The sequence below is a fragment of the Nocardia sp. CA-151230 genome (assembly GCF_050942175.1).
Taxonomy (GTDB): Bacteria; Actinomycetota; Actinomycetes; order Mycobacteriales; family Mycobacteriaceae; genus Nocardia.
On the sequence record NZ_CP192061.1, the window covers coordinates 1941613 to 2054915 of the forward strand.

The window sequence follows — 113303 nt, forward strand, 5'->3', positions numbered from 1 at the left end:
CTTCCAGCAGGGCCTGCCCGGTTTCGGGCTGCCCGGCGCCACCGGGATGCACCTGCCCGGTATGAACGGCGCGTCCTTCGCGCCCGGCGCCGACACCGGTCTCGCGGACCACTCCGGGCCGTTCGACGGCGTCGGCGGCACGGCAGGCCAGGGCGCCGGTGTCTTCGTCGGCACCGACTGGTCGTTCGACGCCCATGTCGGGCTGGATGGCGCGTGGGTCCACTCGAATCTGTCGGTGAACGTGGGCGCCGGTGCGGTCGGGCACCAGCTCGATGCCTACGGTCAGCAACTGGGACAGGGGATTTCGCACATCCCGGCGAATACGACGCTGCCGAACAACGGTGGCGCGCCGAGCCTGCCGGGCGCCTCGACGCCCAACAATCTGGGGCAGCCCTTCCCGTCTCAGGGCTCGACCACGCCCGCTGCCGCGAATTCCGTTCCGGGCCAGGGCATGTCCGAGGCGCCGACCGGTTCCGCGCCCACTTCCGCTGTGCCGGGCGCGAATTCGCCCGGTGCGGCGAGCGGCTCGCCGCTGAATCTGTCCGGCTCGCCGGTCGGTGCGCCGAGCACCGCCGCGCCGTCGGGTCCGCTGTCCCTCGGGACCACCCCGGTCGCGCCGTCGGCGCCGGCCGCGCCCGTGACGTTCACGCCGGCGCCCGCGCCGGTCGCCGCGCCCGTGTCGCCCGCCGCCGTCGCCCCGGTCGTGGTCTCGCCGGTCGCGGTGGCGCAGCCGGTCGCGGTGACGCCGTTGCAGACCACCATCCAGCCCGATGCCGCCAACCAGCCGATCGCGAATCTGCTGTCGACACACGGCGGTCCGTCGCCGCTGACCGCGCCCGCGGCCGTGGCCCCCGCACTGTTCGATCATGGTCGCCAGCCGGTACTGGCCAGTGGCGAGCCCACCGCGCCCGTCCACCCGGCGCCGCTGGTGGACAAGCCGGTGCAGCCGGCGGCCACGCCGACGCCCGCTCCGCACGTCAGCGTGCCGGCCAAGACCGATCCCGTGCCGGTGCTCACCACCGTGCCGCCGATTCCGACCACCAAGATCCCGGGCCTGGACCCCGATCTCACCAAGGGCGGCAGCACCCCGGTGGTGACTCCGCCGGTGACCTCCGGTGGCGACACCGACATCACCGTCAAGCCGCAGAAGCCGGTCGACGATTCCGGCACCCACGGCAGCACGCCGACCGTCACGGTGCCGACCGACGCGCCCGTGCCGACCCATCAGCCGACCGTCACCAACCCGCCGCACCCGACCGCCCCGACGGCGCAGCCGACCGTGCCCGATCACAGTGGGCAGCCCAGTGTTTCGGTCGCACCCGTGCCGACCGTCGCCCCGGTGCCGACCGTGCAGCAGCCGATCACCACGCCGCCGCACATCGACCCGCCGCAGCCGGTGAAACCCATAGCGGACCAGTTCGATTCGGGTAATCACGTGCTGCCGATCACCGACGACGCCGCGCTGCACCCGCTCTCGGTGCACGACGGCGGTCTGCTGGCGCACGATGCCGGGCTGTTCTCCGGCCTCGGTCCCGATGCCTCGTTCGTCGACGCCCACTACCCGGTGCAGGGTCCGGGCGATCACATGCTGCTGCTGTGAGCGCCGCCGGTCATCAGGTAGCGGTGAAGAATCCCGATGCGCTGGGTCCACTGGTCGATCTGCTCGACCGCTTGCTCGAACTGACCCACGCCTCCGGCCGTCTCGATCTGTCCGGGCGGCTGGGCATCGCGCGTGCGCGCCTGGCCGACCCGCGGGTGCGGCTGGTCGTGGTGGGCGAATCCAAGAGTGGGATGAGCACGCTGGTCAACAGCCTGGTCGGGGCCGCGGTGAGCGCCACCGAGGGCCAGGCCAGCGTCCCGGTGATCGCCGAGTACGGTCCGCAGCCCAGTGCCACCCTGGTGAAGGCGAGCCCGGGCGGCACCGCCCAGCGCACCGCCGTGGATCCGCACGCGGCGCTGGCCGAGCTGGATTCCGGTGACGTCATCCGGGCCGAGTTCACCCAGCCCAGCCCGCTGCTGGCGGAGGGCTTCGTGGTGCTGGACGCGCCCGGCGCGCCCGCCGAGGCGCCGGCCACCTGGTCGCTGATCGCCGCCGCGGACGCGGTGCTGTACGTGGCCGATGCCCGGGCGCCGTTCACCCCGGCGCAGATCGAGCAGCTGCAGCGGATTCAGCAGGTGTGCCCGACGGTCGTCTGCGTGCTCAACAAGATCGACCAGTATCCGCAGTGGCCGCAGGTGCAGCAGCACGACCGGCAGCTGCTCGACGACGCCGGGCTGGCCTTCGCGGTGGCCCCGGCCTCGGCGCGGCTGCACGAGCACGCCGCCGCCTCGGGGGACGGACAGCTGGATCTGGAATCCGGTGTGCCGCAACTGCTCGACCATCTGCGCTCCTATGTGCTGGGCCGCGCGGACGCCGTCGCGGTGGAGGCCGCGGTGCGCGATATCCGGCTCATCACCGACCATCTGTCGCTGGCCCTGCGCAGCGAGGCCGAGACGCTGCGGGATCCGCGCCGGCTGACCGTCATCACCGAGCAGTTGCGCCGCACCCGCGAGGAGGCCGAGCAGCTCCGCCAGCGCTCGGCCAACTGGCAGGTCACCCTGGCCGACGGCGCGGGCGAGCTGATGGCCGACACCGAACACGATCTGCGGCACCGGCTGCGCAGCCTGATCCGCGACGCCGAGGCCGACATCATGAAGGGCGATCCGGTCCGGCGCTGGGCGGATTTCGGTGCGGATCTGGACGCCAAGATCTGTGAGGCGGTGGAGGAGAACTTCGTCATCGCCCACTACCGGTCGGTGGAGCTGGCCGAGCAGGTGGCGGCGAAGTTCCCCGACAGTGGCATCCCCACCCCGGATCTCAAGCTCGACAATCCGGGTGATGTCGGCGCGGTGCTGGAACCTGTTGCCGCGCTGGACAATCTGGACAGCGCCAAGCACGGCATCACCCAGCAGGTGCTGACCGCCCTGCGCGGCTCCTACGGCGGCCTGCTCATGGTCGGCCTGATCACCAGCCTGCTGCACATGTCGCTGGTCAACTGGTACTCCGGCGGCGCGGCGGTGCTGCTGGGCGTGAACGCGCTGTGGGACGACCGCAAGGCCCGCCGCCAGCGCCGCCAGGCCGAGGCCAAGATGGCGGTGGCCCGGCTCATGGACGATGTGATCTTCCAGGTGAGCAAGGAGTCCCGCTATCGGCTGCGCGCGGTGCAGCGCAGCCTGCGCGATCACTTCACCGAGATCGCCACGGCCACACTGCGTTCGGTGGACGCCTCGCTGCGCGCCGCCGAGGAGGCGGCCACCGTGCACTCGGGTGCGGGGCGGGAGGCGCGGCTGACCGAGATCGAGCGCTCGCTGGTCCGGTTGCGCGATATCCGCGAGCACGCCGACGCGATCGGCGAGAACCCCTCGTACTGACGAGAACCCCTGGTACCGAGAGGAATCGGCCGCGAGAGCGGCCGATTCCTTTTTCCCGGTCGTCTTTCAGCGCCCAGGGTGCGCCGGATGGAACTGGCCCACGTGATGGGATTCCTCGGCCCGGATCACGTGCATGACCGCGTTGATCAGCGCCAGGTGGGTGAAGGCCTGCGGGAAGTTGCCCAGGTGCCGTCCGGTCCGAGAGTCGATTTCCTCGGCGTACAGCTTGAGCGGGCTGGCATAGCCGAGCAGCCGCTCGCACAGCTGCCGGGCGCGGTGCAGCTCACCGATTTCCACCAGCGCCGACACCAGCCAGAACGAGCAGATGGTGAACGAACCTTCCTCGCCCGACAGGCCATCGTCGGTGGTCTCGGTGCGGTAGCGCAGCACCAGGCCGTTCTCGGTCAGGTCGTCGGCGATGGCCAGCACGGTGGCCCGCACCCGGTGATCGGTGGGCGGCAGGAAGCGGAGCAGCACCACCAGCAACAGTGAGGCATCCAGGGTGTCGCTGCCGTAGCTCTGGGTGAACACGCCATCGGAGTTGACGCCGTTGTCGAGGATGTCGGCGCGGATCTCCTCGCCGATCTCGTGCCACTTCCGGGCATAGTCGAATTCCCCGTGCAGCTCGGCCAGTTTCGCGCCGCGGTCCAACGCCACCCAGCACATGACCTTCGAGGAGGTGAAGTGCTGCGGCTCGCCGCGGACCTCCCAGATTCCGCGATCGGGACTGCGCCAGTTCTCGATTGCCGCCTGCACCTGTCGTTCGAGCATGGGCCACAACGTTTCCGGCACCTGCTGACGCGACTTCACGTGCAGGTACACGGAATCCAGGATGGTGCCCCAGATGTCGTGCTGCTCCTGGTTGTAGGCGCCGTTGCCGATGCGCACCGGCCGCGCGCCGTCGTAACCGGACAGGTGGGGGAGTTCGGACTCGGTGATCTGGCGTTCCCCGCCGATGCCGTAGAGCACCTGCAGCGACACCGGTTTGCCGTTGTCGTCGGTCGCGACATCGTGCAGGAAGGCGAAGAAGTCGTCGGCCTCCCGATCCAGGCCGAGGGTGTACAGACCCCACAGGGCGAAGGTGGAGTCGCGCACCCAGGTGTAGCGGTAGTCCCAGTTGCGTTCGCCGCCGGGGGTTTCCGGCAGCGAGGTGGTGGCCGCCGCCAGCAGCGCGCCGGTGGGCGCGTAGGTGAGGCCCTTCAGGGTCAGCGCGCTGCGCTGCAGGTAGCCGCGCCACGGGTGATCGGGGAAGCGCCCCAGCGTGATCCACTGCCGCCAGCACTCGGTGGTCTGCCACATCTTCTCCGCCGCCTCGGCGAAAGTGCGCGGCGGCGGCAGGTCCGACCAGGACAGGGCCACGAACACCTCGTCGCCCTCTTTCATGCGGGTGCGGGCGCGGGCCTCGCGGCCCTCGATTCCCAGCCGCAGATCCGTGGTCAGCGTGAGGCTCGGGGCGCCCTCGATCTCGCAGGTGGCACTGGCCCTTTCGTACACGTCGCCGCTGTAGTGCCAGGTGGCCGGGCCGCGGTGGTAGTCGAAGGCGGGCTCGCAGCTCATCTCCAGCTCGACCACGCCGTTCACACACTTCACCGTGCGCAGCAGCATGTGCTCGGCGTCCCAGTCCATGGGCGTGCGCTTGTGGCTGCGGCTGCGGGACCGGTTGTTGTGCCACGGACCCAGCACCAGCGCGTCACGCACGATGAGCCAGCCGGTCTCGGTCTGCCAGGTGGTCTCCACGATCAGCCCGCCGGGCAGATACCGGCGGGCGGCCGGCACCTTGCGGCCGTAGGGGCCGATGCGGAAGTGGCCCGCGCTGCGGTCCAGCATGGCCCCGAAGAGGCTCGGGGAGTCCGGCCGCGGGATGCACATCCACTCCACCGAGCCATTGCGGGCGATGAGGCAGTTGGTCTCACAGTCGGACAGGAAGGCGTAGTCGTCGATGGGGGGAAACACGGAATGATGCATCCCGCCGGTCGCGGTGGGCAGGAAGGCGTCCGCCAGGGCGGGGTCCGCGGGCGAGAGCGGGTCGCGCGGGGCGTCTACCTCGGACGGATCGTCATAGCCCTCGTTGGGATCGATGTCCTCGTTGGGATCGATGCCTGTCTCGCTGCCGAGCGGACGGTCGGCGGATTCCGGTTCGTCGTACGCATCCATACCACCATGATCGGTCTGAACGGCCCGAATCGTCCACCGCTCACCAGTCGGCCTAGGCTGGGGTCGTGCATGCGATCGCAGGATGGTGGGACGGCGTCGAACTCTGGGTGGCCGGCCTGCCCTTCGTTCCCCAGTTCGCGGTGGTGCTGGCCGCCATGGTCCCGGTCTGCCTGGCCATCGCCTACCTGCTCGACCGGACGCTGCGGGTGGTGTTGCACGTGCTCGGCCGTGATCGGATCGCCGCCCGGGAGGCCACGATCCCCGCCACGTCGCCACGCCGCATCCGGAAGGAAGCCGCCTGAGATGCCTCGCTCTCGTGTCCAGCTCGCCCTGATCGCACTTCTTGTTCTCGTAGTCGTCGCCTGGTTGTTCACTCGCTGAGCGAGTTTCGGTACCGCCCGGGCGAATTCTCGGCGTACTGTGCAGACCCATGTCAACCGATGAAGGCCTGGAACTGGTGCTGTCCGAAGAAGACTTCGAGGACGAGCCCCGTCTGATCGCCACCCACTACTGCGGCCCCGACGAGGCCATCGACATGGTGAAGGCCGCCCAGCTGCTGGGTCTGGGCGTGCGTCTCACCAACCGCATCCGCCCCGACGAGGAGGATGCCGAGAGCGCCACCGAGGAGTGGATCCTCGACATCCTCGAGACCCCGCCCGTGGTCGAGGGCGACGAGTAACCCTTCGGGCTACCGAGCTTCGACTCGAATGGGGGTGCGGGGGCCTGGCCCCCCCACCCCCATTTCCTTGTCAGTCGTCGGATCCGCGGATTCGCTTGCCCAGCTTCGACAGTGTGTCGCTGACTTCCTGGCCCACCGTGCCGACCGCGGCCCCGACATCGCGGCCGAGGTTGCGCACGGTGCGGATCAGCGGGTCCTCGGACTGGTCGAAGTTCTCCCGGTAGGACCGGGCGGCGTGTTTGATCTCCTCGCTGATACGGGCGTTCTTGTCCTGATCCCGGCGCGGGTACTGGCCGTCGAGGATCCGGTCGTAGTCGCCGCTCGCGATCCAGCGTCGCAGCTCGGCCGCCCGCAGCACCGAGAACGGGTGGGTCTGCAGCTCCAGATTGAGGAGTTTGAGCACGCCGTCGCGCAGGTCGCCGGCCCGGTCGTAGTCATCGGCCTGGGCCAGGAAGGCGGCATGGCTCATCTGGTCCACCCGCGATCCGCCCGCCAGCTTCATGTGCACCCGGACCGACGCTTCCACGTCCTGTCCGACCAGCAGCCCGGCCCGGTCGCCGGACAGTTCGGACTTGCGGCTCCACTCCAGCAGCGCCGCCACGATGGCGCGTAAAGCCCAGCCGCCCACCGGCATCCAGCCGACATTGGCCGCCAGCCGCATCAGGTGCATGAGCATGGTCCGGTAGACCGCGTGTCCCGACAGGGCGTGCCCGAGTTCGTGGCCGACCACGAACCGCAGTTCCTCGTGATCGAGCAGATCCAGCAGCCCGGTGGTCAGCACGATGAACGGCCGGTCCATGCCGATGGTGAAGGCATTGGCCTCCGGCTGCTGCAACACGAACATCTCCGGCGTGCGCTGCGCGTCGAGGATCTTGACCGCGTCCTCGCGCAGCTGATGGATGTTCTTGAACTGCCGCTCGTCGACCCGCACCGCGGTCGCCAGGTACATGAGCCGGTGCTGCCGCTCCTGCAACAACCCGGACAGCGTCCGCAGCAGGGTGTCGAATCCACTCAGCTGCCGCAGCCCGACCAGTGCGGTGCGGTCGGCGGGATGCTCCCAGGCGCGAGTGGAGATGCCGGGGAACTCCCGGCGGAGACGAGCGGGTGTGGTCATCGATTCCCCCGTGTGTGTTCAGCAGGCGATGCGTTATCGGGTCGCTCGATACAGTCTGCCGCGTCCGTCCAGGGTTGTGCTCGAGTCGATTCCAACCGCCGTCCGAAATTCGCCACCTGACGTGCTGCTCTGCTAAAGTCGCCGGGTGTCTTCGAGTGCTCTGCCCCTGGTCCGCCATGAATTGGCGTTGATCGCTGTGGGTTGCCTCGCGGTCGCGGACATTCACTGTCGTTGATGGCCGATCGGGCACTGCTGCACGTCTGAGTAGACTTGGCGCGCGCATTTTTCGCAGTTCGTGTTCGTCCCCCGGCGGCCCTCGGGCCGAAGCGCCACCGTCGCGACATTCCCACGCGACGGGTCTACGGCAGTACGTCCATTCCCGCCGGTCGACGTCCCACCGGTGGGTGCCCCGAAAGGTCCACGCCGATGTCGCGCAATATTCGCCTCTCCCGCCGATCTACCTTCGCCGTCGCCCTCACCGCGGTCGCGGCCACCGTGCTGACCGCCTGCAGCGGCGGCGCGAGCGACACCAAGGACAGCGGCCCGGCCGGCGGAGGCGGCGGCAATATCAACCTCTACGCCTACTCGGTGGCGAAGGCCGCCTACGACAAGGTGATTCCGGTCTTCAACAAGACCGACGCCGGTAAGGGCACCCAGTTCCAGGCCTCCTACGGTCCCTCCGGCGATCAGTCCCGCAAGGTGAAGGACGGCGCCGAGGCGGATGTGGTGAGCTTCTCCGTCGAGCCCGACATCACTCGCCTGGTGGACTCCGGTCAGATCGACGCGGGCTGGAACTCCGACGCCAACAAGGGTGTTCCGTTCGGTTCGGTGGTGGCCATCGCGGTCCGCAAGGGCAATCCGAAGGGCATCAAGAACTGGGACGACCTGCTCAAGCCGGGCATCGAGGTGGTCACCCCCAACCCGTTCAGCTCGGGCTCGGCCAAGTGGAACCTGCTCGCCCCGTACGCCGCCAAGAGCGAGGGCGGCAAGAACCCGCAGGCCGGTCTGGACTACCTGAGCCAGCTGCTCACCCACGTGCACGTGCAGCCGAAGTCGGGCCGCGAGGCCACCGACGCCTTCCTGCAGGGCACCGGTGACGTGCTGATCAGCTACGAGAACGAGGCCATCTTCTCCGAGACCAAGGGCGATCCGATCGAGCACGTCGTGCCCGACACCACCTTCCGGATCGACAACCCGGTGGCGGTGCTGAAGAACGCCAAGAACCTCAAGCAGGCCATCGCCTTCCGCGACTTCCTCTACACCAAGGACGCGCAGCAGGCGTTCGCCGGGGCGGGCTTCCGCCCGGTCGATCCGCAGGTGCGCGCGGACCACGCCAAGGACTTCCCGACCCCGCAGAAGCTGTACACCATCGACGATCTGGGTGGCTGGAAGGTCGTGGACAAGGAGCTGTTCACGCCGAACACCGGTTCGGTGGCCCAGATCTACGACAAGGCCACCAAGTAGCCGGGTGACCTGCGACACAAGCGATACTCGAAACCGTGAGTGACAGCAGTTCGAACGCCGGGATCGATCATGATCCCGGCGTTTCGGTAGACGACAACCCGCGTCGGGCGGCGGGTCCGGGCCGGATCCGTTCCTGGTTCCGGGTCAGCGGGTCGGTGGGCCCGCTCGGCATCGGCACCTCCGTGCTGTGGCTCAGCATCATCGTGCTGCTGCCGCTGGCGGCGCTGACCGTCAAGTCCTTCGAGAACGGCTGGTCCGGGTTCTGGGACGCGGTCACCGCGCCCGGTGCGGTGGACGCCCTGAAGGTGACCGTCCTCGTGTCGGTCGTCGTGACGCTGATCAATGTGGTGATGGGCACGCTCATCGCCTGGGTGCTGGTGCGGGACGAGTTCCCGGGCAAGGGGTTCGTGAACGGCCTCATCGACCTGCCGTTCGCCCTGCCCACCATCGTGGCCAGCATCGTGCTGCTGGCGCTGTACGGGCCGCAGTCGCCGTTCGACATCCACCTCAACGCCACCCAGCCGGGTCTGGTGGTGGCGCTGGCGTTCGTGACGCTGCCGTTCGTGGTGCGGTCGGTGCAGCCGGTGCTCATCGAAGCCGACCAGGATGTGGAGCAGGCGGCCGCGTCGCTGGGCGCGGACAACTGGACCACTTTCCGGACCATCATCCTGCCGACGCTGGCCCCCGCCATCGTGAGCGGCTCGGGCCTGGCGTTCGCGCGCGCCATCGGCGAGTACGGCTCGGTGGTGCTGATCGGCGGCGGCATCCCGAAGAAGACGCAGATGGCCTCGCAGTACATCCAGCAGCAGATCGAGGTGGACCGCCCGGTGAACGCCGCCGCGGTCTCCGTGGCGCTGCTGGCCATCTCGCTGGTCACCCTGTTCGTCCTGCGGGTCACCTCGGACCGCTTGGCGCGCAAGGAACGGGAGGCGTAGATGAAACTCGGTTTCTGGACCAGGATCTCGCTGCGCACGGTGGCGCTGGCGTATCTGTTCGTACTGTTGCTGGTGCCGCTGGGCATCATCCTGTGGCGCACCTTCGAACGCGGTTTCGGCGCGTTCTACGAGTCGATCTCGACACCCGCGGCGATCTCGGCGTTCAACCTGACCCTGACGATCGTGGCGATCGTGGTGCCGGTGAATGTGATCTTCGGTGTGATCATCGCGCTCGCCCTGGTGCGCGGGAAGTTCCCCGGCCGCAATCTGCTGCAGGCCGTGGTGGATCTGCCGATGGCGACTTCGCCGGTGGTGGTGGGTGTTTCGCTGATCCTGCTGTGGGGCGCCAACGGCTGGTTCGGCGGGCTGGACCACCACGGGTTGAAGGTCATCTTCAATCTGCCGGGCATGGTGATCGCCACCATCTTCGTGACGCTGCCGTTCGTGGTGCGCGAGGTGGAGCCGGTGCTGCACGAGATCGGTGACGATCAGGAGCAGGCTGCGGCCACCCTGGGCGCGTCGGGCTGGCAGACGTTCTGGCGCATCACGCTGCCGGCCATCCGCTGGGGCCTGACCTACGGCGTCGTGCTGACCGTGGCGCGGGCACTGGGCGAATTCGGTGCGGTGATCATGGTGTCCACGGGCCTGCCCGGAAAGTCACAGACCCTCACCCTGCTGGTGAACGGGCGATACGTGAACGATCACAACACCTTCGGCGCGTACTGCGCGGCGACCCTGCTCATGGGCATCGCCCTCGTTGTTCTTCTGCTCATGACCCTCCTCGAACGCAAGCGGGGCACTGCCAAATGATCACCGTGACCAATGCGAACAAGCGGTACGGCACCTTCGCCGCCCTCGACGATGTCAGCATCGACATCCCGTCGGGGGAGCTGACCGCGCTGCTGGGCCCGTCCGGTTCGGGCAAGTCGACGCTGCTGCGCTCGATCGCGGGACTGGAGACGCTCGACAACGGCCTGGTCACCATCGCGGGCCGCGATGTCACCAATGTGTCGCCGCAGAAGCGCGATATCGGCTTCGTCTTCCAGCATTACGCCGCGTTCAAGCACATGACCGTGCGCGACAATGTGGCCTTCGGGCTCAAGATCCGCAAGCGGCCCAAGGCCGAGATCAAGAAGAAGGTCGACGATCTGCTCGAGATCGTCGGCCTGGACGGCTTCCAGCACCGGTATCCGGCTCAGCTGTCGGGTGGTCAGCGCCAGCGCATGGCCCTGGCCCGGGCGCTGGCGGTGGACCCGCAGGTGCTGCTGCTGGACGAGCCGTTCGGCGCGTTGGACGCGAAAGTCCGTGCGGACCTGCGCACCTGGCTGCGGCGGCTGCACGAGGAGGTGCACGTCACCACCGTGCTGGTCACCCACGACCAGGAGGAGGCCCTGGATGTGGCCGACCGCATCGCGGTCATGAACAAGGGCCGCATCGAGCAGGTCGGCACTCCGGAGGACGTGTACGACCGGCCCGCCAATGAATTCGTCATGTCGTTCCTGGGCGCGGTGGCCAAGCTGAACGGGCATCTGGTCCGGCCGCACGATATTCGTGTCGGCCGGGATCCGAGCATGGCGCTGGCCGCGCACGAGGGCACCGCGCAATCCGCCGGTGTCACCCGCGCGACGGTGGAGCGGGTCGTGCAGCTCGGGTTCGAGGTGCGGGTGGAACTGCGCAACGCGGCCACCGGTGATCTGTTCACCGCGCAGGTGACGCGCGGTGACGCCGCCGCGTTGCACCTGGCGGAGGGCGAGACCGTGTACGCCCGTGCCACCCGGATCCCGGAGCTTCCGGTCTCGTAAACGAGTCCCGTTTAAGCGATTTCGGTGAGAAGTCACGACACGCCCAATTGATCCATCGTTTGGCGAGTTGCCCCGACGCAGGTACGCCGGATCTCGCGCTGCCGTAGCGTGAGCCTCGAAACGTGCAGGTCCAGAGGGGAACAGCGGACGTGACGAGTACGGGTGGAAAACGAGCGGGGATCATCGGGGCCGGTATCGCGGGGCTGGTCACCGCGAAAGTGCTGCGGGACGACGGATTCGAGGTCGTCATCTTCGACAAGGAGGGCGCAGCGGGCGGGGTGTGGATCGAGGCACGGACCTATCCGGGCCTGCGCACCAACAACTCCCGCGATACCTACGCCTACTCCGATCACCCGTATCCGGAGTCGGCCGAGGTGTTTCCGACGGCCGCGCAGGTGCGGGAGTACCTGGCGTCCTATGTGGAGCGCTTCGGGCTGTCGCCGCTGCTGCGGCTGTCGACCGAGGTGATCCGGGTGTCCGAGGTGGACGGGGGCTTCGAGCTGAAGGTCTGCGGCCCGAACGGGGTCGAGGAGCTGCGGTTCGACTTCGTGGTGGTGTGCGCGGGCGTGTTCTCCACCCCGCGGCTGCCGGTCATCGAGGGCGAGGAAGAGTTCGGGGGCGTGCGGCTGCATTCCAGCCGGGCCACCGATCCGAGGCTGTTCGCCGGCCGGCGGGTGGTGGTGGTCGGGGCCGGGAAGTCGGCGCTGGACTGCGCGGCCTGGGCGGGGGAGCACGCGCGGCAGTGCACGCTGGTGTTCCGCCGGGCCCATCCGATGCTGCCGCGGTTTCTGCCGGGCGGGGTGCCCTCGGACCGGCTCGTCCTGAACCGCAGCACCGAAGCGTTCTTCCGCTATCACCGGCAGACCCTGATCGAGCGGTTCCTGCACGGGCCGGGCAAGAAGTTCGCGGAACGGTATTGGCGGGCGGTCTCGGCCTCGATGCGGTTGCTGCTGCGGTCGCCGAAGGCCATGGTGCCGGACGCGCCGCTGCCGGCGGGGATCGAGAACCTGGGTGTCAGCGACGAGTTCTTCCGGATGGCCCGGCGTGGGCGAATCGCCTTGCGTCGCGACACCATCGCTGCCTTCTCCGGCGGAACCGCGGTCCAACTGGCCGGGGGTGATCGGCTCGACGCCGATGTCGTCGTCTTCGCCACCGGCTGGCGGCAGGAGCTGGAATTCCTGGCGCCCGAGCTGGCCAAGACCGTCCGGGTCGAGGGCCGGTTCCAGCTCTACCGGCACATTCTGCCGCCCACGCTGCCGCGGCTCGGTTTCATCGGATACGGCTCCTCCGACGCCTGCCAGCTCACCGCGGAGGTGTCCGCGCACTGGCTGTCCCAGCATTTCCTGGGTGAGCTCGCCCTGCCGGGCGTCGACGACATGCACAGGGAGATAGCACGTGTCGGGACGTGGCTGGGCGAGGTCATGCCGGAACGCCCGGAGGGCTACTACCTCGGCCCGTACCTGACGCACCATATCGACGAGCTGATGGGCGACATGGGCCTGCCCACCCGGCGCACCGACAACTTCGTCACCGAGTACTTCGACACCCTGCTACCCGGCCGGTACGCCGATCTCACCGAGGAACGCCTGCGGGCCCGGATGTCCGGGTCGCCGCGTCGCCGGTATGTGAGCGCCGGCGGTTCCCTCGGCGGAGTCGCGGCGCTCACCATGGCCTATGCCTGCTACCGGAGGATCCGGGGCCAGTGGGTGTAGCGGTGCCGATTCACAGCGTGGAGTCCTCTCAGCGCAGGGTCCGTACCCAGCGGCGGGTGTCGGCCGGGTCGATGACGTCGTCGAGTTCGAGAACCGTTGCGGCGGTGAGGGCCTTGCCGCTGTCGTAGGCCGCCTGGACCAGTGCGTCGAAGGCGGCCTGCCGCTGCGCCGGATCCTCGATGGCGGCCAGCTCCTTGGCGAAGCCCAGGCGGACCGCGCCTTCCAGGCCCATGCCGCCGATCTCGCCGGTGGGCCAGGCGATCACGAAGCGGGGTGCGCGGAAGGAGCCCGCCGCCATGGCCTGCGCGCCCAGGCCGTAGCCCTTGCGCAGGATGACGGTGCCGAAGGGCACGTCGAGGGCGGCGGCGTCGATGAACAGGCGGCTGAACTTGGTGACGGTGGCGTGCTCCTCGGCCTCGGGGCCGACCATGAAACCCGGTGTGTCGCAGAGGGCCACGATCGGCAGGCCGCGGGCGCCGCAGAGCTGCAGGAAGGCGGACAGTTTGTCGGCCGCCGGTGCGTCGATGGCGCCGCCCAGGTGGTGGCAGTCGTTGGCGATGAGGCCGTAGGGGCGGCCCTCGACCCGGACCAGGGCGGTGACGATGCCGACGCCCCAGTCCCGGCGCAGTTCCAGCACCGACCCGACATCCACGATGGCGTCGATGGCGGCGCGAATGTCGAAGGCGCGCAGCCGGTTCTCGGGCACCACGTGCCGGGCCAGGCGCGGGTCGGGTGCTTCCCACTCCGCGTCCGCCCCTTGGAAGTACGACAGGTAGCGGCGGGCGAGATCGACCGCCTCGGCCTCGTCGGCGGCGACGATGTGGACCACGCCATTGCGGCGCTGCACCTCGATCGGGCCGATGTCCTCGGGTGCGTACACGCCCAGTCCGCCGCCCTCGATCATGGCGGGGCCGCCCATGCCGATATTGGCGTCGGGGTGGCGATCACGACATCACACATGCCCAGCAGGGCGGCATTACCGGCGAAGCAGCGGCCGGAGGCGATGCCGATGAGCGGTACGGTGCCCGACAGCGCGCCCATGGCGCGGAAGGTGGTGACGTCCAGGCCGGAGATGCCGCCGTGGTCGGTGTCGCCGGGGCGGCCGCCGCCGCCCTCGGTGAAGAAGACCACCGGAAGCCGTTGCTCACGAGCCAGTTCCAGCATGCGGTCGGTCTTGGCGTGATTGCGCATGCCCTGGGTGCCGGCGAGCACGGTGTAGTCGTAGGACATGACCAGCGCGCGGGTGCGGTCCGGGCCGAAACGGCCGGCATTGATGGTCACCAGGCCCGCGATCAGACCGTCGGCGGGCGTGTTGGCGATCAGGTCCTCGAGGCTGCGGCGGCTGCGCTGGGCGGCGACCGCCAGCGCGCCGTATTCGACGAAGCTGTCGGGGTCGACCAGGTCGGTGATGTTCTCGCGGGCGGTGCGGCGGCCCAGCCGATGCCGCTTGGCGACCGCGGTCTCGCGCCGGGCGTCGAGGGTGGTGTGGTGGCGGTCCAGCACCTCGGCGAGGTCGGCGCGCACCGAATCCAGGTCCACCACGGTCGATTCCGCGGCCGGGCCGTCGTGATCGGCGGCCACCCAGGTGACCAGGATGGCGTGCGGGTCGACCACGTCACCCGGTCCGACCGCGTGCCGCAGCACCCGCAGCGGTTCGGTCGCGCGCAGCACGTGCTGCATCTTCATGGCCTCCAGGACCGCGACCTCGGCTCCGGCGGCGAGAACCGTTCCGGGCTCGGCCAGCGAGACGACGGTGGCGCCCATCGGGGAGCGCAGGGCCTGTTCGCCCTCGTCCAGATCGAGCGCGGCGGCAGCGGCCTGCCGTACCGGCTGCGGCCCGGTCGGATCCTCGAAACCCTCTGCCCGGGAGCGCAGGTCGTCGAGGCGCTGTTCGAACCAGGCCGTGGTCACCGGGCCCGTCTCGCCGAGTTCGGCGAGTACGGCGCGCAGCAGGTGCAGGTTGGTGTCGACTCCGCTGATCACGGTCTCGGCCAGCGCGTCCGAACACCGTCGCAGCGCGGCGGGGTACGACGGCGCGGACGCAATGATCTTCGCGAGCAGCGAATCGAACTGCACCCCCTGCCGCATCCCCACCTGGGCGGCGGTGTCGACCCGCACGCCAGTTCCGGTCGGGGCGTCGAAGCGGCCGATCACGCCGGTGCTGGGCAGCACCGTGCCATCGGCCGCGAGCAGTTCGGCATTGACCCGCGCCTGCACTGCGTAACCGCGGGTCTCGTTCTTGGGCAGGTCGAGTTCGGCCAGTGTGCGGCCCTGTGCCAGGTCCAGTTGCAGCGCGACCAGATCCACGCCGGTCACCGCCTCGGTCACGGTGTGCTCGACCTGCAGGCGCGGATTCACCTCCAGGAACCAGACATTCGTGCCGTCCACCAGGAACTCCACGGTGATGACGCCCCGGCAGCCCACCGCCTCGGCGATCAGCACCGCCTCCCGCTGCACCCGATCCCGCACGGCCGCGGGCAGTTCCGGCGCGGGCGCGATCTCGATGAGCTTCTGCCGTCGCCGCTGCACACTGCAATCGCGGTCGCCCAGCGCCACCGCGCCGAGCCCATCGGCCACCACCTGCACCTCGATGTGCCGCGCCCGGTCGACCAGGGCTTCGGCATAGACGCTGTCGTCGCCGAATCCGGCGAGGGCCTCGGCCCGGCAGCGTTCGACGGCCTCCGCCAGCAGCGCCGCCTCGGCCACGGGCCGCATGCCGCGGCCGCCGCCGCCCGCGGCCGCCTTCACCATGACGCCGCCGGGATGTTCGGCGAGCAGCGCGGCGATCTCGTCCGTTCCGGCTCCGGCCCGGGTCGCGGGCAGCACCGCCGCCCCGGCCCGTTCGGCCGCCTCGCGCGCCGCGATCTTGTCCCCGAAGGTCCGCAGCGTGTCCGGTGCGGGCCCGACGAAGGTCAGCCCCGCCGCCGCGCAGGCCGCCGCGAACTCCGCACTCTCGCTGAGGAATCCGTACCCCGGGTGCACGAGCGCGCCCGGTCCGCAGGCGGCCGCGGCCCGCACCACGGATTCGACATCGAGGTATCCCGCCGCACCGCTGCCCGGCAGCACGAGCGCCCGATCGGCCAGCCGGACCGCCAGACTGCCGCTGTCCTCGGCGGTGTGCAGCACTTCCGTCACATACCCGAGCTCCCGGGCCGTCCGCACCACCCGGACCGCGACCTCACCACGATTCGCCACCACAACTCGCACGCCGCCAGGCTCCACAACTCGCACGCCGCCAGGCTATGGCACGAATCACCCGAAACGGGCGGAACTTCGTGACGTAGCAGTCGTAGTTGCGTTGTTCGACGATCGATCCGTCCCGGATGGTGAGAAAGGCGGCGATCTCCGCCCGCATCTCCGAACTCGCGGCGAGCGCGCCCACCGACATGGCGAGCACCCGATCCAGGTGACCGCCAGCGGGCCACCTGATCGCCGGTGGCGGTGGCGTGGTGGAACTCGAACCGCTGCGGCCGGGGCCGCTCCGGTGGCGCAGGCCGCGACGGCTCGGTGATAGCGAACGGCCAGCTCGATATTCGGATGGTCGGGCATATCACTCACGCAGCCAGTCGAACACGGCGGCGGGTGCGGCGGGGGCTATGTTCGGAGCATGCATTGGGATCAGATGACGGCCACGCCGGGTGCGCTGCGGACGGCCGCGGCGCGGCTGCGGCGCGGGGTGGGGCAGCTGGAAATCCTGGCGGCCATCATCGAGGCGGCGGACGGGCCGTGGCTGGGGGCCATGGATTCCGATGGGCGGGGGACCGCCGAGCTGCGCATGCATCTGGCGGGGAAGTACCGGTTCACCGCGGTGGTGACCAGTGCCGGGAAACTGTCCCTGGCGGAACTGAATTCGCCCGGGCGCGGGAAGCGGGCGGAGCTGGTGCTGTCCACCAAGGCCGCGCAGCGCAAGGGCTGGGACGCGCCCAAGGACATGCCCAGGCCGCAGGAGTGGGTGGACTACGTGGTCGGCTGGGTTCAGGCCGCCAGCGCCGCCGTCGGCCGGCGGGACGTGGTGCAGTGGCTGCTCAGGGGCGCCGACCAGCGGCTGGCCGCCATGAACGACAGTGTCGAGACCATGCGGGCCGCCCTCGCCGAACGTGAGCAGATGCGGGACGAGCTGGCGGCCGAGGTCGCGGAGCTGCGGGCGGAACTCGAGGCGGAATCAGCCCTCGCCGACAAGCGCGTCGTCGTCGGCGACGTAGCGCCAGACGGGGAGGAGGGCATGGTCGTCGAGGGGGTCGCCGGCGAGATGGGCGGTGGCGCGCAGGCGGGCGGTGACGTCGCCGGCGTCGAGGCCGGAGCCGATGAGGACCAGGTTGCTGACCCGGGGTTCGTGGCGGGTCCAGGCGGTGGGCTCGATGGTGATGTGGCGGCCGACCATGTGCAGCACGAACTTTCGCGGGTCGTCGGGGACTGCGAAGGCCAGCACACCCTTGGCGCGGAACAGGCCGGCGGGCGGATCCTCCAGTAGCGCAATGAGTTCGCGCGGATTCAGGTCCGTGTCGGAGGTGAAGGAGACGCTGTCGTAGGCGTCGTGCAGGTGCCGGTGGTCGCGGCAGTCCCCGCGGTGTTCGTGGCAGTGGTCTCGGTGCTGGTGGCGGTCTTCGTGCCCGTCATCCGTGTGCTCGTCGAGCAGTAGCTCGTCGAAGCTGAGCTGTTCGCCGACGCGCGGCCGGTGCGGTTCGCGGGTGGGGACGTCGAACAGCAGGCCCGGGTCGACGCGCCCGTGGCTGGTCGGATACACCGGGACCTGACCGACCAGGCCGGTGATCTCCGACCGCAGCCGGTCCAGCGCGGCCGGCTCGACGCGGTCGGCCTTGTTGAGCACCACCAGATCCGCCATGCGCAGGTGCGTCGCGAGTTCCGGGTGCAGTTCGCGGCTCGCGGGGAAGTGCTCGGCGTCGACCACCTCGACCAGCCCGCCGTAGCGAATGCGCGGATTGTCGCTGTTCACCACCATGCGAATGAGATTGCGCGGCTCCGCCAGTCCGCTGGCCTCCACCACGATGACGTCGATCTTCTGCCTGGGATGCGCCAGCCGGTCGAACAGGTCGTCCAGTTCGCTGACATCCACCGCGCAGCACACGCACCCGTTGCCCAGCGAGACCATGGCGTCGACCTGCCCGGCCACCAGCATGGCGTCGATATTGACCGCGCCGAAGTCGTTGACCACCGCCCCGATTCGCGTGCTCCGGGTCCGCAGCAGCCGGTTGAGCAGCGTCGTCTTCCCGGCACCGAGGAATCCGGCCACGATCAGGACTGGGATGCGGCGGCTCACGGCGACCACCCTACCGACCGGCTGTGAGCACGCCGCAGCACGCCGGAAACCGCATGGAAATAACAGCCTCCTACCGTGACGGACTATCCGGACCGACCACGGGAGGTGCGCTGTGCGGGTGCGCGACATTCTCGATGCGCCGCAGTTGCGGATGCGGCTGCTGCACGGGGACGCGGGGGAACTGGATCGGCCGGTCGCCAGGGTCTGTGCGACGGATATGCCCGACCCCCGGCCCTTCGTGACACCGGGTGCGCTGGTGTGTACCGGACTGGTGTGGCGGCAGCAGGAGACGGATGCGGACCGCTATGTGGGCCTGCTGGCGGGAGCCGGGGTCGCCGGCGTGGTGGCCGGGCAGGCGCTGCACGGGCACGTGCCCGAGGATGTGGTGGAGGCCTGCCGCCGGCACGGATTGCCGCTGCTGTCCGCGCCTCAGAGCGTGCCGTTCAGCCGGATCATCGAATACCTGGCCGAGCAGGCGGCCGAGGTGCGCTGGCGGCGGGTGCAATCGCGCGCCGACCGGCAGCGCAGGCTGCTGACCGCGGTCGCCGCCGGGACGGGCATCGAGACCCTGGTCGCGGATTTCGCGGCGGAACAGCGGGTTTCGGCCTGGATCCTGACCTCGACCGGGACGGTCATCGCAGGCACCGAGGACATGGCCGAGCCGGACATCGATCGCATCGTCGCCACCGCGCTCACCGCGCCGCGCCTGCCCGCGGTCACCGCCGGCGCGATGCGAGTCGTCCAGGTCGGTGCGGGCGACCGCCTTACCGCCTGGTACCTGGTGATCCGCCCGTCGGCCCCGGAACTCGACCCGTTCGGCGCGGATCTGGCGGCCGTGGCGGAACTGTATCGGCAGCGTCGCGCCGACCGGCAGCACCTGGATTGGGAACTGGCCGACCGTTTCCCGGTGCCGTTCGCCGAACGGGCGGACCGGTGCGAGGTGGCCCTCGTCTGCGAGGTCCACGCCGCCGACGGGCCGACCGGCCCGGGACGGAAACCGGACGCGTCGCAGCGCCGATCGCTGTCCGGGGGTGTCGCGGGCGCTATCGAACGGGCGGGAGCACCGGCTCACGGTGCGGGACCTGTGGCACCGCAGCAGTTTTCGAGCTGGGCCGATTCGTCCGCCGGACTTCTGGCCGTACGCGCGGCCCTGCACGACGCCCTGCCGGATATCGCCACGTCGATCGACCGCGAAGGCAGGCTGGTCGGCGTGACGGCCGGAACCCAGGACGGAACCGCGGCCGTGGTGGTCCGCCGTCTCGGGCGAATCGCACCGGCGCTCACCGAGATTCGGCTCGCGGTCGGCGTGAGCGCCCGGCAGCCGGAGGAGACCCTGGCGGGTGCGATCGGCGCGGCGGCCGCCGCCGCCACCGCGGCCCGCGACGACACGGCCCCGGTCAGCCTGCGGGTGGCCGATATCGATTCGGCCGTCGGCCTGCTCACCGCGGTGCCCGGTGGCCTCCAGCGGCGATTCGCCGAACGTGTACTGGGTCCGGTGCTGGAGTACGACCGGCGGCACGGGGCCGGACTGCTGGAGACGCTGGAGGTGTTTCTCGGGTGCGAAGGCTCGTGGCGGCAGGCGGCCGATCGAATGCACCTGCACCTCAATACCGTTCGCTACCGGATCGGCCGGATCGAGGAGCTCACCGGGCGCGATCTCGGGCGGCTCGACGATCGGCTGGATCTGTACCTGGCGGTGCGAACGCTGGCCGGTCAGACCGCGCCGGTGTAGGGATCCCAGGCGGTTCCGGCGTCCGGGGCGCCCTCGCGCAGCACACTCGCCTGGATCAGGCCGTAGGGGCGGTCGTCGGCGTGGAAGACCTCGCCCTGGTTCGGGACGCCGAAACGGTCTGTGTCATAGGCGAAGTGGTGCTTGTTGGGGGCCGACATCCGGATCTCCGCCAGGCACGGATACGCCACCAGCGCGGCCCGGCCCATCTCGAACAGGGTCTGCTGCAGGGCCTTCGAGTGCACGGTCGCGAAGGTCTCGACCATGGCGGCGCGGATCCCGTGGTAGGCGGCATCCCAGTCCTCGGGCGGGGCGGCGAAGCGCCAGCGTGCGATCAGGCTGGTGGCCAGGATCCGGTCGTAGGCGGGCTCGAGCACGGTGAACGGGTCTTCGAGGAAACCCGCGAACTCCGAACCCGTGGACTTGAGGATCACCAGATCCTTGACGCCCCCGATCACCCACTCGCGGCGGTCCGTACCGGTCCCGCTCACGGTGATCGCCGCGATCCGCACCTCCGGCCCCACCCGTGTCCAGGTGTGGTCGTGCCCGCTGCCGCCGACCGGAACCCGTTGCCACGCGTACTCTTCGATCTCGAGGCGTGCCGAATCCACGGGCTCGATGTCGTCGACGAAATGCCGGGCCAGTGCCAGCCCGTACTCCTCGATGCTGCCGTCGCCGTGGCTCTTGGCGTAGGTGTAGATGGTCTGCTTCTGCGAATCCGTCGGCAGCACCGTGCCCTGATCGCCGATGGTGTGCGCCTCGTCGAACGCGCCGCGCAGGCACGAGGACACGTTCAGGTCCCGGATCTCGTGCCGGGCGGTGTCGCGGTAGATGCGCACCACCCGGTTCTCGGCCTTGCCGTACTGGTGTGGGCCGAGCACGATCCGGCCGCCGGCTTCGCTCATGGTCGCCTCCCGTCGTCGCTGATCACTGTGCCCCACTGTGACGTACGGGAGCCGCCGCACACGCTGGTTCCGAGGACAAAACGCCGTACTCCGCCACCGCGACGTTTGGGCGAATCGGACAAAGCCCCGCCGCTATGTGACAGCGGTCAGCGGTGCGATTCTGGTTGTCCTGGGCCTGGTTCCGCGTTTCGGCGCGCTGGTCGCCGCCGTCCCCCAGCCGGTCGTCGGTGGTGTCGGCCTGGTGTTGTTCGCGACCATCGCGGTGATCGGCGTGGACACCCTGCGCAAGGCCGACCTCTCGGATCGCGTGAACCGCGGCTTCGGTTCGTCGGCCGGATCACCCGCAGGCGTTGACCCATTCCGAGAGGCCGTCGGTGAACATCTGACGCTTCCAGATGGGGACCTCGTGCTTGATGCGGTCGACCAGTTCGGCGCAGGTGGTGAAGGCTTCGGCGCGGTGGGGCGCGGCGACGGCGACGACGATCGCGAGGTCTCCGATGGCCAGGGGGCCGACGCGGTGCACGGCCGCCACCGCGAGTCCGGAGGACTCGGCGACCTCCGTGCACACCTTGCGCAGGAACGCCTCGGCCTGCGGGTGCGCCGAGTACTCCAGCGCCGAAACCGATTGCCCGCCATCGTGATCGCGCACCTTGCCGGTGAACACCACGATGCCGCCGTGCTCCGGCCCGCTCACCGCCTGCTCCACCTCGGCCGGATCCAACGGCTGATCGCTGATCCGGGCCAGCAGTTCACTCATGGCTGCCTCCTCCGGCCACCTGGGCCAGCAGATGTTCGAGAAGCGGTGTCAGCACGGCCATGCCGTCCTTCACCCCACCCGGCGAACCGGGCAGATTGACGATCACGGTGCGTCCGGTCAGGCCGGCCACGCCCCGGCTGAGCGCGGCGAGCGGGAACTTGGCGGTGCCCGCCTGACGGATGGCGTCGGCCACGCCCGGCAGCTCCCGATCGAGCAGGGCCAGCGTCGCCTCCGGGGTGGCGTCGGTGGGGGAGGCCCCGGTGCCGCCGGTGCTGATCACCAGATCCGGCTCGGTGGACAGTGCATCCGCGAGGCCGAAGGCGATATCCGCGTCCGCGAACACCAGCGGCCCCCGCACCGAGAAGCCCTGCGCGCCCAGCCATTCGGTCAGGACCGGGCCGGTGGTGTCCTCGCGGCTACCGGCGGCGACCCCGGTCGAAGCGACCACGACGGTGGCCGTCCGGCCCGCGCCCGCGAGCGGAGTCGTTGCGGCAGTGGTCTTTTCGTGCTTCTCGTGCCGGTGGTGGTGCTCGCCGTGGTCCTCGGCCTCCGGCCGAACCCAATGTCCGTGCTTCCCACCCTCTTTGGTGATCAGCCGCACCCCGTTCAGGGTGGCGGCCGGATCCACCGCCTTCACCATGTCGTGCAGCGTGAGGCCCGCGACCGCGACCGCGGTCAGCGCCTCCATCTCGACGCCGGTCGGCCCCTTGGTCTTGGCGCTCGCCTCGATGGTGATGGTGGTGTCGGTGAAGCCGAAGTTCACGGTCACCGACGACAGCGCCAGCTGATGGCACAGCGGAATCAGCTCGGAGGTCTTCTTCGCGCCGTTGATGCCGGCGATGCGCGCGGTGCTGAGCACATCGGCCTTGGGCATGTCGTCGGCACGGACCAGCCGGATGACCTCGGCGGTGGTCTGCAGTTCGCCCGCGGCGACCGCGATACGCGCGGTGTCGGCCTTCGCGCTCACATCGACCATGCGGGCGCGACCTTCACGGTCGACATGCGACAGCTCACTCATGACAACCACCTTGGCACAGGGAAAGCGGGGCATTCACAGCGGCCGGACCTCGACAATCGTGCCCGCCGGCAGCTCGGTCGCGGTGGCCGGAACATCGATGAGGACATCGGCGTGGGCCATGGCGGCGATCAGATGCGAGCCCTGGCCCGACACCAGCGCCACCCCGCCCTCGGCGAGCTTGCCGCGCAGGAACTGCCGCTTCCCGGCGGGGGAGCGGACCGGTTCCAGCAGTGGCAGTTCGGAAGTCGGCAGCGCGGGCAGGCCCGCCAGTTCGCGCAGGATGGGCCGGGCGAAGACCTCGAAGGACACCATGGTGCTCACCGGATTGCCCGGGAAGCTCAGCACCGGTACCCCGTCCACCATGCTCAGCCCCTGCGGGCCGCCGGGTTGCATTGCCACCGAGCCGAATTCGCCGCCCCGCGCGGACAGCACCTCCTTGACGACCTCGAAGTCGCCCATGGAGACGCCGCCGGAGGTGAACACCACATCGGCCTGCGCCACGGCCTCGGCCAGCCGGGCCCGGAACTCCTCGTGGTCGTCGGTCGAATGCGCCACCGACACCACCTCGACACCGTTGTCGGTGAGAGCCGCGGCCAGTGCGATGCCGTTCGAGTTGAAGATCTGGCCGGGCAGCAGGGTCGCCCCGGCGGGCCGCAGTTCGTCACCGGTGGTGAGGACCGCCGCGTACACCGGACGCTGCACCGACAGCTCGCCCAGCCCGACCGCCGCCAGCGCCGCGATGTGCCGGGGCCGCAGCAGGGTGCCCGCGGCCGCCAGCAGCTGCCCGGCGCGCACGTCGGTGCCCGGCTCGCGCACGAAATCGCCACTGGCACGGCTGGTTCGGATCGTCACGGTGACGCCGTCGGACTCGGTGTGCTCCACCGGCACCACGCAGTCCGCCCCGGGCGGCACGGGTGCGCCGGTCATCACCTTGACGGCGCTGCCCGCGGGCAGCGTCAGCTGCTCGGTGTTCCCGGCCGCGACCACGCCGACCAGCGGCAGGGTCGCGGGGACGATGGCCACCGACTCCGCGAGCACCGCGTACCCGTCCATGGCCGAGTTCCGGAACACCGGCAGATCCAGGGGTGCGTACACATCCACCGCCAGCCGGCGCCCCAGCGCCCGGTCCATCGGAACCGTCTCGGCGACCCGTCCGGCCAGCGGCCGGAGCACATCCTCGATGCGTCGGCGGTGGTCGTCGACGGGTCGGGCCGGGGCTAGCGCGTGCCGGGAACTCATGCCGGTGAGCCTATACGCGGGTGGATCCTCCAGGCCGTGAGCGGCTGTTCGCCGGGCTCGGCTCGTAGGAATCTACAAACACTTGCGGTCCCGGCAATAATGGTGCAATGACCGTGGTCGCGATGGGTATGCCCGCTGTGCGAACCGGGCGGCCCGCGATGGACGGACGCCCGGACACGCCCCTGCTGCTGGACCGCTTCGGCCGGGTTGCGCGGGACCTGCGGGTATCCATCACCGAGAAGTGCTCGCTGCGCTGTACCTACTGCATGCCGGAGGAGGGCCTGCCGCCCATCCCCGCCGACGAACTGCTCTCCACCGAGGAGATCGTGCGGCTGGTGACGCTCGCGGTCCGCGAACTGGGCGTGCACGAGGTGCGATTCACCGGCGGTGAACCGCTCATGCGGCGCGATCTGGAAAGCATCATCGCCGGTTGCCATGCGGCGCTGCCGGATACGCCGCTCGCCATGACCACCAATGGCGTCGGGCTCGAGCATCGGGCGCGCGGACTGGCCGCGGCCGGGCTGCGGCGCATCAATGTCTCGCTCGACACCGTGGACCGCGACGGCTTCCACCGGCTCACCCGCCGGGATCGCCTCGATTCGGTGCTGGCCGGGATCCGCGCCGCCATCGCGGCCGGGCTCACCCCGCTCAAGGTGAACGCGGTGCTCATGCGCGAAACCCTGGACGGCGCGGCCGATCTGCTGCAGTGGTGCCTGGACGCGGGCGCGGAGCTGCGGTTCATCGAGGAGATGCCGCTGGACGCCGACCACGAGTGGGCGCGCGCCAATATGATCACCGCCGCCGAACTCCTCGACGTGCTCGGCACCCGCTTCGACCTGACCGAGACCGGCCGCGAGGATCCTTCCGCGCCCGCCGAACGCTGGCTGGTCGACGGCGGCCCGGCCACCGTCGGCATCATCGCCTCGGTGACCCGCAAATTCTGCGGCGACTGCGACCGCACCCGCCTGACCGCCGACGGCCGGATCCGCTCCTGCCTGTTCAGCGATCAGGAGTACGACATTCGCGACGCGCTGCGGTCCGGCGCGACCGACGCCGATATCGCCGGACTGTGGCGCGGCGCCATGTGGAACAAATCGGCCGGACACGGCATCGACACCGCCGGCTTCGTCCCGCCCGAACGAACGATGGGAGCCATCGGTGGTTGAGGTCCGCTATTTCGCCGCGATCGCCGATGCGGTCGGCAAGGAGAAGGAAACCCTGGACCTGCCGTCCGGGGCCACCGTCGCCGACCTGCGCACCACCCTGTCGGCGGTCTACGGCCCGAAGCTGGACCCCATGCTGAAGGTCTGCGCCTACCTCATCGGCGACGAACTCACCCGCGACGCGACCACCCCGCTGTCCCCGCGTGTGGACGTGCTGCCCCCGTTCGCGGGCGGCTGACCCGCAGCTCAGCGCCGCGCCACCGCGAATTTCACTGCGGGACGCTAACATTCGCCGGTCCCCGCACGCCCTCGCCAGGAGACCGATCCGAATGACGCACGCCCCCCGGTCCTCGCACCCCGCCGTCGCGAAAGTGCGGCAGGAACGTGCCGCCAGTTTCCAGCTGCGCGTGGCCGACTGGATCACGAAGTTCGCGGGCTCGATGCCGTTCGTCTACATTCACGCGATCGGCTTCGCGGTGTGGATGATCTTCCTCGAGAAGAGCCCCTGGCCCACTCTGACCCTGGTGGTCTCCCTGGAGGCGATCTTCCTGTCCACCTTCGTCATGATCGGCCAGAACCGCCAGGCCGATTTTCAACAGGCCAAGGCCGATCACGACTTCCAGGAGCAGGAGCTCGAGCTCAAGACCAATACCGAACTGACCCGGGCCATTCACGCCATGACGGCGGAGCTGCACCGCCGCCTCATCGAGGACGCGGATCAGCAGAAGTAGCGGGCTACTTCCACCAGGTGTCGAGCGGGGTGACCGGGACGGTGCGCTTGTGGCGGGTGTTCCGGAAGATGGTCTCGACCCGCTCGGAGACCTCGGGACCGACGGGCTTGCCCTCGAGGTAATCGTCGATCTGGGAGTACGCGAGGCCCAAGGCTTCCTCGTCGGGAAGGGAGGGACGGTCGTCCTCGAGGTCGGCGGTCGGGACCTTCTGCCAGACGCTCGGCGGCGCGCCGAGTTCCTGCAGCAGCGCCGCGCCCTGACGCTTGGTGAGACCGGTCAGCGGGGTGATGTCGACGCCGCCGTCGCCGTACTTGGTGAAGAAGCCGGTGACTGCCTCGGCGGCGTGGTCGGTGCCGACGACCAGCATATTGAGCTGGCCCGCGATGGCGTATTGCAGCAGCATGCGCTCGCGGGCTTTGATATTGCCGCGCACGAAGTCTCGCAGGCGGGGCTCCTCGTGCAGTTCCACGATGCCGAGGGCGGCCTCTCCGGCGGCGGCGTCCGCGCTGGGCTTGACGTTCACCACGACCGACCGGTCGGGCTGAATGAACCGCAGGGCGATCTGGGCGTCTTCCTCGTCGAACTGGACACCGTAGGGCAGGCGCGCGGCCACGAAGGTGGCGTCGTGGCCCTCGGCGCGCAGTTCCTCGGCGGCGAGCTGGCACAGGCGGCCGGTGAGAGTGGAGTCCTGGCCACCGCTGATGCCGAGCACGAAACCGGTCGCGGGGGTGGAGCGCAGATAATCCTTGAGGAAGTCGATGCGCCGCCGCACTTCGGTTTTCGGTTCGATGTCCGGCAGGACGCCCAATTCGGCGATGATCTGTGCGCGCAGGTTCCCCATGGCGCCACACTCTACTGAAGGGTCGGCGACTCTATTGACCGACGGGAGCGGTCACCTGCCGGACCAGGTGTTCCCAGTGATCGCCCACCTGGTCCAGGGTGTAGCGCAGTTCGCGGATCTGGTGCAGCACCAGCCCGGCGTCCAGGCTGGCCAGCAGCGTGTCGGCGGTCAGCGAGATGTCGCCGGGCGCGCCGGCCTGCCGGAGCAGCAGGGCGACATGGGTTTTCGCGATGTTGTAGGGCGGGCCGGAGTACTGTCCGCCGATGTCGGCGTTCTTGCGCACGTCGCCCTCCACCTCGACCAGGGCCAGGCGTGCCCGCCCGAAGGCGATCAGCCGCTCTACGGGTGCCGCGCCCGGGCCCAGCGGCGGCGGCCCGAACATGTAGGCCCACTGGAGTTTCTGATCGGATTGGTCGAGCAGCGCCAGCATGAGCCCGGCCCGATTGCCGAAGCGCCGGAACACCGTGCCCTTGCCGACGCCGGCCAGCTTGGCGACCGCGTCCATGGTGACGCCGTCCGCACCGCACTGGCGGACCAACTGTTCGGCGGCATCGAGCAGTAGCTGCCGGTTGCGAGCGGCGTCGCTGCGCTCGTGGCTGCTGCCGGGCATGAGCAGCGGCACCGAGTGCGCGGGGGGCCGCTGCGTGCCGACGGGTTCGATCGGCAGCGCGATGCTCGGCAGGGCCGGAACGACCTCATCCGATGAGGTGTCGCGTGTCACAGGCTGTCTGCTCCTACCCGGGAATGTAAGCGGACTGAGGTCCGGTTACAGTCTATCGAAAGTTCCGCTGCTGAATCGGTAACCCCTGGAGTGATCATCATGTCGCAGACCCGCATTCTCGTTCTGGTCGGCAGCCTCCGCGCCGCGTCGATCAACCGCCGCCTCGCCGAGGCCGCCGTGAAGGCCGCCCCGGAGGGTGTCGAGCTCGCGATCTACGAGGGCCTCGGTGAGATTCCTTTCTACAACGAGGACATCGACGCCGAGGGCAAGGTCCCGGCCACCGCGCAGGCGCTGCGTGACGCTGTCACCGCCGCCGACGCCCTGCTGCTGGTGACCCCGGAATACAACGGCACCCTGCCGGCCGTGCTGAAGAACGCCATCGACTGGGCGTCCCGTCCGTACGGCGCGGGTGCGCTCAAGGATTTCCCGGTCGCGGTCGTCTCCGCGTCCATCAGCCCGAACGCCGCCAAGTGGTCGCACGACGACGCCGTCAAGGCGCTCGGTGTGGCCGGTGCGAAGGTGGTCGAGGAGGCGTCGCTGAACTTCGGCGTCATCGGCCAGCGCTTCGGTGAGACCCACCCGGCCGACGACGCGGAGGCCCTGACCCAACTGGCCGCCACCGTGCACCTGCTGGCGGAGACCGCCACTGCGCGGGCGAACGTCTGACGGCTCGGGCGAACTCCCGGCACACGCAGTGATTATTCGCTGAATTAAGCGCAAGGCCACGGCTTTTGAGTCGTGGCCTATAGCTTTTCCCGGACAAATCGGGCTACGGTCACACCATGAAGCTATCAACGGGCAACACTTTGTTAGGCCGTTGTTTCATGGCGGTCACCCTGGCTGTCTCCGCCGCCTCGGTGGTGGTCAATGCGGCCGATGCGGCGGCCGAGTCGTATGTCCGTCTCTATCTGGGCAACTGGGCCGGGTACGTGGTGAAGGGGGATTTCCGGGAGGTCAGCGCCACCTGGGTGCAGCCGCGGGTGGACTGTCTCAATCCGGGCATCCTGCAGCGCGTGGTGCCCTGGGTGGGATTGAACGGCGCCGCCGGGCTCGACGGCCAGGTCGCCCTCCCGCTCATGCAGACCGGCGTCGAATCCCTGTGCGCCAGCGACGCGGCCGTGTACGCGGCGCTGCCGGGCCTGCAGGTCGAATCCGCCGCCGCGGGCCTGGCGTACGCCGATCCGGACCTGGCGGGGACGGTCATGAACGCCGGGGGCAAGCTGTCCGACCTGCTGGGCGCGGCCGCGGACGGCCTGTGCTCGCTCGGCCTCTTCGGCGGTATGTGCACCCCCGACACGCAGGTCGACGGCTGGTGGGAGAGCTACCCCGCCGCGCCGGTGAGCTACGACGACGTGGTGGTCCGGCCGGGCGACACCATGCATTCGGTGGTCAGGTGGGACGGCGGGCGCTACGTCATGACGCTGGAGAACCGCACCGCGAACTGGTCTCGCACCACGATCGCCGCCTCCCCGGTGCCCGCCCGCACCGCGGAGATCATCGTCGAGGGTCATCTCAGCGGCGCGCTGCCCGGTTTCGAGCCGATCACCTTCACCGACATCACCATCGACGGTCTGCCGCTGGCGGCCTATGACGCCGATGCCTACGGGATCGCGGCCACCAATCGGTTGCTGACGCCCGGTCCGATCGATGGCGCGTCCTTCACGATCCGGTAGATCGGGCGCAAACGCCGCGACACGCCGAGCGGAGCGGGGGACCCTGAATTGGGGGCAGGGCTCGGCCGGGTGGCAAACCGGGTGGTCGCTCGAGTCTGCTGTGACTTGTGGGGTGGGTGTTGATCAGCGGTGATGGTGTGTTTGCTGGAAATGAACTGAATGTCGAAATTGTGATGCGTGTCGCAGTCGTGTCGAGTTGCGAATCGAGTGTCCAGGTACTTACGACACCGGAATTTCACCTATGTGAGTCGCAACATGTCGTGTTGTATGAATCTGTCGGCCACTAGGTGTAGTGTCTTGGGAGCTGGAAGGCCACTCGGTGAAGACCTCGAAGTTCACCGAGCGACCAGGGGCTTCGGTTCCACTTCCAGGGGTTTGCGCACTTACTACGTGGATCTTGTTTGAGCCGTGCACTGCAGACAGATCAAAGGCTAAGGAGAAGGGGATACCAATGACCATCACCGTTTACACCAAGCCCGCTTGTGTCCAGTGCAACGCCACGTACCGCGCCCTCGACAAGGCTGGTGTCGACTACAGCGTCATCGACATCTCCGAGAACCACGAAGCCCGCGACTACGTCATGGCCCTGGGCTACCTGCAGGCCCCCGTCGTCGTCGCCGGTGACGATCACTGGTCCGGCTTCCGCCCGGACCGCATCAAGGCTCTGGTCGACATCGTCGCCGTCGCCTGACGCCGCGCCGCCGGTCAGGGCCGGCGGCCTCCTGCAGGTTCGTCCGAATCGAAAGGAGGGGAGATGACCGAGATGTCCAGCGCGACACCGAATCTGGTCTACTTCTCGAGCGCTTCGGAGAACACGCACCGCTTCGTCGAACGACTGGGCCTGCCCGCCGTTCGCATACCGCTCCACACCGCCGACTCGCTTCGCGTCGACCAACCCTTCGTGCTGATCGTCCCCACCTACGGGGGTGGTCGGCACGTTTTGGGTGGGCAGCGATCCGACAAGGAATTCGTGCCCCGCCAGGTGGCCAAGTTCCTCAACGACCCGCACAACCGCGCCCTGCTGCGCGGCGTGATCGCGAGCGGCAACACGAACTTCGGCGATACGTACTGCTATGCGGGAGAAGTGATCTCACGTAAGGCAGGGGTCCCGTACCTGTATCGCTTCGAACTCATGGGAACTGCCGAGGACGTCGAGCGCGTCCGAGAGGGATTGGGATTGTTTTGGCAACGACAACAGCACCGGTCGGAAAGACTGCCCGCGTAGAGCGCCCGGTCAGCGGCGACTCCGCGGCCGAGGGACTCGACTATCACGCCCTCAACGCGATGCTGAACCTGTACGGCCCCAACGGCGAGATCCAGTTCGACAAGGACCGGGAAGCCGCGCATCAGTACTTCCTGCAGCACGTCAACCAGAACACGGTCTTCTTCCACAATCTGGAGGAGAAGCTCGACTACCTGGTGCGCGAGAACTACTACGAGACCGAGGTGCTCGACCAGTACTCCCGTGAGTTCGTCAAGGGGCTGTTCAAGCAGGCGTACGCCAAGAAGTTCCGGTTCCCGACCTTCCTCGGTGCGTTCAAGTACTACACCTCGTACACGCTGAAGACCTTCGACGGTAAGCGCTACCTGGAGCGTTTCGAGGACCGCGTGTGCATGGTGGCCCTGGCCCTGGCCGCCGGTGACGAGACCCTGGCGCGCGAGCTGGTCGAGGAGATCATGGACGGCCGCTTCCAGCCGGCCACCCCCACCTTCCTCAACTCGGGCAAGCAACAGCGCGGCGAGCCGGTGTCCTGCTTCCTGCTCCGCATCGAAGACAATATGGAGTCGATCGGCCGCTCCATCAACTCCGCTCTGCAGCTGTCCAAGCGCGGCGGCGGTGTTGCCCTGTTGCTCAGCAATATTCGTGAGGCCGGCGCGCCGATCAAGAAGATCGAGAACCAGTCCTCCGGTGTCATCCCGATCATGAAGCTGCTGGAGGACTCGTTCTCCTACGCCAACCAGCTGGGTGCGCGGCAGGGCGCGGGTGCGGTGTACCTGCACGCGCACCACCCCGACATCTACCGGTTCCTGGACACCAAGCGGGAGAACGCGGACGAGAAGATCCGCATCAAGACGCTGTCGCTGGGTGTGGTGATTCCGGACATCACCTTCGAGCTGGCGAAGAAGAACGAGGACATGTACCTGTTCTCGCCGTACGACGTGGAACGCATCTACGGCGTGCCGTTCGCCGACATCAATGTGACCGAGAAGTACTACGAGATGGTCGACGACAAGCGGATCCGCAAGTCCAAGATCAAGGCTCGCGAGTTCTTCCAGACCATCGCCGAGCTGCAGTTCGAGTCGGGCTACCCGTACATCATGTACGAGGACACCGTGAACCGGGCCAACCCGATCGCGGGCAAGATCACCCACTCCAACCTGTGCTCGGAGATCCTGCAGGTCTCCACCGCGTCGGAGTTCAACGACGATCTGTCCTACGCCAAGGTGGGCAAGGACATCTCGTGCAACCTGGGTTCGCTGAACATCGCCAAGACCATGGACTCGCCGGACCTCGGCAAGTCGGTCGAGGTCGCGATTCGCGCGCTGACCGCGGTGTCGGACCAGACGCACATCTATTCGGTGCCCTCGATCGAGCAGGGCAACAACGAGTCCCACGCCATCGGCCTGGGCCAGATGAACCTGCACGGCTACCTGGCACGCGAGCGGGTCCACTACGGCTCCGAAGAGGGCGTGGACTTCACCAACATCTACTTCTACACGATCGCCTACCACGCGATCCGCGCCTCGAATCTGATTGCGATGGAGCGGGGTTCGGCGTTCGGCGGCTTCGCCGACTCGAAGTACGCCACCGGCGAGTTCTTCGACAAGTACACCGACCAGGCGTGGGAGCCCAAGACCGACCGCGTCGCCCAGATCTTCGCCGACGCCGGCGTCCGCATCCCCACCCAGGACGACTGGCGTGCGCTGAAGGCGTCGGTCATGGAGCACGGCATCTACAACCAGAACCTGCAGGCGGTGCCGCCGACCGGCTCGATCTCCTACATCAACCACTCCACCAGCTCCATCCACCCGGTGGCGTCCAAGATCGAGATCCGCAAGGAAGGCAAGATCGGCCGCGTCTACTACCCGGCCCCCTACCTGACCAACGACAACCTCGAATACTTCGAGGACGCCTACGACATCGGCTACGAGAAGATCATCGACACCTACGCCGCGGCGACGCAGCACGTCGACCAGGGCCTGTCCCTGACCCTGTTCTTCAAGGACAGCGCCACCACTCGCGATGTCAACCGGGCCCAGATCTACGCCTGGCGCAAGGGCATCAAGACGCTGTACTACATCCGCATCCGCCAGATGGCCCTGGAAGGAACCGAAGTAGAGGGCTGCGTGAGCTGCATGCTCTGACAGGTGCTATCGATAAGGGCGTCCCGGCTACTGCCGCGGACGCCCTTTTTCGTGAAAGCCGATGTGGGGGAGGCAGGATGGAAACCGCCGATCGATACCGGGCATTCGCCGAGAACGAGGTACGGGGCTACTCGCCCTGCTACGAGCGCTGGTGCCTCGGAATCGCCGGGGACGCAGAGCTTCTGGCCCTCATCGACACCCTGCCCGTGCACAAGCGCCAGCCCAACCTGATCCTCGGCGCCGCCCGCTACCTGGGCGTGACGGCGGGGCCATTCGAGGAGTTCAAGGACTTCCTGATCACCAACTGGCCCGGAGTCCGGGATGTCGCCACGACCCGTCGCACCCAGACCAACGAGGTGGGCCGGACCGCGACCCTGCTCCCGCTGCTCGCCCGGCACGGCTCGGATCCGGTGGCGCTCATAGAATTCGGTGCCTCCGCCGGACTGTGCCTGTATCCCGACCGATACAGCTACACCTACGACGAGGGCCCCACCCTCGATCCCCGAGACGGGCGCTCCACCGTCGTCCTGCCGTGCGCCACCACCGGCAACCCGCCACTGCCGGCTGAACTACCGAACGTCGTGCACCGCGCGGGTATCGACCTCAATCCGCTCGATGTCCGGGATACCGAGGACATGCGCTGGCTGGAGTCTCTGGTCTGGCCCGAACAGCGAAACCGCCTGGACCGCTTGCGCAATGCCGCCGCCATCGCCCGGGAGAATCCGCCGCTTCTGGTGCGGGGCGATCTCAGCAATGCGCTGGCGGACCTGGTCCACGAGGCTCCCTCCGACCTACCCGTCATCGTTTTCGGTAGTGCTGTGCTGCTCTATCTGGCCCGCGCCGATCGTGCGGCCTTCCCGGCCATGATGCGGGAGCTTCCGTGTGAGTGGATCACCAATGAACCCCCGGGAGTGGTCGATTTCGGCACCGATGCCCTCCCTGCCGGACCAGCGGACGTACATCTCGTACTTGCGTCGAACGGGGTTCCGATGGCGTACACGCGCCCGCACGGGCAGAGCCTCGACTGGTTCGGGGAGTGCTGAAAGACAAAGGATCAGAGGACAAAAGCAGGCTGGCCACCACCGCCATCGGCAGCTGGGGCACGGCGATCAGCGTCAGACCGAAGGCTCGAGCATTGCCGCACCGCCCACGGCGGTGAGGGGAAGCGATCGCAGGGAGAGTGTGCCGGAGTCGCGGCCTCGGGCTATGTCCTTGACCTTCAGCGCAATTCCGGAGCCGCCCATGACCGTGACGAGGTAGGGAATGGGCGCGGCGTGATGAACGCCCACACCGTCGAAGCGTGTAGGAGGCTACGCAGCAGCCGCGTGATTTTCCTCTCGATCGCACCGAATCCGGTTCGGATATACCGCTTGATGGTCTGGACCAAACAATCCGGTACGGACCCAGCCTGGTGGCAATGTGCTGGTCAACGTGATTCTCGAGGTGAAAACGGCTGGTTGACAACGCGTTTCGGGGGATTGACGAGCAGGCGACGCGGCAGGAACAACCGCTGCTGTGGTCGATCCCACGACCGCGCCGCCCACTGTTGTGAACTCTCCAGAAGGTGGCTCGCGCCCTGCCGATCACCGTTCGGGTCTGGTTAGGCTCGCTGCGATTCGGGTATCGAATCACCGAAGTGCGCGGTCGATGCCGGAATCGGAATCGCATCAGGACTCCCGTTTTGGAGGTGAGTAAGAAGTCCTCTCCTGCCCCCGCATGCCGAGGACTGCTTGTTCGAGACATGTACTGCCGGTGCAGTCCCCACTGCACTCCCATCGGATGAAGACCCACCGAGCGGCCAACCTCGCACCCGCTCGGTGGGTTCTTCGGATATCACGCCCGGCGTGAGGAGTTAGCTTGTCGCACGACATGATTCAGACGAATCCCGATACGGGAGCAGAGTCGTGAGGTCCCGGGCTGCCGCCGGGGTCGCGGTGGCGCTGGCGATGCTCACGTGCCCGCCGCTGGGCGTGACCGCCCATGCCGGAATGCCGTACCGGGCCGCGTCCCCGGCCGATGTGACCCGGGTGGATCGGTTCGGCCCGAACTGGGAGCGGGTCGAGGTCACCTCCGCCGCTATGGGCCGCACCGTCACCCTCGATGTGCTGCACGGCTCCGGCGCGGGTCCCCGGCCCACCCTCTATCTCCTGGACGGGGTGGACGCCGAGGGTGTGTCCGACTGGCTGACCAAGGGGCACGCGGCGGAATTCTTCGCGGACAAGCCCGTTGACGTGGTCCTGCCCGCGGGCGCCACCGGCAGCATGTACACCGACTGGCAGCATGCCGACGCCGCGCTCGGCTGGAACCGCTGGGAGACCTTCCTGACCGCCGAGCTACCCGGCGCCATCGAGCCCTATCTGCATTCCGACGGCCGCCGGGCCATTGCGGGCGTCTCCATGGGCGCGCAGGGCGCGATGATGCTCGCCCATCGCCACCCCGGCTTCTACCGCGCCGTCGCCGGATTGAGCGGCTGCTACTCGACCATCGACCCCTCCGGCAGTGCGATCACCGCGCTCACCGTCGCCTCGCGCGGCGGCAACATCATGAACCTGTGGGGCCCGCCCGGCACCTTCGACTGGCTGATCCACGACAGCACCGTCTGGGCGGAAGCCCTGCGCGGCACCGTGATCTATCTGGCGGCCGCTTCAGGTCTCCCGGGTCTGCCCGATCTGACCCAGGTGCTGAAGTCGCCCGACATCCCGGCCGCTCTGGAGGCCGCCGGGGGCGGTGTGGTGCTGGAGGCCGGCGCCCGCGTATGCACAGAGCATTTCGCGAAACGACTGAGCGACTTGGGGATTCCCGCCACTGTGCACTACGAGCCGACCGGAATTCACGCCTGGGAGGACTTCTCCGCCGAGCTGGGCCCGGCCTGGGATACCCTGGCCGCCGCGTTCGCTCCGGCCTCGGGGCGGTAGGCGCACTGCGCGAATGCGGTTGGGGTACTCGGTATTTCAGTGCCGAAATCCGTAGCGGGGCAGTCGGCGCAGCCCCGGCCGGATCCGGCTGTCCACAGTGACGGCCAATCCGGCGTGCACGGCCGCCACGGTGAAGTCCGACGCCTCTTTCCAGGTGGCCGCGTATTCCATGGTGAGCTCGGCCCCTTCGTCGGGCCCGCCCAGGTACACGGTGACGCGATGGGTGAGCGCCTCCCCGACGCTGTCGAACAGAACCTTGCCTTCGGTGATGCCGGCCATGCGTGCTGCTCCTCGAATAGTGGCGGGGGAGACGCGCGAGCCGACCCCTGCGGCGGCTGCGCGTCTCTGTAACCGAAAGTAACTGGATTGTCCTGCACGGGAACGTGTTCCGGTTCGAGCTTGGAAATGTCACAAGCGACGCGTGAGTGTAGTTGTTACGCGTCGGAACAGAAATGTTGGCGCCCCAGACTGGACGCGCGCTCACAAACCATCACCGAGTCATTGTGACTATTCGGAAGGTTCGTCCTCCGCACTGGTCCGGCACACCGTACCTTCCTACGCTGCCCGGCATGAGGATTCGCGTTCCCATCGCGGCGATCGGCGCGCTGCTGCTGACCTTCGCCGCGGGATCGGCTGTCGCACAGCCACTTCTCGCCGCGCCCGATCCGGACCCCTTCCACCCCCACTGATCTGGCCGACCACCAGCCCGGCGACCTCACCGCCGCCGTCCTCGGTCTCCCGCCCGCGCTCGCCTGGCTGGATGCCCGCCTGCGCGGCGATCCGGCACCGACCAACTACTGAACCCGCCGCCGATTGCCGGCGGGCCGGCCGCCGCGAGTCAGCCCGCCGCCTGATAGGTGCGGGCCACCAGCGCCGAGCGCAGGTACCACAGCCCCGACGCCTGGGTGGGATCGAACCCGGTCAGCTGCCCGATCCGCTTGAGCCGGTAGTCCACGGTATTGGTGTGCACGTGCAGCATGCGCGCCGTGCGCTGCCGGTTCAGGTTGTTGCTGATGTGCGACTGCAGCGTCTCCAGCAGCTCGGCGTGCTCGTCGAGCGGATCCAGCAGCGACCCCAGATGATCGCGGCCCGGCCCCGGCCGGGTGAGCTGATATTCCAGTGCCAGTTCGTCGAAGCGGAACAGCCCGCGCACCAGCCGCAGTCGGTGCACGATGTCGAGCAGCTCGTGCGCTTGGTCGGCGGCATCCGGAATCTGTTGCGGCGCAGCGGAAACCAGTGTCGCGGTGATCGGCACCCGGGCCGCCCGCGACAGCTGTTCGACCAGTTCGTCCAGCTGCTCGTCCGCGAGCGCCGTGACCGGCACCAGTAGCGTGCCGCCGTCCACGCTCAGCAGCGACAGCACCCGGTCGGGGTACCGGTGGGCCAGCTCGGCCTGCACCCGGCGCAGCTTGCGCCGCGCCACCACCGCACCGTCCACGGAGGGGGAGTGCTCCTCGGGATGTTCTGGAATCGCCAGCGCCAGCACGTGATACGTCTCGGCGATCTCGATCCCGCATTCGCGCGCCATGGTGGAGGTGCTGTGCCCGCCCAGCAGCGCGGAGGTGAGTGTGTGCACGGCCGTGTGGTGTTCGCCCACCACCGACCGCAGCTCCCGCACATAGGCCATGGCCACCGCCGAGGTCATCCGGTCCAGCAGCTCCACCACGAGCTTGGTCCCGCCCATGATGCTGTCCATGTCGGCGGCCGCGATGATCAGCGTGACATCGCCGTCGTCGTCCTCGTGCCGCACGTGCCCGGCCATGGCGTTGGCCATCACCAGCTCCGACCCGATCTTGAAGCCCTCGTGGATGGCGTGGTGGATGGTGTCGATCGGAATGCCCTCCCGCGCCCACTGCGCGGCGGCCTCCTCCAGGCGCTTGGTCTTCTCCGGAATGTCGCGCCCGTCCAGCATGCCCACCGCCAGCTCCAGGCAGGTGCGGGTGATGGTGGTGACGTCGCCGTGAATGGCGTCGCCGGGCAGCGTCCCGCACGGCGCGACGGTTTCGACGAAATGCCCCACCATGTGCTGCGCGAGCCCGCGCACATCCTTGAGTGGCGACGATATCGGGTTGCCCGACACAGTGAGCCCCGCCCGGGCCGGAATTCCCACGGACATCCGTGACTCCCTTCCACCCCCGGGTTGTGCCCCTTCCGGGACCTGAAACGCTAATGCATGCCGCGGGTACCAGCGGCCGGATCGATCTCTCCTGTGAGGCACAGTAATGCGCTTTCGGGGCTCTTGTGACTTCTCACATGCGCCAGGCCGGCCCCGCATGACAGCCGGGCGGCGTCCACGCGGGGCAATTCGCGTGGGCACGCGGGTGAAACAGGCGCACACCCGAGGCGCGAGAGCGCCACCGGGGTGATCTATCCGACTCCACCTCGGCACGGAATCCTGTCAGCCCGGGTGGACATACCCGAGGCGATGATCAGCCCAGGTGGCTCGCGTCGTCGTACGCGGTGAGCCGCATACCCGAATCGCCTCGCTCCCAACGGGTTATGGACGCATTGCGGACCTGGGCGCTGGTCTGGGCGCTGATCTCGGCCTCGTTCAGATCCCCGAAGATGTAGCGGGTCAGCACGATTGCGATGTCATGGGTGAAAACCAGTACATGGCCGTGCAATTCGCGGAGCACGGCCCGCAGCCGCAGCGCGACGTCGGGCCAGGATTCGCCGCCCGGCGGGCGATGGTAGAAGCCGCCCGAGCGCTGCATCTCCCGGTATTCGTCCGGGTAGCGGCGCTGAATGCCGACTCTGGTGAGCCCGAACAGCACTCCGGGCTCCCGGTCCCGGATCCGCTCGTCGAAGTGCACGGGCAGCGTCGACAGGAAACCGAGCGCGATGCGGGCGGTCTCGCGGGTGCGCAGGTACGGCGAGCAGAGCACCAGGTCGAAGCCCGGATCGAACCCGGCCAGTCGTCTCCCGGCGGCCGCCGCCTGCACCGCGCCCAGCTCGGTCAGCGGCACATCGGCATCCCGTGTCCCCGTGATGAATTCCTCCGCCCCGGTGTACGGCGCCGCGTTGACGGTGCTCTGGCCGTGCCGCACCATGGTCAGTGATTCCAGTCCCGCTGCCGTCGCGTCCACCCATATATCGTGCGCGCAACCATGGCTGTCCGCCCGGCGAAATGTTAAGTGTGGGCAATGACCACATTCGGTGACGCCAGCGACGCCCGGACCGGTCCGCCCGTGCGGCTGGACGAACGGCCGCTGGGCCCCGTGCACTACAAGCTGGTCGCCCTGGTCGGCATGGGCCTGTTCTTCGACCTCTACGAGCTGTTCCTGGCCGGCACCGTCACCGGCGTGCTGCGGCAGCAGCTGCACCTGTCCACCTACCAGCTCAGCGGCATCCTGGCCTCGGCATTCGCGGGTCAGTTCCTGGGCGCGCTGGTGATCGGGCGGCTCTCGGACGTGTTCGGCCGCCGGCGGATGTTCATGGTGAACATCGGTCTGTACGCGGGATTCACGCTGCTGGGCGCGTTCAGCCCGAACGTGTGGTTCCTGATGGCCACCCGGGTGCTGGCCGGTCTCGGCATCGGCGCGGAGATGACGGTCTCCGACACCTACCTGTCGGAGACCATGCCCGCCCGGGTGCGCGGGCGGATGATCGCCACCGCCTACACCCTCGGCTTCCTAGCGGTCCCGGCCGTCGGCTTCCTGGCCCGCTGGCTGGTGCCGCTGCAGCCGCTGGGAATCGACGGATGGCGCTGGTTGTTCGTGCTCGGTGGCCTCGGCGCGGCGCTGGTGTTCGTGGCGCGGCGGCACATGCCGGAGTCACCGCACTGGGAGGCGGGCCGGACCCGGCAGCGTGTGTCCCTCACCGAGATCCTGCGCAAGCCCTTCCGGGGCCGCACCACCCTGTTCTCCACGGTGATGATCCTGCAGGTCTTCGGCTACTACGGGTTCGGCACCCTCGCGGTCCTGGTGTTGCAGCACAAGGGATTCACGGTGGTGAACTCCCTCGGATACCTGGCCATCACCTATCTCGGCTATCCGCTGGGCTCGCTGCTGGCTATTCCCCTGATGGAGCGCGTGGAACGGAAATACCTGGTGATGGGCAGCGCCGCCCTGATGGCGGTGTTCGGCCTGGTCTTCGGTTTCGCCACCGCGGTGCCGCTGATCCTGGTGTCGGGCGGGTTGTTCACGCTGGCCAGCAATGTGTTCTCCGACGCCATCCACACCTATCTGCCGGAGTCCTTCCCGACCAGCGTGCGCGGCACCGCGTCGGGCGCCACCTATTCACTGTCCAAGCTGAGCACGGCCGTGCAGCCGTTCCTGCTGCTGCCGCTGCTGGACCGTCGCGGGCCGGGCGCGGTGTTCACGATCATCACCGTGGCCCTGGTGATCATGGTCGTGCTCATCGGCCGCTGGGGTCCGATCAGCGGCCGCAGGCCGCTCGACGCGGAGTGAACCCCGGCCGCGCACCGGGTCTCGCTACCGGTGCGCGGCGACCGGACTGCCCACGGTGATGTCGGCGGGCGGCAGCCACAGCGTGGCGATGGTGCCGCCGCCGACCGCGGGCTCGATGGAGGCGTTGCCGCCGTGCGCCTGCGCCACCCAGGCGACCAGCGCCAGCCCGATGCCATTGCGCCCGCTGCGCCCGGCCGCGCCGCGATTGAACGGGCTGGCCGACATGACCGGATCGACGCCCGGACCGTGGTCGCGAATGCTGACCCGCCCCTCGGCCACGTGCACCTCGACCGGCGCGGCCCGGTTCACCGCGCCGTGGGTCAGCCCGTTCTCCAGCATGTTCCGGATCGCCAGGCTCAGCAGCTGCGGATCGCCCACCACCACGCTCGGATGCGCGGTCACCACGATGCGCTCGTCGGCGGCCTCCTCGGCCACCGCCTCGGCCAGCTGGTCCAGCCGCAGCAGGGTGCGCTCGGGTTCGGCGATGCCGGACTGCATGCGGGCGCGGGCCAGCAGCCCGGTCACCAGGCGCGCCATCCGATCCGCGAGCCGGCGCGCCTCGGCCAGCGTCTGCTGCACCTCCTCGGGCTTGGGCCGGGATTCGGTGAGCAGTTTCAATGTGGTGAGCGGCGTACGCAATTCGTGTGCGGCATCGCCGAGGAACTGCTCGTGCTCGTCCAGCATGCGCAACGCCTGGCGCTGACTGCGCCCCGACAGCAGGAAGGTGGCCGCCGCCGAGAGCAGGACCAGCACCGCACCGCCGCTGATCAACTCCCACAACAGGATTCGATGCGCCCCGGCGTCGGCCATGGACTCGGTTCCGGCCAGGATGACCACGATGCTGTCCCAGTCGTTCCAGAACACCGGGGCGCCCGCCACCGTCACCGAGCGGCCGGTGATGTCGGTGCCCGCGAACCGGCTGCCCTGATAGAGCAGACCGTCGGCGTGATCCTCGGTTTGCGTTGCGAGCGTGGAGATCTGGGTGTCATCGGGCATGAGCGAACGCTGATAGGTGTGCGCCTGCTTCCACGGCTCGCCCGGTGTGCGCACCGCCACCACGACCGCCGTCGACCCCTTGGCCAGCTCGTCGTCGATGACGGTGGACAGGTCCAGCACCTGTTTATCGTCGTGCTGAATGGCCCGGGCCAGCCCGCCCGCCACCTGCTCGGCCTGATCCTGTGCCCGGGTCTGGCGCGCGTGCGCGTCGATGGAGGCGGCCACGAAGCCGAACACCAGCACGGCCGCCGCGGTGATCACGGTGACCAGCGCGGTCATGATCCAGCGGGCCCGTTTCAGCCGGGCCACGGCGGGGGAGCGGTGTGCGCTCACGAGATCCCGCCGCCGATGAGGAATCCCGTACCCCGCACGGTCTCGATCACGCTCGGCTCCCCGAGCTTGCGGCGCAGCTTCGCCACCACCGCGTCCACCACATTCGAGGCGGGCTCGGCCATTTCGTCCCAGCAGCACTCGATGAGATCGGTACGGGTCACCACGCTGCCGCGCCGGGTCGCCATGAGCTCGAGTACCGCGAACTCCTTGGGGGTGAGCATCAGCATGATGCCGGCGCGGGTGACCCGGCGGCGCATCAGGTCGATATCGATGTCCGCCACCGCGATTCGCGAGGCGGTGGGCTGTTCGCGGCGGCGGCACAGCGCCCGCACCCGCATCACCAGCTCCGGCAACGCGAAGGGTTTGGTCAGGTAGTCGTCGGCGCCGTGCTCGAAGCCGGCCAGCCGATCGTCGAGTCCGTCGCGGCCGGTGAGCATGAGCGCGGGCACCGTGTGCCCGGCGCTGCGCGCCCCGGCGACCAGGTCCAGGCCGTCGCCGTCGGGCAGGCCGCGATCCACCACCAGGCAGTCGTAGCGATTGATGGCGATCTTGAAATCCGCGTCGGCGATGCTCTGGGCGAGGTCCACCGCGAAGCCGGCCGAGCGCAACCCATCGGTCACCTCACGGCAGAGCTGGTGGTCGTCCTCTAGCACCAAAACACGCACAGAGGCAGAGAGTAGGGCATCCCGGACGCGTGCCCAACGGCTGCGGCGACCGGATCGGCGAAAAATGATCGGAAAATGATCCGATGGCAAACCGGCTCGCTACCAACGGCTTCAGACCCTCTCACGGAACCCCCCGCCAGGTCGAGGGTCGCGGGCCACCCGCTGTATCCTGAACACGGTTGTTTCTGTCAGTGGCTACCGAGAGGGGGTGAGGTGCATGCGCGGCGAACCTCCCAGTCGAAGGCCGTGTGGCATCGCCCCCCGAATCCGTCGGTAACTGCTCCGGCGGCGGTGGGTGCGGTGCCCGCGGTGTGCCCCGGTGCCTCCTGTTCACGCTCTTACTCGCCATCCGGCCGAGGACTCCGCCATGACGCAGACCGACCTGCACCCTGTCGTCTCCGATGTGCGCCGCCCCGAAGGGGATTCGCTGTGCGACATCGTCGACCGCCGCCACCTCACCCCCGCCGTGGAGTGGCTCGACAACCATCCGCCGCACGTCATCGCCGAGCAGCTGGCCCGCATGGACGCGGTCACCGCCGGCATGGCCTTCCGGCTGCTCGACAAGGACCGCGCGCTCGCCGTGTTCGAGGAACTCGAGCCCGTCGACCAGCAGCAGATCCTGTCCGGCCTGCGCGATCAGAGCTTCCGGGACCTCGTCGAGGACATGGACCCCGATGACCGCGCCCGCATGCTGCGCGAGGCGCCGGCCAAGGTGGCCAAGAAGGTACTGGCCGGGCTCAGCCCGCGCGAACGGCGCATGACCGCCACGCTGCTCGGCTATCCGGAGGGGTCGGTCGGGTTCTACATGACGCCGGAAGTCGTTGCGCTGCCGCGGAATCTGCCCGTCACCGAGGCGCTGCAGACCGTCCGGGCCAAGGGCAGCACCGCCGAGACCGTCTACACGCTGCCGGTCGTGGACGCGGGCCGCCGCCTGATCGGCGTGGTCGAACTGCGCGATCTGGTGCTCGGCTCACCGGACGCCATGATCGCGGATCTGGTTGCGGCCGAACCGGTCTCGGTGCGCGCCACCGACTCGGCGGAGCGGGCGGCCCGGCTCATGCAGGGCGCCAACCTGATCAATCTGCCGGTGGTGGACAGCGAGGACCGCCTGGTGGGCCTGCTCACCATCGACGACGCCGTCGAGGTCATCGAGGCCGCCGACTCCGAGGACATGGCCCGGCAGGCCGGCACCACCCCGTGGTCCGGGCACTACATGGCCGCGGGCGTGTTCCAGCTGGCCCGCTACCGCGCCCTGTGGCTGATGCTGCTGCTGGTCGCCGCAACCCTGACCGTCACCGTCACCAACTTCTTCGAGCCGACCCTCGAGCAGGCCGCGCATCTGGCGCTGTTCATCCCCCTGCTCATCGGTTCCGGCGGCAATGCGGGCGCCCAGGCCGCGACCACCTGCGTGCGCGCGCTGGCGGTCGGCGAGGTCCGGGTCTCGGACCTGTTCGCCGTGATCTGGCGGGAATGCCGGGTCGGCCTGCTGCTGGGCTGCATGCTGGCCGCGGTCGGCATGGTGATCGGCACGCTGTTCGTGGGCGTGAAGATCGCCATGGTGGTGGGCATCGCGCTGGTGATCATCTGCGCCTGGGCGGCGACCATCGGCGGAACCATGCCGCTGCTGGCCAAGAAACTGCGCATCGACCCGGCCGTCATCTCCGCGCCCATGGTGACCACGCTGGTGGACGCCACCGGGCTGGTCATCTACTTCACGACCGCGAAAGTGGTGCTCGGGATCTGACACGGTGGTGCTCGGCATCTGCACGGTGGTGGTGGGCAGCTGATCGGCAAACCCGGGGCGGGTACGGACACGCCGACCCCGGGTCGTTGTGACGGATTGCACCGCTGTAATTTTCTGCAGTCGGTGGCGTGCTTGCCCATCCCCGTTTCGCATTCTCGCAGGACAGCGCGAGGACACGTGAATACACAACTTCTTGTGCTGCATGGGGATGTCACCTACCAGTAGTAGTGTTCAGGGTAAGGGAATTCCGCAGGGTCCGGTGAGCTGAGAAGGGTGTGTGAGCGGGCGTGAAACTGATCGATCGGGTGACGGCGATCAACTGGAACCGCGTGCAGGACGAGAAGGATGCCGAGGTCTGGGATCGGCTCACCGGCAACTTCTGGTTGCCGGAAAAGGTCCCGGTCTCCAATGACATCCCGTCCTGGAACACGTTGACCGCCAATGAGAAGCAACTCACCATGCGGGTCTTCACCGGCCTCACCCTGCTCGACACCATCCAGGGCACGGTCGGCGCGGTCAGCCTCATCCCGGACGCGCTGACCCCGCACGAGGAGGCGGTGCTCACCAATATCGCCTTCATGGAGTCGGTGCACGCCAAGAGCTACAGCTCGATCTTCTCCACGCTGTGCTCCACCCGCGAGATCGACGAGGCCTTCCGCTGGTCCGAGGAGAACCGGAACCTGCAGCGCAAGGCCGAGATCGTGCTGGCGTACTACAACGGCGAGGACCCGCTCAAGCGCAAGGTCGCCTCCACCCTGCTGGAGTCGTTCCTCTTCTACTCCGGCTTCTACCTGCCCATGCACTGGTCCTCGCGGGCCAAGCTCACCAATACCGCCGACATGATCCGCCTGATCATTCGCGACGAGGCCGTGCACGGCTACTACATCGGCTACAAGTACCAGAAGGGCCTCGAGCTGGTCTCCGAGGCCGAGCGCGAGGAACTCAAGGCCTACACCTTCGAGCTGCTGTTCGAGCTGTACGAGAACGAGGTCGAGTACACCCAGGACCTCTACGACGAGGTCGGCCTCACCGAGGACGTCAAGAAGTTCCTGCGCTACAACGCCAACAAGGCCCTGATGAATCTCGGCTACGAGGGCCTGTTCCCCAAGGACGAGTGCGACGTCAACCCGGCCATCCTCTCGGCCCTCTCGCCCAACGCCGACGAGAACCACGACTTCTTCTCCGGCTCCGGCTCCAGCTACGTCATCGGCAAGGCCGTCAACACCGAAGACGAGGACTGGGAGTTCTAACCCGTTTCCCCGAGCCTTCAGCGCACCTGACCTGAAAGGCAACGGCCCCGAGCAGATTCGCTCGGGGCCGTTTGCCAAACGTGACAACTGATTTCGCAACGTTCGGGGTAACTCGTCGGGTACCCCTGAAATCGGGTTGCTCCTCACCGCCGGCACGCGTGCCCGGCTTCCACGGCTCTCAGCTGTGCGCTGAAGGCCCGGGGAGGCGGGGAGCTCAGTCCGTGACGTATCCGTTGAGGTTGTTGCGGACGTCGTCGAGCAGGGCCCGGGCGGCGGTGATGCCGCTGCCGTGCCAGATGGTGTCGTCGACGGCGAACTCGCGGCGGTCGCTCACGGCGGCGAGCTGTTTCCAGTTGTCGCCCTGCATGATCGACTTGCCGTAGTCGAGGCCGTCCTTGCCGTCGAACATGAGGAAGATGAGGTCGCCCTCGATCCGGTTGCGGGCGTCCTGGGTGCTCAGGCTGGTCACGTCGAAGGAGTCCCCGCGCTGCGGCTGCGGCCGCTGCACGCCCGCGTCGCCCAGCACCTGCGCGGCGAAGCTGTTGTCGCCCTGCACCTGAATGGCATTGGGCTCGAAGCGGATCACCGACGCCTGCGTGAGGGCGGCATTGGCGGCGACGCCCGCGTCCTTGGCGGCCGTGCGGTAGTCGTCGAGCGCCTTGACCCCGGCGGTCTTGCGGTTCATGGCCTCCGCGAAACCGGTGAAGGTGGCCTGCCAGCCGTTCTCCGCACCGACCAGCACCGTAGGGGCGATGCCCTTCAGCGCGTCATAGCCTGAGCTGTCGGCGGCCGGGCCGATGATCAGATCCGGCTTCAGCTCCGCGATCTTCGCCGGATCCGGGTGGCCCACCAGGCCGACCGAAGGAATATCGACGACGCCGGTGCCCAGGTAGCCGGGCTGCGGTGCGGGACCGGCGAGCGTGGTCGCGCCGACCACGCGCTCCCACAGCCCCAGCGCACAGGTGGCGTCCAGCGCGGACGTGGAGAGCACCACGATGCGCTTGGGGTCGGCCGGCACCTCCGAGGTGCCCGCGGCATGGGCGACGGACTTCGTGCCCGCGGCCGAGTCCGGGCTGGACGGCAGCGGGCACGCCTTGGAGGTGTCGCGCTCGATCCCGACCACGCCCGCGCCCGCGATATTCGTGGTGGTGCGCACGATCGAGGCGGAGTTGTCATCGGTCTTGCTGCACCCCGCGACCAGGCCCACCGTCACCAGCGTGGCCGCCGAGACCAATCCCACACTGCGCAAATGCCGCAAAGATCGCCAAAAGGGAGCGACCGCGGAGGAGGTGGAGGCGAACGTATTTCTGGTGGAAGGCGTCTCGCGCACCGGCATGCGGGGCAGCCTACAGCCGTGTCCGTCGACTCCCAATTACGACACCGGCGCCGCCGAAATACGACACAGAGTAGGACCCGGAGCGAGCGTCATCCGAACACGGTTTACGATCTGTCACAGCGCAAGCCACCGTCGTTCGTCATGTGCCGAACCGGACGCCGGAAGCAGCGTACGAACGATGGCATACCTGTGGAGGTTTCGTGACTGCCGTAGAACCGCGGCCGGCCAGCCTTGTGGAGGCGGCTCGGCCCTATCCTCAAAGGACGGGTCCGAAGGGATCGTTCATCTACAAGATGGTCACCACGACGGACCCGAAGGTTCTCGGCGTCATGTACCTGGTGACGGCCATGTCCTTCTTCATGGTCGGCGGCATCATGGCGCTGCTCATGCGCGCCGAGCTGGCCCGCCCGGGCATGCAGTTCCTGTCGCCGGAGCAGTTCAACCAGCTGTTCACCATGCACGGCACGATCATGCTGCTCTTCTACGCGACCGCGATCGTGTTCGGCTTCGCCAACATCATCCTGCCGCTGCAGATCGGCGCCCCTGACGTCGCCTTCCCGCGTCTGAACGCGTTCAGCTACTGGCTGTACCTGTTCGGCGGCACCATGGCGACCGCCGGCTTCATCACCCCCGGTGGCGCGGCCGACTTCGGCTGGACCGCCTACGCCCCGCTGTCGGACATCGTCCACTCCCCGGGCGTCGGCGGCGACCTGTGGATCCTGGGTCTGGCCGTCTCCGGTCTGGGCACCATCCTCGGTGGCGTCAACATGCTCACCACCGTGGTCTGCCTGCGCTGCCCGGGTATGACCATGTTCCGGATGCCGATCTTCACCTGGAACATCGCCGTCACCTCGGTGCTGGTGCTGCTGGCCTTCCCGCTGCTCACCGCGGCCCTGTTCGGCCTGGCCTACGACCGCCACCTGGGCGGCCACATCTACGACCCGGCCAACGGCGGCGTGCTGCTCTACCAGCACCTGTTCTGGTACTTCGGCCACCCCGAGGTCTACATCATCGCGCTGCCGTTCTTCGGCATCGTGTCGGAGATCTTCCCGGTCTTCAGCCGTAAGCCGATCTTCGGTTACACCACGCTGGTCTACGCGACGCTGGGTATCGCGGCGCTGTCCATCGCGGTGTGGGCGCACCACATGTACGCCACCGGTGCCGTTCTGCTGCCGTACTTCTCGTTCATGACGTTCCTCATCGCGGTGCCGACCGGTGTGAAGTTCTTCAACTGGATCGGCACCATGTGGCGCGGTCAGCTCACCTTCGAGACCCCGATGCTCTGGTCGGTCGGCTTCCTGGTGACCTTCCTCTTCGGTGGTCTGTCCGGCGTCATCCTGGCCTCGCCGCCGCTGGACTTCCACGTGTCCGACACCTACTTCGTGGTCGCGCACTTCCACTACGTGCTCTTCGGCACCATCGTGTTCGCCACCTTCGCGGGCATCTACTTCTGGTTCCCGAAGATGACCGGCCGCATGATGGACGAGCGCCTCGGCAAGTGGCACTTCTGGGCCACCTTCGTGGGCTTCCACACCACGTTCCTGGTGCAGCACTGGCTGGGCAACATGGGTATGCCGCGTCGCTACGCCGACTACCTGCCCTCGGACGGCTTCACCACGCTGAACACCATCTCCACGATCGGTGCCTTCATCCTGGGTTCGTCGATGCTGCCGTTCATCTGGAACGTCTTCAAGTCCTACCGCTACGGCGAGGTCGTGACCGTGGACGACCCGTGGGGCTACGGCAACTCGCTGGAGTGGGCGACCTCCTGCCCGCCGCCGCGGCACAACTTCTACGAGCTGCCGCGCATCCGTTCCGAGCGTCCCGCGTTCGAGCTGCACTACCCGCACATGGTCGAGCGCATGCGCGCCGAGGCCCATGTCGGCTGGGGCTCCAAGTCCCACACCGTCAAGGAGCTGGACAAGGTTTCCAGCTAGTCGCCTGACAGCCTGAACAACACTGCGGCACCCGTCTCACGACGGGTGCCGCAGTGTTTTGCGGGGTGATCGGTCGCACTCGTTTCGTATAGCTGCCGGTGACGGGCCCGCCCGGCTTTCCCTCGACAAGCGCACTGTGCAACAGTTGTCATATGCATGATTTAGTGGTTCGGGAGCGGCCGGGAACGAGCGCGGCGGCGTGGCGCGATGTCGGTCATCTGGCCGACTTCACCGCGACCCCGCGAATGCTGTTCATCGCGGCCCTCGCCGTGCCCATCGGAGCGCTCGGCGCCTGCGCGGCCTGGGCGCTCTCCCATCTCATCGCGCTGATCACCAATCTGGTCTGGTACCAACGGCTCAGCGCCGATCCGGTGTCCGCCGGCGCGACGCACCACAATCCGCTGCTGATTCTCGGCGCGCCTGTGCTGGGCGGCCTGATCGTCGGGCTCATGGCCCGCTACGGGTCGGAGAAGATCCGCGGCCACGGCATGCCCGAAACCATCGAGGCGATCCTGCTGGGCGGCAGCAAGGTCGCGCCCCGGGTCGCCGCGCTCAAGCCGGTGTCGGCCGCGGTCTCGATCGGCAGCGGCGGACCCTTCGGCGCGGAGGGACCGATCATCATGACGGGCGGCGCGCTCGGCTCGCTGCTCGCGCAGTTCCTGCACCTGACCGCGGACGAGCGCAAGGCGCTGCTGGTCTCCGGCGCGGCCGCGGGCATGGCCGCCACCTTCAATACGCCGTTCGCGGCGCTGTTGCTGGCGGTCGAACTACTGCTGTTCGAGTGGCGGCCACGCAGTTTCGTGCCGGTCGCGACCGCGGTGTCGGTGGCGGCGGTGCTGCGCCCGGCACTGCTCGGCTCGGGCGCGCTGTTCCCGGCGGCGGGCACGCTGCACATCACCGCGCTCACCTGCGCGCTGTGCGTGGTCTCCGGCATAGCGTGCGGCCTGCTGGCCGTGGTGGCGACCCGGTTGGTCTATGCCTCCGAGGACGGCTTCCGGCGGCTGCCTGTGCACTGGATGTGGTGGCCCGCCCTGGGCGGGGTGATCATCGGCGTCGGCGGGCTGTTCGTGCCGCAGGCCCTCGGCGTCGGCTACGACGTGATCGGGGCCGAACTCGACGGGTCGATCGGACTGGGCCTGGTGGTCGGCATCCTGATCGTGAAGACCCTGATCTGGTCGCTGTCGCTGGGATCCGGCACCTCGGGCGGCGTGCTCGCGCCCATGTTCATGATCGGCGGCGCGCTCGGCGCGCTGGAGGCGCACGTGTTTCCCGCCGTGGGCCCGGGCTTCTGGGCCCTGATCGCACTGGCCGGGGTGCTCGGCGGCGTGATGCGCTCACCCATCACCGGGGTGGTGTTCGCCGTCGAGCTGACCCACCGCTTCGACACACTGCTGCCGCTCATCATCGGCGCGTGCACGGGCGTACGCGTTCTTGGTGCTGGTGCTCGAGCGGTCGGTGCTGACCGAGAAGATCGCCCGCCGCGGCTTCCACCTGTCCCGCGAATACAACGTCGACCCGCTGGAGATCCTGTTCGTCGGCGAGGTCATGCAGCGCGATGTGCGGGCCTTCGTCGGCGACGTCACCGCCGGGGCCGCGCTGACCGCCATCTCCGGCCACGATCCCGCCGAGCTGGTGGGCCGGCGGCAGATGCTCTACCCGGTCCTGGACGTCGACGGCCGCCTGCTCGGCGTCGTCACCCGCACCGCCCTCGAAACCGTCGTGCACGATGGCGAATCCGGCCTGACCCTCGGCCGGCTGTGCATCCCCGCCACGGTCACCCACCCCGACGAGACCCTGCGCGCGGCCGCAATGACCATGGCCGCCAACGACATCGACCGCCTCCCGGTTGTGGATCGCAACAATCCGGACATTGTGCTCGGCATGGTCAGCCTCACGATGTTGCTCGCCGGCCGGGTCCGTGACCACCACGAGGAACATGCCGCCCAGCGCATTCTGCGCCTGCCGACGATCCGGCCCTCCCGCGTCGAGGTCGGCGCGACGGCCTAGCGCCATGATCGATGTGCTGCTATTGGCTGATGGAGGATCCGGGAGCGATGTCGGAAACAGGACTGTCCACGGAGTGGTCGCGTGCGCTGGGGCTGCGGCTGCCGGTGGTGAACGCGCCGATGGGCGGGGTGGCCGGCGGCAGGCTGGCGGCCGCGGTCGCGGCGACGGGTGGCCTGGGCATGATCGGGATGGGGAGTGCGGGGTCGGTGGAGGCCCTCGAGCGGGAACTGCCGCATGTCGCCGACGCTGCCGGTCCTGTCGGGATCGGTCTGGTGGATTGGGTGGTGGCCGCTCGTCCCGGGCTGTTCGAGCTCGCCCTCTCGGCCGCACCCGCGCTGCTGTCGGTGAGCTTCGGGTCCGACCTGTCGTGGGCCGACCGGGCTCGCGCCGCCGGAATCTGCACGGCGACACAGGTTTACACCGTCGACGATGCCCGGCGTGCGCACGATGCCGGCATCGATGTCCTGGTGGCACGCGGTCTGGAGGGCGGCGGGCACGGCGCTCCCGAACTGGCGACCCTACCGCTGCTGGAGGCCGTGCTCGACGCCGTGCCGGGTCCGGTACTGGCCGCCGGTGGGATCGGCTCGGCGCGCGGGGTCGCCGCGATGCTGGCCGCCGGAGCCTCGGGCGTGTGGCTGGGGACCGCCCTGGCCGCCTGTGCCGAATCGCTGCTGTCGCCGGGCGGCCGGCGGGCCCTGCTCGCGGCCGAGGACACCGACACCATCGTGACGCGGACCTTCGACGTCGGCATGGAACTGCCCTGGCCGCAGCGCTTTCCGGCCCGGGTGCTGCGCAACGACTTCACCGCGCGCTGGCACGACCACCTCGCCGAGCTGGCCGCTGACTCCGCCGCGCGGTCCGAGCTGACCACCGCCGGTGCCGCCGACGACCCGCGTATCGCCCCGGTCGACGCGGGCCAGGGCGTCGGCCTGGTCACCGCGGTGCGCCCGGTCGCCGGCGTGCTGACCGAAATGTGTTCGGGCGCCGCGCGCCTGCTCGGGCGCTGACACATCGACCCTCGGTCAGCTGTCGCCCTGGCCTCCGGCGGTCCGGTCGCTGACCTCGGGCGGCGTGATGCCCGCCACCGTCGGCGGCGGTCGGCGCGGTCCCGTTCGCTCCGACCTGACAGAATGAGCTGCCGCCGCATGTCGGGCGGGACAGGCAATCACATGGAACGGAGTTATCGATTGAGTGCAAGCGCGGGGAGGCGGAGCGCTGACACGACGGTTCTGGTCACGGTCACCGGACCCGACAAGCCGGGCGTCACATCGGTACTTCTGGCCGCGCTGGCCAACAGCGCGGTCAGCCTGCTGGATGTGGAGCAGGTCGTGATTCGCGGCCGGCTCACCCTGGGCGTGCTGGTGTCGTGTCCCACCGATCCCGAAGCGTTGCAGGATCAGCTCGAGGACGCCATGGCCTCCATCGGCATGGATGTCGATGTGGAGATCGGGGCGAGCGCCGTCTCGGGCGCGAAGCTGTCCACCCACGCGGTCGTGGTGCTGGGTTCGCCGGTCACCGCCCGCGCCTTCAGCGGCATCGCGCGCAAGCTGGCCGCGCAGCGGGTGAACATCGACTCAATTCGCGGCATCGCCGACTATCCGGTCACCGGCCTGGAACTCATGGTCACCGTCCCCACCGCCGACGCGGACGCCGAGACCGAGCTGCGCACCGCGCTGGCCACGGTCGCCGCCAAGGAGAGCGTGGACGTCGCCGTCGAGAGGGCGGGTCTGGCGCGACGGGCCAAGCGGCTCATCGTGTTCGATGTGGACTCCACCCTCATCCAGGGCGAGGTCATCGAGATGCTGGCCGCGCACGCCGGTGTCGAGGAGGAGGTCCGCAAGGTCACCGAGGCGGCCATGCGCGGCGAGATCGACTTCTCCGAATCCCTGCGTCAGCGGGTGGCCACCCTGGCCGGGCTGGACGCCTCGGTCATCGACGAGGTCGCCGAGCGGATCGAGCTCACCCCCGGCGCCCGCACCACCATTCGCACCCTGCGCCGCCTGGGTTTCCGCTGCGGCGTGGTGTCCGGCGGTTTCCGTCAGGTCATCGAGCCGCTGGCGCACGAACTGGAACTGGACTTCGTGCAGGCCAACACCCTCGAGATCCGCGACGGCAAGCTGACCGGCGCGGTGGTCGGGGAGATCGTGGACCGGGAGGCGAAAGCCGTTGCGCTGCGCCGGTTCGCGGCCGAGACCGGGGTGGCCATGGATCAGACCGTCGCGGTCGGCGACGGCGCCAATGACATCGACATGCTCAATGCCGCCGGGCTGGGCATCGCGTTCAATGCCAAGCCCGCGCTCCGTGAGGTCGCCGACGCGGCGCTGTCGCATCCGTTCCTGGACGCGGTGCTGTTCATCCTGGGCGTCACCCGCGACGAGGTCGAGGCGGCCGATGCCCGCGACGGCGGCATCCGCCGGGTGCCGCTGCCGCGCTGAGGCTTGTGGGCGCTGCCGCGCTCAGGTGTGTAGGCGCCCTGCCGCGGGGCCCGCAACCCGTCCAATTCGGTTGCGGCACTCGCAGCTCCGCTCTCGGTACCGTGGTCGGGGGAGTCCGGCCACGATCGAAGGAGAGTCCGTGCGCGTGCGTATGCCGCTGGCAGTGGTGATGGCCGCGCTGGCGCTTGCCGGCTGCGGCAGTTCGACCCCGTCCGAGCACGCGGCGATGCGGGTCGGCGCGGACTCCGACGGCAAGGACGTGAGTCTCGTGGTCGGTCAGGAACTGATCATTACCCTCGAGGCCAACCCGACCACCGGATACGCCTGGATGCTGGGCGGTCTGGATCAGAACGTGGTGAAGCAGAACGGCTCGCCGGAATACGAACAGGACCCGAATCCGGACGGCAAGGTCGGGGTCGGCGGCAAATCGGTGTCGAATTTCGTCGCGGTCGCGGCGGGTTCCACGCGTTTGAGCCTGGAATACAAGCGAGCCTGGGAACAGGGTGTCGAGCCGGCCGAGAGCTTCACCCTGAACCTGACGGTTCATTAGCGGGAACGGTTGTGTAGGAGTGGTTGTGTCGAGCGTCGGATCCACCATCGATGCCGGTTTCGTGGCCAGGCACGCGGAATTGGCGCGGGGATATGGCGGCGGAGGCGATCCGGCGGACCCGGCGCTGGTGCAGGCCATGCAGATGGTGCTGCACATTCCGAAGAACGATCCACCGGCGCGCAGCGCACTTCTGGCAGCCGCCGCCTCGGCGGTGGTGGCGCTGTGCCTCGACGAGCGGGTCGGGCCCGATGGGGAGTGGGAGGAGCGCTATCTGACCTGGAAACGCTCGCGTATTCGCAAGGTGGCGCGGCGGGCGCGCGGGGCGCAATGGCTGGCGGCGCAGGAAGTCGACGGTGTCACAGTCGATTTCGCGGGTGCGCAGGCGCGGGCGCTGGTGCCGGGACCGGTCGGCGAGGTGGATCCGCGCATCCGGCGTCTCCAGATCAGCGGCACCGAACTGCCGGTGCAGGAGGAGATCGCAATCGATCCGGAATTTCCGGTGCTATGGGTGAACGCGGAACTGGGTATGACTGTAGGGAAAGCTGCGGCGCAGGTAGGGCATGCCAGTATGTTGCTGGCAGGCGCTCTGCCGGTGCAGCGGGCGTATGCATGGGCCGCGCAGGGATTCCGGTGCACCGTCGCGGAGGCCGATCCGGGCCGCTGGGCGGAGTTGCAGCGGCGGGTGGCCGAGGGCAGCGCGGTCGCGGTGCGCGATGCCGGTTTCACCGAGGTGGCACCGGGGTCGACGACCGTGATCGCGGTGGCGTAGTGCGGATGTCGCACTAGCGAAACCGGACGGTCGGCGCACTGACCCATATGGGCAGTGCATATCGACTTCCCCGGACGGGTGGGCAAGGATCGATTCACGTTTCCTCGAAAGGAAACCACCGAAATGACAACACTGCTGGTTGTTCTCATCGTGTGGGCGGCGCTCTCGGTCCCGGCGGCACTCATTCTGGCGCGCATGTTCCGGTCCACGCGGGCGGATGCCCGGGACCGCGGGTTGGCGGGCCCGGAGCGCGAACCATCGGAATTCGATGGCGGCGCACACGAAATCGCTTATCGCCATCGCAATTCCGGAGAGGACACGCACCGAGTTTTCCCACCACGTTGACGAGCGGCCAGGGCGGTGGGCCAAGATGGACCCCGTGCCGCAACCGGATCCCGATCTGCTCATCGATTTCAGCGACGTCACCGTCCGACGTTCCGGACGTACCCTGGTCGGTCCGGTCACCTGGCAGGTGGAGCTGGACGAACGCTGGGTCGTGCTCGGCCCCAACGGCGCCGGCAAGACCTCGCTGCTGCGCATGGCCGCCGCCGAGATGCACCCCACCTCCGGGGTCGCCAACCTGCTCGGCGAGACCCTGGGCCGGGTCGACATCAACGAGCTACGCCCGCGCATCGGCCTGTCCTCGGCCGCCATCGCCAGCCGGGTCCCGCTCGACGAGAAGGTCGCCGACCTGGTGGTCTCGGCCGGCTACGCGGTGATGGGCCGCTGGCGGGAGAACTATGACGACATGGACACCGACCGGGCCGTCGACATTCTGGAAAGCCTGGGCGCGGAACACCTTTCCGATCGCGCCTACGGGACGCTGTCGGAGGGGGAGCGCAAGCGGGTGCTCATCGCCCGGGCGCTCATGACCGATCCGGAGCTGCTGCTGCTCGACGAACCGGCCGCCGGACTGGATCTGGGCGGGCGTGAGGAGCTGGTCGAGCGGCTCGGCGATCTCGCCGCCGATCCGGATGCGCCCGCCACCGTGCTGGTCACCCACCACGTGGAGGAGATTCCGCCGGGCTTCACCCACGGCATGCTCCTCAATGAGGGGAGTGTGGTCGCGCAGGGTTTGCTCACCGATGTGCTGACCTCCGAGAACCTGAGTGACGCGTTCCGCCAGTCGATTCAGCTGGACCGTATCGAGGGGCGCTACTTCGCGCGCCGCAGCCAGCGTTTCGGGCGGCACCGCAACCGCTGAAAGCTGCCTCCCGCAACCTGTCTCGCGAACCGCGGCGCGCTGCGATTGCATCCGCCGCCACCGCCGGGCAAACTATCCGCAACTGCCGCGGATGGAGGGAGCTGGCTGTGGGCCGGAGCATCGGCGCCATCACGATTCTGGCCATCGCGGTGGTCGCCACCGGATGCGTGGCCGATCCACCGGCCGCCCAGCGGGTTTCGAATTCGCACGCGGCGGAGACCCTGGGCAGGGCCACGGTCCCGTCGGACCTGGACGGTAGGACGGTGCAGCTCCGCTATGACAGCGGCTCGGGCGGCACCATTGTCTTCTCGGCGGACGGGCGCACCCTGACCTACACCGCGGCCGACACCGGACGCCGGTCGACCACGCCGGTCGCGGTCGCGTCCATCGAGGCCGGCATCTTCCTGGTTACCTGGACCGACGACACCGGCGCGGTGGTCAGCCAGGTGCAGGACTATCGGACCGGCAAGGTGGAGGGCACCTGGACCCGGCGCGATGACGCCGGTCGGGCCGTCATCGAAACCCGCATCGGATCAATTCATGTGACCGACTGATCATCGGTCCATGTGATCGACTGACCGGCGAACCCGCAGCACGTGGTATCGCTTAGCGGGGGCAACGGTTATGGTGCGAAAGGTGAGCGAAGCAATGGCCCAGTCCGAATCCCAGCCCGCGGCCGCGCCCGACAAGGCTGTGCCTGTCAAAGACGCGTCCACGGTCATGCTGGTGCGCGACGGTGCGCACGGGCCCGAGGTGTTCCTGCAGCGTCGAGTGGGTGGCATGGCCTTCGCGGCCGGCATGACCGTCTTCCCGGGCGGCGGCGTCGACCCCTCCGACGCGTCCATCGCACTCGACTGGGCCGGACCCGAACCCGCCTGGTGGGCAGAGCGATTCGGCATCGACGCCGGCCGCGCCCAGGCGCTGGTCTGCGCGGCGGTGCGCGAGACCTTCGAGGAGTGCGGAGTGCTGCTCGCGGGACCGACCGCCGACAGCGTCGTCAGCGACACCGCGGTCTACGCCGAAGCGCGCGGGCAGCTGGAACGCCGCGAGTTGTCCTTCGCCGAATTCCTCACCCGCGAGAACCTGGTGCTGCGCGCCGACCTGCTGCGCCCGTGGGACAACTGGATCACCCCCGTGATCGAGCCGCGCCGCTACGACACCCGCTTCTTCGTCGCGGTGCTGCCGGAGGGGCAGCTCGCCGACGGCGCCACCTCCGAGGCCGAGGTGGTCGCCTGGTGCACCCCCGCCGAGGCCATCGACCGTTGGCGCGAGGGTGTGGACGTGCTGCTGCCGCCGACCTGGACCCAGCTCGCGGCGCTGAACGAATTCGCCTCCACCGCCGAGATTCTCGCGGTCAGCAGGGACATCACCCCGATCATGCCGGTGTACGACCCATCGGGTGGCGGTCCGGCGCTGGCCTTCCCGCACGCCGACCGCTATTTCGCCGAGCTACCCGACAATTCGCGCATCCGCGGTTCGCAGCGACCCGAGTAGCGCCCGCCCGGGCGGGGCGTCCCGGTGCCCGGGGCCCGAAGTAGGGTGATCGGCTGTGGCCGAATTCGTGACCGTGGACCGGGGAGTGGCGGAGCATGTCGCCGTGCTCCGCATCGCACGCCCGCCGATGAATCTGATCGATCTCCAGGTGGCGCTGGAGGTGGCGGCGGCCGCCGAGGAGATCGCGGCCGACGCGTCGATCGCGGCCGTGGTGGTCTACGGCGACGAGCGGGTGTTCTCCGCCGGTGACGAACTGGCCGAACTGGCCCGGCTCACCCCCGAGCAGGCGCAGGCCATGGCCGGCGATTTCCAGTCGGCGCTGGGCTGCCTGGCCCGGCTGCCGCAGCCGACCGTGGCCGCCATCAGCGGATACGCCCTCGGCGCGGGGCTGGAGCTGGCCCTGGCCGCGGACCGCCGCATCATCGGCGACAACGTGAAACTGGGTCTGCCGCAGATCAAGGCCGGGCTGATTCCGCTGGCCGGTATCCGCTGGTTGAGTCTGCTGATCGGCCCCTCGCACGCCAAGGACCTGGTGTACAGCGGCCGGTTCGTGGATCCGGAGGAGGCCGCGGCGCTCGGGCTGGTCGACGAGGTGGTCGCGCCCGACGAGGTGTTCGCCGCGGCCCTGCGGTGGGCGAAGCAGTTCACCGACGGTCCGCGGGCGGCTCTGGCCGCCGCCAAGCGGGTGTTCGAGGCGGGCACGCACGGCCACGATCGGGCCCGTCGTGAATGGGCAGATCTGTTCGGCACCCAAGATCAGCAGGTTGGAACACGTTCTTATTTGGTCGACGGTCCGGATGCGACCCGGTTCACCGGGCGTTAAGCAGCCCGATAACACCGTTCACCGGGGTATTCATTAGGCTGCCCTGCATGACAGTTGGTCCTGAAGACCCCGCGCCGAACCCGCACGCCACCGAGGCGGAGGTCCAGGCCGCGTATAGCGACAACAAGCTCGCCCAGGTCCTGTATCACGACTGGGAAGCCGAGACCTACGACGACAAGTGGTCCATCTCGTACGACGAACGCTGCATCGAGTACGCGCGCGGCCGCTTCGACGCCGTCGCCCCGAGCGCCGAGCTGCCCTACGACCGGGCCCTCGAACTCGGCTGCGGCACCGGCTTCTTCCTGCTGAACCTGATGCAGGCGGGTGTCGCCAAGCGCGGCTCGGTCACCGACCTGTCTCCGGGCATGGTCAAGGTCGCCACCCGCAACGGTCAGAACCTGGGTCTGGACGTGGATGGCCGGGTCGCCGACGCCGAGACCATCCCCTACGAGGACGACACCTTCGACCTCGTCGTGGGCCACGCCGTGCTGCACCACATCCCGGATGTGGAGCTGGCGCTCAAGGAGTGCCTGCGCGTGCTGAAGCCGGGTGGCCGGTTCGTGTTCGCGGGTGAGCCGACCACCATCGGCAACCTCTACGCCCGCAAGCTGGGCCAGGTCACCTGGAAGATCACCACCGAGATCACCAAGCTGCCGTTCCTCAGCGACTGGCGTCGCCCGCAGGAGGAGCTCGACGAGTCCTCCCGCGCCGCCGCCCTCGAGGCCGTCGTCGACCTGCACACCTTCGACCCGTCCGACCTCGAGCGCATGGCCCGCAGCGCCGGCGCCGTCGAGGTGCAGGCCAAGACCGAGGAATTCGCCGCCGCCCTGTGGGGCTGGCCGGTGCGCACCTTCGAGGCCGCCGTGCCGGACGAGAAGCTGACCTGGCGCTACCGCATGGCCCAGTACAAGGCGTGGCTGGCGTTCTCGGCCCTCGACGAGAAGGTGCTGCGCCACGTGGTGCCCCGCCAGTTCTTCTACAACGCCATGATCACCGGCGTGAAGCCCGGCGCCTCCGCCAAGTAGGCCGGTCCACGAATCCCCGTGGGCTACGCCTTCTCTCGCGCTGATATCGCCTACCTCGCCAGTCCGGCCGGCGCGGCCGCCCTGGCCGGGGCAGGCGATTTCGCGCTCACCCCCGCCTCGCTCCTCAAGGACCTGGAGCGCATCCGCCGCGACCACGGCGACCATGCCCCCGCCCTCGTGGAAACGGTCCGCCTGCGCCGCCGCGCCGCCGCCAAACTCGAGGGCGCGGGCGAGTGGCTGTTCACCGACGACGCCCTCCAGCAGGCCACCCCGTCACCCGTGGCCCGCCACCGCGCCCGACGCCTCGCGGGCCGCACCGTTCACGACGTCACCTGCTCCATCGGCGCCGAACTCACGGCCCTCGCCGACGTCTGCCCCGGGGTCATCGGCAGCGACCTCGATGACATCCGCCTCGCCATGGCGGCACACAATATCGCCGCGCGACGAAATGTATTGCTGGTCAAGGCGGATGCGCTGGTGCCGTGCAGTACCGCTGAGGTCGTGATCGCCGATCCGGCGCGGCGGGCGGATGGGCGGCGGACGCACGATCCGGCGAAGCTGCAGCCGCCGCTGCCGGATCTGCTGGCGGCCTACACCGGGCGGGACCTGGCCGTGAAGTGTGCTCCCGGACTGGATTTCGACAAACTCGGGTGGGAGGGGGAGATCGAGGTCGTCTCGCTCGACGGGGCGGTGCGGGAAGCCTGCCTCTGGTCACCGGGTTTGGCGGAGCCGGGTGTGACCCGTCGTGCGACCGTGCTCTCGTCCACCGGCGCGCCCTGGACACTCACCGATGCCGATCCCGACGATATCCCCGAGCGTGGGCCGGGGGAGTGGATCATCGACCCGGACGGGGCGGTCGTCCGTGCGGGGCTGGTGCGGCACTACGCCGCGAAACACGGGCTGTGGCAGCTGGATCCGCGCATTGCCTACCTGACCGGTGACCGGGTTCCGGAGGGTGTGCGGGGGTTCCGGGTGCTCGATCGGATGGAATTCCGGGAGAAGCCGCTACGGGCCGAGTTGCATCGGCGCGACTGCGGTCCACTGGAGATCCTCGCGCGCGGCGTCGATATCGACCCGGACGCGCTCCGTGCCCGGCTCAAACCGCGAGGCTCCCAGCCGCATACGCTGGTCGTCACCCGAATCGGCCGGGCGGCAACGGTTTTCCTCTGCGCCACGCCCTAGCGCGGCGTCTCCGCCCCGGCAGCTCGCCCTGTTTCAGCCCTGATAGCTGACGTGGGTGGGCCGCATGACGAGGACGACGCGGTGCGGATGGTCGCCGACCGGCTTGTCGTAGGCCAGGCCATACCGCTGCGCCAGCACGTCGAAGAACTCGCCCTGGCGGTCGGCGTCGATGCGTTCGATGACGCCGCGTACCTCGAGGTAGCGGTAGGGAGCTTCGGGATCGTTGATGCTCACCGCCACGTGCGGGTCGCGAGACGTATTGCGATGCTTGGCGCGAGTGGTGGTCGTGGTGAAGCGCAGGTACTCACCGTCCCAGATCTGCCAGACCGGGGTGACCTGCGGGGTGCCGTCCGGATTCAGGGTGGCCAGGTGCGCGAACAGCGGACGGGTCAGCAGGTCGGTGTACTTCTCGGGGATGACGGGGTGGGTCACGGTGTGCTCCTTCAGAGTTGGGAGATCTCGACGATGCGGAAGCCGGCGGGGACGCCGTCGCCGTAGGGGCCGTTCTTGTCGAACTGGGAGACCGTGACCAGCGCGTGGCCGACGGTGTGCACGATCGAAGTGGGGATGTCGAGCGCGGGGTCGGTGACCCGGTGCTGCAGTTCGGCTTTCGCGCCGTCGTCGCCGAGCCGCCAGCGGGACACGGCGTTCCCCTTGTTGTGCACCACCCACAGGGTGTCGCCGCGCAGTTCCAGGCCATCGCCGTCGAGTGCGTCGCCGCCGGTGCGGGCGACCCGTTGCACGGTCGGCTGCGGTCCGGTCGAGACCCGGTAGAGGTCGCCGTTGGTCATGTCGACCACGATCAGGTACCGGCCCGCGTCGTCGGCGGCAATGCCGTTGAGGGTCATGGGATTCCGTGCGGCCGGGTCCTTGGCGGCGCCGAGGTCGAGGTGGACCCGCAGTTCGCCGCCGTGACCGCCGTGCGCGAGCGCGTCGGCGAGCTGGTCCGGTCCGATGCGGTAGACCACGTTCCGCACGCTGTCGGTGACATAGACGCTGCCGTCCGGGGTGATGGCCAGATCGTTGACGAACGGCTGCCCGGCGGCCGGCACGTCGAAGCGGGCGAGCAGAGCGCGAGTCCCGGTGTCGTACACCGTGATTCCCGCGGTGTGGTCGATCACCCAGAGCCGCCCGGCGGCATCGACCTGCACGCCGTTGGCGGTCCGGCGTCCGTCCGCGCCCGCGGCCAGGAAGGTCTCGGCCGCGGTCGTGCCCGGCGTGGCCCGGTAGATCGCGCCGGTGAGGAACGAGCTGGCGTACACGTCGCCGGTGCGCGGATCGACGGTGATGCTCTCCGGATACGCGCGCTCGGGCAGGTCGTACGCGGTGGTGATGCGGTCGGGCGCCGGGGTGTCGTGGTCGGGCGCGGCGCCCGGCGCCGCCGCGTCGCCGGTACTGCACGCCGCCGACGCCAGCAGCAGCGCCGCCGTCACCGCGGGCGCGGCCCAGCGGCGAATCGGGTGGGACATAGATCGTGCCTTTCGATCCCGGTGGGTAGAGATGACATTTGAGTGCGAGAGCGAAGATAGATTAGAACTCTAATGATCGTCAAGGCTCGAACAACTGCGTGAGCTATCATGCCCGGGTGACGTCGATGCCGGTCGAAGAACGCCTGGGGACCTTCATCAAGCGCGCCGAACAGGCGCTGATGGGTGCGAAGAACGCCGCCCTCAAACCCGCGGGCGTGACGATCCCGCAGTACGCGGCCCTCTACGTGCTGAGTGAGAACCCGGGCATTTCGGCGGCCGAGCTGGCGCGGCGCTGCGGCGTCACGCCGCCCACCATGAACACGGTGCTCACCAATCTGCGCGAGCGCGGCCTCATCGAGCGCACGCCGCACGCCTGGCATCGCAATGTGCTCGAGACCCGGCTCACCGAGGAGGGCCGCACCGTCATGCACGCCGCCGACAAGCGGGCGGTCCCGGTCGAGCGCGCGCTGGCCGCGGAGTTCAGCGATGCCGAGCGGGAGGCGCTCGTGTCCATGCTCGAACGCGCGGCCACCCTGCTCGATTCGGTGCGGCCGGACTGATCCCTAACGGTCGCTGACGGCGCCGAAGTCGGCGACGAATCTGGTGAGCAGCCGGGCGAATTCGGTGCGGTCCCGCTCGCCCCAGGCCGCGGTCGCCTCGGCGAAGACGGCCTGCCGGTTGGCGTGGGCGCGGTTCAGTGCGGTCTGCGCGGCCGGCGTCAGGTGCAGGTGGATGCGTCGTGCGTCGTGCTGGTCGGCACGGCGTTCCAGCATGCCTTCGCTGACCGCGCGTGCCACCAGGCGGCTGGCGCGGGGCTGATCCACGCCCAGCGCGGTCGCGATATCGGTGACGGTGGCCTCGCCGTCGCGCGCCTCGACCGCGTCGAGCACGCCGAAGATGGTCGGATCGACGGCCGGTCCGCCCCCGCGGGCCGCGAATCTACTGAGCGCACGCCGGGTCTGGCTGCGCCGGATCGCCACCATGGCGCGCTCGATGGCGACGATCGCGGGGTCGTTGTCCTTCACGCTTGTCATCGTACAATTACTTGCTAAAGTACATGTATATGTAATGTGACAACTGATTGGACACGCTCATGACCGACACCCCGAAGCCGATCGGCTACTGGTTCAAGCACATCGACAAGACCCTCGAAGAGAACTTCGCCGCCCTGCTGGCCACCGAAGGGCTGGTGCGCCGCCACTGGCAGATCCTGCACACCCTCTCCGGCGGCCCGCTCGACCCCGCCGGACTCGATGTGGCGCTCGCGCCGTTCCTGAACGCCCAGGACCCCACGGCCGCACCGTATCTCGGCGCACTGGCGGGCCGAGGCTGGATCGTGCTCGATGACGCGGGCAGCCACGCCCTCACCCCGGAAGGCATCGACGTGCACGCAGAACTGTTCCGGCGCATCCAGATTCAACGGCGGGCCGTCACCGAGGGCCTCAGCGACGACGACTACCGCACCCTGCTGGATCTGCTGCGGCGCGTCTCCGCGAATGTCGACGCGTTCGCGCTGACCCTGCGGTAGCGGGGGCCGTCACGGCCGAGGTGGCACCCGCTCGACCCGGGTCCAGCCCTTCCAGCCCCGCTCGGCCAGGATCGCCATGAGCCGTTCGACGACCGGTGAGGTCTCGAGCATGGTCGTATCCAGCAGGTCGACGAAATGATCGTCCATCACTTCGATGTGGAGCGGGGCAGCATCTTCGCGCTGCTCGGCGCATCGAAGTCCACGCCGCTCAGCACTTCGAGCTGTCCGTACGACTTCTCGAGACCCCGCACCCGGATGGCCGGGGCGTTGTCCGTTTCGGTCGTTGTCATCGTCCTTCGCCATCCCGGAGCTGTTCCGGTCGTTCCGGGAGACTCCCGGCACCAGGATGGAGGGTCGACCCAGCGTCAGGGTCAAGCCGGAGGCGGTGTCACTTCTCGGGTTTGAACACGAACAGCTCACCGATGCGGGTGGTCACCACGACCTCGCCCTGATCGCCCACGGCGGTGGCCACGGTCGTGCCCTGCGCGCCGGGCAGCTCGTTCGACTGCACCGTGGCGCCGGTCTTCGTGTCGAAGGTGACCAGCGTCAGCTTGTCGCCGATCGGCGCGACCGTGTACCCGGTCCCGCCCGCCGTCTGGACCGGCCGCCCGCGCAGCTCCAGATCCTTGCGTTCCCAGGCGATCTCGGCGCTGCCACCCTTGTCTCGCAGCGCGACCAGATGACCCTCGTCGCCGGCGGGGACCAGCAGTCCGTCGGCCACCGAGATGCCGCCGCGGGCCGGGAAACCCAGATCCTGCACCCATTTGGTGTGCCCGGTGGCGGCGTCCACGGCCAGCAGCCGGTTGGTGTTGTCGCCGACATACACCGTGGACCCGTCGGCCGACAGCGCCGGGCTGGTGGCGCTGCCCTGCTCGAGCAGCTGCGCGGTCCAGTCGACGTGAATGTCCTTGCCGCCGTAGGTGAGTGCGATCAGCGCGGCCGCCTTGTCGCCCGGCTTCCACACGGTCGCGTAGAAACGCCCCGACTTCTGGTCCACCGCCGACACATTCGCGATCGGGCACTGCGGTCCGCCGGTCGCGCAGTCCTCCAGGCCCTGACCGTCCGGTGGCCGGCTCAGTGACGGGTTGGTCAGGAAGTCGGGCTCGCCGAGCAGCTGGAAGGTGGACACCTGCCGATCGCCGGTCTGCCGGCTGAGCACGTCCACCTGTCCGGACTGGGTCACCGACAAGACATTTCCGTCACCGGTGAACTGCACCGATACCGGTGTCCCGGCGGCCGGGGTGCGCCAGCGCGGCTGCCCGAGATTGTTGAACGAGTTCACCGCGCCGTCGTCGCCGACGTACACATTGCCGATGCCGTCCACCGCGGAGCCGCCGTCGACGGCGCTGGGACCCATCGGATTGCAGAACCGCTTGCGCCCGGTCGGCATCTGGAACGAGAGAATATTGCAGGCGTTGGCGCGGGTGGTGACGTACAGCTGCCCGTCGCCGCCGATGGTCACCGGCTGCGCGACCGGACCGCCCACGGGGCGAGACCAATTCAGCGCCAGCTTCCGCGACCCGGTAACCGGACTCGACCCGCTGTTGTGCGCGTCGCGGAAGGCCAGCGGCCACCCCTTGCCCGGGCCCACGCCGATATCGTCGACCTTGGTGCTGCCGTACGCGCACGCGGTCAGTGTGAACAGCCCGGCGCTCGCCAGGGCCAGCACCTTCGCCCCGGTGCGGGTGCGTCGTTCACGTCCGGTCCGCCGCCTGCCGTTTCGCACCTGCTGGTGTCCCTTCTGCCAGTACGGAAGTCTGTAGTTTCTCGCCGGGCCGCTACAGCCGGAGCACAGCCTACTTTCACGCCCTGTGAAGGGGGCGGATACCCTCGTTGAAACGACCGGTGAACACAGGGAGTAGTTCGTGACGAGCATGTGGGGCGCACCGTTGCGCTCGCGTTGGCGGGGGTCGCGCCGCCGTGATCCGGAGCAGGCGCGTTTCCTCACCCCGGCGTCGCTCAAGTGGGTTCTCGCCAATCGCGCCTACACGCCCTGGTATCTGGTGCGCTACTACCGGCTGTTCAAGTTCAAGATGGCCAATCCGCACGTGGTGTTGCGCGGCATGGTCTTCCTGGGCCGCAGGGTCGAAATCCACGCCACCCCGGAGCTGGGCCGGCTGGAGATCGGCCGCTGGGTGCACATCGGCGACGGTAATGCCATTCGCTGCCACGAGGGTTCGCTGCGCATCGGCGACAAGGTGGTGTTCGGTAAGGACAATGTCGTCAACACCTACCTCGATATCGAGATCGGCGAATCCACCCTGGTCGCCGACTGGTGCTACATCTGCGACTTCGACCATGTCACCGACGACATCAACCTGCCCATCAAGGACCAGGGCATCGTGAAGTCCCCGGTGCGCATCGGCCCCGACACCTGGATCGCCGCCAAGGTCACCGTGCTGCGCTCCACCCGGGTCGGCCGCGGCTGCGTGCTCGGCGCCCACGCCGTGGTCAAGGGCGACGTCCCCGACTACTCCATCGCCGTCGGCGCCCCCGCCAAGGTGGTCAAGAACCGCAAGGACGCCTGGGACTCCGCCGCCGAGAAGCGCGCCGCCCACCTGGCCGCCCTCGCGGACATCGAGCGCAAGAAGAGCGGCGCCACCGCTTCCTGACACGTCACCGCACAGAGGCCGGGCCGCGATGCCCGGCCTCTGTCATGCCTGCCCGGTACGTTCAGGCGCATGCACCGCTACGCCGCCTTCCTGCGCGGGATCATGCCCACCAACCCCAATATGCGCAGTGAGAAACTGCGCGGCGTCTTCGAGGGTCTCGGTTTCGAGAAGGTGAGCACCCTGCTCACCAGTGGCAATGTCGTCTTCCGGTCCGCGGACTCGGATGTCCCCGCCCTGGAATCGAAGATCCAGCAGACCCTCAACTCCGAACTGGGCATCCCCGGCGGCACCCTGATCCGCACCCACGCCCAGCTCCAGGCCCTCGTGGACTCCGACCCCTTCGCCGGCCTCACCCACGGCCGCGAGACCTACCTGACGGTCACCTTCGTCCGCGAGATCCCGAAGTCCCTCCCCGAATTCCCCGAAGGCGAATCCACCGTCCGCCTCGTCCGCTTCGACGAGCCCTGCCACGCGCTGCTCTCGGTCATCGACAACACCGACCCCAGCACCACGGGCTTCATGGCCGTCGTCGAGAAGGCCTACGGCAAGGACATCACGACCCGCACCTTCCTGACGGTCCAGAAGGCCCTCAAAAAGATGGACGCCTAACGCATTTCGCTGTGCCGGGCGGGCCTGATCCACGGCTGCCGGGTGGCGGTCACGTTCAGGACGGCGCTCCCCGGTCCCCGGTGCGCGGGTTTTCGCGTCGGCCTGCGGGCCGTCGTGGGGCGCGATACCGTGGGCCGGTGACTCTCGGATTCCGAGCTGTGCTGACCGGTGTGGCGTCTGTCGCGCTGGTGGGATCGCTCGCCGCGAATGCTCATGCGACGCCGTCCACCGGCATCAGTGCGGTGATCCTCTCCCAGACCACCATCGGCGGTATGGACTACATTCTGCGCGAAATCACCGTGGCGCCAGGCGGTTCCACCGGGTGGCATTACCACGATGGGACGTTGTACGCGCTGGTGCGGCAGGGGGAGCTGAGCCATTACGGGTCGGACTGCGCGGTGGATCAGACCGGCGGGCCGGGTACCACGTTCGTGGAGCGGGCCGGGGCGGGGAACGTGCATCTCGAACGGAATCCGGGCACCGAGCCCCAGGTTCTCGACGTGCTGTATGTCCTGCCCGCGGGCAGTCCGCTGTCCGAGGATGCGCCGAATCCGGGATGCCCGTTCGACTGACCGTCTGCCGGGGTCGAGCGTCTGCTGACCCCGAATTAGAACTCGTTCCAATTCGGGGCGCAGGGATGTACCAGGCGAATCCGAGCCGAGAGGCTCAGTACGGCTGGTTCGGGTCGCGTTCGGGGAGTGGGCGTTCCGCGATGACCGGGCGGCCCAGGGGAGTGCGGACGCGGCGCTTGGCGGATTGGTAGACGAGGGCGGTTTCCTCGGCAACGACATCCCAGGCGAAGTCGGCGGTCAACCGTTCGCGAGCGGACCAGGCGCGATCCTGAGCGGCAGCCGGATCGTCGAGCACCGAAATCACCGCGTCCGCAACGCCGTTCACGTCGGCCGGTTCGAAGGAGGCGCCGGTGACGCCGTCGGTGACCAGGTCGCCGAGCCCACCGGCGGTGGAGGTGACCAGCGGGGTGCCCGCGGCCGCCGCCTCCAGCGCGACGATGCCGAAGGGCTCGTAGCGGCTGGGCAGCACGATGGCGTCGGCGCTGTGCAGCCAGCCGAGCAGGTCGGTGTGGTCGAGCTTGCCCACGAAGTTGACCGCCCGCGCCACCCGATGCGCGCGGGCCCGCTCACGCAGCCAATCGAATTGGGTGCCGATACCGGCCACCGTCAGGGTCGTGCCCGGGTGCGCCTTGCGGATCCGCGGCAGCGCGGCAATCGCGTCCTGGATGCCCTTCTCGTATTCCAGCCGGCCCACGTACAGCAGCCGCGGCGGACCGGAGCGGGGCGCGCGCTCACGGAAGGTCCACGCGCCCACGTCGATACCGTTGCGGATCACCGTCATCGGCACCCGCTCGGCGCCGTAGAGCCGGTGCACCTCGTCCTTCATCGACTCCGAACAGGTGATGAGCGCGTCGGATTCGTGCGCCAGCCACCACTCCACCGAGTGCACCTGCCGATTCACCCGTCCCGACACCCAGCCGCTGTGCCGGCCCGCCTCGGTGGCGTGAATGGTGGAAACCAGTGGCACGTCGTAGTACTCGGCCAGCGTGATGGCCGGGTGCGCGACCAGCCAGTCGTGCGCGTGCACCACGTCCGGTGTCCAGCCCTCGCCGATGCCGGGCTTGTTCAGCGCGATGCCGGCTCGCACCATGGCGTGGCCCATGGCCAGCGTCCAGGCCAGCATGTCCTCGCCGAAATCGAAGGACGGCGGATCCTCGGCGACCGCCACCACCAGCACGCCCTCCTCGATGAAGGAGTGCGTCGGGTGGGTGGTGGCGTCGGTGCCCATCGGACGGCGCGCCAGCACGACGACTTCGTGCCCGGCGGCGGCCAGTTCGACGGCGAGGTGATGCACGTGGCGGCCCAGCCCACCGACTACGACGGGTGGGTACTCCCACGACACCATCAAGATCTTCATGCGGGTCCTTCTGAAGAGGGGCCGAGCCTGCGCGCATCGAGCGCGGGGAAGAGTCCGTCGGCCGCGTACCATCCTGCCGCCAACTGCCCCGCTTTGGCGAGTTGCCCGGCCGCCACCGCCGCGGCGATCTCGCGCACGGCGTGGGCGTGCTCATGGGCGCGGTCACGCGCGTATCCGGCCGCGGAATCCTTGGACACCATGAATGCCCAGTCGCTGGAAACGGCGAGGATCGCCTCGCGCAGCAGCTGGTCGGCAACCGTGTCGCGGAGCCCGAATCGGTCGTTCTGTATCGATCCGGCGTTCACCCGCATCTTGTCGAGGGTGTCCAGGGCCAGCCGCACCACCTCGGCGTTGAGCTCGACCAGATCGGCGACCTGGTCTCCGGCCCACACCCGCCAGTCCTTGCCCGAACCCCAGGAGGAGTCGGCCAATTCGACGTGTTCGCCCACGTAACCACGGGCCCGCGCATCGGCGAGTGTGCCGACGGTGACCCCCGCCTCGGGCAGTGCGCGCAGCACCTGTTCGAGCCACTGCGGGCCCTCGTGCCACCAGTGCCCGAACAGTTCGGTGTCGAACGCGGCCACCACCAGGGCCGGGCGACCGATCCGTTCCGACTCCGAGATCAGCCGCTCCCGCACGGTCGCCACGAAGTCCGCGACGTCCTTCTCGATGGCCGCGGCCGCGAGTTCGGGATCATAGGGGGCCTTGTCGGGACCCGCGACCGTCTTGCCGGTGACGCGCGCCGGTTTCAGTCCGGTGGCGTGATCGTAGTGATGGAAATCACGGTAGTAGGGCTGCCCCGGGTACCCGGATTTCGGCGACCACACCCGGTAGCTGACCGCCAGGTCGCGCCCGAAGGCCACCACATCCGAATCCCACACCGGCCGCCCGAGCGTGGTGTCACCGCGCAGCGCGGGACCGTCGACCATGAAGTGCGAGATGCCGACCTTGTCGTAGGTCCGTTCCATCCCGGGCGTGAACCCGCACTCGGGGGCCCAGATGCCGGAGGGCGTGTGCCCCCATCGGGCGCGCGCGTCCGCCAGTCCCTCGGTCAGTTCGTACTCGCGCAGCCGCGGATCCAGCAGCGGCTGGAACGGATGCGACAGCGGCCCGCCCAGCAATTCGATCGCCTCGGCGTCGATGAGCTCGCGCCACACCGGCGAGGCCCCGTGCATCCAGCGCGTCTCGAAATCGTCGAGAGCGGTTGCGGCGAGCCGGTGTTCGTGCCCGCCGAGCGCGGTATTGCCCGCCATGGACGCCTCGTCGGCGCGGAGCCGCCAGTTGCCCAGCCAGTGGTGCATGCCCTTCAAACAGTGCGGATCATCCAGCTGCGCCGCCAGCACCGGCGTGATCCCCAGGCTGATCAGGTGCGAACGGCCTTCGGCCGCAAGGGTTCTCAGCACCTTCGCCACAGGCAGGTAGGACGCCGCCCACGACTGGTACAGCCACTCCTCGCCGACGGGCCAGCGCCCGTGATGGGCCAGCCACGGCAGATGTGAGTGCAGGACCAGCGTGAACTGGCCCGGCACCGCGGAAAGCTTGTCCGTCACGGCTTCACCGCGATGGCCAGCAGATCCAGGCTGGCGTCGATATCCCGCTCGGTGTCGGCGACCAGTTCGAAATCGTCGATGCGCACGGCGGCCACGTCGGCCGCCAGCTCCGCCGGCCACGGCTCGCCCGCCAGCGCCCGCTCGATCTGCGCGTCGATGATCGACCCGCCCCACTTCGCGTCCAGCGCCACCAGTTCGGGCCCGTGGAAGATGCCGGCCATCAGCTCCACGGTGAAACCGGCCTCGACGAGAAGCTCGGTCATCTCGGCGGCATTCAGCTCACGCGTGTGGAAAGGGTTGAGCGGCGTATCGCGCCCGGGGGAGAAGGTGATCCGGTTGGGGGTGGAGATCAGCAGCTTGCCGCCGGGCCGCAGCACCCGCAGGCATTCGCGCAGGAACTGCGCCTGGTCCCAAAGGTGCTCGATCACTTGGAAGTTCACCACGATGTCGACCGAGGCGTCGTCGAGCGGCAGCTCGGCCAGATTGCCCTGCACCATCCGCACCCGCGGGTACTTGGCGCGCACGTGCGCTACCGCGCTGTCGTCGTAGTCCAGGCCGGTGACCTGCGCGGCGACGTCGGCGATCATATTGGCGCCGTAGCCTTCTCCGCTGCCGGCCTCGAGCACGACCTTGCCCGCGCAGTGCTCCAGCATGCGCACGTAGGCGATTTCGTGCCGCCGGAACCAGTAGTTCTCCTCGGCGATGCCGGGCACCGTCCGCTCACCGGTCAAAGGCAAGGGATCGGTGGGGTTTTCAACAGGACTCACGGCCTCGCTCATTGCTCCGACGTTAGCGGTTGTCCATATCACACCCGCGACCGGATCATCCGATGCAGAAAGTCACACGCTAAGTTACCCACGAGTAACTTAACGTAGGGTAATCTCCCGGACGAGCTACTTGTGGACGTACGTGACGAACTCGTGCGACCGCCATACCCAGTGCCACCAGAACAGGAGGTCGACGAAGACCAATGCCGAACATCGTCGTACTGATCAAGCAGGTTCCCGACACCTGGTCCGAGCGCAAGCTGACCAGCGGTGACTACACCCTCGACCGCGAGGCCGCCGACGCCATCCTCGATGAGATCAACGAGCGCGCCGTCGAGGAGGCGCTGTTGATCAAGGAGGCGCAGGGCGGCGAGGTCACCGTGCTGGCCGCAGGCCCCGACCGGGCCACCGAGGCCATCCGCAAGGCTCTCTCCATGGGCGCGGACAAGGCCATCCACATCAACGACCCGGCCATCCACGGCTCGGACGCCGTGCAGACCGCCTACATCCTGGCCGCCGCGCTGGGCCAGATCGAGGGCATCGAGCTGGTCATCGCGGGCAACGAGGCCACCGACGGTCGCGCCGGCGCCGTTCCGGCCATCATCGCCGAGTACCTGGGCCTGCCGCAGCTGACCCACCTGCGCAAGCTGACCGTCGACGGCGAGCGCATCGCCGGCGAGCGGGAGACCGACGAGGGCGTGTTCAAGCTCGAGGCCAGTCTTCCGGCCATCGTCTCGGTCACCGAGAAGATCAACGAGCCGCGCTTCCCGTCCTTCAAGGGCATCATGGCCGCCAAGAAGAAGGAAGTTCAGACCTTCACCCTGGCGGATCTGGGCGTCGACCCGGAGACCGTGGGCGTTGCGAACGCCGGCACCCAGGTGACCGGTGTGACCCCGAAGCCGGCGCGCACGGCGGGCGAGAAGATCGTCGACGAGGGCGAGGGCGGCAACCAGATCGCCACCTACCTGGTCGGTCAGAAGATCATCTAAAGCCCCCGAGCCCAACGACTTTCAGGAGATAGAAAAAATGGCAGAAGTTCTGGTGCTCGTGGAGCACGCTGACGGTGCGCCCAAGAAGGTGACCACCGAACTCCTCACCGCCGCCCGCGCGCTCGGCACCCCGGCCGCCGTCGTGGTGGGCCCGGCCGGCACCGCCGACAAGCTGGGTGACGCCCTGGCCGCCGCCGGCGCCGAGAAGATCTACGTCGCCGAGGGCGACGACGCCGAGGGCTTCCTCGTCACCCCCAAGGTCGACGTGCTCGCCGGCCTGTCCGAGTCCGCCGCCCCGGCCGCGATCCTGGTCGCCGCCACCGCGGAGGGCAAGGAGGTGTCGGGTCGCCTGGCCGCCCGCATCGGTTCCGGTCTGCTCATCGACGCCATCACCGTGAACGGTGACGGCTCGGTGCAGCACTCCATCTTCGGTGGCGCGTTCACCGTGGACGCCAAGGCCACCGGCGACGTGCCGGTGATCTCGGTGCGCCCGGGTGCCATCGAGGCCGCCCCGCAGGCCGCCGCCGGTGAGAAGGTCGCCGTCGAGCTGCCCGCGCAGGAAGAGGGCGTCGTCAAGGTCGTCTCGCGTGAGCCGAACGTGGGCGGCGACCGCCCCGAGCTCACCGAGGCCGCGATCGTGGTCTCCGGTGGCCGTGGTGTCGGTTCGGCCGACAACTTCGGCAAGGTCGTCGAGCCGCTGGCCGACGCCCTCGGTGCCGCCGTCGGTGCCTCCCGTGCCGCCGTCGACTCCGGCTACTACCCGGGTCAGTTCCAGGTCGGTCAGACCGGTAAGACGGTCTCCCCGCAGCTGTACGTCGCCCTCGGCATCTCCGGCGCCATCCAGCACCGCGCCGGCATGCAGACCTCGAAGACCATCGTGGCCGTCAACAAGGACGAAGAGGCCCCGATCTTCGAGATCTCGGACTACGGCATCGTCGGCGACCTGTTCAACGTCGCCCCGCAGCTGACCGAGGCGGTCAAGGCCCACAAGGGCTGAAATCCCTCGCGCTGAGCGCAAACTGATTGGCCCCCGGTCGGAAACGACCGGGGGCCAATCGTGTTCGAAGGTGATGACACATGGTGAAGGCTGGACGCTGGGTTGCCGGTGTACCCGGAGTCGGGGAGGCTCGGGCGGTGCTCGGGCGATTCGATCCACGGCGTCGGCAGGCGGAACCCGGTGCTGCCGAGCGAGTCGGCGAGGCGGCCGATGTCGAACTGAGCGACATCGTCGCAGCCCTGCATTTCGACCTCGCCGAATGGCTGGGGACCGATGCGCCGCCGAAGGTGTTCGACCGGATCTCCGGGGCGTTGGACGAACAGTTCACCTCGGTTGTGACCACCGGGCAGTCGGTGGACCGGGAGACGTTCCTGTCGGGCCTGTGGGGTGCGCGGAATGCGGTGGCGGGCGTGGAGATCGAGGTCTCCGAGATTCGCGAGCTGGCCCGGAGCGGAAATCTCATCGTCGTCAGGTTCGCGGCGGAGAACCGGATCGGTGGCACCGGGACGCGGCGGACGGTGACGGCGGTCCTGGTCACCGATGGACGCACCCACCTCTGGGAGACCGTCCACGAAACCGCGACGCCGGATTCCGAAAGTCCAGCTCCCGCAGCGGAATAACCCGACGATCGGCCGGGCCCACGGAATTCGGGGCAGCGGGTTTCGGGCGTGTTTCGCGCGCTGCACGCCTGTCCGACGGATGGGTCGCCGCCCTGGCTCGGCTAGCTCGGCGGCCTCGGCATCCGGGTAGGGAACCGTCGCGGTCACGGGTGGCCGATGGCGGTTCCGGGCGAGGTCGGGCAGGGTGGGGGAATGCCGAATCCATTGCCTTCGCTACCCCGGGACGTTGCCGAGACCGTCGCGGGGAGTTTCGGGGAGCGGGGGCTGGAGTGGCTCGCGGCGCTGCCCGGGGTCGTGGAGCAGCGGTGTGCGGCTTGGGGGTTGGAGGTCATCGGGAAGACCTTCGGGGGTGGCACGCATTCGTGGGTTGCGCCGGTGCGGCGGGCCGACGGGTCGGTGGCGGTGTTGAAGGTGCCGGTCGTCGACGAGGAGAACTGCGGGGAGCCGACCGGGCTGCACTGCTACGGCGGAGATGGCGCGGTTCGGTTGTACGAATTCGATTCGGCTACTGGCGCGATGCTGCTCGAGTGGGCGCGGCCGGGGACGGAACTGCTGTATCAGCCCGGGTTTCCGAGCCTCGAGGGGCGGGCGGAGAACATCGCGAAGATCGAGCAGGCGTGCCGGTCGTATCGGCGGCTGCGCCGGGAGCCGGTCACGGTGCCGGACGGGTTCCCGGAATTGCCCACGGCTGCGGGGATGGTGGCGGAGTGGGAGGCGATGTTCCGCACGCCGAAATCCGATGTCGCCGAAGTTATTCCGGCGCGGCTGCGGGATCGGGCCGCCGAGCGATGCATGGAGTTGGGGGTGCCCGACGGTCCGCTGCTGGTCGTCAACCGTGACACCCATCTGGGCAATATCGTTGCGGCGGAACGGGAGCCGTGGCTGCTCATCGATCCGAAGGCGTATCTGGGAGAGGCGGCGTTCGATGCCGGGTTCCTGGTGATGATCCAGGTGCAGAGCGATCCGACGCCGGAGCACGCCCGGGCGGTCGTCGAGCGGACCGCGGCGGGATTGGAAGTCCGCGCCGATCGCGCGCACGCCTGGGCGTTCATGCGGTCGATGGAGGAGATCGTATGGGCCGTCGAGGACGAGGAGCCCGAAGATCTGCGATTGCACCTCGCGGTCGCGGCAGCCCTGGCCTGACCGTCGGAAACTCCTGCGGGCCAGACCACCTATCGCGTCCGGTACCGTTCGCGGGCCGCCCGCCGCCGCTGTGCGTCGCGCTGGACCACCATGCCGATGGAGGTGGGGATGAGCAGGGCGAGTCCCCACGGCACCGCCACCCAGATCGGCCAGAAGTAGCCCATCCCGGTGGCTACCCAGATCACCACGCACATCAGATTCACGAAAACCCACGGCGCCCAGATGATCTTGACCCAGACCGGCACGCTGCCGCCGTCGTCGAGACGGCCCACGCGTCCCGGACCCCGTGGAACCGGTAGGTCGGACATGATCGGCGCCAGTTCCCCGTAGGTCCGGGCCGAGTACACCTGCTGCAATCGTTCGTCGAACTCGTGCAGCGTGATCCGGCCCTCGCCCATGGCCACGCGCAGCCGGTCGGCGATCTGTTCGCGGTCCCGGTCGGAGGCCCGCATGTTCTCCTGCCCCACGATGCCAGGGTAATTCGGTTCCGCCGGGTGTGTCGGCGGTATTCGGGCGGGCGGGCGCGACCTTCGCGCCGCGGTCAGGTGTCGGCGGGTAGTCCGGCGAGGCCCGCCACCAGTACCCGGGCGTCGGCGCGGGCGGCCGCGGCCCACGGCGCGCTCGGTTTGTGGATGCGCAGGGAGGCCACCCCGTGCACAGCGCACCAGATGCGCAGGGCGGTGGCGCGGCCGGCCTGCGGGTCGGTGCCGGGCAGCAGCCGGGCGAGGCGGTCGAGCAGATCCATGCCGGGGCCTTCGCCCTCGGTGTCGAGCGGATCGGGCCGCTCGAACAGCAATTGGTATGCGCCCGGGTGGTTTTCGGCCCAGGACAGGTAGGCCCCCAGCAGGGCGTCGAGTCGTTCGGCGGGGCTCGCGGCTTCCGGGTCGGCGGCGTCGAGGTCGGCGCGCAGCCGGCCGAACAGCTCGGCGATCACCGCGTAGTTCAGCGCGTCCTGGGAGGCGAAGTGCATGTAGACGGCGCTGGGTGCGACGCCGCAGGCACGGGCGATGGCGCGCAGTGACGGTGCGGGCAGCGGCTGTGGTTCGAGCAGCAGGTCGATGGCCGCGGCGACGAGTTCGGCACGCAGCCGCTCGCCTTCGCCGCGGGTTCGGCGCTGTCGGGTACCCGGCACGAAGTCCTCCTTGACAGAGATGACTGAACAGCTGTTAAGTATACATAGCTGAACATCTGTTCACTTAGGAGGAGAAATGACCGAGTGGTATCCGGCGACCGCGGTTGTCACCGGCGCGAGCAGCGGCATCGGCGCGGCCTTCGCCACCGCCCTGGCCGCCCGCGGCTGCGATCTGGTCCTGGTTGCCCGGCGCGAGCCGCGGCTGCGGGACCTGGCGAAGGAATTGGAAGCCGCGCACGGGGTTTCGGTGCGCGTACTCGCCGCGGACCTCGCGGATCCGGCCGGTGTGGCCCGGGTCGCCGAGGTCTGCGCCGATCCGCGGCATCCCGTCGGCATCCTGATCAACAACGCGGGTTTCGCCACCCACGGCGCGCTGGCCGACCATGCGGCCGGGAAGGTCCGCGAGGAGATCGCGGTGAATGTGGCCGCGCTGGCCGAGCTGACCCACGCCGCACTGCCGGGAATGGTGACCCGCGATCGCGGGGTGATCGTCAATATCGCCTCGACCGCGGCCTTCCAGCCGATTCCGTTCATGGCCGTCTACGGCGCGACCAAGGCCTTCGTGCTCTCCTTCACCGAGGCGCTGTGGGGCGAACTGGAGGGGTCGGGCGTCACCGCGCTGGCGGTCTGCCCGGGCGCGACCGACACCGAATTCTTCGATGTGGCAGGCGAAGCGGCGAGTGTCGGCAGCCGGCAGACGCCGCAGCAGGTGGTGGCCACCGCCCTGCGGGCCCTGGATCGCCGCAACCCGCCGCCGAGCACCGTGTCCGGCACCGCCAATGCGGTCTCGTCGGGTCTGCCGCGAATCCTGCCCCGCCGCACCACCATCCGCGTGACCAGGCGTCTGGTGGGGTCGAAATGATGTTCGCACTGCGCCCGAGCGAACTGGGCGACATCGATGCCATGCGCCTGCACCTGCACAGCGAGCGCACGGTGGCGGCCTCGGCGGCGCGCACCTTCGAGATCCTCGCCGCCGGGGAGGGGCAGGCCGAGTGGGCGACCGGCTATCGCGCCACCACCTGGTACTCGAATGCCCGTGCCGCGGGCGTGATCCGCGATATCCACCTGCGCTGGATCACCGTGCGGGAACGCTTCCTGGCCTGGGAACCGGCCGCGCGCTTCACCTTCGGCGCGGACGCCATGTCGATTCCCCTGGCCCGCCGCATGATCGAGGACATCTCGTTCACGCCGATCGACGCCGGGCACTGCACGCTGACCTGGCAGGTCCATCTGGATCCGGCCCCGGCGCTCGCGCCGGTCGAGGCGCGATTCGCGCGGTCGATGCTCACTCCGATGTTCGAGTCCTTCGCGGCCGGTCTCGCCGAGTTCGCCGCCGCGCATCCCGGTTAGGCGCGGTGCGTCAGGCGCAGTGCAGCGCGGCCAGCAGGGTGGTCACGATGGGGGAGGTGCGGCCCTCGCTGCGGGTGACGGCCGAGACCGGGATGCGCAGCGGGTGGCCCGTGAGCCGCAGGGTGGCGATGCCCTCGGTCTGGCTGTCGGCGTAGAGGATGGTCCAGGCGTCGGGACGGTTGATGAGTTCCATGGTCGCGGTGTGGTCCGGCGGGATGGGCGGGCCGAAGACCGGCCCGGTGGGGAGGTCGGCGAAGGCGGCGCGCACCACATTGTGGAGCAGGACCTGTTCCGACTCGGGTGGGAGCAGCAGCGGATAGGCCCCCAATTCCGCGAGGGTGACATCGCCGCCGCGCACGACGAGCGGGTGCGCGGTGGAGGTGGCGATGACCGGATCCTCGTCCCAGAGCTTCTCTACGGTCAGCCCCGGCTGGTCCACACTGCCTCGGATGAGAGCGAGATCACAGTCGCCGTCGGCCACCGCCTGGATGCGCTGCCGGAAGGGCTTGATGACGAATTCGATCTCCGCGCCCGGATGCGCCTCGCGTGCGCCCGCGATCGCGGACAGTGATCTAGTTGCAAAGCTCATATTGGCCGCCAAGCGAATGCGCGGCCCGGAGGCCCGCACAGCTGCGCGAATGGCCGATTCCAGGCTCAGCATTTGTTTCGCAAGGGGAAGTAGCCGAGTGGTCGCGTCGGTCGGGACGACCGAGCGTGTGGACCGTTCGAAGAGGTTCACGCCGAGGTCGCGTTCCAGCCGGGCGATCTGATGACTGATAGCCGACTGCGAGATGAAGCATCGGCTCGCGGCCCGGCTGAAGCTCAGCTCCTCACAGACCGCCACGAAGTAGGCCAGTTGGCGCAGCTCCACGGCATTCTCCAATTCATGATCAACGTAGATAAGAGTCATCTTGATTATGCGCCCTGACGCGTGGAACAACCGCGTTCCGAATCACGGTTAGTCATGACGGAAGGGAGCAGTCATGCAGTACGTGGAGGCGGGTATCGAAACCGCCGATGTCGTCATCGTCGGATCGGGCTTCGGTGGTCTCGCCGCTGCGAAGCAGTTGAACAAGTCGGGTGTTCGTTACGTCCTGATCTCGGGTACGCCCGAGCATCTCTTCCAGCCACTCCTCTATCAGGTAGCAACGGGTGTGCTGGCATCGGACGAGATCGCGCCTCCCATGGCCAATATCCTGCGCAACCACAAGAACGGCGAGGTGCGGCTGGGCAAGGTCACCGCCATCGACGCCTCCAATGCGGTCCTCACCTACGAGACATCCGAGGGTCCGCGCCGGATCCGGTACGGCAAGCTCATCGCCGCCACCGGCGCCAGCCAGTCGTACTTCGGCCGCGACGACTTCGCGGACAAGACGTTCTCGCTCAAGACCATCGACGACGCCCGCAACCTGCGCGCGCAGATCCAGCGCGTCTTCGAGCAGGCCAAGGGCGCCGACCCGGAGACCCGCCGCCGGTTGCTGAGCTTCGTGGTGGTCGGCGCGGGCGCGACCGGCGTCGAGGTCGCCGGTCAGCTCAAGGAACTCGCGAAGAGGTATTACCACCAGGAGGACACCGTCACCCTGGTGGAGGGCGCGGGCGTGGTGCTGCCGCCCTTCGGCGGCGGGCTGTCGGCATATGCCAAGGAGTCGCTGGAACGCAGCGGCGTCGAGGTGCTGGTCGACACCTTCGTGACCGACATCGAGGACGGCAAGGTCACCGTCAAGAGCAAGGACGGCGTGGAGCGCCGCATCGCCGCCGAGACCGTGGTGTGGTCGGCGGGCGTGCAGGCCGGCGGCTTCGCCCAGGTGCTGGCCGAGGCCACCGGCTGCGAGACCGACCGTGCCGGACGTCTGCTCATCAACCCCGACTGCACGGTGGGCGGCCACGCCGACATCTTCGCCATCGGTGACATGACCTACCTGAACGGCTATCCCGGCCAGTCGCCGGTGGCCATGCAGGAGGGCCGCCACGTCGCCGACATCATCCGTGGCAAGAAGCCCGCGGCCACCCCGTTCAACTACTGGGACAAGGGCTCGATGGCGGTGATCAGCCGCTTCAGCGCGGTCACCAAGCTGAACGACAAGGTCAAGTTCACCGGCCTCATCGCCTGGGTGGCCTGGCTCGCGGTGCACATCTACTACCTGGTCGGCTTCCGCAACCGCTTCGCCGCGGTGCTGTCGTGGCTGGTCGCCTTCATCGGCAGCGGCCGGCCCGGCTTCAACGAGGTCGAAAAGGCCTCGGCCGCAAAGACTCCGGAGAAGTCACCGGTAGCGGCCTGACCGCACGAACGACACGAGCCGCCCGGCGCCGGCGCCGGGCGGCTCGTTCCCGTTGTGGGGCAAGGTTAACCTGCGACTATGGCTGTTCCTACAACTCGACTGCTGGTGCTGGCGGTGGTGCGCCTGCTCCAGCCCGTGCACGGCTACGACGTGCGCCGCGAATTGCTGTCCTGGCATGCCGACGACTGGGCCAACGTGAAGCCCGGCTCGGTGTACGGGGCGCTGAACACGCTGGAGCGGGACGGTCTCATCTCGGTGGAGGGTGTCGGGCAGGAGGGGGCGCGGCCGGAGCGGCGCACGTATCGGCTGACTCCGGAGGGGGAGAAGGAGTTCGGGGAGATGCTGCGTGAGTCGCTGTTCGCGGCCGACCAGCTCAAGCATCCGTATTTCGCGACGGTGTCGCTGTTTCCGCACGCGCCGAAGGTGGATGTGATTGCGGCGCTGCGCAGCCGGATCCTGCAGTTCGAGTCGAATCTGGTCTATCTCGAGCGTGAGGAGGAGCGGATTCTCGCCGGGAGCGGAGATCCGCGGGAGGCGGAGCCGCACCACGTGGCCGACGCGATCAATCTTGCTGCGGCGCATGTGCGCGCGGATCTGGAGTGGTCGCGCCGGACCCTGCAGCGGATCGAGAGCGGAGAGCTGGATGCCTGGTCGGGGACCATGGGCGGCGCCCCGGTCCCGCCTCCGGTGAAGTAGTGTCGCCGCTCCCGGCAAAGTAATCAAGTTTTAATAGTCAAGCTTGACTATGCGGGTGGGTCGTTTCTACCGTTGAGGCGTGGAAACGACATCACCCGTCCGCGGCGCACCCACCGACCCGGTCATCCGGGTCCGTGGATTGGCCCGGACCTTCAAGACCAAAACCGGTGACGTGCAAGCGGTCACGGGTATCGACTTCGACGTGCGCTACGGCGAGATCATCGGACTGCTCGGCCCCAACGGGGCGGGCAAGACCACCACCCTGCGGATGATCTCGACGCTGCTGGCGCCCACCGCGGGTGAGGCCACCGTGGTCGGTGCCGACCTGCGCGCCGAGCCGCGGACGGTGCGCTCCCGCATCGGCTATGTGCCGCAGGGCGGATCGACCAACGAGACCGAACTGGTCGAGGACGAATTGATCCTGCAGGCAAGGCTTTTCGGGCTGTCCAAGGCCGAGGCCAGGCGCAATGCCGCCGACCTGGCCAAGGCGCTCGAATTCGACGGGTTGGAACGTCGCCGGTGCGGGCAGCTCTCCGGCGGGCAGCGTCGGCGGGTGGATATCGGGCTCGGTCTCGTGCACCGGCCCACGCTCATCTACCTCGACGAACCCACCACCGGGCTGGATCCGCAGAGTCGGGCCAACCTGTGGGACCACATCCGGCGGCTGCGCGACGAGGGCACCACCGTCGTGCTCACCACCCACTATCTGGAGGAGGCGGACGCGCTCTGCGATCGCATCCTGGTGATGGATCACGGCGCCATCGTCGCCGAAGGCACCCCCGACGAGCTGAAGCGGCGCATCTCCGGCGACGTGATAAGCCTCGAAATCGAGTCCGGCAGTGCCGATCTGGCCCTGGAGGTCGCCGCCGAGGCGCTCGAACTGCGCTCCCGGCTACGCACCGAGGGGCACGAGAACGGCCATGCCGGAAAGAGTCTCGTGCATCTCACCGTCGAACACGGTGACGCCGCGGTGGTTCCGCTGCTGAGGGCGCTCGGCGACAAGGGCATCACGCCCGGCGCGCTCACGGTCAAGCGTCCCAGCCTCGACGATGTGTTCCTCACGCTCACCGGGCGTTCACTCCGGGAAGGAGACCGGTCATGACATTCCTGCGCGACACCGGACTGATCTACTGGTCCCAGATCCGGGCCAATCTGCGCAATCCGGTCTGGGTGATCATCGGCCTGATGCAGCCGATCATCTACCTGGTCCTGTTCGGCCCCCTGGTGAAGGGCATCGCCCCGTCGCTGGGCCCGGGCGCGGATCCGTGGAAGATCCTCACCCCGGCGCTGGTCATCCAGATCGGTTTGTTCGGAGCATTGTTCGTCGGCTTCGGCATCGTGGCGGAATGGCGCGCGGGCGTCATCGAACGGCAGCGGGTGACTCCCGCATCGCGCGGCGCGCTGCTGCTGGGCCGGGTGCTCAAGGATATGACGGTGCTGCTGGTGCAGGCCCTGGTGCTGGTCGGGGTGGCCACGGCGGTCTTCGGGCTGCGGCCGAATCCGGGCGGCCTGGTGCTGTCGCTGCTGCTGATCGCGGTCATGGGTGCGGGTCTGGCGTCCGCGTCCTATGCGCTGGGCCTGTGGGCGCGCTCGGAGGACACCCTGGCCTCGCTGCTGAACTCGGTGTCGGTGCCGATCATGCTGCTGTCGGGCATCCTGCTGCCGATGACGGTGGGGCCGAAGTGGCTGCAGGACATCGCGAAGGTGAATCCGTTCTCGCACACCGTGGACGCGGCGCGGGCGCTGTTCCGCGGTGACTTCGGGGCGCACGAGGTCTATGTCGGCACCGCCGTCACCATCGTGGTCTCGCTGCTGCTGATCCTGGTCGCCTCCCGCAGCTTCGCTCGGGAGAACGCCTGACCCGGGCGGCTCTTCGCTGCCGGAGAAATGTTGTTGACCTGAACAGAGGTTCAGGTTTCACGATGGCTGTATGCCTGAAAACACGAAAAGGGCCCTGATCACCGGGGCGTCGGCGGGCTTCGGCCGGGCGGTCGCGCTCGCGCTCGCCGAACGGGATTGGGAGCTGATCCTCGTCGCTCGCGGCGCGGATCGGCTCGACAGGGTGCGGGCCGCGACCGGCGCGCACGCCATCGCGGGAGATGTCGCCGACCCGGCGGTGCGCGAGCGCATCGCCGAGGCCGTCGGCTCCGGCCGGCTGGATCTGGTGCTCAACAATGCCAGCGCACTGGGTCCGAGCCCGCTCCCGACCCTGGACCGCTACCCGCTGGACGAACTCGCCACCGTCCTCGACACCAATGTGATTGCACCCCTGGCGATTCTGCAGCTCACCCTGACCGCACTCCGGGCCTCCGACGGCGTGGTGGTGGACATCAGCTCCGACGCCGCCGTCGGCGGCTACGAGGGCTGGGGCGGCTACGGCGCCTCCAAGGCCGCACTGGACCAGCTCACCAACGTGCTCGCCGCCGAGAATCCCCAGCTGCGCATCTACAGTTTCGATCCCGGCGACATGCGCACCGAGATGCACCAGGCCGCCTTCCCTGGAGAGGACATCTCCGACCGTCCGGAACCGGAAACCGTCGTCCCCGCCCTGCTGCGCCTTCTCGAGTCACGCCCGCCGAGTGGCCGCTACCTCGCGTCCGAACTGTCGGTGGCGTCATGACCCTCGGCATGGAGGAACTCGCGTTCACCCTGCCCGACGAGCTGTCGGCGACCAGCCCGCCCGAGGCGCGCGGCCTGGCGCGTGACGAGGTCCGGATGCTGGTATGCGACGCCGGGACGGTCACCCACGCGCGGTTCCGGGAGCTGCCGAGGTTCCTGCGCGCCGGAGACCTTGTGGTGGTGAACAATTCGGCCATGCTCAGCGCCGCGGTGGACGCACGGTACGGCGATGCGGCCGCGGTGCTGCACTTCTCGACCTGGCTCGACGACGGCCGCTGGGTGGTCGAACTGCGCGACCCCGCGGGCGTGCCGTGGCGTGGGCCGGCGCTGAAACCGGGTGCGCGCATTACCCTTCCGCCCGGGCACATCGCCACCGTGCGCACCCGTTGGCTGCGCGGCAGCGACCGCCTGTGGGCCGCGGACGTCGAGACCGCGTCCGATCATGATGCCGTCGGGAATCCGGCTGCCGTCGGGGTCCGGGGCGCTGCCGATGCGGGCCGCGGTGACGGGGCCGAGAGAGCTGGGGCGGATGTGCGGGCACTGCTTGCCCGGTACGGCCGCCCGATCTCCTACTCCTACCTCGCGGGGCGGTGGTCGGCCGCCTACTATCGGACGGTCTTCGGGCTCGAGCCGGGCAGTGCCGAAATGCCCAGTGCGGGGCGGCCTTTCACCGAGGCGCTGGTGACCGAGCTGGTGGCGGGCGGGGTGGGGTTCGCGCCGATCACGCTGCACACCGGGGTGTCCTCACCGGAGTCCGGGGAGCCGCCGAGCCCGGAGCGGTTCGCGGTGCCCGAGATGACGGCGCGGCTGGTCAATGCCACGCATGCGGCGGGCGGCCGGGTGGTGGCGGTGGGGACCACGGTTACCCGGGCGCTCGAAACCGCCACCGCCGCAGACGGTCTGGTACGTCCGATGACGGGCTGGACCGAGTTGGTGCTCGACGGGAATCGTCCCGCACGGGCGGTGGACGGGCTGATCACCGGGTGGCACGCGCCGGGGGCTTCGCATCTGCATCTGCTCGAATCCGTAGCGGGCGGGGCGGTGGTGCGGGAGGCGTACCGGGTGGGGCTCGACTCCGGCTATCTCTGGCACGAATTCGGCGATTCCGCCCTGCTCTTCCGGAACTGACCCGCCGTCGTTCCGGACAGGACCCCCGCGATGCAAGGCTCGCCCGGGGGGCGTAGGCTGATTTCTTCCGCGTTGCCGACCGCTCGCGGACGCGGGTCCGGGCTCGCCGCAACGTCTTCCGGGCTCGCCGCGCGGCCTTCCGGAGCCGCCGGTACCCCGCCGGGATACGAGCATTTGTCCTGGTAGAGAACGTTGCGAGGCGGTCGGATGAACTCCCGGTGCGGTCTGCGCCGCGTTCACCGGACTGGCATCGGCAGGTAATCCGGCGGTCGCTCCAGCGCAGTCTGGGACTGGCTTGATCAAGCCTATGACCACCATGGCAGCGTCGAATTCCAGCCTGCTGGCAGCCGCGTCGAAGCCCGCCCCGGAAGCACCCCGCACCACCGGACGGTCCCAGTACTCCCTGGTCGTCTCCTCCGATGCCGAGCACCGCGAGGCCGCACAGCGGCTGCGCTACCAGGTGTTCGCCAATGAGCCGGGCTTCACCATCCCCGACAACGGAACCGGCCTGGACGCCGACCGTTTCGACGATCACTGCGATCACCTGCTGGTGCGCGACGAGCTCACCGAGCAGTTCGTCGGCTGCTACCGCATGCTGCCCCCGGACAAGGTGACCGCCGCCGGCGGCTACTACACCGCCACCGAATTCGACTTGGCCGCCCTGGATCCCGTCGGTCACCGGATCGTGGAGATGGGCCGCGCCTGCGTGGTGCCCGATCACCGCAACGGTTCGGTGCTGACGCTGATGTGGGCGGGCATCCTGCACTACATCCAGCTCACCGGATACGACTGGGTGATGGGCTGCGTGTCGGTGCCGATGCGGATGACGCCCGAGGACGAGCCCGGCGTGAACGTGCGCGGCGTGCGCGACATGCTGCTGCGCAAGCACGCGCTGGAGACGGAACGCCATGTGCGGCCGTACAACCCGGTGGTCGTGGACGGCCGCACCCTCGACGAGCTGGCAGCGCCCGCCCGCCCCAAGCTGCCCCCGCTGCTGAGCGGCTACCTACGCCTGGGCGCGCAGATCTGCGGCGAGCCCGCCCACGACCCGGACTTCGCGGTGGCCGACTTCGTCGCGCTGCTCGGCCTCGAGACCATCAACACCCGCTACCTGGAGCGCCTGCAGGGCGCGGCCAACAGCCTGGATGCCCGGTGATGCCCCATGATGCCCGCACTGCTCTCCCCCGAGACCGGATCGCTCTCGTGCCCGCCGGCCGAGGCCTCCGCCCACGCCTGGATGCCCCACAGCCCTTGCGGCGCTTCGTGTGTCGACGCTCCCACTGAGGCGGGCACGCTGCGGGTGGCAGCCCGGATCGCCGGCATCGCCGGGGTCCTGCTGAGCTTCCCCATCGCGCACTACGCCACCCCGCGCCGCCGCCGCGCCGGGCTGCAGCGCCGCTATGCGCGAGCCCTGCTGGCCTGCTGCGGAATTCGCGTCCGCATCGTCGACAACCGCACCCCCGAGGACCGTCGCGAGGGCGGTGTGCTGATCGCGGCCCGCCACATCGGCTGGACCGACATCGTGGCCCTCACCGCCCTCGAGCCCATGTCCTTCGTGGCCCGCGCCGACCTGGTCGAGTGGCCGATGCTCGGCGATGTCGCCAAGCGGGTCCGCGTCATCCCGATCGAGCGCGAACGCCTGCGGCAGCTGCCGTCGGTCATCGCGACCATGGCCGACCGCCTGCGCGCAGGCGAGCGCGTCACCTTCTTCCCCGAGGGCACCACCTGGTGCGGCCGCGCCCACGGCAGCCTGCGTCCCGCCCTGTTCCAGGCCGCCATCGACTCCGAGACGCCGGTGCAGCCCATCCGCCTCCGTTACCTCGACCGCGCCGGCGAACTGTCCACCATCCCCGGCTTTGTCGGCATCGACTCGCTGGCGGACTCGTTCCGCCGTGTTCTGCGCTCCAAGGGCGTCGTCGCCGAGATCGCCCTGCAGCCGCAGCTGCTCCCCGACACCGACCGCCACGAGCTGGCCCGCCGCTGCGAACAGACCCTGGAGGGCGACACCGTCGCCCGCGCCTTCACCGACGTCATCCACGGCTCCGAACACCTCGAGGCCGTCGGCACGGGCGCGGTTCGACGTGCGGAGGCACCGCGGGCAACCGTCGGGAAGTGACTCGCCCGCGAGTGGCCCGGGACTGATCAGGAATCGAGAAGCGCTGGTCAGTGCAGCGACCGTAGCGTTGCCGGCATGACTTCCATCGAGAACATCACCCTCGACGTCGCGGACATCGACGCCGCGGCCACCTTCTACTCCACCGCGTTCGGGCTGGACTCGCAGCTGCTGGGCTTCCGGGCCACCGCGGAGCCCAGCACCGGATTCCGCGGGTACACGCTGTCGCTGACGGTGGCCCAGCCGGCCGACGCCGACGCCTATCTGGATGCGTCGCTGGCGGCGGGCGCGACCTCGCTCAAGCCCGCGGCCAAGTCGATGTGGGGTTACGGTGGCGTGGTCCAGGCCCCGGACGGCGCGATCTGGAAGGTCGCGACCTCGTCGAAGAAGAACAGCGGTCCGGCGGCCAAGCGCTTCGACTCCATGGTGTTGCTGCTGGGCGTGGAGAACATCGGTGCGAGCAAGCGCTTCTATGTCGAGCAGGGGCTGCCGGTGGCCAAGAGCTTCGGGCCCATGTACGTGGAGTTCGACACCGGCTCGAGCCCGGTGAAGCTGGCCCTGTACAAGCGTCGCGCCCTGGCCAAGGACGCCGGGGTCTCCTCCGAAGGCAGCGGGTCCCACCGCCTCGTGGTCGGCGGCGCTGCGACCTTCACCGATCCGGACGGATTCGCCTGGGAGACCGCGTCCCAGCATGCCGCCCGCTGACTCGTCACCGTTTCCACGGGCGGTTGCCCGCCCCACCGGAACGCCGTCGGCATGTTCGGTGAAGCGGAGCAAATTAGGGGCTTCGGGTGAGGACTCGGTGCATTAGGGGCTTGGGCAGGCGTCCAGTTTCAAATGCGCCTGAATCGGCATAGTTCGCGCGGTCAGGGGCGATTTGTCGGTAACACACCAACCCGTCTGTTCGACGGGAAGGCAACCGAACAACAACGTCTGGAAGCGAATTCGAAAATGTCGGCTAGGACATTCCCGGTCATGGTGGTAGCAGCGGCCGCAGTCGCACTATGGGCGCCGCTGGCCGGCGCGGACCCGACCGCCACGACACAGCCCGCCCCGGGCGCCGGCCTCGGTGTGGACGTCGGCATCGGACCCGGAGGGGTGAACGTGGGCGTCGACGTGCAAGGCGGAGTCGGCGGCAATGCCGGTGCGTCCGTGCAGCCGAGCGCCGGCGCGAATGCCGGCGGCGGTGTGCAGGTCGGCGGTGGCGCGCAGGCCGGTGGCAACACGGGCGGCGGCGTGCAGGTCGGAGGGGGTGTGCAGACCGGCGGCAATGCCGGTGGTGGCGTGCAGGTCGGCGGCGGTACGCAGACCGGCGGTGATGCGAATGGTGGCGTGCAGGTCGGCGGGGGTGTGCAGACCGGTGGCAATGCCGGTGGTGGCGTGCAGGTCGGCGGCGGTACGCAGACCGGCGGAGATGCGAATGGCGGTGTACAGATCGGCGGCGGCACCCAGGTCGGCGGCGATGCCAATGGTGGCGTGCAGATCGGCGGTGGCACCCAGGTCGGCGGTGACGCGAATGGTGGCGTGCAGGTCGGAGGAGGCGTCCAGACCGGTGGCAATGCCAACGGTGGCGTGCAGATCGGCGGCGGCACCCAGGTCGGCGGTGACGCGAATGGTGGCGTGCAGATCGGCGGCGGTACGCAGATCGGTGGCAATGCCGGTGGTGGCGTACAGGTCGGCGGCGGTACCCAGATCGGTGGAAACGCCGGTGGCGGAGTACAGGCCGGCGGGAACACCGACATCGGCGGTAGCGCACTGGGCGGCATCGACCTGGTGACGGCCGGCGCGGCGGCGGCAGGTGCGGACACCGTGTACGGCATGGCGATTCCGGTGGGTGCGACCACCGGCATCCCGGGCGGCACAGCGGTCACCGATCAGGTTCCGCCGGGTGGCTACGTGATTCCCAAGGGCGCGCCCGAAACCGGCGCGGGCGGCATGGCCGCCCAGGTGAGCGCGCAGTGAGCACCGCGAACGGAAACGCTTTGGGCGCGTTGAGAATCCGTCGACCACTACGTGGTGCGCTCGTCGCCGTGGTGGCGATCATCCTGGCCCTGGTGACCGGTTGTTCGTCCTCCGGCACGACCCATTCGGCCGCGAGCACGACCACCGCGGCCGCGTCCGCCTCCGGGGTGAAGACGGCGGCCGCGATCAGCCGGTCCACTCCGGTATCGTTCGACATCGCCTCGATCAAGGCCTCGGGGTCGCTGATCGCGGTGGGGCTCAATGCCGATGGCTCGGTCCAGGTGCCTTCCGACTACCTGCAGGCCGGCTGGTATCAGCAGGGTCCCGCGCCGGGGGAGCAGGGCTCGGCGGTCATCCTCGGCCACGTCGACTCCTACAAGGGCACCGGCGTCTTCTTCTATCTGAAGAAGGTGAAGCCGGGCGACATGATCGACGTGAAGCGCGCGGACGGCAAGACCGCGCACTTCAAGGTCACCGATGTCCGCATGTACCTGAAATCGCAGTTCCCCGACCAGCTCGTCTTCGGTCCCCGCGGCGGCGCGACGCTGCAGGTGGTCACGTGTGGCGGCCAGTTCGACCAGGCTGCCAAGAGTTACGAGTCCAACGTGGTGGTCTTCTCGTCCCTCGATTCGGTGACCTAGCCGGCGCTCCGGGCGCGCGGCGGTCCTGTGAGTCTGCTGTGGCCCTGATTGTCCGAATCTCGGCGTGTCGCGCTGTCGCGGCCGCTGTGCCTCGGCAATGTTGCTGGCAGAGAACATGTTTCGGTGCATCCGAGGGTGGCTGATCACGCCACACCGGATTTGCCCGTGGTGACAGGGATTGGCTACGTTCCCGTGCGCACCATTCGGATCGACCGGCAGAGGTGGGACATGCAGAAATTCGCGCAGAACCTCGGAACGATCGGCTACGACGCATTGTCGATCGGGCAGGGAATGCTCGTGATGCTCACCGACATCATCGGTATGGGTGGCAGCGGCAACGCCGGCGCCGGTCAGTACCCGCTCGGCTGATCGAGCAGTGGCCGAACCGTCCCGCAGGTCTTCGTCGGCTGCGGGGCGGTGAGGCGCACCGGGGTCAGTACTCGCCCTTGATGACGAAGTACGAGCCGCGAATGGTGCCGGCCAGCTTCGACTTCTGCCGCGCGAACTTGAACTGCGAGGCGAGCTCCGCGGGGACTTCCATACCGTCGGAGAGCTTGAACCCGACCGCTCGTTTCTTGGCGTCGTCGATGGTGTACATCACGTTGATCGACAGGCCGTTCCGATAGAACACGTAGGCGATTCGAATGTCGTCGACCTGGAAGGCCGTCGCCTCGAGGGGCTTCGAGGAGATGACGAGGGACCGCTCCTCCGCGAGGATCCGGTTCACCCAGTCGATGGTCTGCTGGGCGTTCTCCGCGGGCTCCACCGTGAAGACATGGTCGTACTTGTTCTTGAAGTACCGGGCCTCGTTCGCCCGCAATCCGGCGAGCGCGGGCGCGACCGGCGACGATTCGAGTCCCTCGGTCGAGACGTTCACGAAGTCGACAACATACGGCATGGCGAATTCCTTCACACGAATGTCCGATCAGGTCGGACGGTGCTCTCGAACAGGCCGCCGTAATCCTAGCCGCGCCCGCCCGGCCGATCAGTAACCCGAAGGCGTCACGGGCGTTTCGCGGATGCCTCCCATTCGAAGCCATCCGGGTCGACGAACGAGGTGGTGGCGCCGCCGACCACCGGTCGAGGTCATCGGCCGGCCATCACCTGGCCTTGGTCGCGGACGGGGTGGTGGTCGGCACATCGATCACATCCGGTATCTGGCCGCCGCCGAAAACTGGTACCGAGGTCGTCGAAGTCGGCGGGGTGAGCGGACTGCTGTGGTGGCTGCCGCAGCCCGCGAGGGCCACCACCGACAGCGCAATCGACGCCACTGTGATCAGGTGCTTGGGCACGTATCGACCTTCCGTATGGGATCGGTCGCGGCCGCGCCCCACACCACCCCATTGCCCATGTCTCGGTGCGTGTGCGGTCGACCGCGTTGAAAACCAGGGCCGGTCCGCGAGTCGGTGTCGGCCGCACCGAATTCTGGTGCACCCGGTCCGGCGCTGCACCACCGGTGTCCGAGATCGGCACGTGTGGTCCGCAGTCTGGCACGATCGGAACCCCGGGATGGGGGCGGCGGGAACGTGTTCGGTGTGGTCGATCCGGGTGCGGGCTACGCGGCCGGATCGCGCGGTGCGGTGCTCCGGATCAGGTGGACGACGTCGTACGGGCGCATCGGCCGGGTCGGCCGCAAGGATCGGTAGGTATACCGATCGACCGTGCCCTGCTTCAGGTTTCGCACCAGCAGCGCGTCGCCGTCGTGTTCGTCCTCGACGGGGTCGGTGGCGAAGAATCGTTTGAAGTCCTTCGGCGATCGGGAACAGCAGGTGTCGAAGATCTCGTCGAGGCGCTGCTGCGGAACAATGCCGGGACCCATGACCCGTAGGGCATGGATCACGCGAACGGCGACATCGCGCCAGTTGACCAGCAGTTCTCGCGCGGGCTCGGTCATGATCCATTCGACCAGATTGACCGGGCGGGCCGGACCGAGGTCGGCCGGCGTCAAGCTCGGAATCAGTTGGCGCGCGGGTTCGTTGGCGGCGACGACATCCAAATGGGGGAATCTGATGAAAAAGGCGGGCCCGGAGAACGACTCGAGATGAGCGAGATCCTCGCTGCCGATGGTCCGGGGCCAGGGTTCCGTGCGCAGCGTATCCATGTCACCGAGCGCCAGCGACATGATCCGGCGCAACATCCAATCCGGTGGATTCAGCGCGCGGCACCAGGCCGCCAGACCTTCGGTGCTCGGATTGCGCAGACCCGCCTCCCACTTCCGCAGCGACGACAGCGTGGTCGATGCGGCCAGGGCCACTTCTTCCTGGGTCAGTCCCAGCGCCTCGCGCTGCCGGCGGAGATAGCCCCCGATCTCGGGTCGCTCGCAGACCCACGAGAGCCGGCCGACGTCGCGGTGGACCTGGGTGGGTGGGATCGGGGGAAACGCCGACTGGCCGTGGTGGGGGAGCGAAGGTGCGGCGATCTGCACGGCCAGCCTCTCTATCGAACGTCCTGCGAAGCCTTGCGCGGCCGAGCGGTGTGAATCGGATTCGCTGAAGAACTTTTACCCGACAGGCCGAAATGGCGCACTGTCGGAAAGATCACAGCGTTTGCAACATGAATATTCGCTGATGCCAACGGTTTTCCGACACCTGTCATGCACCGTTTGTTCATTGAAGTTTGGGTAATGGGGCAAAATCGTGAACAGAGCTCCAAAGCTCATAAATTGTGCTGCCTCGGTTGTACGGGCGATGAGCGTGGGCGCCCGGACGGAAGGTGTGACAATTTGTGTCGCTCGGTCAATCGCTCAGCTCACGTTCTGGTGTCGCATTCGGTGCGAAACATGTTTGAGCACAACGGATTCAGTGATATTCCGCGAGGGGGTCAGGGTGGCGACGCGCCGCGGCTGATCGGTGGTAGCTGACTTTTTCCCGTCGGCGGGTGCAGTGGCGTCCTTCGCTGCACCGATCGGCTGATCCAATGCGCCGGTAGTGCTCGATTCTCTTGTTGCGCAGAGATTTTGCTTGATCTCGGGCATATTGTCGCTGCTGTGTTGCGGAGTGCTGGCGAGTGGTGGTGTGCGGTGCGGCGCTGAGTTGCGTGCTGTCCGAGCGCATTGCACAGTCTTGGTCGCCAGAAAGCCCTTTCATAACGAGTTTTGAATTTCCGGCCCCGGTGGCCATCCAGTTCGTCCTCCGCACGGGCGCTGGTGCGGCGACTTATCGCGGAGAAAGAATCCACAGTGGGGACAGCCTTGGACAGCAACGAACCCGATCGGGACGAATCGGACAAATCCGAACCGACCGTCGAGCCGAACGCCGATGCCGTCGATCCGGCGCCGACCGAATTCATCGAGGCCCCGGGGGAACTCGCCGAGGCCCCGGGGAAATGGCAGCTGATGGCTCGCCTGATCGCGTCGCGTCCCGTCCGCCGCCATCTGCCCAAGGTGGCGGCCGGCGCCGCGCTGGCGAGTCTCGTCGTCGGTGTGGTCGCCGCGGCCGAAACGCGGAGCACAGATCAGGCGGCGACGAGTGCCACGTCGACCGAAACGGCGAAGGCATCGGATTCGCAGAGCTACGCCGATCTGACCGCCGGGCAGTCCGGCTCCACCACACCGGAGATCGGTCTCGCCGACAGCTCACTGACCCCGAGCGACGTTCCGGTCCCCACCGACGGCTACACACCCGACGCCGCGGGCGACCCGGTCGCCTCGACCGATCCGGGCACCGACCCCGCATCCGCGACAACGGATCCCGCCCAGGCGACCACCCCGGATACGACCACCAGCGTCCCCGTCACGACCACGGATACTCCGGTCACGACCACGGATACGCCGACCGCGACCGCCGCGCCGAGCGTCTCCATCGACGCGAGCGCGACCCTCTCGTTCCAGGCGGATCAGTCTTCCGATCCGGGCCAAACCGTTCCGCAGTCGGTGACTCCCACATCGGACGCTGCCACCACCACAACGACCGTCACGGTGACCACCGACCCCTCGACGACGACCACTACCGTCCCGTCCACCACCACAATTCCGGTCACCACGACAGCTCCGGTCACCACACCACCGTCGGCAACGACGACGATTCCGGTGGCCACCACGACCCCGGCACCGACGACGACATCGCCGGTGACGACCACGGTTCCCGTGACGACCACGGTGGCGGTGACCCCCGCCCCGGTGACGACGACCGCCCCGCCGCCGACCTCGCCCCACTGCGTCGCAACGCCGCCGCGGAATCAGATGCAGCCACTGGCATCCGCAACCCTCGCGCATCCGCCGACCGCGAAGCCGCAGCCCGCGCCGCCGGCCACCCCGGCGCCGAAGCCGCCCGTGCCCGCGACCTCGAAGCCCCCCGTGCCCCCGACCTCGAAGCCCCCCGTGCCCGCGACCCCGAAGCCGGCCACGCCCTCGACGTCCAAGGCGCCGACGGCCCCGCCTGCCCCTCGTCCGTGCGGCTAGAGGTCCGGAACGAAACCTTGTTCGCACCAGTGAATTTCGCGGAACCATGACGAATTCGTACGTGCCCGGCACGGGTGGCCGGGCAATGGGCGGGGCTCGGTTGCCCCTGTTCATCGCCGCGATCGCGCTCACCGTGGCCGGGTGTGCCGGCGGGCCGGGCCGGGCTCCGGAACCCGCTCCTCCGGGCTTCGGCGGCGCGATCCCGAAAATCCGGCTCGATGCGATGGACAACAAGCTCGACCAGCTTCGCGAGTGGGCTCGCCCGCGGGCCGACAAGGACGGCATCCCGCTCCGCGCGCTGGAGGCGTACGGATACGCCACGGTCGTGCTGGCGAAAGCCCAGCCCGGCTGCCACCTCGGCTGGACCACACTGGCGGGGATCGCCCGGGTGGAAAGCGATCACGCCCGTTTCGGCGGCGCCACCATTGCGGCCGACGGCCTGGTGCAGCCGCCGATTCGCGGTGTGGCCCTCAACGGCACGGGCGGCAATGCCGTCATCCTCGATCCCGCCTCGACCGCGCGGGCCGGACGCACTGTCTACGCCCGCGCCATGGGCCCGTTCCAGTTCATCCCGGACACCTGGAAGCACTGGGGTGTTCGCGCCGGTGCCGACTACCGCGCTCTCGCCGATGCGCTCGAGGCCGCCAAACCCGTTGCCACCGGCGACCTGTCGGGCAACCCGGACAATATCGACGACGCCGCGCTGGCCGCGGGCCGCTACCTGTGTGCCGCCGGCGGCGATCTGGCCACCGCCGCGGGTTGGCGGCAGGCCATCCTCGCCTACAACCACTCCTCGGTCTATGTCGGCCAAGTACGCGCTGCCGCAACAGGGTACGACGCCTGATCGCAGCCTCTCGAGTCCACTTCATTCGCAATAACGCCGTGACACAAGAGTTCTGTGTCACGTGATCAGGAGGAATCCATGTCCCGCAAGAGCATTCGGGTCGCCGCTGCCGCCGGTGCGGTGGCGCTGGTCTGTACCGGTGCCGGTATCGCCCATGCCGCCCCCGGCGGCAAGACCGGTCAGGGCAAGGACGCCGACCATGTGCTGCTGATCTCGATCGACGGGATGCACCAGGCGGACCTGGCGTGGTACGTCAAGCAGCACCCGAACTCCGCGCTGGCCTCGCTGGCGAACAACGGCGCCGAGTACACCAACGCGCAGACCACCAACCCGTCGGACTCCTTCCCCGGCATGGTCGCGCAGTTCACCGGCGCCACCGCGGGACAGTCGGGCGTCTACTACGACGACACCTTCAATCACGACCTGCTGCCCGCCGGTACCACCGACTGCGCCCACACCCCGAAGGGCGCCGAGGTTGCGATGACCGAGGCGATGGACAAGAACCAGAACTCGATCGACGCCGGCCAAGGCCTGGCCGGCCTGCCGGGCAGCGTCCTGGGCATGACGGGCAACCCGGCGACCCTGCTCAACCAGGCGGCCATGCCGGTCGACCCGGCCACCTGCAAGCCGGTCTACCCGAGCCAGTACCTCCAGGTGAACTCGGTCTTCGATGTCCTGCACGCGGCGGGCAAGCTGACCGCCTGGTCGGACAAGCACCCCGCCTACTCGATCCTCGAGGGCAGGGCCGGCAACGCCATCGACGACCTCTTCACCCCGGAGATCAACTCCAATTCCCCGATCGCGGGCCAGGACTGGACCAAGGACGACAAGTCCACCCAGCAGTACGACGGCTACAAGGTGCAGGCCGTACTCAACGAGATCGACGGCTACGACCACAGCCATACCAAGCAGGTCGGTGAGCCGGCCGTCTTCGGCATGAACTTCCAGACCGTCTCCGTCGCGCAGAAGCTGCCGACCTCCGACGGTATGACCGGTGGCTACCAGGCCGACGGCGTGACCCCCGGTGCGCTGCTGTCCGGTGCGCTCGACTACGTCGACGGCCAGCTGGGCAAGCTGCTCGGCGAACTGAAGACCAAGGGCGAGGACAAGAACACCACCGTCATCGTCTCCGCCAAGCACGGCCAGTCGCCCACCAAGCCGAGCGACCTGACCCGCATCGACGACGGCCCGATCATGACCGCCCTGAACGCCGCCTGGAAGGCCAAGCACCCCGAGGCCACCAAGGACCTGGTCGCGTTCAGCGTGAACGACGACGCCATGCTGCTGTGGCTGAACGACCGTTCGCAGGCCGCCGCCGATTTCGCGAAGCAGTGGCTGCTGGCCAACAACGGCACGGGCAACGACATCAGCGGAAACCCGAAGGCGTACACCAAGTCCGGTCTGACCGAGGTGCACGCCGGCGCCGACGCCGCCTCGTACCTCGGTGCCCCGGAGAACGACCCGCGCCACCCCGACCTGGTCGGCGTCGCACAGGTCGGCACCGTCTACACCGGTGGCAAGGGCAAGATCGCCGAGCACGGCGGCGCGAACCCGGCCGACCGCAATGTCCCGCTGCTGGTCTCCGGCCCGGGCGCCAAGAAGGCCGTCGTGACCGACGCCGTGCAGACCACCCAGATCGCCCCGACCATCCTGAAGCTGCTGGACGAGAACCCGCAGAAGCTGGATGCCGCCAAGGCCCACGGCGTGCGCGAGCTGCCGAACCTGGGCTGATCCCGATTCGTACAACGCGACTACGACGGCCCGCCGGTCCGATCCGGCGGGCGGTTTCGCAACCGGCCGCACCGGTCGGCCGACGGACCGGCAGGGATGCGGGCGAACCCGGCCCGCCGCCGATTCGTGGCCTTCATGGAGGACTCGAGCGGGGTGGCCGGCGACGCGAGGCCGGCGCCGGGAGCGGAGGCGGAGCGTGCGGGCGCGGTGGTCGCGACGATGGGGGCGGGAGCTGCTGCGGGCATGGCGGGAATATCGTCTCGACGGTGGCGGCTATCCTTGGACGGTCATGAAGTCGGCTTTCCCGGGTCCGGTCGGTGCCCAGACGGTCTACCTCGATCACGCGGCCACGACACCCATGTTCCCGGTCGCCGTCGAGGCGATGTGCGCTGCGCTGGGGATGACGGGGAACGCGTCGTCTTTGCACGGGTCCGGGCGGGCCGCCCGGCGGGTGCTGGAGGAGGCGCGGGAGTCGATCGCGGCGGGGCTGGGGGCGCGGCCGTCGGAAGTGATCTTCACCTCGGGTGGGACCGAGAGCGACAATCTCGCCGTCAAGGGCATCTACTGGGCGCGGCGTGATGCCGATCCGCGGCGGAACCGGATCCTGGTGAGCGCGGTGGAGCATCACGCGGTGCTGGACACCGTGGAGTGGCTCGAGCAGCACGAGGGCGCGCGCATCACGTGGCTGGAGTGCGATGCCCAGGGCATCGTCTCGCCGCGCACGCTGCGCGACGCGCTGGCCGAGTACGCCGCCGAGACGGCGCTGGTGAGCGTCATGTGGGCCAACAACGAGGTCGGCACCATCCAGCCGATCGAAGAATTGGCCGCGGTGGCACAGGAATTCGACGTGCCCATGCACAGCGACGCGGTGCAGGCCGCGGCGCAGCTGCCCATCGACTTCGCCGCCAGCGGGCTGGCCGCGGCCAGTTTCGCCGGGCACAAGGTCGGCGGGCCGCACGGCGCGGGCGTGCTGCTGCTGGGGCGGCAGGTGCCGGCGGTGCCGCTGCTGCACGGCGGCGGGCACGAGCGGGATCTGCGCTCGGGCACCTCGGACGTACCCGCGGCGGCCGGCCTGGCCGCAGCGATTCGTGAGACCGTGGCCGGCCTGGCCGTGCGCGCGGTGGACCTGGAGCGGCTGCGGGACCGGCTCATCGAGGGCGTGCGCGCCGTCGTGCCGGAGGCGGTGCTCAACGGGGCGACCGGCGCGCAGCGCATGCCGGGCAACGCCCACTTCACGTTCCCCGGCTGCGAGGGCGATTCGCTGCTCATGCTGCTGGACGCCGCCGGGATCGAATGCTCGACCGGATCCGCGTGCAATGCCGGTGTGGCCGGACCCTCCCATGTGCTGCTGGCCATGGGCGTGGAACCGGCGCTGGCGCGCGGATCCCTGCGATTCTCATTGGGACACAATTCGACCGACGCCGATATCGATGCCCTGCTGGCCGTGCTGCCGCAGGTGGTGGAACGGGCGAAGGCGGCCGGACTGGCCGGAGCGAAGGGAGGCTTCTAGATGCGAGTACTTGCCGCGATGAGTGGTGGCGTGGATTCCGCCGTGGCGGCCGCCCGCGCAGTGGACGCCGGACACGAGGTGGTCGGCGTGCACCTGGCGCTGTCGGCGAACCCGGGCACGCTACGCACCGGATCGCGCGGCTGCTGCTCCAAGGAGGACGCCGGTGATGCCCGGCGGGCGGCCGATGTGCTCGGAATCCCGTTCTACGTCTGGGATTTCGCCGACCGGTTCAAGGAGGACGTGATCGACGACTTCGTCGCCGCGTACGCCGCCGGTGAGACCCCCAACCCGTGCCTGCGCTGCAACGAGAAGATCAAGTTCTCGGCGCTGGCCGACCGCGCGGTGGCGCTGGGCTTCGACGCCGTCGTCACCGGGCACTACGCGCGGCTCGCGGACGGCGTGCTGCGCCGGGCCGTGGACGAGGACAAGGACCAGTCCTATGTGCTGGCCGTCCTCACCGCCGAACAGCTTTCGCGCGCCATGTTCCCGGTCGGCGACACCCCGAAGCCACAGATCCGCGCCGAGGCCGCGGAGCGCGGGCTGGCGGTGGCCGGCAAGCCCGACAGCCACGACATCTGCTTCATCCCCTCCGGCGACACCCAGGCCTTCCTGGGCGCGAAGATCGGCATCCGCCCCGGCGCGGTGCTCGACGCCGACGGCACCAAGCTCGCCGACCACGAGGGCGTGCACGGCTTCACCATCGGCCAGCGCAAGGGCCTGGGCCTGCCCGGCCCGGCCGCCGACGGCAAGCCGCGCTACGTGACCGACATCGACCCGGACACCGGCACCGTGCACGTGGGCTCGGCCAAGGACCTCGAGGTGTGGACGGTGCGTGCCGATCGCGCCGTCTGGACCTCGGGTGAAAGTCCTTCCGGCCCGGTGGAATGCGTGGCCCAGGTGCGCGCCCACGGCGGCATCGCCCCGGCCGTCGCCGAGGCCGTGGACGGCGGCCTGGTGGTGCGACTGCGCGCACCGCTCACCGGTGTGGCCCGCGGCCAGGCCGTGGTCCTCTACCGCCCCGACCCGGCGGGGGACGAGGTGCTGGGCAGCGGCACCATCTCCGGTACTGAGCGCGAACCTCATTCGTACGCAAGCGAACTGGTCTCGGATAGCGCCCGGTGAGCAGCCGTCATTCGCGCAGTGGCGCGAAGTCATATGTGGCGCAACAGGTCCGGCCGAAATTCGGGGGACGCATCGTGTGGCGCATCGGCCTGGCGCAACCGGCGAAGCTGCGCCCGCGGCGCGGTCCGGGCAAGGCCCGCCTCGGCAGGGGCGGCGCAGCCAATCGGACCGCCGCCGAACAGGCGGGCCATCCCGCCCGGACCGACACCGGTGAATTCCTGCCGGGTGAGGCACAGCCGGGCCCGGAGGGTCCGCACGACGCGGCGGCGGGGAGCGTCGGCGAACGCACCGACCACGCGGGCCGCAAGCGCCAGGTGGTCCGGGTCGCCCCCTATGCCGAGCGCGGCGGCCGGGCCACCACCGGCCCGGTGCTGCCCGGCGAGGGCACCGAGCGCGCGGGCAAGACCTGGGACTGGTTCGTGAACACGACCTGCTGGGACTGGTATGCCAATTCGAGTGGCCGGGCCGATCGCGGCGATGCCGACGAGTAGTCGCACCCCGCGTGGTGCCGAGTTCGGTGATGGGCCGGGTTTTCCGGAATCGTACGGCCGAGTGATTCGGGGTGGCTGGGATGACTGACGACACGAAGACCCAGGTGCTGCACGGCGGCATCGCGACCGGGGTCGGCTCGTGGCCCGGGACCGATCCTCGGGAGGCGGCGGCGACCGTGGTGGGGGAGCTGGGGCAGCTGCCGCACCTCGTCGAACTGCCCGGCCGCGGCGTTGGCGCCGACATGATCGGACGGGTGTCGGGGCTGCTGGTCGACATGCAGTTCGACAGCACCACGCGCGGGTATCGGCTGGCGGCGCGGCCGGGCGCGGTCGCGCGGCGGGCCCGCGATCTGCTGCGCACCGATCTGGACGCGCTCGAAGAAGCCTGGGAGACGGGCGGTTTCGCGGGCTCCGGCCATCCGGTGAAGGTGCAGGTGGCCGGGCCGCTGTCGGTGGCCGCGGAGGTGGAGCTGCCGGGCGGGCATCGCGTCCTGACCGATTCCGGCGCGCTGCGCGATCTTTCGGAGTCGCTGGCCGAAGGCATCGCGAATCATGTGGCGGAGGTGGGCAAGCGGCTGGGCGCGCAGGTCGTGCTCCAGATCGACGAGCCGCAGCTGACGGCCGTGCTGACCGGCGCGCTGAAGGGTGTGAGCGTCCTGAACACCGTGCGCGCCATGCCCGAGCCCGAGGCACTGCACATCCTGGACATCGTCGCGGCCGGCCAGTCCGTGCCGGTGCTGGTGCACACCTGCGCCGACCGGCCCGCGCTGGGGTTCCTGCGCAAGAGCGGGGCCGCCGCGGTCGGCTTCGACATGGCCGCCGTCGGCACCCCCGACCTCGACCGGATCGGCGAATTGCTGGACAGCGGAAAGCACCTGGTGCTCGGGCTGGTGCCCACCACCGCGCCGGCCGCACCCGTCACCTGGCGCGATATCGCGGAACCCGGTGTGCGCCTGATGGATCGGCTCGGTTTTCCGCGTCGCCTGCTGGCCGAGCAGATTCTGGTCGCTCCGGCCTGCGGCCTCGCCGGAGCCCCGCTGTCCTGGGCGCGCCGCGCGCTGAGCCTGGCCGCCGAGACCGCGCGTGCCTACGCCGAGGAGCCGGAGTCGCTCACCTTCGAGTGACGCCGTGTGGCAGCGTGAACCCGGTGCCGCAGGGTGTTTCGGCGGGCGCGGCTCACATCCGGGTCAGGATGTCCAGCGCGATCGCCACCGACGCCTGGTTGCTCTCCTCGTCGGAGAGCTCCAGATCGCCCATCATGGACAGGCTCCAGCTGATGGCCAGCAGCGCCTGCCGGGCGTGAAAGGTGGCCAGCGGCTCCGTGCTGGGCGCGGTCATGAGGTCGGCCAGCACCCGGAACTGGTAGCGCAGGCTGGTGCCGAAGCCGAGGTCCCGGAAGGCGGGCTGGTTCTCGTGCCAGAACCGGATCATGTCCTTGCCGAGGCTGTGCAACAGCGCGCCGTACCGAATCACGATCTCGCGGGCCCGATCCGGCCCCGGCGGCGTGGCCTCGGCCCACTGCACGATCTCGTCGACGCCGCCGCGCAGATCCTCCGACAGGCTGGCGACGATGTCTTCCTTGGTCCGGAAGTGGTAGTAGAGCGCGGCTTTCGTGACGCCCAGGCGCTCGGCGATCTCGCGCAGCGAGGTCTTCTCATAGCCGCGTTCGGAGAACAGCTCCATGGCGACGGACCGAATCCGCTCCCGCGTATCACTGCGACGCCCGTCCATCGAGTCCTTCCCTCGGTACCCCGCCCTTGTTTCCTTGACGACGGCCTTTTTTGCTTGACGACCGGCAAGGTGAAGCCTAGCTGCTCCATTGCCGACAGATACCTAGCCGGTCGGCAAGTTATTTTGCCTGGTGAGGAGCAAGACATGACCGACACTGCAGCGACAGTGTCGGTCGACGGCGTGCCATCCGCCGTTCAGCGCGAGGTCGTCGGGCCTGTGCCCGGCGTGCGGTCCGGAACGGGAACCGAGGTCCCTTCAGCCCTGGTTCTTGGGGCGTTTGGAGCCGAAGTAGGGGCGGGCGCCGGGGTGGTCGAGTTGCCATTTATCGGGCTTGCCGGAGGGGTAGGTGACGGGGATCTGGTCACCGATGGAGGGCCAGTTGTTCACGTCCCAGGCGAAGCGGCCGTAGACCTCGTGGGCGAACACGGTGGGGCCGGAGATGCTGCCGGAGATGGTGACGTACTGCTCGCCGAGGTCGTCGGGGCGGGGGCTGACGCCGGTGACGTGGAGGGTGCCGGATTCGAGTCCGGCGGGGGAGGCGTTCCAGGAGGCGGCGAGCGGGTCGCCGGGGAAGGCTCGTGAGCCGCCGCCGTTGCCGCGACGGTAGTACACCAGGGCCGCGGCCAGTGCGCCGCCGATCAGCAGGACGAACATGAGCTGCAGGAGCATGAACTCCATGCTAGGCGGCGTGGAGTTCATGCCCGGCCGGGGCCGCGTGACGACCGGTGCGGCTAGTGGGCGGTGAGTTCGGAGATGCCGTTGTGGCGGCGCAGCTGCCAGACCGTGGTGCGCTTGGACTGGGAGCGGCCGTTGCCGCGGTCGATGAGGGTGCGGTTGGCGGTGGTGAAGACCAATTGCGCGCCCTGGGTATTGGTTTCGGGATTCTGGAACAGCTGGATGAGGCTGTCGGCCGTCTCGGGGGTGAGGGCGGCGTCGATATCGTCCACCGCCAGCACGCCGCCGGTGTCGAGGGCATCGAGCATCGGCGGCAGCAGGCGCAGCATGGCCAGGGTGGCGCTGGACTCGTCGGTGATGTCGAAGGCGGTTTCGATGCCCTCGTGGGTCAGGCCCAGACCGACGCCGCGGCGGGCCACCATGCGGGAGTACAGGGCGTCCCGCGCGGCGTAGAGGTTGGCCAGTTCGCGTTGCAGCAGGGTGACGGTGATGCCGTGCTCGAGGAACATCTCCTCGGCGTAGTTCGCCGAGATGGTGCAGGACTCGATTTCCTTTGTGGTGGAGGCGATATCGGTGTCCAGATCACGCAGGTAGTCGGCGTACATGGGGTCGTCGGACGGCAGCAGCAGATCGGTGATGCCGAGGTCGGCGGCGCGCAGCAGCGTCAGCAGTCGCACCGCGTGGTCGGTCGAGCGGGAGATGTGCGAGCCCACCCGGTGCGCGACCTCCTGCGGATCCGGCTGCCCGCACTGCACTTCCAGCAGTGACTGGAACCAGCGGTAGGCCGGGACCAGCGGCTCGGCGTACAGCTGCCCGGACAAGCTGAGCAGCAAGGCATTCGGGCGCACCAGCGGCACCACGGCACCCAGCCCGTACCGCGCGGCCTCGAACATGGGCCCGATGCGGATGTCGTCGCCGGCACGCTCGAACACCACGCGCTTGCGATTGTGCGGGTGCGAGTGCAGCCATTCCGCGGCCACGTCGGCATTGTCGAGCCGGAACCCGTAGGTGTAAGGGCACCCCTCGGCGACGAAGTTCGCCACGAATTCCGAAGGGCGATCGGAGAATCCGAGGTGCGGCGTCCGCACCGGACCGGAGTAGGGATCCCATCCGGTGACCGAATTCAGTACGGCGTCGCGCATGCGATCGAGCGCGTCGATGAGGCCCGTCTTGCCGGTGGCGGCCGTCCCGTAGACGGCGGTGACCGGTGTGGCGACCGGCCCGCTACCCCGGGTCAGCCGCAGTTCCTGCGGTTCGGCGAGGGACCGATGATTCGACACCTGAAAACTACGCAACACCCTGGACATCCTGCCGGTCGCGGGTCGGAAATGCGACTCACCTTATTCGGGCATTCGGTGAGGGCGGCACTCGGAGGGCAACTTTCGCGATACCCGGGTTCGAAACCGGGGCGACCGGCACGGCCTGCGTCGCGGCCGAATGCCGGTGCGCGCGAACCTCAGCGGAGCAGACCGTAGGCGCGGGCGGGAGTGAGACGGACGACGGCGCGCCGGTCGGCGACCATGGCGCGGCGGTAGTCGTCCCAGTCGGGGTGCTCGCCGCTGAGGGCGCGGTAATAGGCGACCAATTCGTCGACCGTGGCGTCGCCGGGATCGGCGGCGACGGGGGAGACCTCGACCTCGCCTTCGATGACCGCGTAGGACCAGAAGTCGTCACTGCTCATGTGCAGCGCGGCCCACGGGTCCCGGACCAGATTGTGGTACTTGGCACGGTCGGCGGTGATGGAGATCCGGATGATGCCGTCCTCGCCGGCCCAGTGCAGCACATTGGACAGCTGCGGACGGGTGTCGCGGCGAATCGTGGTGAGCACCGACTTGCGGTGGGAGCGCGCGAAATCGACTGCCTTGGCGAGGTCCATACCGAGTGGAACCCGGCCGGTTGCGGGCGTGTTCCCGGGGCCGGAAAATCCTCGCATCAGGGGTGCGACGTGCGGGAATGGTGATCAGACCTGTCGGTGGGGCGGGATAGAGTGCCTGGTGTGAGCGAATCGGGCATGGAGATCACCGCGGCGAGTGGGGACGAGCGCGTCGAGTGGCAGCGGCTGGCGGAGGAGGTTCGCGGCCACCAGTTCCGCTACTACGTGCGGGACGCGCCGATCATTACCGATGGCGAATTCGACGAGCTGTTCAACCGGCTGGTGGCGCTCGAGGAGGCGCATCCGGATCTGCGCACCCCGGATTCGCCCACCCAGCTGGTCGGCGGTGGCTTCACCACCGAGTTCCAGCCCGTGGATCACCTGGAGCGGATGTACTCGCTGGACAACGTCTTCAACGAGGACGAGATGCGGCAGTGGATCGCCAAGGTCGAGGCCGACGCCGGCACCGATCTGCACTACGTGTGCGAGGTGAAGATCGACGGCGTCGCCCTCAATCTCGTCTACGAGGACGGCAAGCTGGTGCGCGGCGCCACCCGCGGCGACGGCCGCACAGGTGAGGACGTCACCCTCAATGCCCGCACCATCGAGGACATTCCGCACGAGCTCATCCACAGCGACGAGTTCCCGGTGCCGAAGCTCCTGGAGGTACGCGGCGAGGCATTCATGACGCTGGCCGACTTCGAAGCGCTCAACGCCGCCATCGTCGCGGAAGGCAAAGCGCCGTACGCGAATCCGCGCAATACCGCCGCCGGGTCACTGCGGCAGAAGGACCCCGCGGTGACGGCGCGGCGGCGGCTGCGCATGATCTGCCACGGCTTCGGCCGGCTGGAGGGCTTCGCGCCGGAATCGCAGTTCGAGGCCTACCGCGCGCTGGCCTCCTGGGGTCTGCCGGTGTCGGCGCACACGATCCGGGTGCAGGGCGCGGACGCCGTGGTCGAGCGCATCAACTACTGGGGCGAGCACCGCCACGACATCGAGCACGAGATCGACGGCCAGGTCATCAAGGTCGACGAGTTCAGCCTGCAGCGCCGCCTGGGCTCCACCTCGCGCGCGCCGCGCTGGGCCATCGCCTACAAGTACCCGCCGGAGGAGGCCACCACCAAGCTGCTCGACATCCAGGTGAATGTCGGTCGCACCGGCCGGGTTACGCCGTTCGCGGTCATGCAGCCGGTCACTGTGGCGGGCTCCACCGTCGCCATGGCCACCCTGCACAATGCCTCCGAGGTGCAGCGCAAGGGCGTGCTCATCGGTGACACCGTCACCATCCGCAAGGCCGGGGACGTGATTCCCGAGGTGCTGGGCCCGGTGGTGGACGCCCGCGACGGCAGCGAGCGGGAATTCGTGATGCCCACGCACTGCCCCGAGTGCGGCACCGAGCTGGCCCCGGCCAAGGAGGGCGACGCCGATATCCGCTGCCCCAACCAGCAGTACTGTCCGGCGCAGCTGCGGGAGCGGGTATTCCACGTGGCAGGGCGTGGCGCGTTCGATATCGAGGCGCTGGGTTACGAGGCCGCCATCGACCTGTTGAAGTCGGGCGCGATCGCCGACGAGGGCGACCTGTTCTCCCTCGACGAGGACAGGCTGCTCACCACCACGCTGTTCACCAACAAGAGCGGCACCCTGTCGGCGAATGGCAAACGCCTGCTGGAGAACCTGGAGTCCGCGAAGGACCGCCCGCTGTGGCGCGTGCTGGTCGCTCTCTCCATCCGCCATGCCGGTCCCACCGCGGCCCGCGCCCTGGCCACCGCGTTCGGCAGCATGGACCGCATCCGGGAGGCCTCGGCCGAGGAACTGGCCGCCACCGACGGCGTCGGCCCCACCATTGCCGCCGCGGTCACCGAATGGTTCACCGTGCCCTGGCATCTCGAGATCGTCGACAAGTGGACCGCCGCCGGCGTCCGGATGGAGGACGAGCGCGACGAGTCCATCGAGCGCAACCTGGAGGGCCTGTCCATCGTGGTGACCGGCTCGCTGGAGGGCTTCACCCGCGACGGCGCGAAGGAGGCCATCCTCATCCGTGGCGGCAAGGCGGCCGGATCCGTCTCCAAGAAGACGGCTTTCGTCGTGATCGGCGACGCGCCCGGCTCGAAGGCCGCCAAGGCCGAGGAACTGGGCGTCCCCATCCTCGACGAGGCAGGCTTCGTGAAACTGCTCGAGGGTGGCCCTGAGGCGGTAACGGAAATCCCGGAACCGGAGTCCGAAAGCCCGGAGGCGGTGTCCTAGAGATCGATTCGCACCGGCCCGGCGCACCGCGCCCGCGCTCGGTGCGAGGCGATCGGGGGTGGCCATCGGCGACTCGACTGTCGAGGTGTTCGTCGGTGAAGGACAGGTGAATCCGCAAAGCCCTGCGTCGAGGTGCACGCCGGCACCGCCACCCGTGCGGGGCGACCGGCGCGGCAATCGCGTGAGGCGGAGCGGGGTTGAGGATGGAGTTGTGGTGATGAATATGCGCACTGAGCGGTCACGGGACGGCCGCGTGGAGATTCGGGTGGCCGAGCCCGGGGATTACCCGGCCATCGGTGAGCTGACCGTCGAGGTGTATGTCGGTGAGGGGCACGTGAATCCGCGCAGCCCCTATGTCGAGGAGCTCGCCGACACGGCCACCCGGGCGGCCGCGGCCGAGATTCTGGTGGCGGTCCGCGACGGCGAGCTCCTGGGCTCGCTGACCATGGCCCGGCCCGGCACGCCGTTCGCGGATATCGCCCGGCCGGGGGAGCTGGAGTTCCGGATGCTCGCGGTGTCCAAAGGGGCCCGCGGGCTGGGAATCGGGACCGCCCTCATGAGGCGGGTGATCGATACCGCCCGCGCCGAAGGGTTCGGCGCGGTGGTGCTCACCACCATGCCGACCATGCAGGACGCCCGCCGCATGTACGACCGGCTGGGCTTCGCCCATGCCCCGGAACGAGATTGGCGTACCGATACGGGCCTGCAGCTCACGGTGATGCGCCTGGAGATCGCTGCGGCACGCTGACCCGGCCGGGCCGGCCGGGTCAGCATCGTCGAATGGGCAGCATCGTCGAACGGGCACAGGGCGGACTCACCGACCGGCCGCGGCGGACCGGCGCGACCGTCACGCGGTCGAACCGGCCAACCTCGCGGGCCCGCGACGGGTTCGCGGGCGATGCCCCGGGGATGCGGCGACGGAAGTTCGGTCTGTCATCCCGGCATGTTCGGGCCGTGATCTCGGACGGTGGATTTCGTCCGAGAACGGGTGCGGGGTCAGCAGTAGCTGGCCAGCGGGCGGCAGACGGTGTAGCCGGAGCCGTCGGCGTTCCAGGACGGCGTCCAGACGGACGGGTTGCCCGCCCGGTTGTCGAACGGCTGCGGCGAAGGGGCGGGGACCTTGCCCGGGGAGCGCGGATGCTGGTTCTGCAGAACGGGATTCATGTCCGAGTGGCGGTAGCCGAAGGGGTCGCTCGCATGCAGGCCGGTGGGGTCGTCACCGTGGGTGATGATGCCCGAACCGCCGCCGGATCGGGGTCCGGCCGAATCGGAGGCGCCGGGTGAAATGGTGCCGCGGGACTGGGATTCGGCGGTGGCGGGCCCGGCTGCGAGCATGGCTGCGGCCAGTCCGGCCACGGGGGCCAGGACGAGGGTTGCTCGTCGGAGGGCCGGGCGTGATCGGTGGGCTTGCGGCATGGCGTCCTGCCTCTCTGCATGGCGTCATTGCTGATCTGCTTGCCGGTTCTGGTCACGTCGGTGACTTATCTACTAAGTAAGACCGTAGATCATCTACGTAGATGAATAGTAGGTATATCCTGTGAATCTACTGAGTTCGTACGTAGATACGGCACGGTGAACAGCGGCCGGGCAGACGAGAACGCCCCCACCGGATCTCCGGCGGGGACGTGAAGCGCTGTGCGAGAAACGTGGTGCGGCTCAGCCGAGCACGGTGGCGACGATGCCGGCCAGGTAGCCGAGCCGCGCGACCTCCGACGGCCGGAAATCCGGACCACCCGGGCGGCCCAGCAGCAGCACCTTGCCGGTATTGCCGAGCGGCGCGGCAGCCAGCTTGGTGTCCATGTCCTTCCACAGCTGCGGCAGCCAGTCGGCCTCACTGTCGAGGACCGTCGGCTTCTCCAGCGGCATCCACGGCGCCGACGCCGCCTGGGTCGACGGGGCGCTCTGCGAGCCCACCACGCGATACGCGCCCTGCGGGCCCATGTCGATCACGGTCGACCAGCCCACCCGCAGCACCCGCGGCACGCCGTCGACGAGCACCTGCAAACGATCGTCGCGCGCATTGGCGACCTGATCGATGAGCTCGAGTTCGCGGTGGGTGTCCAGCATCCCGGAGTACGGGCGCAGCGAATCGACCTGCACATCGTGCAGGGATTCGGCCGCGGTGATGAGGGTGTCGGGCAGTGCGCCCGAGGGCACCTCCACCACGATGTCGTCGATCGCGAAGCCGTCGCCGCGTTCGACGACATCCAGCGAGAGGATGTCCGCGCCGACGGAACCCAGCGCCAAGGCCAGCGATCCGAGACTCCCTGGGCGATCCGGAAGTTGCACGCGAAGCAGATAAGACACGTGCCTTCCTTTCTTTACTGTGCGACCGAAACTTTCGGACGGGTACCCGAGTCCCGCAATACTTACACCCTCGAGAGCTGGTTATCGAATCGAACCATTCCCTGTGACGCGGGCCACTTACCCATCGGTTACACATTGATGGTGCCAGGTCTGGCGCACACCTGCGACCGGTGGCTCGAGGCGACCCACTAGGCTGTCGAATGGCCAATCACCAAGCTCGAACCATGCCGAAAGGGGTCCCGCGGTGCCCGCCATCTCCAGGGACGAGGTCGCTCACCTCGCCCGGCTGTCCCGGCTCGCTTTGACGGACGACGAACTCGATCTGTACGCCGGTCAGCTGGATTCCATCCTGACCCACGTCGCACAGATCTCGCAGGTCGCCGCCGCGGACGTGCCCGCCACCGCATCCCCGAATCCGGAGACCAATGTGACGCGCCCGGATGTGGAGCAGCCCTGCCTGGCTCCGGAGCAGGCGCTCGCCATGGCGCCGGCCGTCGACGAGCAGCGGTTCATGGTTCCGCAGATTCTGGGAGAGGGCGAATGACGGACCTGACCAAACTGTCCGCGGCCGAACTCGCGGGCAAGATCCACGCGCGCGAGGTGTCCTCGGTCGAGGTCACCGAGGCCCACATCCAGCGCATCGCCGAGGTCGACGGGGAGATCAACGCCTTCCTGCACGTGGCCGGCGAGCAGGCGCTGCTGACCGCCGCCGAGGTGGACCGTCAGGTCGCCGGCGGCAAGGTCGTCTCCGCGCTGGCCGGTGTTCCCTTGGCGCTCAAGGACGTTTTCACCACCACGGACATGCCGACCACCTGCGGGTCGAAGATCCTCGAGGGCTGGGTGTCGCCGTACGACGCGACGCTCACCACCAAGCTGCGCGAGGCGGGCATCCCGATCCTCGGCAAGACGAACATGGACGAGTTCGCCATGGGTTCGTCCACCGAGAACTCGGCGTACGGCCCGACCCGCAATCCCTGGGACACCGACCGGATTCCGGGCGGCTCGGGTGGTGGCTCCGCCGCGGCGCTCGCCTCGTATCAGGCGCCGCTGGCCATCGGCACCGACACCGGCGGTTCCATCCGCCAGCCCGCCGCGGTCACCGCGACCGTCGGCACCAAGCCGACCTACGGCACCGTGTCCCGTTTCGGCCTGGTCGCCTGCGCGTCCTCGCTGGACCAGGGCGGCCCGTGTGGCCGCACCGTGCTCGACACCGCGCTGCTGCACGAGGTGATCGCGGGCTACGACCCGAAGGACTCCACCTCCCGCAATGTGCCGGTGCCGCCGGTGGTCGCCGCTGCCCGCGCGGGTGCCAAGGGTGACCTGACGGGCGTGAAAGTCGGTGTGGTGAAGGAACTTCACTCCGACAGCTACCAGCCGGGCGTCATCGCCTCCTTCGACGCCGCGGTCGCGCAGCTGAAGGAGCTGGGCGCCGAGGTGATCGAGGTGTCCTGCCCGCACTTCGAATTCGCGCTGCCCGCCTACTACCTGATCCTGCCGTCGGAGGTGTCGTCGAACCTGGCGCGCTTCGACGCCATGCGGTACGGCCTGCGCGTCGGCGACGACGGCTCGCACTCGGCCGAGCAGGTCATGTCCATGACCCGTGAGGCCGGGCTGGGCCCGGAGGTCAAGCGCCGCATCATGATCGGCACCTACGCGCTGTCGGCCGGGTACTACGACGCCTACTACGGTCAGGCGAACAAGGTCCGCAACCTGATCGCGCAGGACTTCGACAAGGCCTACCGGTCCGTCGACGTGCTGGTCTCGCCGACCAGCCCGTTCACCCCGTGGAAGCTGGGCGAGAAGGTCAACGACCCGCTGGCCATGTACCTCTCGGACCTGTGCACGCTGCCCACCAACCTGGCCGGGCACTGCGCAATGTCGGTGCCGTCCGGGCTGAGCGCTGACGACGGCATGCCGGTCGGTCTGCAGATCATGGCCCCGGCCCTGGCCGACGACCGGCTCTACCGGGTCGGCGCGGCGTACGAGGCGGCCCGCGGGCCCATCGCCTGAGCGCGAAGGCCAGGAAGGGAGCCTGATCGAGGCCATGGCGACAGCCTGATCGAGGCGGTCCGCAAGCGAATTCGGCCCCCGCCGGTATCCACCGGCGGGGGCCGACCCTGTCCACCGGCAGGGGCCCTGCGCTATCCGTCCGGGTTGCCTGATTCCTGCCGCCCGGCTTGTCTGGTTCCGCCCGATCGGCGTCCGGCCGATCGGGCAATGCCTGCGGCGTGTCGGTCCAGACCGGTAGGCTGGCAGCGGTTCGGCGTGTGTGAAGGGTTTTCTTGGGGATGTTGCGACGCGGCGAAGTCTTCGCGGGCTACGTGATCGAGCGCGAAGTGGGCCGTGGCGGAATGGGTTCGGTCTACGCTGCCCGCCACCCTCGGCTCCCGCGGCTCATCGCGCTCAAACTGCTGCACCGGGAGATGTTCGGCGAGAACGAGACTCGACTCCGGTTCGAACGCGAGGCCGATGTCATCGCCCAGCTCGACCATCCCAACATCATCACCGTCTACGACCGCGGCGATGACGACCAGCAGCTCTGGATCGCCATGCAGTACGTGGACGGGGTCGACTGCGCCTCCATCGACCCCTACGACCTCAGCCCCGACCGGGCGGTCGAGATCATCGTGCAGACCGCGGCCGCACTGGATTACGCGCACGGGCGCGGCGTACTGCACCGGGATGTGAAGCCCGCCAATATCCTGCTGTCCCGCTCCGGCGGCATCGGCGCCGGATTCGCCGAGCGGGCGCTGCTCAGCGACTTCGGCATCGCCCGGGTGCTGGACGACACCGCGCATCTGACCCGCACCGGCATGCTCAATGCCACCCTGGCCTACGCCTCCCCGGAACAGCTCACCTCGGCGCCCATGGGGCCGCGCTCGGACCAGTATTCCCTGGCGTGCACGCTGTTTCGGCTGCTCATCGGGCGCGGGCCGTTCGATGCGCCGAATATCGCGACCGTCATGCTCGGGCATCTGCAATCGCCGCCGCCCGACGTGAGCCTGCTGCGGCCCGAGCTGCCGGTGGAACTGGACGCGGTGCTGCGGAAGGCGCTGTCCAAGGATCCGCGGGACCGCTACGAGACCTGCTTCGAATTCGCGCAGACCGCCTGGGAGACGGTGGCCGAACCGGTGTCGCTGGTGCGGCGGCCGCGCGGGCAGGTCGCGGACCGGCTGCCGCGTCCGGACACCGTGCTCGGCTGCCTGTTCGGCGGGGCCGTCGGAGACGCGCTGGGCGCGCCGATCGAGACCATGCTGCTGCCGAACATCCAGCAGCGCTACGGGATCCAGGGCGTCACCGGCGAGGGCAGCGGCTATCGGGGCCGCATCTCCGACGAGACGCAGCTGGCACTGTTCACCATGGAGGCGCTCATCCGCAGCGCGCGGGCGCGCGAGCGCGGCACCGCCGCCGCGGTGGGCATGATCCAGGAGAACCTGCTGGTGTGGCTGCGCGGGCAGGGACAGGCGGCGGTGCCGGAACAGCCGGTGCCGTTGCAGAGCGGTCTGACCGGATACCCGGAGCTGATGACCTATCGGGGCCCGACACAGACGACCATCTCGGCCATGTTGCGGGCGGCGGCGCGGCAGCAGCCCGGAATTCCGCTGGGCACCCGGGATCATCCGATCAACGACTCCAAAGGCTGTGCGGCCACCGTGCGATCCGCACCGTGTGGGTTCATGCCCTCGCTGGAGTTCGCCTTCGAATTGGCCTGTGACGCGGCGGCACTCACCCACGGCAATCCGAGCGGCTGGCTGCCGGCGGGCGCGTTCGCGGCCATCGTGTACGGGCTGTGCGGGGGACTGGACGTGCGGGCGGCGGTGGATCAGGCTCGGGCCCAGCTGGTTCGCAACCGCGATCACGAGGAGACCACCCAGGCACTCGACGCGGCCGTGCGGCTGGCCGACACCGTGGCCTTCCGCGGAGGGCCCATGCCGGCGCCCGGACTGCTGGAACCGCTGGGCACCGGCGTCATCGGGTCCGAGGCGCTGGCGCTGGGGGTGTGCGCGGCGGTGTGCGCCGAAAACGTAGGCGGCACACCGGAACAGATCTTCCGCAACGGCGTGCTGCTGTCGGTGAATCATTCCGGGGACAGCGACTCGACCGGGGCCGTCTGCGGTGCGCTGCTCGGGGCCCGGCTCGGGGTGCACGCGATCCCGGCGCCGTGGCGCGCCGGCCTCGACGCGGCGGCCGCCATCGAACGGCTGGCCGCCGACTTCACCCGCGAATTCCGCGGCGCCGCTCAGCAGCCCGGCATGACCGTGCCCTGGTCGGCGCCGTAGCGGTGACCATGACCGGGCGGGGCGTCGAGCGCGCCCAGCAGGTCGGCGGTGGTCTGCAGGAAGCTGATCACCGGAAGCCACTGCGGGACCGGCGCGTCCGGTCGGGTGGCGGTGAGATCCGGTGCGCGCCACAGCAGCGCCGGCGACCAGTGCACCACCGGATCGGAGGCATTGGCCAGCACCGTCGCGCGGCCGTGCTGCACCTGCCCGGCGGGCGGGCCCGCCCAGAGCGCGCCGCAGACGCGGCGGTCCTGGTCGGCCGCATCGGTGAACACGGCGCTGCCGCCCAGCGCGCCCAGGCTCTGACCGTAGATATAGAGCTTCGGCGGATTCGGTAGCGCCGCGATCCGTTGCTCCACGGCCCGGAACAGGGCGCGGGCGGATTGCTGGGCGGCGCTGCGGCCGAAGACGAAGGTGACCCAGCTCGGGGTGTCGGAGTACTGCAGACCGACCAGGGCGACATCGCCGCCGAAGCGGGCGTCGAGACCCTTGGCCGCATCGCTGTCGATCCAGCCCGAACCGGTCGGCACCGTCACCACCAGATTGCGGCGCTGCAGTCCGCCGGTGCGCTCCAGCTCCCGAATCGCCAGCGCCACCCGGGAATCCAGATCCGGCGCGGAGTTCAACCCGACATACACCCGTACGGTCTGCGCCGGAGCCCCCGCCACGAACCGGCGACCCTGCGCCCCCAGAGACGGCCAGCTCGCCATCGACACCGGACTGCCCGACCGCGTCGGCGAATCCGGTTGCACCAACTCCGGATCCACATACGAATTGGCCGCCGCATAGGCCGCCCGCCGCCACTCCACCACCGTCGGCACGATCACCAGCTGCCCCGCCACCAGCAGCGCCGCCCCCGCCGCGATACTGCGTATCCGCCCCAATCTCCGCACCACCCAGCCCACCCCGCGCGCCAGGGCGACCACGGCGACGACGAGTGGCACGGTCCACGCCAGCCACTGCACCCAGTACCAGGGTCCCGTACCCGCGACTCCCATGGCGGCGCGCAAGGTGTTCTGCCAATGTTCGGCGTAGCCCATCGCGGCCCCGACCAGCACCATGCCCGCGATCAGGGCCGGAACTCGGCCGCGTGTCAGATGCTCGATCCCGAACCGCATCCATCGCAGTACCATTCGGATGATCGCCGCCAGCCCCAATCCGATCAGCACCAAAAGTGCGGTCAGGATCGCCTGCGCCGACGGTGTCCGCGGTAGCAGCCCGGGTGCCAGCGAGATCATGGTCCCGCCCGCCACCGCGGCACTGGTCCCCACTCGGGGGACATGGAATTTCGCCCGCCCGAGCCACATTCGAGGCCCACTCCGGATCACGGCAGCGGCGCCTCCCGCCCGAGGTCCGGTCGGCTCCCCGTCCGCAGTGAGGACCACCCCAGCACGCACGCCGCCGCTCGGGCCCTCTCGACCCTGACCGTGGGGTGGGAGGTCGGCAGTAGGAATTGCCGCATCCACCACAGGAGCCGGGTTGAATCCGAGTTGATCTGCCGCGGTGCGTGGTTCGGCCCGGTGTCCCGGCGGGAGGGAGAGCTCGGCCTCGCGCGCGCCGGTGGTCTCGGGCGGGCGGGTCACAGTGCCACCGCCATGCCATCGAGTGTGTCGGGACCGCGCAATTGCGCGAGGGTGATCCGGCGGTTGCTCGTGCGGCGCACGAGAATGGTTGTCGCCGTGGCCAGCCCGGCGGCGAGTCCGAGGCCCGCGAGGGTGAGGGTGGCGGGGGAGGGGGCGTCGCCGGAGTGCTCGAAGAAGGGCTCGTAGATGGGGTTGCCGTAGTCCTGGCGGATCGAATTCAGGTCCACGGCGGTAGTGGCCACGCTGGCCATGACCTGACATTGAGCGCGCGAGATCGGGTTCTCGCGGGCGTCGCACGCCGCATGCATGCGTCGTTCCAGGGTGGCGTCCACGGTTTGCCGGGCCCACGGGCCGAGCGTCTGGCCGTGGGCGGCCGCGTAGCGCAGCAGGTCGTAGCCGAGATCGTGGGATTTGCAGGCCAGATCGAATTCGGCGGGCAGTGGGACGGGGGAGGAGCAGTCACCCCTCGGGTTGATGAGCATGCCCGACTCGATGACCGGGCGGTACCCGGCTTCGGTGACGAAGTCCTCGGGGATGACCGTCGGGTCCGGTTGCGCGGCAACCGCTTGCAGGATTCCGGTGCGGGCGGCGGCGTTCTCGGGCGTGCCCGGCCC

The 113303-nt window shown here is 68.9% G+C and carries 113 protein-coding genes and 3 pseudogenes (2 of these 116 only partly in view); 74 read left to right on the top strand and 42 right to left on the bottom strand.

What is annotated here, in order from left to right; translation table 11 throughout:
• On the top strand, positions 1-1600 hold the 3' portion of the coding sequence (locus ACQP1O_RS08625) for a hypothetical protein (RefSeq protein WP_433565320.1). 593 nt of this gene lie to the left of the window's left edge; the window shows 1600 of its 2193 coding nt (coding positions 594-2193); its start codon lies off the left edge, out of view; its stop codon occupies positions 1598-1600.
• Positions 1597-3411, top strand: a complete 1815-nt coding sequence (locus ACQP1O_RS08630) for a hypothetical protein (RefSeq protein ID WP_433565321.1) — start codon at positions 1597-1599, stop codon at positions 3409-3411. The genes ACQP1O_RS08625 and ACQP1O_RS08630 overlap by 4 nt, the downstream gene beginning before the upstream one ends.
• Positions 3412-3477: 66 nt before the next feature.
• On the opposite strand, the gene ACQP1O_RS08635 is transcribed toward ACQP1O_RS08630, so the two are convergent.
• Entirely contained in the window at positions 3478-5376 is a 1899-nt protein-coding gene (locus tag ACQP1O_RS08635) for a glycoside hydrolase family 15 protein (RefSeq protein ID WP_433567621.1), read from the bottom strand.
• A gap of 254 nt (positions 5377-5630) precedes the next feature.
• On the opposite strand from ACQP1O_RS08635, the gene ACQP1O_RS08640 reads away from it, so the two are divergent.
• Positions 5631-5867: a hypothetical protein gene (locus tag ACQP1O_RS08640; RefSeq protein ID WP_433565322.1), complete on the top strand. Its 237-nt coding sequence runs from the start codon at positions 5631-5633 to the stop codon at positions 5865-5867.
• 128 nt (positions 5868-5995) lie between these two features.
• Positions 5996-6244, top strand: coding sequence for a hypothetical protein (locus ACQP1O_RS08645; RefSeq protein ID WP_356997409.1), 249 nt, complete (start codon positions 5996-5998; stop codon positions 6242-6244).
• Between the two features lie 70 nt (positions 6245-6314).
• On the opposite strand, the gene ACQP1O_RS08650 is transcribed toward ACQP1O_RS08645, so the two are convergent.
• On the bottom strand, positions 6315-7358 hold the full coding sequence (locus ACQP1O_RS08650; RefSeq protein WP_433565323.1) for a M48 family metallopeptidase: 1044 nt from the start codon (positions 7356-7358) through the stop codon (positions 6315-6317).
• Positions 7359-7503: 145 nt separating this feature from the next.
• On the opposite strand from ACQP1O_RS08650, the gene ACQP1O_RS08655 reads away from it, so the two are divergent.
• The 6 genes from ACQP1O_RS08655 to ACQP1O_RS08680 all read left to right on the top strand — a co-directional run bounded on the left by ACQP1O_RS08655 (position 7504) and on the right by ACQP1O_RS08680 (position 13271).
• The gene (locus ACQP1O_RS08655) at positions 7504-7593 is read left to right on the top strand and encodes an Ms4533A family Cys-rich leader peptide (protein ID WP_433565324.1); all 90 of its coding nucleotides are present in this window, start codon (positions 7504-7506) and stop codon (positions 7591-7593) included.
• A 191-nt stretch (positions 7594-7784) separates the two neighbouring features.
• On the top strand, positions 7785-8822 hold the full coding sequence (locus ACQP1O_RS08660; RefSeq protein ID WP_433565325.1) for a sulfate ABC transporter substrate-binding protein: 1038 nt from the start codon (positions 7785-7787) through the stop codon (positions 8820-8822).
• A 125-nt stretch (positions 8823-8947) separates the two neighbouring features.
• Entirely contained in the window at positions 8948-9757 is an 810-nt protein-coding gene (gene cysT / locus ACQP1O_RS08665) for a sulfate ABC transporter permease subunit CysT (protein ID WP_433567622.1), read from the top strand.
• A complete protein-coding gene (gene cysW, locus ACQP1O_RS08670; protein ID WP_433565326.1) occupies positions 9758-10567 on the top strand; it encodes a sulfate ABC transporter permease subunit CysW in 810 nt (269 codons plus the stop codon).
• Positions 10564-11559, top strand: coding sequence for a sulfate/molybdate ABC transporter ATP-binding protein (locus ACQP1O_RS08675; protein WP_354835064.1), 996 nt, complete (start codon positions 10564-10566; stop codon positions 11557-11559). Before cysW ends, ACQP1O_RS08675 begins: the two co-directional genes overlap by 4 nt.
• 149 nt (positions 11560-11708) lie before the next feature.
• Positions 11709-13271 (top strand): flavin-containing monooxygenase, encoded by a 1563-nt coding sequence (locus ACQP1O_RS08680; protein WP_433565327.1) that lies wholly within the window; start codon positions 11709-11711, stop codon positions 13269-13271.
• 28 nt (positions 13272-13299) lie between these two features.
• Here ACQP1O_RS08680 and ACQP1O_RS08685 read toward each other — a convergent pair.
• Positions 13300-16478, bottom strand: a pseudogene (locus ACQP1O_RS08685) (carboxyl transferase domain-containing protein).
• A gap of 955 nt (positions 16479-17433) precedes the next feature.
• Positions 17434-18549, bottom strand: a complete 1116-nt coding sequence (locus tag ACQP1O_RS08690) for a CobW family GTP-binding protein (RefSeq protein WP_433565328.1) — start codon at positions 18547-18549, stop codon at positions 17434-17436.
• Positions 18550-18667: 118 nt separating this feature from the next.
• Between ACQP1O_RS08690 and ACQP1O_RS08695 the strand changes: the two genes are divergently transcribed.
• The gene (locus ACQP1O_RS08695; protein WP_433565329.1) at positions 18668-20281 is read left to right on the top strand and encodes a helix-turn-helix domain-containing protein; all 1614 of its coding nucleotides are present in this window, start codon (positions 18668-18670) and stop codon (positions 20279-20281) included.
• Here the strand turns inward: ACQP1O_RS08695 and pucL are convergent.
• A complete protein-coding gene (pucL, locus tag ACQP1O_RS08700; protein ID WP_433565330.1) occupies positions 20263-21183 on the bottom strand; it encodes a factor-independent urate hydroxylase in 921 nt (306 codons plus the stop codon). The genes ACQP1O_RS08695 and pucL overlap by 19 nt on opposite strands.
• A 130-nt stretch (positions 21184-21313) precedes the next feature.
• Between pucL and ACQP1O_RS08705 the strand changes: the two are divergent.
• A pseudogene (locus tag ACQP1O_RS08705) lies at positions 21314-21497 on the top strand (solute carrier family 23 protein); the annotation flags it as partial.
• A gap of 23 nt (positions 21498-21520) precedes the next feature.
• Here ACQP1O_RS08705 and ACQP1O_RS08710 read toward each other — a convergent pair.
• Genes ACQP1O_RS08710 through ACQP1O_RS08720 form a run of 3 tightly spaced genes read right to left on the bottom strand, consistent with a single transcriptional unit; the run spans position 21521 to position 24197 of the window.
• The gene (locus tag ACQP1O_RS08710; RefSeq protein ID WP_433565331.1) at positions 21521-21940 is read right to left on the bottom strand and encodes a molybdenum cofactor biosynthesis protein MoaE; all 420 of its coding nucleotides are present in this window, start codon (positions 21938-21940) and stop codon (positions 21521-21523) included.
• On the bottom strand, positions 21933-22958 hold the full coding sequence (gene moaCB / locus ACQP1O_RS08715) for a bifunctional molybdenum cofactor biosynthesis protein MoaC/MoaB (RefSeq protein ID WP_433565332.1): 1026 nt from the start codon (positions 22956-22958) through the stop codon (positions 21933-21935). Before moaCB ends, ACQP1O_RS08710 begins: the two co-directional genes overlap by 8 nt.
• Positions 22959-22991: 33 nt before the next feature.
• On the bottom strand, positions 22992-24197 hold the full coding sequence (locus ACQP1O_RS08720; RefSeq protein ID WP_433565333.1) for a molybdopterin molybdotransferase MoeA: 1206 nt from the start codon (positions 24195-24197) through the stop codon (positions 22992-22994).
• A 107-nt stretch (positions 24198-24304) separates the two neighbouring features.
• Between ACQP1O_RS08720 and moaA the strand changes: the two genes are divergently transcribed.
• From moaA to ACQP1O_RS08735, 3 genes are all read left to right on the top strand, one after another.
• Positions 24305-25363 (top strand): GTP 3',8-cyclase MoaA, encoded by a 1059-nt coding sequence (gene moaA / locus ACQP1O_RS08725; protein ID WP_433565334.1) that lies wholly within the window; start codon positions 24305-24307, stop codon positions 25361-25363.
• Entirely contained in the window at positions 25356-25598 is a 243-nt protein-coding gene (locus ACQP1O_RS08730; protein ID WP_433565335.1) for a MoaD/ThiS family protein, read from the top strand. Before moaA ends, ACQP1O_RS08730 begins: the two co-directional genes overlap by 8 nt.
• 91 nt (positions 25599-25689) lie before the next feature.
• A complete protein-coding gene (locus tag ACQP1O_RS08735) occupies positions 25690-26091 on the top strand; it encodes a DUF1003 domain-containing protein (RefSeq protein WP_433565336.1) in 402 nt (133 codons plus the stop codon).
• Positions 26092-26095: 4 nt separating this feature from the next.
• On the opposite strand, the gene nadE is transcribed toward ACQP1O_RS08735, so the two are convergent.
• Positions 26096-26932: an ammonia-dependent NAD(+) synthetase gene (nadE, locus tag ACQP1O_RS08740; protein WP_433565337.1), complete on the bottom strand. Its 837-nt coding sequence runs from the start codon at positions 26930-26932 to the stop codon at positions 26096-26098.
• Positions 26933-26963: 31 nt separating this feature from the next.
• Positions 26964-27542: a TetR/AcrR family transcriptional regulator gene (locus tag ACQP1O_RS08745; RefSeq protein WP_433567623.1), complete on the bottom strand. Its 579-nt coding sequence runs from the start codon at positions 27540-27542 to the stop codon at positions 26964-26966.
• A gap of 210 nt (positions 27543-27752) precedes the next feature.
• Here ACQP1O_RS08745 and ACQP1O_RS08750 point away from each other — a divergent pair, with 210 nt between their 5' ends.
• From ACQP1O_RS08750 to ACQP1O_RS08775, 6 genes are all read left to right on the top strand, one after another.
• On the top strand, positions 27753-28319 hold the full coding sequence (locus tag ACQP1O_RS08750) for an NAD(P)H-dependent oxidoreductase (protein ID WP_433565338.1): 567 nt from the start codon (positions 27753-27755) through the stop codon (positions 28317-28319).
• A gap of 158 nt (positions 28320-28477) precedes the next feature.
• Positions 28478-29326, top strand: a complete 849-nt coding sequence (locus ACQP1O_RS08755; RefSeq protein ID WP_433565339.1) for a G1 family glutamic endopeptidase — start codon at positions 28478-28480, stop codon at positions 29324-29326.
• A 451-nt stretch (positions 29327-29777) separates the two neighbouring features.
• Positions 29778-30017 (top strand): glutaredoxin-like protein NrdH, encoded by a 240-nt coding sequence (nrdH, locus tag ACQP1O_RS08760; RefSeq protein ID WP_433565340.1) that lies wholly within the window; start codon positions 29778-29780, stop codon positions 30015-30017.
• A 63-nt stretch (positions 30018-30080) separates the two neighbouring features.
• Complete coding sequence (gene nrdI, locus ACQP1O_RS08765) at positions 30081-30551, top strand: class Ib ribonucleoside-diphosphate reductase assembly flavoprotein NrdI (RefSeq protein ID WP_379438932.1); 471 nt, start codon at positions 30081-30083, stop codon at positions 30549-30551.
• A gap of 59 nt (positions 30552-30610) precedes the next feature.
• A complete protein-coding gene (gene nrdE / locus ACQP1O_RS08770; protein ID WP_433567624.1) occupies positions 30611-32692 on the top strand; it encodes a class 1b ribonucleoside-diphosphate reductase subunit alpha in 2082 nt (693 codons plus the stop codon).
• A 77-nt stretch (positions 32693-32769) separates the two neighbouring features.
• Positions 32770-33735: a DUF2332 domain-containing protein gene (locus ACQP1O_RS08775; RefSeq protein ID WP_433565341.1), complete on the top strand. Its 966-nt coding sequence runs from the start codon at positions 32770-32772 to the stop codon at positions 33733-33735.
• Positions 33736-33807: 72 nt separating this feature from the next.
• Here the strand turns inward: ACQP1O_RS08775 and ACQP1O_RS08780 are convergent, their stop codons facing one another.
• Complete coding sequence (locus ACQP1O_RS08780; protein ID WP_433565342.1) at positions 33808-33981, bottom strand: hypothetical protein; 174 nt, start codon at positions 33979-33981, stop codon at positions 33808-33810.
• A gap of 615 nt (positions 33982-34596) precedes the next feature.
• Between ACQP1O_RS08780 and ACQP1O_RS08785 the strand changes: the two genes are divergently transcribed.
• Positions 34597-35607 carry an alpha/beta hydrolase gene (locus tag ACQP1O_RS08785; protein WP_433565343.1) on the top strand — a complete coding sequence of 337 codons (1011 nt, stop codon included), beginning with the start codon at positions 34597-34599 and terminating at the stop codon, positions 35605-35607.
• A 36-nt stretch (positions 35608-35643) separates the two neighbouring features.
• Here the strand turns inward: ACQP1O_RS08785 and ACQP1O_RS08790 are convergent, their stop codons facing one another.
• The 3 genes from ACQP1O_RS08790 to ACQP1O_RS08800 form a co-directional block, all read right to left on the bottom strand.
• A complete protein-coding gene (locus tag ACQP1O_RS08790; RefSeq protein WP_379382290.1) occupies positions 35644-35886 on the bottom strand; it encodes a hypothetical protein in 243 nt (80 codons plus the stop codon).
• 559 nt (positions 35887-36445) lie between these two features.
• Positions 36446-37723, bottom strand: coding sequence for a PucR family transcriptional regulator (locus ACQP1O_RS08795; protein ID WP_433565344.1), 1278 nt, complete (start codon positions 37721-37723; stop codon positions 36446-36448).
• A gap of 313 nt (positions 37724-38036) precedes the next feature.
• On the bottom strand, positions 38037-38693 hold the full coding sequence (locus tag ACQP1O_RS08800; RefSeq protein ID WP_433565345.1) for a histidine phosphatase family protein: 657 nt from the start codon (positions 38691-38693) through the stop codon (positions 38037-38039).
• A gap of 57 nt (positions 38694-38750) precedes the next feature.
• Between ACQP1O_RS08800 and ACQP1O_RS08805 the strand changes: the two genes are divergently transcribed.
• On the top strand, positions 38751-40016 hold the full coding sequence (locus ACQP1O_RS08805) for an MFS transporter (protein ID WP_433565346.1): 1266 nt from the start codon (positions 38751-38753) through the stop codon (positions 40014-40016).
• Between the two features lie 24 nt (positions 40017-40040).
• On the opposite strand, the gene ACQP1O_RS08810 is transcribed toward ACQP1O_RS08805, so the two are convergent.
• On the bottom strand, positions 40041-41345 hold the full coding sequence (locus ACQP1O_RS08810) for a sensor histidine kinase (protein WP_433565347.1): 1305 nt from the start codon (positions 41343-41345) through the stop codon (positions 40041-40043).
• Entirely contained in the window at positions 41342-42010 is a 669-nt protein-coding gene (locus ACQP1O_RS08815) for a response regulator transcription factor (RefSeq protein WP_354835110.1), read from the bottom strand. The genes ACQP1O_RS08810 and ACQP1O_RS08815 overlap by 4 nt, the downstream gene beginning before the upstream one ends.
• A 367-nt stretch (positions 42011-42377) precedes the next feature.
• Between ACQP1O_RS08815 and mgtE the strand changes: the two genes are divergently transcribed.
• A complete protein-coding gene (gene mgtE / locus ACQP1O_RS08820) occupies positions 42378-43754 on the top strand; it encodes a magnesium transporter (RefSeq protein WP_433565348.1) in 1377 nt (458 codons plus the stop codon).
• A gap of 287 nt (positions 43755-44041) precedes the next feature.
• Positions 44042-45004, top strand: coding sequence for a class 1b ribonucleoside-diphosphate reductase subunit beta (nrdF, locus tag ACQP1O_RS08825; protein WP_402769549.1), 963 nt, complete (start codon positions 44042-44044; stop codon positions 45002-45004).
• A gap of 214 nt (positions 45005-45218) precedes the next feature.
• Here nrdF and ACQP1O_RS08830 read toward each other — a convergent pair whose 3' ends face one another.
• Positions 45219-46244, bottom strand: coding sequence for an ABC transporter substrate-binding protein (locus tag ACQP1O_RS08830; RefSeq protein WP_433567625.1), 1026 nt, complete (start codon positions 46242-46244; stop codon positions 45219-45221).
• A 296-nt stretch (positions 46245-46540) separates the two neighbouring features.
• Between ACQP1O_RS08830 and ctaD the strand changes: the two genes are divergently transcribed.
• From ctaD to ACQP1O_RS08900, 14 genes and pseudogenes are all read left to right on the top strand, one after another.
• Positions 46541-48277 carry an aa3-type cytochrome oxidase subunit I gene (ctaD, locus tag ACQP1O_RS08835; protein ID WP_433565349.1) on the top strand — a complete coding sequence of 579 codons (1737 nt, stop codon included), beginning with the start codon at positions 46541-46543 and terminating at the stop codon, positions 48275-48277.
• A gap of 488 nt (positions 48278-48765) precedes the next feature.
• A pseudogene (locus ACQP1O_RS08840) lies at positions 48766-49641 on the top strand (chloride channel protein); the annotation flags it as partial.
• 70 nt (positions 49642-49711) lie between these two features.
• The gene (locus ACQP1O_RS08845; protein ID WP_433565350.1) at positions 49712-50284 is read left to right on the top strand and encodes a CBS domain-containing protein; all 573 of its coding nucleotides are present in this window, start codon (positions 49712-49714) and stop codon (positions 50282-50284) included.
• A 47-nt stretch (positions 50285-50331) separates the two neighbouring features.
• Positions 50332-51291, top strand: a complete 960-nt coding sequence (locus ACQP1O_RS08850) for an NAD(P)H-dependent flavin oxidoreductase (protein WP_433565351.1) — start codon at positions 50332-50334, stop codon at positions 51289-51291.
• 180 nt (positions 51292-51471) lie between these two features.
• Positions 51472-52719: a phosphoserine phosphatase SerB gene (serB, locus tag ACQP1O_RS08855; RefSeq protein WP_433565352.1), complete on the top strand. Its 1248-nt coding sequence runs from the start codon at positions 51472-51474 to the stop codon at positions 52717-52719.
• A gap of 139 nt (positions 52720-52858) precedes the next feature.
• Positions 52859-53269 carry a protease inhibitor I42 family protein gene (locus tag ACQP1O_RS08860; protein WP_433565353.1) on the top strand — a complete coding sequence of 137 codons (411 nt, stop codon included), beginning with the start codon at positions 52859-52861 and terminating at the stop codon, positions 53267-53269.
• A 25-nt stretch (positions 53270-53294) separates the two neighbouring features.
• Positions 53295-54038 carry a peptidyl-tRNA hydrolase gene (locus ACQP1O_RS08865; RefSeq protein ID WP_433565354.1) on the top strand — a complete coding sequence of 248 codons (744 nt, stop codon included), beginning with the start codon at positions 53295-53297 and terminating at the stop codon, positions 54036-54038.
• Positions 54039-54092: 54 nt separating this feature from the next.
• Entirely contained in the window at positions 54093-54383 is a 291-nt protein-coding gene (locus ACQP1O_RS08870; RefSeq protein ID WP_379437706.1) for a hypothetical protein, read from the top strand.
• A gap of 25 nt (positions 54384-54408) precedes the next feature.
• Positions 54409-55242, top strand: a complete 834-nt coding sequence (locus ACQP1O_RS08875; protein WP_433565355.1) for an ABC transporter ATP-binding protein — start codon at positions 54409-54411, stop codon at positions 55240-55242.
• A gap of 107 nt (positions 55243-55349) precedes the next feature.
• Positions 55350-55796, top strand: coding sequence for a MoaF-related domain-containing protein (locus tag ACQP1O_RS08880; protein WP_433565356.1), 447 nt, complete (start codon positions 55350-55352; stop codon positions 55794-55796).
• Positions 55797-55890: 94 nt separating this feature from the next.
• Positions 55891-56736 carry an NUDIX hydrolase gene (locus tag ACQP1O_RS08885; RefSeq protein WP_433567626.1) on the top strand — a complete coding sequence of 282 codons (846 nt, stop codon included), beginning with the start codon at positions 55891-55893 and terminating at the stop codon, positions 56734-56736.
• Positions 56737-56791: 55 nt separating this feature from the next.
• On the top strand, positions 56792-57559 hold the full coding sequence (locus tag ACQP1O_RS08890; RefSeq protein WP_433565357.1) for an enoyl-CoA hydratase-related protein: 768 nt from the start codon (positions 56792-56794) through the stop codon (positions 57557-57559).
• Between the two features lie 47 nt (positions 57560-57606).
• Positions 57607-58584 carry a class I SAM-dependent methyltransferase gene (locus tag ACQP1O_RS08895; RefSeq protein ID WP_356997469.1) on the top strand — a complete coding sequence of 326 codons (978 nt, stop codon included), beginning with the start codon at positions 57607-57609 and terminating at the stop codon, positions 58582-58584.
• A gap of 18 nt (positions 58585-58602) precedes the next feature.
• A complete protein-coding gene (locus ACQP1O_RS08900; RefSeq protein ID WP_433565358.1) occupies positions 58603-59766 on the top strand; it encodes a THUMP-like domain-containing protein in 1164 nt (387 codons plus the stop codon).
• 33 nt (positions 59767-59799) lie between these two features.
• Here the strand turns inward: ACQP1O_RS08900 and ACQP1O_RS08905 are convergent, their stop codons facing one another.
• Positions 59800-60198, bottom strand: coding sequence for a PPOX class F420-dependent oxidoreductase (locus ACQP1O_RS08905; protein WP_433565359.1), 399 nt, complete (start codon positions 60196-60198; stop codon positions 59800-59802).
• A gap of 11 nt (positions 60199-60209) precedes the next feature.
• Positions 60210-61235 carry an SMP-30/gluconolactonase/LRE family protein gene (locus tag ACQP1O_RS08910; RefSeq protein ID WP_433565360.1) on the bottom strand — a complete coding sequence of 342 codons (1026 nt, stop codon included), beginning with the start codon at positions 61233-61235 and terminating at the stop codon, positions 60210-60212.
• A 125-nt stretch (positions 61236-61360) separates the two neighbouring features.
• Here ACQP1O_RS08910 and ACQP1O_RS08915 point away from each other — a divergent pair, with 125 nt between their 5' ends.
• Complete coding sequence (locus ACQP1O_RS08915; protein ID WP_433567627.1) at positions 61361-61795, top strand: MarR family winged helix-turn-helix transcriptional regulator; 435 nt, start codon at positions 61361-61363, stop codon at positions 61793-61795.
• A 3-nt stretch (positions 61796-61798) separates the two neighbouring features.
• On the opposite strand, the gene ACQP1O_RS08920 is transcribed toward ACQP1O_RS08915, so the two are convergent.
• On the bottom strand, positions 61799-62260 hold the full coding sequence (locus tag ACQP1O_RS08920) for a MarR family winged helix-turn-helix transcriptional regulator (RefSeq protein WP_433565361.1): 462 nt from the start codon (positions 62258-62260) through the stop codon (positions 61799-61801).
• A gap of 68 nt (positions 62261-62328) precedes the next feature.
• On the opposite strand from ACQP1O_RS08920, the gene ACQP1O_RS08925 reads away from it, so the two are divergent.
• Entirely contained in the window at positions 62329-62763 is a 435-nt protein-coding gene (locus ACQP1O_RS08925) for a MarR family winged helix-turn-helix transcriptional regulator (RefSeq protein WP_433565362.1), read from the top strand.
• Positions 62764-62772: 9 nt separating this feature from the next.
• On the opposite strand, the gene ACQP1O_RS08930 is transcribed toward ACQP1O_RS08925, so the two are convergent.
• From ACQP1O_RS08930 to ACQP1O_RS08940, 3 genes are all read right to left on the bottom strand, one after another.
• Positions 62773-62910 carry a hypothetical protein gene (locus ACQP1O_RS08930; RefSeq protein WP_433565363.1) on the bottom strand — a complete coding sequence of 46 codons (138 nt, stop codon included), beginning with the start codon at positions 62908-62910 and terminating at the stop codon, positions 62773-62775.
• The gene (locus ACQP1O_RS08935; RefSeq protein WP_433565364.1) at positions 62910-63053 is read right to left on the bottom strand and encodes a hypothetical protein; all 144 of its coding nucleotides are present in this window, start codon (positions 63051-63053) and stop codon (positions 62910-62912) included. The genes ACQP1O_RS08930 and ACQP1O_RS08935 overlap by 1 nt, the downstream gene beginning before the upstream one ends.
• Positions 63054-63151: 98 nt before the next feature.
• A complete protein-coding gene (locus ACQP1O_RS08940) occupies positions 63152-64489 on the bottom strand; it encodes a PQQ-binding-like beta-propeller repeat protein (RefSeq protein WP_433565365.1) in 1338 nt (445 codons plus the stop codon).
• 139 nt (positions 64490-64628) lie between these two features.
• Between ACQP1O_RS08940 and ACQP1O_RS08945 the strand changes: the two genes are divergently transcribed.
• The 3 genes from ACQP1O_RS08945 to ACQP1O_RS08955 all read left to right on the top strand — a co-directional run bounded on the left by ACQP1O_RS08945 (position 64629) and on the right by ACQP1O_RS08955 (position 66556).
• Positions 64629-65375: an acyltransferase gene (locus ACQP1O_RS08945; protein WP_379382245.1), complete on the top strand. Its 747-nt coding sequence runs from the start codon at positions 64629-64631 to the stop codon at positions 65373-65375.
• Between the two features lie 69 nt (positions 65376-65444).
• Complete coding sequence (locus ACQP1O_RS08950) at positions 65445-65984, top strand: DUF1697 domain-containing protein (protein ID WP_433565366.1); 540 nt, start codon at positions 65445-65447, stop codon at positions 65982-65984.
• 137 nt (positions 65985-66121) lie between these two features.
• On the top strand, positions 66122-66556 hold the full coding sequence (locus tag ACQP1O_RS08955) for a cupin domain-containing protein (RefSeq protein WP_433565367.1): 435 nt from the start codon (positions 66122-66124) through the stop codon (positions 66554-66556).
• Positions 66557-66650: 94 nt separating this feature from the next.
• On the opposite strand, the gene ACQP1O_RS08960 is transcribed toward ACQP1O_RS08955, so the two are convergent.
• Genes ACQP1O_RS08960 through ACQP1O_RS08970 form a run of 3 tightly spaced genes read right to left on the bottom strand, consistent with a single transcriptional unit; the run spans position 66651 to position 70242 of the window.
• Positions 66651-67913 (bottom strand): glycosyltransferase family 4 protein, encoded by a 1263-nt coding sequence (locus tag ACQP1O_RS08960; RefSeq protein WP_379382240.1) that lies wholly within the window; start codon positions 67911-67913, stop codon positions 66651-66653.
• Positions 67910-69463 carry a 1,4-alpha-glucan branching protein domain-containing protein gene (locus ACQP1O_RS08965; protein ID WP_433565368.1) on the bottom strand — a complete coding sequence of 518 codons (1554 nt, stop codon included), beginning with the start codon at positions 69461-69463 and terminating at the stop codon, positions 67910-67912. Before ACQP1O_RS08965 ends, ACQP1O_RS08960 begins: the two co-directional genes overlap by 4 nt.
• Positions 69460-70242, bottom strand: coding sequence for a class I SAM-dependent methyltransferase (locus ACQP1O_RS08970; RefSeq protein ID WP_433565369.1), 783 nt, complete (start codon positions 70240-70242; stop codon positions 69460-69462). Before ACQP1O_RS08970 ends, ACQP1O_RS08965 begins: the two co-directional genes overlap by 4 nt.
• Before the next feature lie 191 nt (positions 70243-70433).
• Here ACQP1O_RS08970 and ACQP1O_RS08975 point away from each other — a divergent pair, with 191 nt between their 5' ends.
• The 4 genes from ACQP1O_RS08975 to ACQP1O_RS08990 all read left to right on the top strand — a co-directional run bounded on the left by ACQP1O_RS08975 (position 70434) and on the right by ACQP1O_RS08990 (position 73979).
• Positions 70434-71219, top strand: a complete 786-nt coding sequence (locus tag ACQP1O_RS08975) for an electron transfer flavoprotein subunit beta/FixA family protein (protein WP_433565370.1) — start codon at positions 70434-70436, stop codon at positions 71217-71219.
• A 37-nt stretch (positions 71220-71256) separates the two neighbouring features.
• A complete protein-coding gene (locus ACQP1O_RS08980) occupies positions 71257-72216 on the top strand; it encodes an electron transfer flavoprotein subunit alpha/FixB family protein (RefSeq protein ID WP_433565371.1) in 960 nt (319 codons plus the stop codon).
• Positions 72217-72296: 80 nt separating this feature from the next.
• Positions 72297-72836: a hypothetical protein gene (locus ACQP1O_RS08985; protein WP_433565372.1), complete on the top strand. Its 540-nt coding sequence runs from the start codon at positions 72297-72299 to the stop codon at positions 72834-72836.
• Between the two features lie 192 nt (positions 72837-73028).
• Positions 73029-73979 (top strand): aminoglycoside phosphotransferase family protein, encoded by a 951-nt coding sequence (locus tag ACQP1O_RS08990; protein WP_433565373.1) that lies wholly within the window; start codon positions 73029-73031, stop codon positions 73977-73979.
• Positions 73980-74008: 29 nt separating this feature from the next.
• On the opposite strand, the gene ACQP1O_RS08995 is transcribed toward ACQP1O_RS08990, so the two are convergent.
• Positions 74009-74446 carry a DUF1707 domain-containing protein gene (locus tag ACQP1O_RS08995; RefSeq protein ID WP_433565374.1) on the bottom strand — a complete coding sequence of 146 codons (438 nt, stop codon included), beginning with the start codon at positions 74444-74446 and terminating at the stop codon, positions 74009-74011.
• Positions 74447-74520: 74 nt separating this feature from the next.
• Complete coding sequence (locus tag ACQP1O_RS09000) at positions 74521-75111, bottom strand: TetR/AcrR family transcriptional regulator (protein ID WP_433565375.1); 591 nt, start codon at positions 75109-75111, stop codon at positions 74521-74523.
• A gap of 76 nt (positions 75112-75187) precedes the next feature.
• Here ACQP1O_RS09000 and ACQP1O_RS09005 point away from each other — a divergent pair, with 76 nt between their 5' ends.
• Together ACQP1O_RS09005 and ACQP1O_RS09010 are read left to right on the top strand one after the other, a co-directional pair.
• Positions 75188-75973: an SDR family NAD(P)-dependent oxidoreductase gene (locus ACQP1O_RS09005; protein ID WP_433565376.1), complete on the top strand. Its 786-nt coding sequence runs from the start codon at positions 75188-75190 to the stop codon at positions 75971-75973.
• Positions 75970-76461 carry an SRPBCC family protein gene (locus ACQP1O_RS09010; protein ID WP_433565377.1) on the top strand — a complete coding sequence of 164 codons (492 nt, stop codon included), beginning with the start codon at positions 75970-75972 and terminating at the stop codon, positions 76459-76461. The genes ACQP1O_RS09005 and ACQP1O_RS09010 overlap by 4 nt, the downstream gene beginning before the upstream one ends.
• 10 nt (positions 76462-76471) lie before the next feature.
• On the opposite strand, the gene ACQP1O_RS09015 is transcribed toward ACQP1O_RS09010, so the two are convergent.
• Positions 76472-77332, bottom strand: coding sequence for a LysR family transcriptional regulator (locus ACQP1O_RS09015; protein WP_433567628.1), 861 nt, complete (start codon positions 77330-77332; stop codon positions 76472-76474).
• A gap of 112 nt (positions 77333-77444) precedes the next feature.
• Between ACQP1O_RS09015 and ACQP1O_RS09020 the strand changes: the two genes are divergently transcribed.
• The 12 genes from ACQP1O_RS09020 (at position 77445) to ACQP1O_RS09075 (ending at position 88268) form a co-directional block, all read left to right on the top strand.
• Positions 77445-78740, top strand: a complete 1296-nt coding sequence (locus ACQP1O_RS09020) for an NAD(P)/FAD-dependent oxidoreductase (protein WP_433565378.1) — start codon at positions 77445-77447, stop codon at positions 78738-78740.
• 78 nt (positions 78741-78818) lie between these two features.
• Positions 78819-79436, top strand: a complete 618-nt coding sequence (locus ACQP1O_RS09025) for a PadR family transcriptional regulator (protein ID WP_354835188.1) — start codon at positions 78819-78821, stop codon at positions 79434-79436.
• A gap of 79 nt (positions 79437-79515) precedes the next feature.
• Positions 79516-80538 carry an ATP-binding cassette domain-containing protein gene (locus tag ACQP1O_RS09030; protein ID WP_433565379.1) on the top strand — a complete coding sequence of 341 codons (1023 nt, stop codon included), beginning with the start codon at positions 79516-79518 and terminating at the stop codon, positions 80536-80538.
• Positions 80535-81296 carry an ABC transporter permease gene (locus tag ACQP1O_RS09035; RefSeq protein WP_433565380.1) on the top strand — a complete coding sequence of 254 codons (762 nt, stop codon included), beginning with the start codon at positions 80535-80537 and terminating at the stop codon, positions 81294-81296. Before ACQP1O_RS09030 ends, ACQP1O_RS09035 begins: the two co-directional genes overlap by 4 nt.
• 70 nt (positions 81297-81366) lie before the next feature.
• Positions 81367-82056, top strand: coding sequence for an SDR family NAD(P)-dependent oxidoreductase (locus tag ACQP1O_RS09040; protein WP_379437747.1), 690 nt, complete (start codon positions 81367-81369; stop codon positions 82054-82056).
• The gene (locus tag ACQP1O_RS09045) at positions 82053-83183 is read left to right on the top strand and encodes an S-adenosylmethionine:tRNA ribosyltransferase-isomerase (protein WP_433565381.1); all 1131 of its coding nucleotides are present in this window, start codon (positions 82053-82055) and stop codon (positions 83181-83183) included. The genes ACQP1O_RS09040 and ACQP1O_RS09045 overlap by 4 nt, the downstream gene beginning before the upstream one ends.
• 307 nt (positions 83184-83490) lie before the next feature.
• On the top strand, positions 83491-84339 hold the full coding sequence (locus ACQP1O_RS09050; protein WP_379437750.1) for a GNAT family N-acetyltransferase: 849 nt from the start codon (positions 83491-83493) through the stop codon (positions 84337-84339).
• Between the two features lie 6 nt (positions 84340-84345).
• Complete coding sequence (locus ACQP1O_RS09055; RefSeq protein ID WP_433565382.1) at positions 84346-85299, top strand: lysophospholipid acyltransferase family protein; 954 nt, start codon at positions 84346-84348, stop codon at positions 85297-85299.
• A gap of 75 nt (positions 85300-85374) precedes the next feature.
• Positions 85375-86001 (top strand): glyoxalase, encoded by a 627-nt coding sequence (locus ACQP1O_RS09060; protein WP_433565383.1) that lies wholly within the window; start codon positions 85375-85377, stop codon positions 85999-86001.
• A 270-nt stretch (positions 86002-86271) separates the two neighbouring features.
• Positions 86272-87258 (top strand): hypothetical protein, encoded by a 987-nt coding sequence (locus ACQP1O_RS09065; RefSeq protein WP_433565384.1) that lies wholly within the window; start codon positions 86272-86274, stop codon positions 87256-87258.
• Positions 87255-87899, top strand: a complete 645-nt coding sequence (locus ACQP1O_RS09070) for a class F sortase (protein WP_433565385.1) — start codon at positions 87255-87257, stop codon at positions 87897-87899. Before ACQP1O_RS09065 ends, ACQP1O_RS09070 begins: the two co-directional genes overlap by 4 nt.
• 135 nt (positions 87900-88034) lie before the next feature.
• Entirely contained in the window at positions 88035-88268 is a 234-nt protein-coding gene (locus tag ACQP1O_RS09075; protein WP_433565386.1) for a hypothetical protein, read from the top strand.
• Positions 88269-88332: 64 nt separating this feature from the next.
• Here the strand turns inward: ACQP1O_RS09075 and ACQP1O_RS09080 are convergent, their stop codons facing one another.
• From ACQP1O_RS09080 to ACQP1O_RS09095, 4 genes are all read right to left on the bottom strand, one after another.
• Positions 88333-88797, bottom strand: a complete 465-nt coding sequence (locus tag ACQP1O_RS09080) for a phage tail protein (RefSeq protein ID WP_433565387.1) — start codon at positions 88795-88797, stop codon at positions 88333-88335.
• Positions 88798-88999: 202 nt separating this feature from the next.
• Positions 89000-89191 carry a hypothetical protein gene (locus ACQP1O_RS09085; protein WP_433565388.1) on the bottom strand — a complete coding sequence of 64 codons (192 nt, stop codon included), beginning with the start codon at positions 89189-89191 and terminating at the stop codon, positions 89000-89002.
• A gap of 263 nt (positions 89192-89454) precedes the next feature.
• The gene (locus ACQP1O_RS09090; RefSeq protein WP_433565389.1) at positions 89455-90324 is read right to left on the bottom strand and encodes a helix-turn-helix domain-containing protein; all 870 of its coding nucleotides are present in this window, start codon (positions 90322-90324) and stop codon (positions 89455-89457) included.
• Positions 90325-90642: 318 nt separating this feature from the next.
• On the bottom strand, positions 90643-90873 hold the full coding sequence (locus ACQP1O_RS09095) for a hypothetical protein (RefSeq protein WP_433565390.1): 231 nt from the start codon (positions 90871-90873) through the stop codon (positions 90643-90645).
• Positions 90874-91077: 204 nt separating this feature from the next.
• Here ACQP1O_RS09095 and ACQP1O_RS09100 point away from each other — a divergent pair, with 204 nt between their 5' ends.
• The 3 genes from ACQP1O_RS09100 to ACQP1O_RS09110 all read left to right on the top strand — a co-directional run bounded on the left by ACQP1O_RS09100 (position 91078) and on the right by ACQP1O_RS09110 (position 94873).
• The gene (locus ACQP1O_RS09100) at positions 91078-92298 is read left to right on the top strand and encodes a hypothetical protein (protein WP_433565391.1); all 1221 of its coding nucleotides are present in this window, start codon (positions 91078-91080) and stop codon (positions 92296-92298) included.
• Between the two features lie 46 nt (positions 92299-92344).
• Complete coding sequence (locus tag ACQP1O_RS09105) at positions 92345-93142, top strand: murein transglycosylase (protein ID WP_433565392.1); 798 nt, start codon at positions 92345-92347, stop codon at positions 93140-93142.
• Between the two features lie 78 nt (positions 93143-93220).
• A complete protein-coding gene (locus ACQP1O_RS09110) occupies positions 93221-94873 on the top strand; it encodes an alkaline phosphatase family protein (protein WP_433565393.1) in 1653 nt (550 codons plus the stop codon).
• A gap of 20 nt (positions 94874-94893) precedes the next feature.
• On the opposite strand, the gene ACQP1O_RS09115 is transcribed toward ACQP1O_RS09110, so the two are convergent.
• Positions 94894-95118, bottom strand: coding sequence for a hypothetical protein (locus tag ACQP1O_RS09115; RefSeq protein WP_433565394.1), 225 nt, complete (start codon positions 95116-95118; stop codon positions 94894-94896).
• Positions 95119-95162: 44 nt separating this feature from the next.
• Here ACQP1O_RS09115 and ACQP1O_RS09120 point away from each other — a divergent pair, with 44 nt between their 5' ends.
• From ACQP1O_RS09120 to ACQP1O_RS09135, 4 genes are all read left to right on the top strand, one after another.
• A complete protein-coding gene (locus ACQP1O_RS09120; protein ID WP_433565395.1) occupies positions 95163-96383 on the top strand; it encodes a cysteine desulfurase family protein in 1221 nt (406 codons plus the stop codon).
• Positions 96384-97505, top strand: coding sequence for a tRNA 2-thiouridine(34) synthase MnmA (gene mnmA / locus ACQP1O_RS09125; RefSeq protein ID WP_433565396.1), 1122 nt, complete (start codon positions 96384-96386; stop codon positions 97503-97505). It abuts the gene before it with no gap.
• A complete protein-coding gene (locus ACQP1O_RS09130; protein WP_433565397.1) occupies positions 97502-97996 on the top strand; it encodes a hypothetical protein in 495 nt (164 codons plus the stop codon). Before mnmA ends, ACQP1O_RS09130 begins: the two co-directional genes overlap by 4 nt.
• 80 nt (positions 97997-98076) lie before the next feature.
• Complete coding sequence (locus ACQP1O_RS09135) at positions 98077-99120, top strand: methionine synthase (RefSeq protein ID WP_433565398.1); 1044 nt, start codon at positions 98077-98079, stop codon at positions 99118-99120.
• A gap of 52 nt (positions 99121-99172) precedes the next feature.
• On the opposite strand, the gene ACQP1O_RS09140 is transcribed toward ACQP1O_RS09135, so the two are convergent.
• The 4 genes from ACQP1O_RS09140 to ACQP1O_RS09155 form a co-directional block, all read right to left on the bottom strand.
• Positions 99173-99727, bottom strand: a complete 555-nt coding sequence (locus tag ACQP1O_RS09140; protein ID WP_433565399.1) for a TetR/AcrR family transcriptional regulator — start codon at positions 99725-99727, stop codon at positions 99173-99175.
• 255 nt (positions 99728-99982) lie between these two features.
• A complete protein-coding gene (locus tag ACQP1O_RS09145; RefSeq protein WP_433565400.1) occupies positions 99983-100396 on the bottom strand; it encodes a hypothetical protein in 414 nt (137 codons plus the stop codon).
• A 62-nt stretch (positions 100397-100458) separates the two neighbouring features.
• Positions 100459-101700, bottom strand: a complete 1242-nt coding sequence (locus tag ACQP1O_RS09150; protein ID WP_433565401.1) for an AAA family ATPase — start codon at positions 101698-101700, stop codon at positions 100459-100461.
• Positions 101701-101858: 158 nt separating this feature from the next.
• Positions 101859-102278, bottom strand: a complete 420-nt coding sequence (locus tag ACQP1O_RS09155; RefSeq protein ID WP_433565402.1) for a PPOX class F420-dependent oxidoreductase — start codon at positions 102276-102278, stop codon at positions 101859-101861.
• A 135-nt stretch (positions 102279-102413) separates the two neighbouring features.
• Between ACQP1O_RS09155 and ligA the strand changes: the two genes are divergently transcribed.
• On the top strand, positions 102414-104519 hold the full coding sequence (gene ligA, locus ACQP1O_RS09160; RefSeq protein WP_433567629.1) for an NAD-dependent DNA ligase LigA: 2106 nt from the start codon (positions 102414-102416) through the stop codon (positions 104517-104519).
• Positions 104520-104736: 217 nt separating this feature from the next.
• Positions 104737-105267 (top strand): GNAT family N-acetyltransferase, encoded by a 531-nt coding sequence (locus tag ACQP1O_RS09165; protein ID WP_433565403.1) that lies wholly within the window; start codon positions 104737-104739, stop codon positions 105265-105267.
• A 248-nt stretch (positions 105268-105515) separates the two neighbouring features.
• Here the strand turns inward: ACQP1O_RS09165 and ACQP1O_RS09170 are convergent, their stop codons facing one another.
• Both ACQP1O_RS09170 and ACQP1O_RS09175 read right to left on the bottom strand, forming a co-directional pair.
• Positions 105516-105935, bottom strand: coding sequence for a hypothetical protein (locus tag ACQP1O_RS09170; RefSeq protein WP_433565404.1), 420 nt, complete (start codon positions 105933-105935; stop codon positions 105516-105518).
• 240 nt (positions 105936-106175) lie between these two features.
• Positions 106176-106826, bottom strand: a complete 651-nt coding sequence (locus ACQP1O_RS09175) for an amino acid-binding protein (protein WP_433565405.1) — start codon at positions 106824-106826, stop codon at positions 106176-106178.
• Positions 106827-107070: 244 nt separating this feature from the next.
• On the opposite strand from ACQP1O_RS09175, the gene gatC reads away from it, so the two are divergent.
• The 3 genes from gatC to ACQP1O_RS09190 all read left to right on the top strand — a co-directional run bounded on the left by gatC (position 107071) and on the right by ACQP1O_RS09190 (position 111106).
• A complete protein-coding gene (gene gatC, locus ACQP1O_RS09180; protein WP_433565406.1) occupies positions 107071-107370 on the top strand; it encodes an Asp-tRNA(Asn)/Glu-tRNA(Gln) amidotransferase subunit GatC in 300 nt (99 codons plus the stop codon).
• A complete protein-coding gene (gene gatA, locus ACQP1O_RS09185; RefSeq protein ID WP_433565407.1) occupies positions 107367-108836 on the top strand; it encodes an Asp-tRNA(Asn)/Glu-tRNA(Gln) amidotransferase subunit GatA in 1470 nt (489 codons plus the stop codon). Before gatC ends, gatA begins: the two co-directional genes overlap by 4 nt.
• A 278-nt stretch (positions 108837-109114) precedes the next feature.
• Positions 109115-111106 (top strand): ADP-ribosylglycohydrolase family protein, encoded by a 1992-nt coding sequence (locus ACQP1O_RS09190; protein ID WP_433565408.1) that lies wholly within the window; start codon positions 109115-109117, stop codon positions 111104-111106.
• On the opposite strand, the gene ACQP1O_RS09195 is transcribed toward ACQP1O_RS09190, so the two are convergent.
• Positions 111067-112377: an alpha/beta-hydrolase family protein gene (locus ACQP1O_RS09195; protein ID WP_433565409.1), complete on the bottom strand. Its 1311-nt coding sequence runs from the start codon at positions 112375-112377 to the stop codon at positions 111067-111069. The two genes, ACQP1O_RS09190 and ACQP1O_RS09195, sit on opposite strands and share 40 nt — an antisense overlap.
• A gap of 308 nt (positions 112378-112685) precedes the next feature.
• Positions 112686-113303, bottom strand: partial view of a hypothetical protein gene (locus ACQP1O_RS09200; protein WP_433565410.1) — the 3' portion only. 279 nt of this gene lie beyond the right edge of the window; only the last 618 of its 897 coding nucleotides appear in the window; its start codon lies beyond the right edge, outside the window; it ends in the stop codon at positions 112686-112688.

Coding starts and splice junctions, on each gene's coding strand:
- ACQP1O_RS08635 (WP_433567621.1), bottom strand. CDS start 5,376: ATGCATCATTCCGTGTTTCCCCCCATCGACGACTACGCCTTCCTGTCC.
- ACQP1O_RS09115 (WP_433565394.1), bottom strand. CDS start 95,118: ATGCCCGCAGCAGCTCCCGCCCCCATCGTCGCGACCACCGCGCCCGCA.
- ACQP1O_RS08805 (WP_433565346.1), top strand. CDS start 38,751: ATGACCACATTCGGTGACGCCAGCGACGCCCGGACCGGTCCGCCCGTG.
- ACQP1O_RS09110 (WP_433565393.1), top strand. CDS start 93,221: ATGTCCCGCAAGAGCATTCGGGTCGCCGCTGCCGCCGGTGCGGTGGCG.
- nrdH (WP_433565340.1), top strand. CDS start 29,778: ATGACCATCACCGTTTACACCAAGCCCGCTTGTGTCCAGTGCAACGCC.
- mgtE (WP_433565348.1), top strand. CDS start 42,378: ATGACGCAGACCGACCTGCACCCTGTCGTCTCCGATGTGCGCCGCCCC.
- ACQP1O_RS09005 (WP_433565376.1), top strand. CDS start 75,188: ATGACCGAGTGGTATCCGGCGACCGCGGTTGTCACCGGCGCGAGCAGC.
- ACQP1O_RS09105 (WP_433565392.1), top strand. CDS start 92,345: ATGACGAATTCGTACGTGCCCGGCACGGGTGGCCGGGCAATGGGCGGG.
- ACQP1O_RS08990 (WP_433565373.1), top strand. CDS start 73,029: ATGCCGAATCCATTGCCTTCGCTACCCCGGGACGTTGCCGAGACCGTC.
- ACQP1O_RS08915 (WP_433567627.1), top strand. CDS start 61,361: ATGCCGGTCGAAGAACGCCTGGGGACCTTCATCAAGCGCGCCGAACAG.
- ACQP1O_RS09055 (WP_433565382.1), top strand. CDS start 84,346: ATGATGCCCGCACTGCTCTCCCCCGAGACCGGATCGCTCTCGTGCCCG.
- cysW (WP_433565326.1), top strand. CDS start 9,758: ATGAAACTCGGTTTCTGGACCAGGATCTCGCTGCGCACGGTGGCGCTG.
- ACQP1O_RS09050 (WP_379437750.1), top strand. CDS start 83,491: ATGACCACCATGGCAGCGTCGAATTCCAGCCTGCTGGCAGCCGCGTCG.
- ACQP1O_RS09120 (WP_433565395.1), top strand. CDS start 95,163: ATGAAGTCGGCTTTCCCGGGTCCGGTCGGTGCCCAGACGGTCTACCTC.
- mnmA (WP_433565396.1), top strand. CDS start 96,384: ATGCGAGTACTTGCCGCGATGAGTGGTGGCGTGGATTCCGCCGTGGCG.
- ACQP1O_RS08875 (WP_433565355.1), top strand. CDS start 54,409: ATGGACCCCGTGCCGCAACCGGATCCCGATCTGCTCATCGATTTCAGC.
- ACQP1O_RS08950 (WP_433565366.1), top strand. CDS start 65,445: ATGCACCGCTACGCCGCCTTCCTGCGCGGGATCATGCCCACCAACCCC.
- ACQP1O_RS09065 (WP_433565384.1), top strand. CDS start 86,272: ATGGTGGTAGCAGCGGCCGCAGTCGCACTATGGGCGCCGCTGGCCGGC.
- ACQP1O_RS08925 (WP_433565362.1), top strand. CDS start 62,329: ATGACCGACACCCCGAAGCCGATCGGCTACTGGTTCAAGCACATCGAC.
- ACQP1O_RS08850 (WP_433565351.1), top strand. CDS start 50,332: ATGTCGGAAACAGGACTGTCCACGGAGTGGTCGCGTGCGCTGGGGCTG.
- ACQP1O_RS09080 (WP_433565387.1), bottom strand. CDS start 88,797: ATGCCGTATGTTGTCGACTTCGTGAACGTCTCGACCGAGGGACTCGAA.
- ACQP1O_RS08980 (WP_433565371.1), top strand. CDS start 71,257: ATGGCAGAAGTTCTGGTGCTCGTGGAGCACGCTGACGGTGCGCCCAAG.
- ACQP1O_RS08930 (WP_433565363.1), bottom strand. CDS start 62,910: ATGGACGATCATTTCGTCGACCTGCTGGATACGACCATGCTCGAGACC.
- ACQP1O_RS09140 (WP_433565399.1), bottom strand. CDS start 99,727: ATGGACGGGCGTCGCAGTGATACGCGGGAGCGGATTCGGTCCGTCGCC.
- ACQP1O_RS09010 (WP_433565377.1), top strand. CDS start 75,970: ATGATGTTCGCACTGCGCCCGAGCGAACTGGGCGACATCGATGCCATG.
- nadE (WP_433565337.1), bottom strand. CDS start 26,932: ATGGGGAACCTGCGCGCACAGATCATCGCCGAATTGGGCGTCCTGCCG.
- ACQP1O_RS08960 (WP_379382240.1), bottom strand. CDS start 67,913: ATGAAGATCTTGATGGTGTCGTGGGAGTACCCACCCGTCGTAGTCGGT.
- ACQP1O_RS08895 (WP_356997469.1), top strand. CDS start 57,607: ATGACAGTTGGTCCTGAAGACCCCGCGCCGAACCCGCACGCCACCGAG.
- ACQP1O_RS08745 (WP_433567623.1), bottom strand. CDS start 27,542: ATGCCCGGCAGCAGCCACGAGCGCAGCGACGCCGCTCGCAACCGGCAG.
- ACQP1O_RS09190 (WP_433565408.1), top strand. CDS start 109,115: ATGTTGCGACGCGGCGAAGTCTTCGCGGGCTACGTGATCGAGCGCGAA.
- ACQP1O_RS08775 (WP_433565341.1), top strand. CDS start 32,770: ATGGAAACCGCCGATCGATACCGGGCATTCGCCGAGAACGAGGTACGG.
- nrdE (WP_433567624.1), top strand. CDS start 30,611: ATGCTGAACCTGTACGGCCCCAACGGCGAGATCCAGTTCGACAAGGAC.
- moaCB (WP_433565332.1), bottom strand. CDS start 22,958: ATGAGTGAGCTGTCGCATGTCGACCGTGAAGGTCGCGCCCGCATGGTC.
- ACQP1O_RS09135 (WP_433565398.1), top strand. CDS start 98,077: ATGACTGACGACACGAAGACCCAGGTGCTGCACGGCGGCATCGCGACC.
- ACQP1O_RS09025 (WP_354835188.1), top strand. CDS start 78,819: ATGGCTGTTCCTACAACTCGACTGCTGGTGCTGGCGGTGGTGCGCCTG.
- ACQP1O_RS08975 (WP_433565370.1), top strand. CDS start 70,434: ATGCCGAACATCGTCGTACTGATCAAGCAGGTTCCCGACACCTGGTCC.
- pucL (WP_433565330.1), bottom strand. CDS start 21,183: ATGAGCGAAGCCGGCGGCCGGATCGTGCTCGGCCCACACCAGTACGGC.
- ACQP1O_RS08795 (WP_433565344.1), bottom strand. CDS start 37,723: ATGTCCGTGGGAATTCCGGCCCGGGCGGGGCTCACTGTGTCGGGCAAC.
- ACQP1O_RS08985 (WP_433565372.1), top strand. CDS start 72,297: ATGGTGAAGGCTGGACGCTGGGTTGCCGGTGTACCCGGAGTCGGGGAG.
- ACQP1O_RS08710 (WP_433565331.1), bottom strand. CDS start 21,940: ATGAGTGAACTGCTGGCCCGGATCAGCGATCAGCCGTTGGATCCGGCC.
- ACQP1O_RS08645 (WP_356997409.1), top strand. CDS start 5,996: ATGTCAACCGATGAAGGCCTGGAACTGGTGCTGTCCGAAGAAGACTTC.
- ACQP1O_RS08750 (WP_433565338.1), top strand. CDS start 27,753: ATGTCGCAGACCCGCATTCTCGTTCTGGTCGGCAGCCTCCGCGCCGCG.
- ACQP1O_RS09095 (WP_433565390.1), bottom strand. CDS start 90,873: ATGCCCGAGATCAAGCAAAATCTCTGCGCAACAAGAGAATCGAGCACT.
- ACQP1O_RS08885 (WP_433567626.1), top strand. CDS start 55,891: ATGGCCCAGTCCGAATCCCAGCCCGCGGCCGCGCCCGACAAGGCTGTG.
- moaA (WP_433565334.1), top strand. CDS start 24,305: ATGACCGTGGTCGCGATGGGTATGCCCGCTGTGCGAACCGGGCGGCCC.
- ACQP1O_RS09020 (WP_433565378.1), top strand. CDS start 77,445: ATGCAGTACGTGGAGGCGGGTATCGAAACCGCCGATGTCGTCATCGTC.
- ACQP1O_RS08735 (WP_433565336.1), top strand. CDS start 25,690: ATGACGCACGCCCCCCGGTCCTCGCACCCCGCCGTCGCGAAAGTGCGG.
- ligA (WP_433567629.1), top strand. CDS start 102,414: ATGGAGATCACCGCGGCGAGTGGGGACGAGCGCGTCGAGTGGCAGCGG.
- ACQP1O_RS08910 (WP_433565360.1), bottom strand. CDS start 61,235: ATGTCCCACCCGATTCGCCGCTGGGCCGCGCCCGCGGTGACGGCGGCG.
- ACQP1O_RS09045 (WP_433565381.1), top strand. CDS start 82,053: ATGACCCTCGGCATGGAGGAACTCGCGTTCACCCTGCCCGACGAGCTG.
- nrdI (WP_379438932.1), top strand. CDS start 30,081: ATGACCGAGATGTCCAGCGCGACACCGAATCTGGTCTACTTCTCGAGC.
- ACQP1O_RS09060 (WP_433565383.1), top strand. CDS start 85,375: ATGACTTCCATCGAGAACATCACCCTCGACGTCGCGGACATCGACGCC.
- ACQP1O_RS09035 (WP_433565380.1), top strand. CDS start 80,535: ATGACATTCCTGCGCGACACCGGACTGATCTACTGGTCCCAGATCCGG.
- ACQP1O_RS09040 (WP_379437747.1), top strand. CDS start 81,367: ATGCCTGAAAACACGAAAAGGGCCCTGATCACCGGGGCGTCGGCGGGC.
- ACQP1O_RS08660 (WP_433565325.1), top strand. CDS start 7,785: ATGTCGCGCAATATTCGCCTCTCCCGCCGATCTACCTTCGCCGTCGCC.
- ACQP1O_RS09165 (WP_433565403.1), top strand. CDS start 104,737: ATGAATATGCGCACTGAGCGGTCACGGGACGGCCGCGTGGAGATTCGG.
- ACQP1O_RS09170 (WP_433565404.1), bottom strand. CDS start 105,935: ATGCCGCAAGCCCACCGATCACGCCCGGCCCTCCGACGAGCAACCCTC.
- ACQP1O_RS08720 (WP_433565333.1), bottom strand. CDS start 24,197: ATGAGTTCCCGGCACGCGCTAGCCCCGGCCCGACCCGTCGACGACCAC.
- ACQP1O_RS08675 (WP_354835064.1), top strand. CDS start 10,564: ATGATCACCGTGACCAATGCGAACAAGCGGTACGGCACCTTCGCCGCC.
- ACQP1O_RS09155 (WP_433565402.1), bottom strand. CDS start 102,278: ATGGACCTCGCCAAGGCAGTCGATTTCGCGCGCTCCCACCGCAAGTCG.
- ACQP1O_RS08970 (WP_433565369.1), bottom strand. CDS start 70,242: ATGAGCGAGGCCGTGAGTCCTGTTGAAAACCCCACCGATCCCTTGCCT.
- ACQP1O_RS08790 (WP_379382290.1), bottom strand. CDS start 35,886: ATGGCCGGCATCACCGAAGGCAAGGTTCTGTTCGACAGCGTCGGGGAG.
- ACQP1O_RS08650 (WP_433565323.1), bottom strand. CDS start 7,358: ATGACCACACCCGCTCGTCTCCGCCGGGAGTTCCCCGGCATCTCCACT.
- ACQP1O_RS08935 (WP_433565364.1), bottom strand. CDS start 63,053: ATGACAACGACCGAAACGGACAACGCCCCGGCCATCCGGGTGCGGGGT.
- ACQP1O_RS09145 (WP_433565400.1), bottom strand. CDS start 100,396: ATGCTCCTGCAGCTCATGTTCGTCCTGCTGATCGGCGGCGCACTGGCC.
- ACQP1O_RS08755 (WP_433565339.1), top strand. CDS start 28,478: ATGGCGGTCACCCTGGCTGTCTCCGCCGCCTCGGTGGTGGTCAATGCG.
- gatA (WP_433565407.1), top strand. CDS start 107,367: ATGACGGACCTGACCAAACTGTCCGCGGCCGAACTCGCGGGCAAGATC.